The following is a 113,082-nucleotide window of genomic DNA, read 5'->3' as shown; positions in this document are numbered from 1 at the left end:
GGACATCGGCCGCCAGTGCCGCATTGTTCATCAATGCGCCGTAGAGATGCAGGGCGTCGCTGTTGACGGGCATCAGCCCCTCGATGATCGGCATCGGCGCGACAATCCCTGTTGAATTCGTACCCGAGGATAAGTGGCATTGTGTCGTCATGGCAACGATACCCCCGGCCTGCCGCGCGCCTTGATCCGTCGCAAAGTGCCCATGCGCACACGGCGCGTCGCCTCCGCGTGAATCCAGGGGCCTTCCGGGACTTGTCCGCAGCCTCGCGGATCAATACATCCCGTCTGTCACGTTGCCTCGCCTTGCGCGGGGCCCCCCAACCACCCCATCCGCGGCGGCGCTCGCCGCCGGTTCAGCACAGGGGGCGGGCATGGCGCCACTATTCGGGCCGTCCCCGCCTGCCGCAGAGGAGAGTACTCGGATGAGCAAGGTCATCGGCATCGACCTCGGCACCACCAATTCCTGCGTCGCCATCATGGAAGGCAAGGACGTCAGGGTCATTGAGAACGCCGAGGGTGCCCGTACCACCCCGTCGATGGTCGCCTTCGCCAAGAATGGCGAGCGGCTGGTCGGCCAGTCCGCCAAGCGCCAGGCGGTCACCAACCCCATGGGCACGCTCTATGCGGTGAAGCGCCTGATCGGCCGCCGCTTCGACGACCCGATGGTGCAGAAGGACATCGGCCTCGCGCCCTTCAAGATTACCAAGGCCGCCAATGGCGACGCCTGGGTGGAAGTGGACGGCCAGTCCTACGCGCCGCAGCAGGTCAGCGCGATGGTGCTGACGAAAATGAAGGAGACCGCCGAGTCCTTTCTCGGCGAGACCGTCTCCCAGGCCGTCATCACCGTGCCGGCCTACTTCAACGACGCCCAGCGCCAGGCGACCAAGGAAGCCGGCGCGATCGCCGGCCTCGAAGTGCTGCGCATCATCAATGAGCCGACGGCCGCCGCGCTCGCCTATGGCATGGACCAGAAGAAGGGCGGCACCATCGCGGTGTACGACCTTGGCGGCGGCACCTTCGACGTGTCGGTGCTCGAGATCGGCGACGGCGTCTTCGAGGTGAAGTCGACCAATGGCGACACCTTCCTCGGCGGCGAGGATTTCGACCAGCGCGTCATCGACTACCTGGCCGATGAGTTCCGCAAGGAGCAGGGCATTGACCTGCGCGGCGACAAGCTCGCCCTGCAGCGCCTGAAGGAAGCGGCCGAGAAGGCGAAGATCGAGCTGTCCTCCGCCAAGGAGACTGAGGTCAACCTGCCCTTCGTCACCGCCGACGCCTCCGGGCCGAAGCACCTGGTGATGAAGCTGACGCGCTCGAAGCTGGAAGCCCTGGTCGATGACCTGATCCAGCGCACCCTGGAGCCCTGCAAGCAGGCGCTGAAGGATGCCGGGCTGACGGCCGGCGAGATCGACGAGGTCATCCTGGTCGGCGGCATGACGCGCATGCCGAAGGTCGTCGAGGCGGTGAAGTCCTTCTTCGGCAAGGAGCCCGCGCGCAACGTCAACCCGGATGAAGTGGTCGCGATCGGCGCCGCGATCCAGGGCGGCGTGCTCAAGGGCGACGTCAAGGACGTGCTGCTGCTCGACGTGACCCCGTTGAGCCTCGGCATCGAGACGCTGGGTGGCGTGTTCACCCGGCTGATCGACCGCAACACCACCATTCCCACCAAGAAGTCGCAGGTCTTCTCGACGGCCGACGACAACCAGACCGCGGTGACCATCAAGGTCTACCAGGGCGAGCGGGAGATGGCGGCCGACAACAAGCAGCTCGGCACCTTCGACCTGACCGGCATCCCGCCGGCGCCGCGCGGCGTACCGCAGGTGGAAGTGACCTTCGACATCGACGCGAACGGCATCGTCTCCGTCAGCGCGAAGGACAAGGCCACCGGCAAGGAGCAGCAGATCCGCATCCAGGCCAAGTCCGGCCTGTCGGATGCCGACATCGAGCGGATGGTGAAGGACGCCGAGGCCAATGCCGAGGCGGACAAGAAGCGCCGCGAGGCTGTCGAGACGCGCAACCAGCTCGAAGCCCTGGTGCATCAGACCGAGCGCACGTTGAAGGAAAGCGGCGACAAGGTTCCCGCGGCCGAGAAGGCCGATGTGGAGTCCGCCGTGACCGAGGCGAAGGCGGCGATCGAGAAGCAGGATGTCGAGGCGATGACCCGCGCTTCCGAGCGCCTGGGCCAGGCCGCGATGAAGATGGGCGAGGCGCTGTACAAGGCGCAGGCGGAAGCCTCCGCGGCCGCGGAGGCCCCTGCCTCGGGTGGCGCCCCGGGCGCCGGCGGCAACGACAAGGTTGTCGACGCCGAGTTCGAGGAAGTGGACCCGAACAAGCGCAAGCCGTCCTGACCGGGCGATCTGCGTCGACCATGAGCAACGCCGCCCGACTCCCACGAGGGTCGGGCGGCGCCTATTTCGGGACTACTGTCGTGACGAATGCGCGCCGATCGGCAGCAGATGCGCCAGTGCAGGCAACTCGTTGGATCGCGGCAAGCCGCGATCCGCGAGCGCACGGCGCGACCGCGCTCTGGCTGACCGTTGTCGCCAACGCACCAGTGCATGGCGCGAAGGCAAGGCCGGCGGATGCCGGCCGCCCGTCGTTTGAGGGCATGAGCAATGTCTAAGCGTGACTACTACGAAGTCCTCGGCGTCGGCCGCGATGCCGATGAGGACGCGCTGAAGAAGGCCTATCGCAAGCTCGCGATGAAGTACCACCCCGACCGCAACCACGGGGACAAGGATGCCGAGCCGCGCTTCAAGGAATTGAACGAGGCCTACGACGTCCTCAAGGACAGCGAGAAGCGCGCGGCCTATGACCGCTTCGGCCATGCCGCCTTCGAACAGGGCGGGCCCGGCAGCGGTGGCGGCGGCTTCCAGGGCGGCCCCTTCGGCGGCGGTTTCGAGGACATCTTCGAGGAGATGTTCGGCCGGTTCGGTGGCGGCGGGCGCGGTGGCCGCGGTGGCGCCACCGGGCGCGGCCAGGACCTGCGCACCCAGGTCGAAATCACCCTTGAGGAAGCCTTCGCGGGCAGCAAGACGAATATCCGCATCCCCTCCTCGGTTTCCTGCGAGGCCTGCAAGGGCACCGGGGCGGAGGATGGCTCGGCCGCGGGCGTGCAGACCTGCGGCACCTGCAACGGGGCGGGCAAGGTGCGCGCGCAGCAGGGCTTCTTCCTGATCGAGCGGACCTGCCCGACCTGCGGCGGGTCGGGCCGCACCATCAAGAACCCCTGCAAGATCTGCCATGGCGCCGGCCGCGTGCAGCGTGAGCGCACGCTGAACGTCACCATCCCGCCCGGAGTCGAGGACGGCACGCGCATCCGCCTGACGGGTGAGGGCGAGGCCGGGCTGCGCGGTGCGCCCGCAGGCGACCTCTATGTGGATATCGCGGTGAAGCCGCACCCGATCTTCCAGCGCGACGGTTCGAACATCTTCATCCGCGTGCCCTTGCGCATGACCCAGGCCGCGCTGGGGGGGCATGTGGAAGTACCGAGCATCGATGGCGGCCGGGCACGGGTGACGATCCCGGCCGGCAGCCAGACCGGGGACCAGTTCCGCCTGCGCGGCAAGGGTTTCTCGGTGCTGCGCTCGGCCGCACGGGGCGACATGTATGTGCAGGTGAGCGTCGAGACGCCGCAGAACCTGACGGCACGGCAGCGCGAGCTGCTGGAGGAATTCGAGACCGAGGCCGTGACCGGTGGCAAGACCAGTCCGGAGAGCGAGGGCTTCTTCGCCAAGGTCAAGGAATTCTGGGACGGCCTGGCGCGTTAAGGCAGGCTGGGGAGGGCACCGCCCTCCCCAAACTCACTCGCCGATTGCGCGGCAATCGCCAGACGGTCCAGTAACCTTCGCTTCCTGGCCGGGTGCTCGAGGGGCGGTGCCCCTCGACCTCCCTTACAGCACCGGCATCGCCCAATAATCATCCACCATGCGGCGGCGGTCGACCCAGCCTGCCTCGATCACCGGCGCGCCTTCCAGCTTGGCCTTGTCGATTTTCACGACATAGCCGCCCAGCGTGGTGTCGTAGCGCAGCATCTCCCACGGCAGCGGGAAGTGCTTGGTGCCGAGGCCGAGGAAGCCGCCGAAGGACAGCACCGCATAGGCGACGCGGCCGCTCGACTTGTCGAGCATCACGTCCTCGATGCTGCCGATATGCTCGCCCTCCAGCGAATAGACATCAGTGCCGGCAACCTTGCCGCCGGCAATCAGATGCCCCGTGGTCGGCGCGGTCATGTCCTTGGCGGTGGGGCGGGCGTCGCGGCGCGGGTTGATCGTGTTCATCGGTGTCCTCCAATTGCGGTTGTCCAAAGAGGAACGCGCGCCGGCGCCGAGGGTTGTGCGGCCACCGGTGCCGACGCATGACGATGGCGAGAGGTGCCCTTTGCCGTGACGGCGCCTGGCGCGATGATCCGCGCCAAGGCAGCCCGCCGGTGCCGGCGGCGCCACAGGAAAGGACCACGCCATGACCATCCGCATCGGCATTGCCGGCATCGCCGGCCGCATGGGGCGCCTTCTGGCCGAGGAAATCGTCGCCGCCGGCGCGACCCTCTCCGGCGGCACGATCCGCCCCGGTGCCGCGCTTGCCACCCTGCCGCCGGGCCTGCCGGTGATGACCGACATCGTCGCCCTGTGCGAGGCCTCGGATGTGGTGATCGACTTCACCCACGCCCGTACGGCGCGCGCCCATGCGTTGGCGGCGGCCGAGACCGGCACGGTGCTGATCCTCGGTTCCTCCGGCCTGTCCGTCACAGATGAGGAGGCGGTGGCCGAGGCTGCGCATCGCACGCCCATCGTCTATGCGGCGAATTTCGCACCGGGCGTGAACCTGTTCCTCGCCATCGCCGAGCGCATGGCTGCTGCGCTGCCGCCGGCGCAATACGATGCCGAGATCGTCGAGATGCATCACCGCCAGAAGGTGGATGCACCGTCGGGCACGGCGGTCGCGCTCGGCCGGGCGGTGGCCGCCGGTCGCGGCACCACGCTCGAGGAAGCCGGCCGCGAGAGCGGGCGGGACGGGCATTGCGGCGCGCGCGGCACCGGCACGATCGGTTTCGCGGCGCTGCGTGGCGGGCAGGTGGTGGGCGAGCACACGTTGCTCTTCGCCGCGGCGTCGGAACATATCAGCCTGACGCACCGGTCCTTCGATCGCCGCGTTTATGCGACCGGCGCGGTACGGGCGGCGCTGTGGGCGGCGGGGCGGACGCCAGGCCTGTATGGCATGGGCGAGGTGCTCGGCATTCGCTGAGAGGCTGCTTGTGCCTGGGCTGGAGTGGGGGCCGGTGCCAGGCGTGGCAACGCTCCGGATGGCGCGTTGCCAAAGGGCCTCTGAGCGCGGCCCGGATCAGGCCTCGGTGCCCGCCACCCGCTTGGCGGCACCCTGGATTGCCGCGATCGCGGTGGCTGTCCCCGTCAGGTCAAGCCCGTGTTCGGCCGCGGTCTCATTCCTTGCCGTTGCGCTATAGCAAGGATTGGAAATTGGACGCAGTAGCACAACCCATCAGTGCGCCCTGATGCCGGAATTCGCCCGGAACTGCGGCGCCTGCCTTGACCCGGCCACACCCCCGCGCGATACGCGCCCGTCCCGGATCCTCTGGGCGCAAGCCTGCCGGGGCTCCCCGCCGGCAAATCCCCGCGACAAGAGGCAAACCACGCCATGCGCGATACCGGCGAATATCTCTTCACATCCGAATCCGTATCCGAAGGCCATCCGGACAAGGTGGCCGACCGCATCTCGGACACGGTGCTGGACGCCTTCCTGACTGCCGACCCCTATTCGCGGGTCGCCTGCGAAACCCTGGTGACGACCAATCGCGTCGTACTGGCGGGCGAGGTCCGGGGCCCGGGCTCCGTGACGCCCGAATACCTGATGCACCTGACGCGTCTGGCGATCCACGACATCGGGTATGAGCAGGAAGGCTTCCACTGGCAGAATGCCGAGATCGCGTGCCACCTGCATGCCCAGTCCGCGCATATCGCGCAGGGCGTCGATGCCGCCGGCAACAAGGATGAAGGCGCCGGCGACCAGGGCATCATGTTCGGCTATGCGTGCACCGAGACGCCGGACCTGATGCCGGCGCCGCTGTACTACGCGCACCTCATCCTGCGCCGGATCAGCGAAATGCGCCGCGCCAGCGACCTCGCGGTGAAGGGCCTGCTGCCCGACGCCAAGTCGCAGGTGACGCTGCGCTACATCGACGGCAAGCCGGTCGGTGCCACCTCGGTCGTCGTCTCGACGCAGCACGAGGAAGGCATGGAGCAGGCCGAGATCAAGCGCCTGCTTCGCCCGATCATCGAGAGCAGCCTGCCCGATGGCTGGATGTGCCCCGACAACGAGCTGTACGTGAACCCGACCGGCCAGTTCGTCATTGGCGGGCCGGATGGCGATTGCGGCCTGACCGGGCGCAAGATCATCGTCGACACCTATGGCGGCGCGGCCCCGCATGGCGGCGGCGCGTTCTCCGGCAAGGACCCGACCAAGGTGGACCGCTCGGCCGCCTATGCCGCACGCTATGTCGCGAAGAACGTCGTCGCGGCGGGCCTCGCCGAGAAGTGCACCATGCAGGTGTCCTACGCGATCGGCGTATCGAAGCCGCTGTCGGTCTATTTCGACCTGCATGGCAGCGGGCGCGACGTGGATGAGGTGAAGCTCGCCAAGGTCATTGATGGCCTGGTGAACCTCTCGCCGCGCGGCATCCGGGAGCATCTGCACCTGAACCGCGCGATCTATGTGCCTTCCTCCGCCTACGGCCATTTCGGCCGCACCCCGGACGAGGACGCCGGCACCTTCACCTGGGAGAAGACCGACCTGGTGGATGAGCTGAAGCGCGCCTTCGGCCGGTGACCGAGGAGGGCGACATGACGGCGGAGGACACTCTGCCGCATCGCGCGCCCTCGCTGACGCCAGAGGGCATCCCCGACCGGCTTTATGGCCGCCGCCGGGGACACCCGCTGCGCCCGCGGCAGGAGAGGTTGCTCGACCTCGCCCTGCCGCGCTTCCGACTGACCGCGGCGGAGGCCGCGCACCCGCGTGCCATCTTCCCCGGCGCCGAGGATCTGTGGCTCGAAGTGGGCTTCGGCGGCGGCGAACACGCTCTCGCGCTGGCCGCCGCCCATGAAGGCGTCGGGCTGATCGCCTCCGAGGTTTTCGAGAACGGGTTGTGTTCCCTGCTGACCCGCATCGTGCCCGAGGGGGCCGAGGCGACCGCTCCGGTCCCCGACCGGCTGCGCCTGTGGCCCGAGGATGCGCGGCACCTGGTCGCGCTGCTGCCCGATGCGGCGCTGGGCCGGCTGTATCTGATGTTTCCCGACCCCTGGCCGAAATCGCGCCACGCCAAGCGGCGCTTCGTCCATGCGGCGATGCTGCCGCTGGTCGCGCGCGTGCTGCGGCAGGGCGGCGAGTGGCGCCTCGCCTCCGACGACCCCACCTACCAGGCCTGGGTCGAGGAAGTGTTCGCCGAGCAGCCCTTCTTCGCCCTGCGCAGCGTCGTGACCGAACGGGCGGCGGATTGGCACCCGACGCGGTATGAGGCGAAGGCGATCCGCGAGGGACGCGTGCCGCGGTATTGGACCTTCGAGAGGACCGATGCGCCATGCAGCTGAATGATGCCGCCGTGCTGGTGACCGGTGCCGGTTCCGGCCTCGGCGCCGCCACCGCCGAGGCGCTGGCCGCCGCCGGCGCGCGCGTGGTGGCGATGGATTTGAACGCCGAGGGCCTCGCCGCCCTGGCCGCGCGCTGCGACGCCACGCCGATGGCCGGCGATGTCGCCAGCGAGGCCGATGTCGCCACGGCGCTCGAAGCCGCCGCTGGCCTCGGGCCACTGCGCCTCGCGGTGAATTGCGCCGGCATCGCGCCCGGCGCGCGCGTGGTCGGCCGGGGTGGAGCGCATGACCTCGCGCTGTTCGAGCGCGCGATCCGCGTCAACCTGGTCGGCACCTTCAACGTGCTGCGGCTGGCGGCGCAACGCATGCAGGCGCTCGACCCCACCGCGCCGGATGGCGAGCGCGGGGTGATCGTCAACACTGCTTCCATCGCCGCCGAGGATGGGCAGATCGGCCAATGCGCCTATGCCGCCTCCAAGGCTGGGGTGATGGGGCTGACCCTGCCGGCAGCGCGGGAATTGGCGAAATCCGGCATCCGCGTCATGACCATCGCCCCCGGCCTGTTCGAGACGCCGATGCTCGCCGGCCTGCCCGAAGCCGCCCAGGCGGCGATCCGCGCCCTGCCGCCCTTCCCCGCCCGGCTCGGCCGGCCGGAGGAATTCGCCCGGATGGTGCTGGCGATCTGCGCCAATCCACTGCTGAACGGCACCACGCTGAGGCTTGATTCGGCGCTGCGCCTGCCGCCCTGAGCGCCCGGCCTTATTCCAGCGGCCCTGTTGGATGACCGGTGGGCGGGAAGAATGGAGGGGCGCCGCCCCTCCAAACCACCCCGCAAAATGACGGGGTCATTTGGAAGGCCATCTTTTGGCACTGCGCGTGGCATGCGTTCTGCGCCCGCGGAGCGCGCTCCGTGCGCAAGGGTGGGTCTCGGCACCCGTCCTGGCCGCGGCGCACGCTACCAAGTGTCGGTTTCCAAAGGCCTCGGGCCTTTGGCGGGGTGAGCCCGAGAGGGGCAGAGCCCTCTCGGTTCCACACGTCAAGCAATAGGGCCGTCGGTATCGGGCGCCGCGGGCCGCCGCCAGGCGCCTTGCGCGGTTTGGCCGGCATCGCCATGCTGCGCCGCAATAAGGCTCGCCAGGGACACACACGGCTCACGCAGCGGAGGAACCCGTCTTGCATCGCCGTGACCTTTTCGCGGGCGCCGCCGCGCTCGCCGCCGCCCCGTTCTCGCCCGCTTCCGGCCAATCCGCGCCGTCCGGCACGCTGCGCGTGGGCATGACCGCGGGCGACATCCCACTGACCACCGGCCAGCCGAACCAGGGCGCCGAGGGCAACCGCTTCCTCGGTATCACCCTGTATGACCCGCTGGTTGCCTGGGACCTGACGCATGCAGATCGCGCCGCCGCCCTGCGCCCCGGTCTCGCCGAACGCTGGGTGGTGGATGACAGCACGAAGAAGGTCTGGACCTTCAACCTGCGCCCCGGCGTGCGCTTCCATGACGGGAGCAACTTCGACGCCAATGCGGTGGCGTGGAACCTGGCCAAGCTGCTCGACCGCAACGCGCCGCATTTCGACCGCCAGCAAGCCGCCCAGGCCGGCCTGTACACCAGCAACATCGCGCGCTGGCAGGTGAAGGACGCGCGCACCATCGAGATCGAGACCAAGACGCCCGACGCCGTGTTTCCATACAGCATGGCGAACATCTTCTATTCGTCGCCGGCGCGGTATGCGGAGGTCGGCAACAACTGGGACCGTTTCGCCGAACGCCCTTCCGGCACCGGCCCCTATATCGGCGACAAGCTGGTGCCGCGGCAGCGCTTCGAGGCCGTGCGCAATGGCGAGTACTGGGATGCCGCCCGTCGTCCGCAACATGAACGCCTGGTGCTGATGCCGATCCCGGATTCGCTGACGCGCGTCTCGGCGCTGCTGTCGAACCAGGTGGATTTCATCGAGGCCCCGCCGCCCGACGCCGCGGATCGCATCAAGGCGGCCGGGCATTCGGTGGTGACCAACGCCTATCCGCATATCTGGTGCCACCAGCTTTCCTTCCAGGCGGACAGCCCGTTCCGCGACCTGCGGGTGCGCCAGGCGGCGAACATGGCGATCGACCGCGCCGCGATGGTCGGGCTGCTGGGTGGCATGGCGCTGCCGGCCAAGGGGCAGGTGAATGAGGGGCATCCCTGGTTCGGGCGGCCGACGGTGGACCTTTCCTACGACCCGGCCCGCGCGCGCGCGCTGCTCGCCGAGGCGGGCTTTGGCCCGAACAATCGGGTGAAGACGAAGTTCATCATCTCGCCCTCGGGTTCGGGCCAGATGCAGCCGCTGCCGATGAACGAGCTGATCCAGCAGAACTACCGCGAGGTTGGCATCGACCTGGACTTCGAGGTGATGGATTGGGAGGCCTTGCGGACCCGCCGTCGCGCCGGCGCCGGCGCGCCCGAGAACCGTGGCCTGCACGCGATCAACAATTCCTGGGCCTTCTGGGACCCGGATATCGGCCTGCTCGGCCCGGCGGTCAGCGCCAAGGCGGGCGGCAACGGCTTCAACTGGGGTGGGTATGAGGATGCGCGGGCCGATGAGCTTGGCCTGCGCGCCCGACAGACCTTCGACCCGGCCGCGCAGAACGCGATCCTCGCGGAACTGCACGGCCACCTGGTGGACCAGGCGATGTGGATCTGGGCGGTCCACGACGTGAACCCGCGCGGCCTGTCAAGGAAACTGTCGGGATTCACCCAGGCCCAATCCTGGTACCAGGACCTGACCCCCATCCGCGTCGCCTGACCCGAAAACCGACAAAAGAAGGAGGGGGTTCGGGGGAGTTCCCTCCCCCGACCTTCAAGCGACCTCAAACAACCCGGCCGCCCCCTGCCCGCCGCCCACGCACATCGTCACCACGACGAATTTCGCCCCGCGCTTCTTCCCCTCGATCAGCGCATGCCCGGCCATGCGTGCCCCCGACATGCCATAGGGATGCCCGATCGAGATCGCCCCGCCATCCACGTTCAGCCGGTCATCGGGGATGCCGAGCCGGTCGCGGCAGTAGATCACCTGGCAGGCGAAGGCCTCGTTGAGCTCCCACAGCCCGATGTCGTCGATGGTGAGACCATGCTGCTTCAGCAGCTTGGGCACGGCGAAGACCGGGCCGATGCCCATCTCCCCCGGGTCGCAGCCGGCCACCGCCATGCCGCGATAGATGCCGAGCGGATGCAGCCCGCGGCGTGATGCCTCGGCTTCCTCCATCACCACCGCGGCGGAGGCACCGTCAGAGAGCTGGCTGGCATTGCCGGCGGTGATGAAGCGGCCCTGCTTGACCACCATGCCGTCCTTGAACACCGGCTTGAGGGATTGCAGGCCTTCCAGCGTGGTATCGGCGCGGTTGCCCTCATCGCGCGCCAGCGTGGTGGGCACGTCCTTGCTTTCGCCGGTCTCGCGATTAACCAGCTTCATCACCGAGGCGAGCGGGACGATCTCGTCCTCGAAGGCGTCACGCGCCTGGGCGGCGGCGGTGCGCTGCTGGCTGCGCAGGGCGTATGCGTCCTGCGCCTCACGCGGGATGCCATAGCGGTCAGCGACGATCTCCGCCGTCTCCAGCATCGACATGTAGAGCGCGGGGATGCGCGCCTTCAGCGCCGGGTCAGCCAGGCGATACCAGTTCGCCTTGTCGTTCTGCACCAGCGAGACGGATTCGAGGCCGCCGCCCACCGCGACCTGCATGCCGTCATGCATGACCTGCTTCGCGGCGGTGGCGATCGCCATCAGGCCGGAAGAGCATTGCCGGTCGAGCGACATGCCCGGCACGCTGTCGGGCAGGCCGGCGGCGAGTGCGACTTGGCGGCCGACATTCGAGCCCTGGCAGCCCTGCTGCAGGGCTGCGCCCATGATGACGTCCTCAACCTCAGCCGGGTCGAGGCCGGCACGGTCGACGGCGGCCCGCACCGCGTGGCCGCCGAGCGTCTGTGCATTGGTGTCGTTGAAGGCACCGCGATAGGCGCGCCCGATCGGGGTGCGGGCGGTGGAGACGATGACGGCGCTGCGCATGGCGCTTCCTTCCCTGACGGTTCCTTCCCGTCAGGGTAGCGAAGCGGTCAGGCGGCGCCCAGCCGCTTCCACACGCCATCCGCCGTCGCGATGATCCGGTCCCCGAAGGTGAGCTGGCCGCGCACGAAGACCACGGAGCGCGTGGCGCGCACGGCCTCGGCCCGTGCTTCGATGAACTCCCCGGCACGGGCGGCGGAGACGAAGTGCGTGTTGAGCTGGATGGTCACCACCGGGTCGCGCTTCGCCGCTTCCCAGCAGGTGATGCCGAGGATCTGGTCGAGAAAGGTCACCAGCATGCCGCCATGGACGATGCCATGGGCGTTGGAATGCCTGTCCTCGGCGAGCAGGCCATAGGTCCAGCCGGCATCTCCCTTCTTCGACCAGAAGGGGCCGACCAGCGTGGGGAAGCCATCCTCATGCCAGCGGAGTTGCTCCCAGCCGGCGGCGGCGGGGTCGAAGGGGGTGGGGGCGGGCGCGTCGTTCATGGCTCCCGCTTCGCCCGGCGGGCGGGCGACGTCAACGGGCGAGATGCCTCGGCACGTCGCATGGCGTATGTCCGCCAGGATCGATAGGCTCGACGCCATGCGCCTGTTCCATGCCCCCGGCTCCCCCTATGCCCGCATCACACGCATGGCGGTGATCGAACTCGGTCTCGAGGATCGTGTCGCCGTCGAGGAAGCGACCTTGCGCGACCCCGCCTCGGTGCTGCTGCCGTTCAACCCGGTGGGGCGGGTGCCCTCACTGGTGCTGGATGACGGCAGCACCATCACCGAAACCACGCCCGTGCTCATGGTGCTCGACAGCCTAGTCGCGCCGGAGCGACGCCTGCTGCCCGGGCCGGATGCGCCGCGGGCCCTGGCGGCCTATGGCCGGGTGCTCGGCATGTTGGACGGCATCGCGGTGTGGAACCGCGAATTGCGGCGGCCGGTCCATGAACGCTCGCCCGGCGTCATCGCGCTGGAGGCGGTGCGCGCCGCGCGCGTCGCCGATGCGCTGGACGCCGAGGTGGCCGCCGGCGGCTTCGCGACCATGGATGCCGCGCTGCTCGCGCTGATCTCGGCGCTCGGCTATTGCGCGCGACGCCACACCGCTTTCGATTGGCGCGAGGGAAGGCCCGCGCTCGCCGCGCTGTTCGACGCGGCGCAGGCGCGCCCATCGGTGGCGCGCACCGTCCCGCCCGCCGGCATGGGCGGGACGGCGCCGCCAGTCAGGTAGGCTGCACGATGTGGCGGCTGCGGATGAGGTTGCCCCATTTCTCGCTTTCCGCCGTCCAGTAGGTGTCGAATTCCGCCGGCGTACCGCCGACCGGCACGGCGCCGAGGGCGATGATCCGCTCGCGGAAGGCAGGGTCGGCCAGCGCCGTCCGTACCGCCTCGGACAGGCGCGTGGCGATCGGTGCCGGCAGATGGGCCGGTGCCATCAGCGCCATGTCGGTCGAGGATTCGAAGCCCACCAGCCCCGCTTCCTGCAAGGTCGGCACGTCGGGGGCGAGCGGCGTGCGTTCCGCCGTGCTGACGGCGAGCATCTTCAACATGCCCGCCTGGCGGTGCGGCAGGGCGGTGACGGCATCGATGAAGGACATCTTGGTCTCGCCCGCCAGCACCGCCTGCGCCGAGGGCGCGCCGCCGCGATAGGGCACGTGCACCATGTCGATCCCCGCCGCGGCCATCAGCAGTTCCGTCGCCAGGTGGCTCGTTGCGCCGATGCCGGCGGAGGAGAAATTGACCTCACCCGGCCGCGCCCGGACATAGGCGAGGAATTCCTGGATCGTCGTCACCGGCACCGACGGATGCACGCAGACCGCCTGCGCGGTGCGCGCGACGAGGCTGATGCCCGTGAAGGCGGCGCGATTGTCGTAGGGAAGCGGCGAAATCAGATACGGCGCGATCGCATAGGTGCTGTTGGTGGCGAAGAGCAGAGCATAGCCATCCGGCCGCTGCTGCGCGACGAAGTTGTGGCCGATGGTGCCCGACGCGCCGGCACGGTTCTCGACGACGACGTTCTGGCCGAACATCTCGGTGAAGCGCTGGGCGAAGAGCCGCGCCATGGTGTCCGACGAACCACCCGGCGCCCACGGATTGACCAAGGTCACCGGCCGCGTGGGCCAGGGCGCCTGCGCCTGCGCGGCGTGCAGGGCGGGGGTTGCGAGGGCCGCGGCGAGCAGGGTGCGGCGATGCAGCGTTGTCATGTCATTGCCTCCGGTTTTTCGGCTGGTTGATGGCAGTGTTGCCGAGGGCAACGGCGCCAGAGAAAGGGGAGCGGACCGGCATCGGGAATGCACACCGCATGCCGGGTGATGGATGGGCGTCTCGGGCAAGGTGCCTCGCGGCTGATCGGTCCGTGCATGGCGACATGCTTGGCCCGCTTGCGCACTGGCGCAAGACTTCGTGAGCGGGCCTGGACAGGCTGTGACCGCGCGGAGACAGACCGGAAGCAGTTCTTCGACGGCAGCGCGATCCGGACACCACGCAGGATCTGATCGAGGAGGGGCGTGGCCTCGCGACGCGCCGGGAACTGAGCCGCGGAACGAGAGGGGCTTTGCCCCCCTCGAACTCACCCCACCATGGGAACCCACTGACGTTGCGAAGCAACACCAATGGGAGGCCCTCAGCCCGAAGCCTTTGGAAACCGATACCGGGTGCCGCGCGGGGCAGGCGTTCAGGCTTCGCCCCTGGGGGGCATGGCGCGTCCGTGTCGAGGCGTGTTCACTGCGGCTCATGGAGGAACGCCGATGACAACTGCAACGACGCGCATGCTCGACCTGCCGGACGGTCCACTCGAAGTCTTCCTTGAAGGCGAGGGGCATCCGCTGGTGCTGGTGCCCTCGCTCGGTCGCGGGCAGGAGGATTTCGATGGCATCGCGCCGATGCTGGTCGCCGCCGGGCTGCGCCTGATCCGGCCGGAGCCGCGGGGCATCGGACGCTCCGCCCCGCTGCGCGAAGGCGCGACGCTGTTCGACATGGCGCGCGACGTGATTGCGGCGATGGAGGCGGATGGCGTGCGTACCGCCCTCGTCGCCGGCCACGCCGCCGGCAATTGGGTGGCGCGCATCATCGCGCATCTGCGGCCCGACCTGGTGCGGGGCGTCGCGATGCTCGCCGCGGTGACGGGTACCACCGTCGATCCGGCGATCAGCGCGGCGATCGCCGGCAGCTTCGACACGTCACTGCCCGACGATGTGCGCCTGGCGCATCTGCAGCGTGGTTACTTCGCGCCTGGCAGCGATGCGCGTGTCTGGCTGGCGGGCTGGCACACCGAGGTGGCGCGCGCCCAACGCCGCGCGCGTGAAGCGACCACGGACAAGTCGTGGCTGCGCGTCGCCGACCACAAGCCGCTGCTCTATTTGGCCGCGGCGCAGGACGCGATTGCCGCACCACCGGACGAGGCAGCGTTAAAGGCCACGCTGGGACCGATGGCGCAGCGCGTGGTGGTGGAAGGCGCGGGACATGCGCTGCTGCCCGAACAGCCCGAGGCCGTGGTGGCGGCGCTGGTGGCCTATGCGCGAGAGCTGTGGACGACTGCAGAAAGTTGAAGCCCGCGCCCGTCACCGCAGCTTGATGTCGATCCGCACCACGTCGCCGCGATAGATCCCGTCCGCCACCATCAGCAGCACGCCGCGCGGGTCCACCGCCGCGCGGCGCACCAGCGCGACCGGGGCGTTCAGCGGAAGGTGCAGGGCGGCGGCGGTTTCCACATCGGCGGTACCGATCGTCAACGTCTGACGCGCATCGGCAATGCGCACGCCGGGGATGCCGGCGACCAGCTTCAATGCCGTGCGGCTGCGCAGCGCCTCTTCCGTCACCTTCAATGAGAGGCGTTCGTTGAGATAGACATCGGCGAGCAGGAAGGGCTGCCCGTCGCGCCAATGACGGCGGCGGATGTGGCGATACAGCGGCGCCGGACGACCGATCTCGACCGTCGGCAACGCGGCCGGGGAAAGGCCCGAGCGGTCGTCGAGGATCTCGATCTCGGCGCCCTCGCGGGAGCGCAGCAGGCCGGACCAGTCGGTTTCGACATCGCACCACAGGCGGTTCTCGGTGGGCGCACCGCGCACGAATGTGCCCTTCGCACGGAAGCGCTCGATCAACCCGTCCTGCTGCAACAGGTCCAGCGCCTGGCGGATCGTCGCCCGCGCGACGCCGCATTCGGCGGCCAGTTCATCGACGGTCGGGATGCGTTGGTCGAGCCGCCAGGCGCCCTGTTCGATTCTGCGGCGAAAGAGCGTCGCGAGCTGGATGTAGCGCGCGACAGCACTGCGGTTCAGGTCGATGGCGGTGCGCGGCCCAGAGGCGGCGGGAGGGGCGGCAGGGGGCATGCGCGCTCGCTACACGGCGCCGGAGGCGGCGTCCAGGAAAGCTCGCCCGTCGCGGAAGGCGTCCATATCCGCAAGGATGCGTGCGACCAGCGCGGCGCGCGTCTCGATCGTCAGCGAGGCCGAATGCGGCGCCAGCACGACGTTGTCGAGCGCGAGGAAGCGCGCATCGAGCGCCGGTTCGCGCGCGAAGACATCGAGCCCGGCCGCGGCGATGGTGCCATCCTGCAAGGCGACGATCAGCGCTTCCTCATCCACCACCGAACCGCGCGCGATGTTCACCAGCACGCCGCGCGGCCCGAGCGCCGCCAGCACGCCGGCATCGACGAGGCGGTCCGTCCCACCCCCGCCCGGTGTGGCGAGGATCAGGACGTCCGAGCGCTCCGCCAGGGCGCGGATATCGGCGAGGAAGGGCCAGGGCTGGTCCGGCTTCGGTCGCGGTCCGGTCCAGGCGACATCCATGCCGAGACCGGCGCAGCGGCGCGCGATTGCCTGACCGATGCGCCCCAGGCCGACGATGCCGGCCGCCTTGCGATGCAGGCTGATGCCCAGGCCCATGCGTTCCTGCGCCCATCGCCCGGCACGAACGAAGCGGTCGGCCTCCGCCACGCGGCGCGCGGCGGCGTACATCAGGCCGATGGCGGCATCCGCCACATCCTCGGTCATCACGTCCGGGGTGTAGGCGACGGCGATGCCGCGCCGCGCCGCCGCGGCGAGGTCGATGCGTTCGAGCCCCGCGCCCTGGCTCGACAGCAGGCGCAGATCGGGCAGGCGGGCGAATTGCGCTTCGGTGGCGCCGGCCAACGCCATGGTCACGGCGATGCGGATGCCCGGGCGCGGCGCCTCGGCGGGCTTGTCCTCGACCAGCGTGTACCGCGCCGCCAGCGCCGCGCGCAGATCGGCCGGGATGGCGGAGAGCAGAAGGACTGTTTCGGTCATTCGAGGTGGATTCCGGCGCTGTTGATGACCTGCTTCCAGCGCGCGGATTCGGCGGCGATGGTGGCGGCGAGTTCCTCGGGCGTCGAGGGCGTCGGTTCTTCCCCCAGCGCGACCATGCGCGCGCGATAGGCCGGGTCGTTGAGGATCGTGACGATGACGCTGTTCAGCCGCGCGATGACTGGTGCCGGCGTGCCGCCCGGTGCCGCGATGTAGTTGAAGGGCGCGGCATCGAAGCCGGGCAGTGTCTCGGCGATGGCGGGCAGGTCCGGGGCCTGCTCCGAACGCTGCGGCGTGGTGACGGCGAGCGCGCGCAGAGACCCCGCCCGCGCCGCCGGCAGCAGGATCGACATGGTGTCGAGCGCCATGCTGACCGTGCCGGCGATCAGGTCCGTCGTCGCCGGCCCGGTGCCGCGATAGGGCACATGGGTGATGTCGATCTGCGCCATGAACTTCAGCAATTCCCCCGCCAGATGCGAGGAGGAGCCGATGCCCGAGGACGCGAAGGTCAACCGTCCCGGCTGCGCCTTGGCGAGCGCGATCAGCCCGGCGACATCCTGCGCCGGCAACGAGGGATGGATCGCCAGCAGGTTCGGCGCGCGCTTGAAGCCAGAGACCGGTGCGAAATCCGCCACCGGGTCATAAGGCAGGCTGCGCATCAGATGCGGGTTGATGATCTGCGGCCCAGGGGTGCCGTAGAGCAGCGTGTGGCCATCCGGCGTTGCCCGCGCCACCGCCTGCGCGCCGATTGTCGCCCCGCCGCCGGGACGGTTGTCCACCACCACCGGCTGGCCCAGCGCGGCGCCCATCGGTTCGGCCAGCATGCGCGCGGAAGCGTCGGCCGAGCCGCCGGCGGCGAACGGCACCACCAGGCGCAGTGGACGGTTGGGGAAGGATTGCGCGCGCGCCGGGCTGGCCAGCACCGCGGGCGCCGCCAGCAGGGCGCGACGGGTGGTCTTCATTCGAGCGTAATTCCCTGTGCTGTGATGACACCACGCCAGCGCGCGATCTCCGACTGCACCATGGCGGCGAGTTGTTCCGGCGTGCCGCCCAGCGGTTCGGCACCCAGGGCCTCGAACCGGGCGCGCAGGGTGGGTTCGGCGAGCACGCGGCCGATCGCGGCATTGATGGCGGCGATCGCTTCGGGCGGGGTCCGTGCCGCCGCGACCAGGTAGTTGAATGAGGCGTCGTCGAAGCCCGGCAGCGTCAGCGCGATTGGCGGCAGGCCGGGTGCGAGCGGCGAGGGTTCCTGCGTGCTGACGGCGAGCGCGCGCAGCCGCCCGTCCTGCACCAGCGGCAGCAGCGCCGCGGCGGTGTCGAGCACCATGTCCACCCGCCCCGCCATCAGGTCCTGCACGCCCGGCGCGGTGCCGCGATAGGGCACGTGCAGCAGCTCAACGCCGGCCATCTGCCCGAACAGTGCACCGGCGAGATGCCCCGAGGAGCCGACGCCCGCGCTGGCGAAGGAGATGCCGCCGGGTCGCGTGCGGGCGAGCGCGATCAGCGCCGCCACGTCGCGCGCCGGGAAGTCCGGCCGCACCACGAGGATTTTCGGTGCGCGCATCAGCGCGATGACCGGCGTAAAATCGGCCATCGCGTCGTAGGGAATGCTGCGCATCATCAGCGGGTTGAGAATCTGGATGGAGGGCGAGCAATACAGCAGCGTCAGCCCATCCGCCGGCCCGCGCGCCACCGAGATGGCAGCAACGGTGCCGTTGCCGCCGGGGCGGTTCTCGATTAGCACGGGCTGGCCGAGGATCGCCGCCGTCGGGTCGGCGATCAGCCGCGCGATGGTGTCCGCTGTGCCGCCCGGCGCGAAGGGCACGATGATGCGCATCGGTCGCGTCGGCCGCCACGTCTCGGCGACCGCCGGTCCCGCCGCGAGCAATCCCGCGGCGGCAAGGAGGTTTCTTCTGTTCAACGATGCTACTCCAGGCGCATGCCGGTAGCGCGCACGACGTCGCCCCAGCTGTCGTAGGTGGTGCGGATGAAGGACGCGAACTGCTCCGGGCTGCTGTCGACGATGCGACCACCCTGGGCACGCAGCACGCTGCGGGTCTGTTCATCCTGAAGCGCGGCATGCGTCGCCTCGCGCAGGATCGCGATGCGGTCGGCCGGGATGCCGGCCGGGCCGAGCACGCCGTACCAGGTCTCGCTGACGAAGCCGGGGACGCCGGCCTCCACCGCCGTCGGCACATCGGGAAGGATGTCGAGGCGCTCCTCCGAAGTGATGGCGAGCGCCGGCAGTGAGCCGGCACGCACATGCGACAGCAGCGCGGGCACATCCGCGGCGAGGATCTGGATACGCCCGGCCAGCAGTTCCGTCACGGCCGGCGCAGCGCCGCGGAACGGCACGTGCACGATGTCGATACCGGCGCGCAGCTTGAACAACTCCCCTGCCAGGTGAAGGGACGAACCGATTCCGGCGGAGCCGTAAGTGAGTTCACCCGGCCGTGCCTTGCACATCGCGACCAGCTCGGCGAGGTTCTTGGGCCCGAGTCCCGGCGCGATCGAGACGATCTGCGGCACTGCCAGCACCTGCGTGACAGGCGAGAGGTCGGTGCGCGGATCATAGGGCATGTTTGGCTGGAGATGCGGCAGGATGACCATGCCGCCGCTGCTCGCGAGGACCAGCGTCTGGCCGTCGGGACGTGACTTCGCGACGAAGTCGATGCCGATCAGGCCGCTGGCGCCGGCGCGGGCCTCGACGACCACGGGCTTGCCCAGCTTCTCGCCCATCACGCGGCCGATGGTACGCGCGATCAGGTCCGCCGGACCGCCGGCGGCGAAGGGCACGACCAGACGCACCGGCTGGTCGGGGAAGGTCTGGGCATGGGCGCGGCCTGCCAGCGCGGGCAGCGCCAGGGCTGAGAGTGCGGTCCTTCTGGTGATCATTGTTGGTTTCCTCCCATTCATTGTTTGTGGTGCCGCTAGCCGGGCGGCGGCTGGTCGAACAAGCCTTCCGTCGGCGCGGCGAGCGGAGCGACGGCGCCATCCGGCAGCGGAACCTCGTGCGCATTCAGGGTCATGGCGACCATCGAGTAATAGCCGACCAGGGCGGTCAGCTCGACAACGCCCTTCACGCCGAAGCGCTGCGTCACGCGCGCATGCAGCGCGGCGGGAACATTGCCGTCGCGCAGCAGCAGGCGAGCATAATCGTAGATCAGCGCATCGTCGGGCTGGGTGAAGGGCGGCGCCCGGCCATCGCGGATGGCGTCGATGACGATGGCTTCCAGCCCGGCATCGGCGGCGGCCTGGGCGTGGACGAACCACTCGACCTGCGCCGACCAGCGCCGCCCGGTGACGATGATGGCGAGTTCCGACAGGCGCTTGCCCAGCGACGTGCCGAAGCGCAGCGACTCCCCCAGCGAGGACCATGCCTGGGCGAGCACCGGCGCATGGATCGCCGCGCGCAGCGGGCCGATGACGCGGCCGCGCGGGCCGGAGACGACCGTGTCCCAGACGGCGCGCTGGGCGTCGTCCCCGAGGTCCTCTCGCGTCGCGGGCAATGGGATGCGAGGCATGTCAGATGATCCCTTCGGCCGCGAGGCTCGCACGTTCCGCCACGCCGATGCCGATTGAATCCAGCACCGCCTCCGTGTCCTGGCCGAGCAGCGGCGGCACGCCGTCATTGCGCATCTCCGCCTCGGCCATGCGGATGGGGTTGCCGATCATCGGCACCTCGCCGGCAGGATGACGACGGCGGCTGAGCACACCGCGATGGATGACCTGGCGGTCGGCGAAGACGTCCGGCACGGTGTTGATGGGGCCGCAGGGGACGCCGGCGGCATCAAGGCGGGATGTGAGTTCCGCCCGCGTGAAATCGCGGAAGCGCGCGGCGAGCAACGGCGTCAGCGCGGCGTTGTGGCGGACGCGGTCGGCGTTGCGGATGAAGCGCGGATCGGTCGCCCAGTCGGGACGGTCGATCGCCACGCAGAGCTTGGCGAATTGCCCGTCATTGCCGACGGCGAGAACGATCTCGCCGTCGCTCGCGGGAAACACGTCCTGCGGCTGGATGTTCGGATGGCGATTGCCGGCGCGATGCGGCACGCGACCACCCACCAGGTAGTTCATTGCCTGGTTCGCCAGGATGCCGGTGCCGACATCGAGCATGGCCAGGTCGATCGTTTCGCCATGCCCGGTCTCGGCGCGGCGCGCGACGGCGGCGAGCACGGCGACGGCGGCATACATCCCGGTCATCAGGTCGACGATAGGCACGCCGACCTTCTGTGGTGCGCCTTCGGCCTCGCCGGTGATGCTCATCAAACCGCACATGGCCTGAATCATGAAGTCGTAGGCTGCCTGTTCGGCACGCGGGCCATCCTGACCGAAACCGGTGACGGAGCAATAGATCAGCGAGGGTTTGAGCGCCCGCAGCGAGGCAGCATCGAGGCCGTAGCGCGCCAGCGCGCCGACCTTGAAGTTCTCGATGACGATGTCGCAATCCTGCGCGAGGCGTTTCGCGATCGCCTGGCCGGCCGGCTTGGTGATGTCGAGTGTGACCGAACGCTTGCCGCGGTTCACCGAGAGGAAGTAGCCGGCATCCTTGGTCGGATTGCCGTCCCGATCCTTGAGGAAGGGCGGGCCCCAGCCGCGTGTGTCGTCGCCGACGCCGGGGCGTTCGATCTTGATCACCTCGGCGCCAAGGTCGCCGAGGATCTGCGTTGCCCAGGGCGCGGCCATGATGCGGCCGAGATCAAGGACGCGCAGATGCGACAGGGGTCCCGCCATGGTCAGCCGTCGACTACTGGCGTTGCGAGCATCGAGGGCCTTTCGCGGAATGTCGACTGCCAGGCGGAAAAGCGCGGCGCGCGGTCACGCCAGCCAAGGTCGGGGAAGCGGAAATCCATGTAGTCGCCAGCCACGGCGAGGGTGATCTGCGCGATGCCGACGGGCGTCTTCGCAATGGCGTCGATCTCGGCCTCGAGCGCCGGCAGGATCGCGTTCAGCTTCGTCTCGTAGGTCTGCAGCATCGACGCCAGCGGCGTTTCGCGCCCGCGTTCCGTCCGCCAGTAGATCAGCACGTCGAGGAAGCCGTTGGCCAGCGCATGCCGCCGCAGCTCAATGAAGCGCGCGGGGCCCGCGGTTGGGATCAGCTTCCCGCCGCCCACCAGGCTGTCGAAATACTCCATGATGACGACGCTGTCGTAGAGGATGGTGCCGTCCTCGGTGACCAGCGTCGGGATCTTGCTGAGTGGATTCTCGACCATCAGCTCGGGCACCGGCTTGTCCATCGCGACGACGGTGCGCACCGTCTGGAGGCGGTCGGCCATACCGAGTTCATGCGCGGCGATCATCACCTTGCGCACATAGGGGGAGCGCGGGGACCAATGCAGCTTCATCATCGACATGCGGGCTTGGCGCCCCTCCCTCTTGTGTCGTTAGGTCAGTTGTATGATCTTTACGGAAGCGCGCGGCGGCGACAAGCCCCCCGCGCAAGGGAAAGAGGAACGGCCAAGGCATGCCCATCACCTACGACGCGGTGAAGGCACTATCCGCGAATCTGTATGATTGGTCGCTGCGCGCCGTGCCGGCTGACACCAAGGATGGCCTGCGCCGGGCGCTCGAGACCGAGACGCAGGATGGCGCGCGCAAGGTGCTGCGCATGATGCTCGGCAGCGCGCAGAAGGCGGAGCAGGAAGACCGCTTCGTCTGCTCCGATGCCGGCGTGCCGGTCTATCACGTAACGATTGGCAGCGCCGCACGATTGGATGGCGATATCAAGGCCGCGATTTCGGATGGATTCGATGAGCTGGTCGCGCGCATCAGCCCGCCCTTGCTGAAGCATGTGACGAACCCGCTGACCAACGAGCGGGGCTACAAGGGCCGTGGCATGCCGCTGGTGACCTGGGATGTCGCGAGTGGGGCGGATTGGGTTGAGATCCTGTGCCAGCCGAAGGCACTCGGCTCGGGCCGATGGGCGGCACTCGAGACTTTCTCCTTTCCCACACTGGCGGAGATCGAAGCCTATGTGATGAAGGTGGTGTTGCAGGCGGGGTCGCAGCATTGCCCGCCGGTCATCATCGGCGTCGGCATCGGCGGGTCTTTCGACGTCGCCGCTCGCATCGCCAGCAAGGCGACGATGCGTCCCATCGGCAGTGTCAATGACGAGCCGGTGCTGGCCGCCATGGAGGAACGCCTGCTGCGCGCGCTGAATGCAACGGGCTTCGGGCCGATGGGCACGGGCGGCGACACCACGGCGCTCGCCGTGCATGTCGACTACGCCGCAGGGCATGGCTACACGCCGGTCGCGGTCTGCTTCAATTGCTGGATCAATCGCCGGACGCGGGCGCGACTGCACGCGGATGGCAGCGTGGAGCGCTTCGAATGAGCGAGTTCAGGCGCTTGACCATGCCGATGTCGCGCGAGGATGCGCGCAGCCTGCGCGCCGGCGACATGATACTGGTCGATGGCGAGATCGTCATCACCGCCGGGCTGCCGACCGTGCAGCGCTTGGTCGCCTGCGCTGAGGAAGGCCGTGCGCCTCCTTTCCCGCTTGATGGCGGATCACTGCTGCATCTCGGTTCCTACTCGCAGGACACGGCCGATGGCGGGCTCGAAATCCTGTACATGAACCCGACCACCAGCACGCGGTTCAACCGGCTGATGCCCGGCCTGATCCGGCATTTCGGCTTGACCGCGGTGGGCGGTAAGGGCGGCCTCGATGCCGACTGCGTCCAGGCGATGCAGGAGGTGGGGTGCATCTACCTTTCCTTCCTCGGCGGTGGCGCGCCGCTGCATTCGGCGGCGATCGAGGCGGTGAGGGAGGTCGCCTACAGCGACCTCGTCGCGCATTACCGGTTGGTGCGGCTGGCGGTGCGGGGCCTCGGGCCATTGACCGTCGGCATCGACACCCACGGCAACAGCCTGTTCGATACATTGCAGGAGCAGGCGCAGGACCGCCTGCCGGCGATCCTCGCGCAGTTGGCGAAGGATCGCGCGACAGCAGGCGGCTGATTACACGTCGAGATTGGCAACCTTCAACGCATTGCCGACGATGAAGTCGCGGCGCGGTTCGACCAGGTCGCCCATCAGTGTCGAGAAGACCTGCTCGGCATCCTCGACATCCTCGACCCGAACGCGCAGCAGCGTGCGCGCAGCGGGGTCGAGCGTGGTCTTCCACAGCTGATCCGGGTTCATCTCGCCCAGGCCTTTGAAGCGCTGGATGGCGAGGCCCTTGCGGCCTTCCGCGATCAACCGGTCGAAGGCCTGCATCGGGCCATGCGCGGCGTATTCATGCGCGCCGAGCTGCAGCATCGCCTCGCCGGCGGCGAAGTCGCGCAACAGGCGCTCGCGCCGTTCGTCGAGCCAGCGCGCCTCGGCACTGCGCAGTGCGGTCGCGTCCAGAACATGGCGTTCGGCCACGCCGCGCACGGTGCGCGCCAGCGTCAGCCCGCCTTCGCCACTGCTCGCCACCCAGCCGCGTTCATTGGCCGGCGCGAGGCCGTTCAGCCGCACCGCCAACGCCTGCGCCGCGACGGTGGCACGGTCGGGGTCCATGGTCAGCGCGCCAGTGACGGCGGCCTGTTCCACGATGTCGCCCGGCACGACGCTCGACAGGCGGCGGATGCGCGACGTCGCCTGTCGATGGAATTCCTGCTCGGCGCGCAGATCCTCGGCAGTCAGCAGACGACCATCGAAGAAGCGCAACGAGGCGGAGGACAGCGCCTTCTCGATCAGGTAGTCCTCAAGCGCGCGGTCGTCCTTGAGGTAGCGTTCTTCATTGCCGCGCTTGGCCCGATAGAGCGGCGGCTGCGCGATATAGAGATGACCACGCGTAATCAGCTCCGGCATCTGCCGGAAGAAGAATGTCAGCAGCAGCGTACGGATATGCGACCCGTCCACATCGGCGTCGGTCATGATGACGATGCGGTGGTAGCGCAGCTTGCCGGGATCGAAGCCGCCCTCGCTGATCTCGCCACGGCCAATACCGGTGCCCAGCGCCGTGATCAACGTGCCGATCTCGGCGCTGCCGAGCATCTTGTCGAACCGCGCACGCTCGACATTCAGGATCTTGCCTTTCAGCGGCAGGATCGCCTGGAAGGCGCGGTCGCGCCCCTGCTTGGCGGAACCGCCGGCCGAGTCACCCTCGACGAGGAACAATTCGCACTTGGTTGGGTCGCGTTCCTGGCAGTCGGCGAGCTTGCCGGGCAGCGAGGAGACATCGAGCACGCCCTTGCGCCGCGTCAATTCGCGCGCCTTGCGCGCGGCCTCGCGCGCGGCCGCAGCATCGAGGATCTTGCCGACGACTTCCTTGGCTTCCTTCGGATGCGTCTCGAACCAATGGGTCAGCGCATCGGCGACCGCGACATGCACGATTGGCTGCACTTCCGAGGAGACGAGCTTCTCCTTGGTCTGGCTGCTGAATTTCGGGTCCGGCACCTTCACCGAGAGCACGGCGGTCAGGCCTTCGCGCATGTCCTCGCCGGCGAGGGTCAGCTTGTCCTTCTTCGTGGACAGGCCGTCCGCCACTTTGCTCATCACGCGCGTTAGCGCCTGGCGGAAGCCGGCCAGGTGCGTGCCGCCATCGCGCTGCGGGATGTTGTTGGTGAAGCACAGCATCGTCTCGTGATAGCTGTCGTTCCAGCGCACGGCGATCTCGACGCGGATGCCGTCATGCTCCTTCGACATCACGCTGATGGGCTGCGCAAAGACGGGGTTCTTGCCCTTGTCGAGCCATTCGACATAAGCGACCAGGCCACCATCGAATTTGAAAGTGGTTTCCTGCACCTCCGCATGGCGTTCGTCGCGCAGCGTGATGCCCAGGCCGGAATTGAGGAAGGCGAGCTCGCGCAGCCGCCGTTCCAGCACGGTGAAATCGAACTCGGTCTTGGTGAAGGTCAGCGCCGACGGCTTGAAGGTGACCTCGGTGCCATTACGGTGCTCCGACGTGCCGACAACGGTGCAGGGCACGACGGTGTCGCCATGTTCGAATCGCAGGCGGTTCTCGGTGCCTTCGCGCCAGATGCGCACTTCCATCCATTCGGACAGCGCATTTACCACGGCGGCGCCGACGCCATGCAGGCCGCCCGAGACCTTGTAGGAATTCTGGTTGAACTTGCCGCCGGCATGCAGGCGCGTCAGCACCACCTCGGCCGCGGAGATGCCTTCCTCGGCATGAATGTCGGTCGGGATGCCGCGGCCATCGTCGCGCACCGTCACCGAGCCATCACCATTCAGCGTGACGTGGCAGGACGTCGCGAAACCGGCCTGGGCTTCGTCCACGGCGTTGTCGATGATCTCGAAGGCCATGTGGTGCAGGCCGGAACCGTCATCGGTGTCGCCGATATACATCCCCGGCCGTTTGCGCACGGCTTCGAGGCCCCGGAGGACGGTGATGGAAGCGCTGTCGTAGGCGTCGGACTCGGGACGCGCGGGCTCGCTCATGCGGCGCGCTAGCTCCTGCTCTGAAGGGGGACGTAACCGTGTTTGCAATATAGGGTTTTTTCCCCCTCAGTGCGACCCGGTTTCGTCCTCCGGCAGCAGCTTTCCCGGGGTGGCGCGAAAGCGGCGCGCGATACCCTGGAGCGGGCGGAAAACCTCGGCATCCGTGCCGGTCAGGAAGGATTGCGCGGGCAGCGTCGCCAGCGCCGCGAACAGCGCCTCCCGCCGCGTTGAGTCGAGATGCGCCGCAACCTCGTCGAGCAGCAGCAAGGGCGCGAAACCCCGCGCCTCGGCGATCAGCGCGGCATGGGCTAGCACTGTCGAGATCAGCAGCGCCTTCTGTTCGCCGGTCGAACACATCTCAGCAGGCTGATTCTTCGGCAGATGGGTCAGCGCCATGTCGGCCCGATGGGCGCCGCGCGCCGCGCCGCCCGCCGCGGCATCCCGCCTGCGATCGGCGGCGAGAGCCGCGCGCAGGGCGTCCTCGACGGCCAGGGCAGGCTGGTCGGCCAAGGCAGTGGCGATCGGGCAAAGCAGGTCCATCCGCGCCGCCGGAAAGGCCCCCGTGGCGCTGCCCGTCGCCATCACGCGGTTGAGCTTCGTGGCCAGGGAGCGCCGCGCGGCGGTGGCGGCAACGGCGTGACGCGCCATGGCGTCCTCCAGCCCCGCCAACCAGGCCGGATCGGCGCGCCCGCCCGCCAGCAGGCGGTTACGCTGGGACATGGCGTTGTCATGGGCGGCGACCTCCCGCGCATGGGTGGGCTCCAACGCCCAGGCCAGGCGGTCGAGAAAGCGGCGGCGGCCGGAGGCCCCTTCCTGGAACAGCCGGTCCATCTGCGGCGTCAGCCAAACGACGGCGATGCGGTCGGCGAGGTCGGCCTGGGTGCGCACGGGAAGCCCATCCAGGCGAAAGACGCGGCGGTCGGAGGTGCCTTCGGGGTCGGAGCCCGTGCCTATGTCGAAGGTGCCGTGGGGCGTCGTGAAACGGCCGGCGGCGGCCCAGGGACGCTGCCCTCCCTCCGTGCGGCGGCCGAGTTCGCCCATGCGCGCGCCGCGCAGGCCACGGCCGGGGCCAAGCAGGGAGATCGCCTCGAGCAGGTTGGTCTTGCCGGCGCCGTTCTCGCCGGCGATCGCGACGATGGGGGCGTCGAGCGGCGCCTCCAGGGCAGGCCAGGATCGGAAGTCGGTCAGACGGAGGCGGGTGAGGCGGAGCACGGTATCACTGCCCAGAGGAAGCAGCGTGGCGGAGCCTTGCCTCGCCAAACCAACCCGTCAGGGTCGCATCGACAATGACCGGCATGGCCGATGGATTTGCGAAGAGACCGAGCCAGTTGGAATGCCGTCCGCGGGATCTGGACGCCTCTTTCAGGACCGATGGCGCAGCCCGGCATGGGCGGCCGAGCATGCCATCAGGCACCCATTCTCGGTGCCGGGCAACGTCAATGGAACCCCCGGCCAGATGAGATGCGGGGAGAAGCGCCGCCTCTCTCCATCGCGCGGGAAGGCCGATGCCGCCCGCGCTCACACCCGCATCGGCATCAGCACATACAGCGCTTCCGGCTTCGCCTCATCGCGCACGATGGTGGGCGCGGCGCCGTCGGCGAAGATGAATTCCATCTTCTCGCCGATCTGCGCCGTGATATCGGCCAGGTAGCGCGCCTGGAAGCCGATCTCGAGCGGCGTGCTTTCATAGCTGACGAGGTCGCTGTCCAGTTCCTCCTGCGCCTGGCCCTGGTCGGGGCTCGCGGCGGACAGCAGCAGGTTGTTGCGCGAGATCGACAGCTTCACCGGCCGCGACCGCTCCGACGAAATCGCCGCGACGCGCGCGACGGCTTCCTCGAAATCCTTCTTCGGCACGGTCATCTTCTTGTCGTTGCCACGCGGAATGACACGCTCGTATTCCGGGAAGGTGCCGTCGATCAGCTTCGAGGTCAGCGAGACGGTGCCGACGCCAAAACGGATCTTGGTGTCCGACAGGCGGATCTCGATCTCGTCCTGCGTCTCATCCGCAAGCTTGCGCACTTCGTTCACCGTCTTGCGCGGCACGATCACGCCCGGCATGCCCTTGGCACCATCGGGCAGCGGTTCCTCGACGCGCGCCAGGCGGTGGCCATCGGTCGCGACCGCGCGCAGCACTGGCGCGCCATCGGCCTCGGCGGCATGCAGGTAGATGCCGTTGAGGTAGTAGCGCGTCTCCTCGGTCGAGATCGCGAACTTCGTCCGGTCGATCAGGTCGCGCAGCACGCCGGCCTTGATGCTGAACTTGGTCGGCAACTTGCCTTCCGTCATCGACGGAAAATCGTCCACCGGCAGCACCGACAGCGCGGTGTTGAACTTGCCCGCGCGCAAGGTCAGCGGGCCATCGCCTCCGCCATGGTCAAGCTCGACGCGTGCACCATCCGGCAGCTTGCGCACGATCTCGTACAGCGTCGCCGCCGGCGCCGTGGTGCGGCCCCCGCGCGGCACCGTCACGCCCGCCACTTCCTCGACCACCGCGATTTCCATATCGGTGGCCGTCAACGTCAAGGTGCCCTCGGTCTTGGCATCGAGTAGCACATTGGCGAGGATCGGAATGGTGTTGCGACGCTCGACCACGCTCTGCACATGCGCCAGAGCCTTGAGCAGCACCGCCCTGTCCACCGTAAACTTCATCGCAGCCCGACGCCCCGATCATGGGGCGGCCACCGCTGGGCCCGGCAAGGGCCGGGTGCAGGGCCGCCAATGTCCCCCTGTCCCAGCGACGTCCAGCCGGGGCCGAATCGGCCCGCAAGGCCGGATACCGAGGGGGCCGCACCATATCAGCGCGATTCGGGTGGGGAAAGGCGGGAAAGCAAGGGAAGAGGGTCGGGATTCCAGCGGGTCGCGCGATTGGAGGGGCGCTGCCCGCTCCAAGCCGCCCCGCCAAGGGCCTAAGGGCCTTTGGAAATCTCGATCTGGCGCAGGGCTCGGTGGGCGTGCCAGCCCCGCTGCACGCGTCTTGCGCAACGGCGGGTCTCGGCATCATGCCTGGCAGCGGCGCACAGCGCCCAAAATGGCATTCCAAAGGGCCCGGCCCTTTGGAGGGGCAGCGCCCCTCCAACCTTCCTCAGGTCTCGAGCATCCGTCGCAACAGCTCCACGTCTTCCGCGAAGGCGCTGTCCGCCTGCATCAGCTCAGAGATGCGCGACACCGCGTGCATCACCGTCGTGTGGTCGCGATTACCGAAGCGCCGCCCGATCTCGGGCAGCGAGCGCGACGTCAGCTGCTTCGCCAGATACATCGCCACCTGACGCGGTCGCGCGACATTGCGCGCCCGGCGCGCCGAAGACATGTCTGTCAGCCGGATGTTGTAGTGCTCGGCGACCTTGCGCTGGATCTCCTCGATGGTGACGCGGCGATCATGCGCGCGCAGCAGGTCGTGCAGCACATCCTGCGCGGATTCCAGCGTGATGGCGCGGCCGAACAGATTGGCATGCGCGATCAACCGGTTCAGCGCGCCTTCCAGCTCACGGACATTCGAGGTGATCTTGTGCGCGAGGAATTCATGCACGTTTTTCGGCACCGGTACCGCCGCGGCGGTCGCCTTGGCCTGCAGGATCGACAGGCGAAGTTCGTAGGTGGTGGCATGGATGTCGGCGACCATGCCGCAGCCAAGCCGCGTCCGTAGCCGGTCCTCGAGACCGTTGAGGTCCGAAGGCGACTTGTCCGCGCTGATGATGATCTGCTTGCCGGCATCGATCAGCGCGTTGAAGGTGTGGAAGAATTCCTCCTGCGTGTTGTCCTTGCCGATGAGGAACTGTAGGTCGTCGACCATCAGCACATCGACCGAACGCAGGCTTTCCTTGAACTCCATCGTCGACTGGCTGCGCAACGCCGAGATGAAGCGGTACATGAACTTCTCGGCGCTCATGTAGGCAACGTTGCGCGCCGGCTCGCCGCCACGGATCGCCCAGGCGACGGCGTGCATCAGATGCGTCTTGCCCAACCCGACGCCGCCATAGAGGAACAGCGGATTGAAGCCGGGGCTCGCCGGCTTCTCGGCAACGCGCCGCGCGCAGGCATAGGCGAATTCGTTCGGCTTGCCGACGACGAAGGTGTCGAAGGTGAAGCGCGGGTCGAGCGGCGCGGACCATTCACCGCGCGGGTCGGCGGCCACAGTGCGCGACGGGCTCGGTGCGAGTGCTTCGGCCAAGCCCGCACGCACCGCCGGCGCGCTGGCCGCGGCGTCCTGGTCGGGCGGCACCGCGCTGCGCGGCTGCGGGCCGACGCGCACATCGACGCTGCGCACGGCCGCGACTTCCTGCTGCCACAGCGCGCGCAATCGGTCGCCGTAATGGCTGCGCACCCAGTCGCGCAGGAAACGTGTGGGAAGATTGACGACGACCTCGTCATCCTCGATGCCGACGAGCGTCATCTGGCGCAGCCAGGTGCGGTACTCGACCTCACCCACTTCATCGCGCAGGCGACCGCGGATGCGGGCCCAGGATTCCTGAAGGGATGCTGCAGAGCGCGCGGTATCCGACCCGGGCTGCTTCTCCATGTCCACCCCCTCAACGACTCTTCCACGCGAGCTATCGATCGTCGCCGGCCCCCGCCTCGCAGGTGGCATGATGGAAGAGATTTCGGCCCCCAGGATCAGAACACTACCGCGTCACATGACTGTCGCAAGCGACAAAGTCGCGCGCGGCAATACGAGATTCCATGCGCGCACGCACAGCGCTGACGCACACGAAACGAGCGCGCCGCGCGATAGCGGACAACAGGTTCAGAACGAAATGACGCCACCGCCCGAAGGCGGTACGGTTCAGCCCTGGGCGGCGCCCAGGGATTTCACGCGCGCCGAAAGGCGCGAGATCTTCCGCGACACGGTGTTGGCGTGCAGGGTGCCCTTGGTGACGGCGCGCTGCATTTCCGGCTGCGCGGCACGGAACGCTTCCTGCGCCACGGCCTTGTCACCCGTGGCGATCGCCTCCTCCAGCTTGCGCACGAAGGTGCGCACGCGGGACTTCCGCGCCTTGTTGCGCGCCGTGCGCTTCTCGGTCTGGCGGATGCGCTTGCGCGCGGAGTCAGTGTTCGCCATGGGGCTTCCGGTTCAACTATGCAAAATGGTTCGAAGAGCCGCGGCGGCTGACCACTGCGGCGAAGGCCGGGTTTCTAATGCCGCGCGGCGCCGCGCGTCAAGCACTCGCCGCGCGGACCCTGCATGCCGGCCGCCATCAACGGTTGCGGAAAGCCGGCTTGCGCTTCTCGGCGAAGGCCGACATGCCCTCCTTCTGGTCCTCGGTGGCGAACAGGCTGAGGAACAGCCGGCGCTCGGTCCGCACCCCCTCGCGCAGGCCGCTCTCGAAGGCGGCATTGACCGCTTCCTTGGCCATGGCGACCGAGGGGGCGGACAGCGCACCGATCTTCTCGCCGATCTTCACGGCCTCGGCGAGCAGGTCGGCGGCGGGCACCACGCGGGTCACCAGATTGGCCCGTTCCGCCTCGGCCGCGTCCATCATACGCCCGGTCAGGATCATTTCCATGGACTTCGACTTGCCGACCGCCCGCGTCAGACGCTGCGATCCACCCGCCCCCGGAATGATTCCGAGATTGATTTCGGGCTGGCCGAATTTCGCCGTATCGGCAGCGATGATGAGGTCGCACATCATCGCGAGTTCACACCCGCCACCGAGCGCGAAGCCCGCCACCGCGGCGATCACCGGCTTCTGGATCTCGAGCACCGTCTCCCAGCGTTCGCCGATGAAGTCGTTGAAATAGACCGCCGGATAGGTCCGGTCCTTCATTTCCTTGATGTCGGCCCCGGCGGCGAAGGCGCGCTCGCTGCCGGTCACCACGATGGCGGCGATCGCTGGGTCGCGATCATAGCCGCGCAACGCGTCGCCGAGCTCGGTCATCAGCTGGTCGCACAGGGCGTTCAGTGCCTGGGGGCGGTTCAGCCGGATGATGGCTACCTTCCCCTGGGTCTCGGTCAGGATCATCTCATAGGCCATGCGCCGCGTTCCTTGCCCTTGGTTGGTGCTTCGGCTGTAGCCCAGCCAGGTGGCCGCCTCAACGCTGCCGCCGGGCGCAGAAGAAGGTCGACCGCCCCGATTGCACGATCCGCCCGATCCCCGGGCAGGCCGGGCCGCAATGCGGGCAGGCCTCGCCCTCCCGCCCATAGACGGCGAAGCGTTCCTGGAAGCGGCCGAGTTCGCCATCCGCCCGGACATAGTCGCGCAGGGAGGAGCCCCCGGCGCCGATCGATTCCGCCAGCACCGCCTTGATCGCCGGCACCAGCCGCGCGGCCCGCGCCCCGGCGACGCTATGCGCCAGGCGCCGGGGAGAGATGCCGGCACGATACAGCGCCTCGCATACATAAATATTGCCGAGACCGGCCACGACGCCTTGGTCGAGCAGCGCTGCCTTGATCGGCGTCAACTTCCCCACCAGCGCGGCGGACAGCACCGTATCGGTGAAGGCCTCATCCAGCGGTTCCGGCCCAAGGCCCCGCAGCAGGCGATGCGCGTCCTCCGCCTCGGTCGCCACCAGATCCACCGAGCCGAACCGACGCGGATCGACGAAGCCGACCCGCCAGCCATGGTCGGTGGCGAAGACCAGGTGTTCATGTGCCTCGGGGGGGGCGTTGTGGCCGCGGGCGTCCGAAGCCATCCCCTGCGGCCCAAGCCGGGCCACCACCGGCGCGCCGGCCTCGCGCGCCACCATCCGCCCCGACATGCCGAGATGGATCAGCAGGCTCTCGCCACCCTCCAGCCGCACCAGCATGTATTTCGCCCGTCGGCGGAACGACAGCACGCGCTTTCCTTCGACCCGGCGCACCAGGTTCTCAGGGAAGGGGAAGCGCAGGCCAGCCCGCCGCTGTTCCACCTCGGTGATGCGGTGGCCCTCCAGCACGGCGGCCAGGCCGCGCATGACCGTTTCGACCTCCGGCAATTCAGGCATGGTCACTCCCGTATTCGCGCCCGGCACGCTATGGTGGTCTCACGATGAGCGACAGCCCCCACGACAGCGCCGATTTCGGCTTCCGGTCCGTCCCGCGCGCCGAGAAGGCGTCCATGGTCCGCGAGGTCTTCGAAAGCGTGGCCCCGCGCTACGATGTGATGAACGATCTGATGTCGCTCGGCATCCACCGGGTGTGGAAGCGCATCTTCGTCAATGCCATCGGCTGTTCGGCGCGCGAGACGCTGCTCGACCTCGCCGGCGGGACAGGCGACATCGCCTTCCTTGCCAAGGAACGGGGGGCGGGTCGCGTCATCCTGACCGACGTCAACCCGGCGATGCTGGAGGTGGCGCGGAAGCGCGCGCTGGACCGTGGCCTCGCCGCCGGGCTCGACTTCATGGTGGTGGACGCCGAACACATTCCGCTGCCCGACCGCAGTGTCGAGAAAGTGTCCATCGCCTTCGGCCTGCGCAACTGCACCGACAAGGACGCCGTGCTGCGCGAGGCACGCCGCGTGCTGCGGCCGGGCGGGCGGTTTCATTGCCTGGAATTCTCCAAGCTCGAGATCGCGGCGTTGGTGCCGCTCTACGACGCCTGGTCTTTCAAGGCGCTGCCGGCGATCGGCGAGAAAGTGGCCAAGGACCGCGACAGCTACGAATACCTCGCCGAAAGCATTCGCATGTTCCCCGACCAGGAGACGCTGGCGGGCATGATGCGCCATGCCGGGCTGGAACGGGTCGAGGTGCGCAACCTGTCGGGCGGCATCGTGGCGATCCATACGGGCTGGCGGCTCTAGCGCCCGATGCTCGCCGGCCGCCGCATCCTGCTGATCGTCTCGGGTTCCGTTGCCGCCTACAAGGCGCTGGAGCTGACGCGCCTGCTCCGCCGCGACGGCGCAACGGTCATGGCCGTCCTGACCGCTGGCGGGGCGCGCTTCGTCACCAAGGAAGCGCTCGCGGCCATCAGCGGCGAACGGGTGCATGACGACCTCTGGGCCGCCGAGGCCGAGATTGGTCATATCCGCCTCGCCCGCTGGCCCGACCTGATCGCGGTGGTTCCTGCCTCGGCCGACTTGCTGGCCAAGATGGCGCATGGGCTGACCGACGACCTCGCCACCTGCGTGCTGCTGGCCACCCGCGCGACGGTGATGGTCGCGCCGGCGATGAACCCTGCCATGTGGGCGCATCCGGCGACCGAGGCCAACATGGCGGCGTTGCGCGCCCGCGGTGTGCTGGTCGCCGGCCCCGGCAACGGGCCGATGGCCGAAGCCGAAAGCGGGCCAGGGCGGCTGATGGAACCGGCCGAGCTGCTGGCGGCCATCCGCGCGACGCTCGTCGCCGGGCCGCTCACCGGCCGCCACCTGCTGGTCACCAGCGGGCCGACGCATGAACCGATCGACCCGGTGCGCTACATCGCCAACCGCGCCTCCGGCCGGCAGGGGCATGCCATTGCCGGCGCGCTGGCCGCGCTGGGCGCCCGCGTCACGCTGGTGAGCGGCCCGGTGACGCAGCCCGACCCGCCCAGCGTGACGGTGGTGCGGGTTGAATCCGCGAGGGAAATGCTCGCCGCCTGCCAGGCCGCGCTGCCGGCAGATGGCGCCATCTGCAATGCCGCCGTCGCCGACTGGCGCACCGCGCGCGCCGCCGACCAGAAGATGAAGAAGGTGCCGGGCGCCGTGCCGCCGCCGCTCGAGCTGGCGCTGAACCCGGATATCCTGGCGACGCTGTCTGCCGCCGGCCCCGCACGCCCGCGCCTCGTCATCGGCTTTGCGGCGGAGACGGAAAAGGTTGTCGAGAACGCCGTCGCCAAGCGCGCCCGCAAGGGTTGCGACTGGATCGTGGCGAATGACGTGTCCGGCGATGTGATGGGTGGGGCGGAGAATACCGTGCATCTGGTGACCGAAGCGGGCGTCGAGGATTGGCCGCGCATGGCGAAGGAAGAAGTCGCGCGGCGCCTCGCCGCCCGCATCGCGGAGGCGCTGGCATGAACGCGCCGGTGATCGACGTCGTCCGCCTGCCGCATGCCGAGGGGCTGGCGCTGCCAACTTATGCCACCGCGGGCGCGGCCGGAATGGACCTGCTCGCCGCCGTCATGTCGCCAATGGTGATCCCGCCTGGGGCGCGCATGCTGGTGCCGACCGGGCTCCGCATCGCCATCCCCGTCGGATATGAATTGCAGGTGAGGCCGCGTTCGGGCCTCGCGTTGAAGAACGGCATCGTGCTGCCGAACAGCCCCGGCACGATCGACGAGGATTATCGCGGCGAGCTCGGTGTCATCGTGATGAATTGCGGCGACGCGCCCTTCACCGTCGAGCGCGGCATGCGCATCGCCCAGGCCGTAATTGCACCGGTGGTGCGTGCGACCTGGCGCGAAGCAGCCGAATTGCCTGACAGCGCGCGCGGCGCCGGGGGTTTCGGCTCCACTGGCACCTAGGGAGGCCTCCGTTCGCTCCGGCTCACGGGGCCCTCTCCAGGCTGTTGTTTCTGCGAGTATCTTCACCCGCGCAGGTGCTTCGACCTGATCGGGTCTGCTCTGGACGGCGCCCCGAACGAAGGGCGGAAAGGGAGGACCATCGCATGGCCATTGATGCCCGGGGACTGACCATCACCGCGGCCTCGGATGCCGCCGTCGTCGCCTATGACGATGTGGTCGAGGCCTATCTGAAGTATCGCGCCGATGCCGGGCAGCGGCTGAAGGCGGCGATGAAGCTTGACCCCGAGATGCCGATGGGGCTGGTGCTGGGCGGCGTCTTTTTCATGCTCGCCTACAACACCGCGCTGGTGCCGCGCGCGCGGTCCGCCGCTTCCGCCGCCGCACGCCATGCCGGCACCGACCGCGAACGGGCGCATGCCGCCGCTCTCGCGCTGTGGGCCGACGGCGATGTCGAGGGCGCGCTCGGTGCGTGGGAAGCCATCATGGCGGCGCATCCGCACGACATCCTGGCGTTCCGGCTGCATCACTTCTGTGCCTTCTGGCTCGGCCGCGCCGGGCAGATGCTGCGCGCCGTCGATGCCGTCGCGCCCGCCTGGTCTGCGGCGATGCCGGGCTATGGCTCCATCCTCGCCTGTCGCTGCTTCGCCAATGAGGAATGCGGCAACTACCAGGTCGCCGAGGAAGCCGGCCGCGCCGCCGTCACGCTCGATCCCGGCGATCTCTGGGCGACGCATGGCGTGGCGCATATCCTGGAAATGCAGGGCCGTCGCGGCGAGGGCATCGCCTGGCTGAAGACGCTGGAGCCGCATTGGGAAGGCGGGTCGAACCTGATGCACCATCTGTGGTGGCACCGCGCCATGTATCACCTGGAGCGCGGCGAGCATGGCGAGGTGCTCGGCCTGTACGATCGCGGCTTCCGCAACCAGGGCAGCGCGCTGTTGCAGGCGATGCCTGACCTGTACATCGATGTGCAGAACGCGGCCTCGATGCTGTTCCGCCTGCAACGCCATGGCGTCGATGTCGGCGATCGTTGGGTCGAACTTGCCGACAAGGCCGAGGCGCGCATCGGCGACTGCCTGTCCACCTTCACCCTGCCGCACTGGATGATGGCACTGACCGCGACGGGCCGTACGCAGGCCGCCGCGCGCATGCTCGATGCGATGCGCGAGGCGGCGACGCAGCCGGGCACTGTCGCGCCCATCCTGCGTGACGCGGCGATCCCGGTCTGCGAGGCGGTACTGGCCCATGCGCAGGGCGACCACGCCGGCGCGGTCGCGGCGATGCGCCCGGCGCTCAGCGTGATGCATCGCATGGGCGGCAGCCACGCGCAGCAGGATGTGCTGGAGCAGCTGTTCCTCGATGCCGCGATGAAGGCGGGGGCGCAGGAGGATGCGCGCATGCTGCTCGAACGCGTGGCGGGCCGGCATCCTGTGCCGCCCGACCGACGCGCCGGTTATGCCGAGGCGGCGCGCATCATCCCGCACTGAGCGCATGACAGCCCCGCTTCGGGGTTGCGGATCGGGCGTCACGATGCGACATGGTTCGTGGGTGTTCGGCCGCGCGATGCGACCGGGCAGGCTTTCCATGCCGGTCGGGCCGCCGGTATCGGAGATGCGCGCCCATGACCGTGCCACCCAGCCTCATGCCGACGAACCTGGCTTCGCGCCACGCCATGGCTCTGACGCACCATGGATAAGCCGGTGACGTCCCTGGCCCGGCGCCCGATGTCGCTGATGCGCGGCTTCCTGGGCAGCGAGGCGGCCGGCGGCCTGATCCTGATGGCGGCGGCCGCCATTGCCCTGGTCATCGCCAATTCGGCGCTGGCGCCCACCTATTTCGGCGTGCTGGCCACCTATCTCGGCCCGATGAACGTCTCCCACTGGGTCAATGACGGGCTGATGGCGGTGTTCTTCCTGCTCGTAGGGCTCGAGATCAAGCGCGAGATGCTCGATGGCCAGCTCGCATCCTGGTCGAACCGCGCCCTGCCCGGCATTGCGGCGGCCGGCGGCATGCTGGTGCCGGCGTTGATCTATCTCGCCTTCAATGCGGGCTCGCCCGAGACGGCGCGCGGCTGGGCTATCCCGACGGCGACGGATATCGCCTTCGCGCTCGGCGTGATGTCGCTGCTCGGGCCGCGCGTGCCGGCGGCCCTGAAGGTGTTCCTCGCCGCGCTGGCGATCATCGACGATCTCGGCGCCGTGGTGATCATCGCGCTGTTCTACACGGGCGAGATCTCGATGCTGAATCTCGGCCTGGCGGCGGCGACTTTCGCGACGCTGGTGGTGATGAACCGCGCCGGCGTCATGCGGGTGTGGCTGTATCTGCTGCTCGGCGCCGCGCTGTGGTTCCTCGTGCTGCGCTCGGGGGTGCACGCGACGATCGCCGGTGTGCTGCTGGCGTTGACCATTCCGCTGCAGCCGGCGCCCGGCAAGCCGGACGAAACGGAACATTCGCCGCTGCACATGCTCGAACACGCGCTGCAGAAGCCGGTCGCATTCCTCATCGTGCCGGTCTTCGGCTTCGCCAACGCGGGCGTGTCCTTTGCCGGCCTCGGCCTTGACGCCATCCTCCAGCCCCTGCCGATGGGCGTCGCGCTGGGGCTGCTTATCGGCAAGCTGGTCGGCGTGTTCGGGGCCTCGGCGCTGGCCATCATGCTCGGTGTCGCAACACTGCCCTTTCGCTGCTCGTGGACGCACATGGTGGGCGTCGCACTGCTCTGCGGCGTCGGCTTCACCATGAGCCTGTTCATCGGGTTGCTCGCCTTCGCCGATTACCCGCAGCTGCAGGCGGGGGTGAAGATCGGCATTCTGGGTGGGTCGTTGGTCGCCGGGCTGCTGGGGTGGGTGGTGCTGCGGCTGGCGCCGATGCCGAAGCAGGTGCGCGGGGGGTGAAGGGAGATTGGCGGGGCGCCGCCCCTCCAAGCCACCCCGCCAAATGACAGTGTCATTTGGAAAGCCATCTATTGGTGCCGGGCGGAGAACATATGTTGCGCCCGCGCAACGCGCTTCGTGTGCAGCAGCAGGTCCCGGCGTCGTTCCTGACCGGGGCGCCCGGCGCCAAGTATTGGTGTCCAGAGGCCCTTAGGCCTTTGGTGGGGAGAGCTCGAGAGGGGGCAAAGCCCCTCTCGTTCCCACCGGTCAGGACAATGAGCCGCCAGTATATGGCCCTTCGGGCACCAATGCCGGGCGCGGGGCTTCGCACCCTCTTCCATCGTGCCGAATGGACGTCATCCGGTGCCCTTGGTTGCAGGCCGGCCCCGCCGGGTCTATGCGCCCGCCATGAGCGACCTCCTCCCCCTCCGCCGCGCCCTTCTCTCCGTCTCGGACAAGACCGGGCTCATCGAATTCGGCCGTTTCCTCGCCGCGCGAGGGGTCGAGATCCTGTCCACCGGCGGCACCGCCCGCGCGTTGCGCGAAGCCGGCGTGCCGGTGAAGGACGTGTCGGAGCACACGGGTTTCCCCGAAATCCTCGACGGGCGGGTCAAGACGCTGGTGCCGCAGGTGCATGGCGGCATCCTCGGCCGGCGCGACCTGCCCGAGCACCTGGCGCAGATGGAAGAACACGCCATCGCGCCGATCGACCTGGTGGCGGTGAACCTCTACCCCTTCGAGGCGACGGTCGCGAAGGGCGCCGATTTCGACGATTGCATCGAGAATATTGACATCGGCGGCCCGGCGATGATCCGCTCCGCGGCGAAGAACCATGCCGGCGTCGCGGTGCTGACCGAACCAACGCATTTCGCCGAGATCCAGGCCGAGATCGAAGCCCAGGGCGGCACGACGCTGGCCACCCGGCGCCGCCTCGCCGCCGCCGCCTATGCCCGCACGGCCGCCTATGACGCGGCGATCTCCGGCTGGTTCGCCCGGCAGGAGAAGCAGGACTTCCCGCCGCGCCTCGCCGTCGCGGGCGTGCTGCGGCAGTCGCTGCGCTATGGCGAAAACCCGCACCAGCAGGCGGCCTTCTATGTCGATGGTTCGGCCCGGCCCGGCGTCGCGACGGCGACGCAGGTCCAGGGCAAGGAATTGTCCTACAACAACATCAACGACACCGACGCGGCCTATGAATGCGTCGCGGAGTTCGACCGCCCGGCCATCGTCATCGTCAAGCACGCCACGCCCTGCGGCGTCGCCGTTGCCGAGGATCTGGTGACCGCCTGGGACCGCGCCTTCCTGTGCGACCCGGTCTCGCCCTTCGGCGGCATCGTCGCGGCGAACCGCGTGCTGGATGCGGCGGCGGCGGAGAGGATCGCCGCCATCTTCACCGAGGTGGTGATCGCCCCTGACGCCGATGAAGCCGCGCGCGCCATCTTCGCGAAGAAGAAGAACCTCCGCCTGCTGCTGACCGGCGGTCTGCCGGACCCGGCGGCGGCGGGGATGTTCCTCAAGACCGTCTCAGGCGGTTTCCTCGCGCAGTCGCGGGATGCCGGGCAGGTGAATGCCGAAACGCTGAAGGTGGTGACCAAGCGCGCGCCCTCCGCGCAGGAACTGCGCGACCTGCTCTTCGCTTTCCGCGTCTGCAAGCATGTGAAGTCCAACGCCATCGTCTATGCCAAGGGCGAGGCGACGGTCGGTGTCGGTGGCGGGCAACCGAACCGCGTGGACAGCGCCCGCATCGCCTCGTGGAAGAGCGAGGAAGCCGCCAAGGCTGCCGACCTGCCCGAGCCGCTGGCGCGTGGCAGCGTGGTCGCGTCCGACGCCTTCTTCCCCTTCGCCGATGGCTTGCAGGCGGCCGCTGCCGCCGGTGCCACGGCAGTGATCCAGCCAGGCGGGTCGATGCGCGATGGCGAGGTGATCGCGGCGGCAGATGAGGCCGGGCTGGCGATGGTGTTCACCGGGATGCGGCATTTCCGGCATTGATCGGCGACGGTCCGGAGCTGGAGGGGCATCGCCCCTCCAGACCACCCCACCAAAGGCCTAAGGGCCTTTGGAAACCGATACCTGGCGCAGGGCAATGCGGGCATTCTGCTGCACTTGGGCAGTCGCTTTGCGCAGCGGGAGATTCCGGCCGGCGTTCTGACTGCGGCGCTCATCGCCAACGGATGGCATTCCAAAGGTCACCGCTTTATCGGGATCCCATCGGCAATGCGCAGCATTGTCGACGGCACCATGAAGGGGCGATCTTGAGGGAAAGATCCCCTCCAGTTCCGTGCCTTGCCGACAAAGGCGCTCCCCCCACCGCAGGACCCGCCACATGGACGCCCTGATCGACGGCTACCGCCGCTTCCGCGCCGAGACCTGGCCACGCGAGCGCGCCCGCTTCGAGGAACTCGCTGCCCGCGGCCAGCGCCCGCACACGATGGTCATCGCCTGTTCGGACAGCCGCGTTGATCCGCAGATGATCTTCTCGGCCGGCCCGGGCGAGTTGTTCGTTGTCCGCAACGTGGCCAATCTGGTGCCGCCCTACATGCCGGATGCGCAGTTCCACGGCACCTCGGCAGCGGTGGAATTCGCCGTTCGAGTGCTGAAGGTGGAGCGCGTCGTGGTTATGGGCCACGCTTTGTGCGGCGGCATCAGCGCCCTGCTGGGCGGCGCGCCGCCTGAGGCGCAGGACTTCGTCGCCGGCTGGATGGGTATCGCGCAGCGCGCACGCACCGTGGCGCTGCGCTGCGACGCGCCTGAGCAGCGCCAGGAGATCGCCGAGCATGAGGCGGTGCGCATTTCGCTCGAGAATCTGATGACCTTCCCCTGGGTGCTGGAAGCCGTCGCCTCCGACCGGCTGACGCTGCACGGGGCGCATTTCGGCGTCGCGACGGGCCGGCTGGTGCTGGTGCCGGCGCAGGGCGAACCGCGGATCCCCTGATCCATGGTGCGCAGGCCGTCGATTGGGCCCGCGCGCCAAGCCAAGGCTCGAGTAGCAGTCTCGCCAAGGTGCATCCTTCGTGCGGTTGGCATGAGCAGCCTCGCCCCGGCGCGGCGGTGATGCGAGACTTTCCCCATCGAGTCGGGGGAGTTCGCGATGGCGGCCGAGAATTTGGCGACACTGGGCGGCCTGCTGCTTGTCGTGCTGCTGCTGGTGGCGTTGCTGCTGCGCCGGCCGGCAACGGACCCGGTGCTGGCGCAGCGGCTGACCGACCTGCAATCGGTGCTGGACCGGCAGGGCGAACGCATCGCCGCGCTGCCCGCCGAATTCGAACGCGGCCTGTCGCGTGAGGCGGCGGCGATTGGTGAGCGCGTCAGTGACGGGGCACTCGACCAGACCAAGGCGCTGGGGGAGGGGATCGGCCGCATCGCCGACCGGCTCTCGGTGCAGGAAAAGGCGGTGCTCGATCGCCTGGCCGCCGATGCCGCGCAGCTGACCGAACGCCTGGCGCAGGATGCCCGCGCCATGGCCGAACAACGCGCCGCCGTGGTCAAGGCACTGACCGAGCACAAGGACGACACCGCCCTGCTGCGCCGCGACGTGACGCAGGGGATTGCGGAGATCCGCCTCGCCTTCGCGGAAGGCCTGGCGAAGTTGCAGGAAGCGCAGGCGGCCGAGAATGCACGCGGCCGCGACCTGCTCGACGCCAAGCTGAAGGAACTGCGCGAGAGCAATGAGGCGCGCCTCGCCGAGATTCAGAAGACGGTGAATGAGCAGCTTCAGACCGCCGTCGAGAAGCAGATGACCGAGAGTTTTGCCCGCGTTTCCGACCAGTTCACCCAGGTGCTGAAGGCGATGACGGATGTGCAGGCCGTCACCACGCAGATCGTCGACATCAAGCGGCTGTTCTCGAATGTGAAGACGCGCGGCGGCTGGGGGGAGGCGCAGGTGCGCGCGCTGCTCGACGACATCCTGCCGGCCGGGTCGTATGAAACGAACAAGAAGCTCTCCGAGGACAGCAGCGAACTCGTCGAGTTCGCCATCCGCATGCCGAATGAAGGCGGGCGCGACGTCTTCCTCGCCGTCGATGCGAAATTCCCGACCGAGGATTGGGACCGGCTGGTGATCGCCTCCGAGGCCGGCGACGCCGATGGCGAAAAGGCCGCGCGCCGCGCCCTGGAGGTGCGTGTGCGCGGCGAGGCGGCGAAGATCGCGTCCAAATACATCCGCCCGCCGCTGACGGTGGAATTCGCCGTGCTCTACCTGCCGACCGAGGGGCTGTATGCCGAAATCGCGCGCATTCCTGGCGCCATCGAGGATATCGGCCGGGCGCATCGCGTGCTGGTGTTGGGGCCCTCGCTGCTGCCGGCCATGCTGCGCACCATCCAGATGGGGCATGTGACGATCGCGCTCGGCGAGAAGGCCGACATGGTCCGGGAATTGCTCGGCGCCACCAAGGCCGAGATGGGCAAGATGGACGAGGTGCTGGTGCGTCTCCGCAAGCAGGTCGCCGCGGTGGGCAACACCATCGACGCGGCACAAGTCCGCACGCGGGCGGTGGCGCGCAAGCTGCGCGGCGTCGATGCGGTGGACGGGTCGCGCGCTGCGGTGTTGCTCGAGATCGAGGCGGATGAACTCCCGGGCGAGGGCGACGAATCATGATGCTCCAGGCACAATCCGCCATCGGCCTGCTGCTGCTGGCCCTTCTTGCCTGGGCGTTGGGTGGCTTCCGCCGCGGCGTGCCGATGCGCGTGTTCGTCTCAGGCCTGGCGCTGCAATTGGCGCTGGCGGCCGTGCTACTGAACGTCCCCTGGGCGCGCCGCGTCTTTGCGGTGATCGGCGATGGGGTCAATGCGCTCGCCACCGCGACCAGGGCGGGCACGTCGCTGGTATTCGGCTATCTCGGCGGCGGGCCGCTGCCGTTTCCGGAACCCTTCCCCGGTGCTTCCTTCATCCTGTTCTTCCAGGCGCTGCCGCTGGTGCTGGTGGTCGGGGCGCTCTCCTCCGTGCTGTATCACTGGGGGGTGCTGCCGGCGATCGTGAAGGGCATGGCAGGCGTGCTGCGCCGGCTGTTCGGCCTGGGTGGCGCAGCTGGCTTTGGCGTGGCGGCCAATGTGTTTGTCGGCATGGTCGAAGCGCCGCTGATGATCCGCGCCTGGCTGGCGAAGCTCACGCGCTCCGAGATGTTCGTGGTGATGACGGCGGGGCTCGCGACGATCAGTGGCAATACGCTGGTGGTCTATGCGCTGATCATCGCGCCCGTGGTGCCCGACGCGGCGGGGCAGTTGCTGACGGCGTCGCTGGTTTCCGCCCCGGCGGCGATCCTTGCCGCGCTGCTGATGATCCCGCCGGCGGCGGGCGAGACCGCCACCGAAGGCGGCGATGGCATTCCCGAAAGGCTTTACGACAGCTCGATGGATGCGCTGGTGCGCGGCACGCAGGATGGGCTGAACTTGCTGCTCGGCATCATGGCGTCACTGATCGTCTTCGTCGCGATCGTCGCGCTGATCAACCTGGCCCTGGAACCGCTCACGGGGCTGACCTTGCAGGCCATCATGGGCTGGGTGCTGTGGCCGGTCGCCTGGGCGATGGGCGTGCCGGTGGCGGAATCGGCGACAGTCGGCGCCTCGCTCGGTGTGAAGATGGTGGTGAATGAATTCGTCTCCTACCTCGCCCTCGCGCAGTCGGGCGGGGCGGGGCTGTCTGATCGCTCGCGGCTGATCCTGACCTATGCGCTGTGCGGGTTCTCCAACCTTGGCTCGGTCGGGATTATGGTCGGCGGGATGACGGCGATGTGCCCGGAACGGCGGCAGGATATCGTGAAGCTGGGGCTGCCGTCGCTGATCTCGGCGACCATCGCCTGCTGCATGACCGGGGCGGTGGTGGGAGTGTTGACGGCGCCGTAAGGTCGAGGGGCGGCGCCCCTCGAGCATCCCGGCAGGAAACTCACGCCGGCGGCCCAGTCTGTTGACCGGAGGGGGAAGGTTGGAGGGGCGCCGCCCCTCCAAACCGCCCCGCCAAAGTGCAGTGCACTTTGGAATGCCCTCTTTTTGCGCTGGGCACTGAACGCATCCTGTAGCCGCGACGCGCGCTTCGTGCGCAAGGGCGGGTTTCGCCACCCCTGCTGACCGCTACGCAAAGCGCTAAGTCGAGGTTTCCAAGGGCCCTTAGGCCTTTGGTGAGGAGACCGCGAGAGGGGCAACGCCCCTCTCGGTTCCTCCATTCAAGGTCAAGGGTCGCCGGTATAATTTCCCCGCACCTACAGCGGCGCCGTGCACACGCATCACGTCGCCGCGCGCCACAGCCGCACAAATTCCTCCAGCTCCGCAAGGTTCACGTCGGACACGGCCCAAAACACCATGTCGCCTTCCCTCCAGCGCAGCAGGTGATAGCCGGAGATGGTCGACGCCGCCGGCTCGCTCGGCCGCAGGCTGTGCGACGGCCACAGGAACAGATTGATGACGTGCCGCGCCCGCCGATACACCAGCGCCGCCACCGCCCGCCCTTCGATATGGTCGAGCCGTCCGCCTTCCAGCGGAAATCCCTGCGCGGCCAGGTCGCGCACCGGTGGCGCGAAATCCAGCCTGCCATCGAACCACGGCTTCACCGTATGCCGGTCGGACGACGCCACATCGAACAGATGCGCCGCCTGCAAAGACCGCAGATGGCTTCCCAGTACCTGCTCCGCGACATCGCTGCCACGACGGGGCAGCACGACCAGCGCGACGCTCGCCGCCGCCGCCATGCCGGCGACGAAGGCCGGAATCTGTCGACGCAGCAGCGCACGTCGTGGCGGTGGCGGCGCGGCGACGGGCGCCATCTGCGCGGTGATCGCCGCGCGCAAGCGGTCCGGCGCGCGATGGTAGGGCAGCTCCCGCCGCAACCGCGTCGAGACCGCGGCGAGGTCGCGCCGCGCCGCGGCACAACCCAGGCAGGTCGCGACATGCGTCGCCAGTTCGGCGGCGCGGCCGGCATCGAGCTCGCCATCGTGGTCGGCCTGCAGCAGCAGGATCCTGTCCTCGCAGGGCTCGCTCATGGCGTCGTTCCTTCCACACAGGCGCCCGCCAGCGCACGGCGCGCGCGCCACAGCCGGGACATCACGGTGCCGACCGGCACGCCGGTGGTGCGGGCAATGTCCCGGTAGGACATCTCCTCGACCTCCCGCAGCACGAGGCATTCGCGCAACTCGACCGGCAGCGCGGCGACGGCGGCATCGAGACCCTCGCGCGCCTGCGTCTCGGCCAGGACGGCTTCTGGATCGGGTGCGGGGTCGGGCAGGTCATCGAGTGGACCGGCGACGTCGCCGGCCGGGGCTTCCAGCGCGACCTCGCCCCGCGCGCGGCGGCGCGACAGCCAGTCATAGGCGGTGTTGCGCACGATTTGCAGCAGCCAGGCGCGACCGTCGCCACCACGCCAGCCCTCGGCATAGCGCAGCGCGCGCAGGGCGGATTCCTGCACCACATCCTCCGCCGCGCTCGGGTCGCGCAGGAGCCAGCGGGCGAGGTTGAACGCCGCGTCCAGATTGCCGGTGATGGCCTGCTCGAGCCCGGGCGGCGGGGCCGATCGCGGAAGCATGCTGTCGGAGATCCTCCGCTCAATTGCCGTGTCGCGCATCCAGCCGCCGCAGGCCGGGCAGCATGCTCACCAGCACGCCGTCGCGTCGCAGATAGTGATGATGCAGCGCCGCCGCCACATGCGCCCCGATGAACACCAGCAGCAATGTCGCCACCGCCTCGTGCAGGCCGAAGCAGGCATGGGCGAGCGCCCGATCGCGCGCCACCAGCGTCGGGATGGCAAAGAGGCCGAAGGGTCGCACCGTATTGCCGGCCGCCTGGCTGGCGATCAGCCCGAACAGCGGCTGGGCCAGCAACAGCAGATACAGCGCCGCCGCATGCAACCGCGCGGCGATGCGTTGCAGTCGCGGCACATCCATCGGCAAGGCCGGGCTGTGGCCGACACCGCGCCGGACCAGCCGCACCAGGGTCAACAGCCAGACCAGCACGCCGGCCGAGCGATGCACCATCAGCTTGACGGCGTAGGCGGTGTCGGAGGCCTCATCGACCGGCATCCAGATCGCCGCGAAGACGACCAGGATCAGTCCGGCACTGGCCCAATGCATCGCCCGTGCGGCGGCGCTGTGGGTTTGCGCCGCCGTCATGTGACCATCACCACCGCCTGCATATGCGGATGCAGGGAGCAGAAATAACGGTAGGTGCCAGGTTCGGCGAAGGTGAAGCTGAAGCCCTCGCCGGTGCCCATGGTGCGCGATCGGAAGACGCGCGGTGTCGCGCTGCTGACGACGTTGTGCGGGCTGCTGTCGCGGTTCTCCCAGGTGACGGCGGTGCCGGCGGCGATGCGCAGCTCCATCGGCTGGAAGGCGTAGTCGTCGATGACGATCCTCGCCGTCGCGGCGCGCGCCGCCGGGATGACGGCGAGCGTGAGGGCGGCGCCGGCGAACAGCTCGCGCCGGCGCATCGGGGGCAGGGACATCGCGTCAGGCGCCGAGCGGCGTGTCGATGATGGCGAGGGGGCGGTTGCCCTCGACCCGGCTGACGCGGGTGACGCCGAGCACGCTGCGCAGCCGGTCGGCCGGCAGGTTGCGGATCGGCCCGGGCGAGGGCGCGCTTCCCGGCGCGGGCTGCGGGAAGGCGGTGGACCGTGCCGTGTGGAAGGCGACGTGGCCTTCCACCTTCTGGATGATCTGGTGGATATGGCCGTTCAGCACGGTGACCGAGCCGAAGCGCGCGAGCAGGCGCATCGCCTGTTCGGAATCCTCGGTGCCCCAGCCCCAGGGCGCGTGGATCGTCCATAGCGGGATATGGGCGAAGACGACGATGGGCTGGCTGGCGGACCGCCCGCGCAGATCGGCTTCGAGGAAGGCAAGCTGCGCGGCGCCGATCTGGCCGAGGCCACCGGCCTGCAGGTTCACCACATTGTTCAGGCCGATGAAGTGGATGCCGCCGGCATCGAAGCTTGACCAGCCGCCAGGCCCGGCGCCGCGGCCGAAGCGTTCGAGGAAGGCGCGGCCGTCATCGTCGATGACGTCGTGCTCTCCGGGCACGTAGCGCATCTCCAGGCCGGAGCCGCCGAAGATCTGTTGTGCGGCGTCGAATTCGGCGGCCTTCGACAGATGCGTGACGTCGCCGGTGTGCAGGACCAACGATGGCCGCTGCGTCGAACTGCCGAGCGCGCGCAGCGCTTCGGCCGTGGTGCCGGCGACATCGTTGTACAGCGGCGTGGCGAAGCCGAGATGGCTGTCGCTGACCTGGGCGAAGGTGAAGCCGGCGGCGGCGGCGGTGGCGGCCTCGGCGGTGCCGATCAGGCTGGCGCGGGGCACGCCGCCCACCACGCTCCAGAGCAGGCCGGTGCCGGCCCAGAGCATGCACTCGAGCGTGTCGCGGCGCGTGGGTTCGTCCATGGCGGTAATCCCTTCGGTTTCGGGGTGTCCGTCATGAAGACCGGGCGGGGTGGCGGTTTATTCGCGACCGGAGCGAAGAATTCTCGCGCGGCCGCGCAATGACGCGCCGGCCCGTCTTGCCGATTGCCGCGAGAGGGGCAGGATGGCGCCCCGAAGGAGCCAGCCCATGACCCATGTCGTCCATCGCAACCTGCGCGAGGCGCCCGCCATCGCCGTCTCCGGCCGCGGCATCTGGCTGCGCGACGCCTCCGGGCATGAGGTGATCGACGGGTCGGGCGGGGCGGCCGTCGCCTGTCTTGGCCACGGGCATCCACATGTGGTCCAGGCGATGAAGGACCAGATTGACAAGCTGTGCTACGCGCATACCGCGCTGTTCACCGCCGAGAGCGCCGAACGCCTCGCCGATATGCTGGTCGGCCATGCGCCGGGCGGGCTGACCCATGCCTATTTCGTGTCGTCGGGTTCGGAGGGGATGGAATCCGCGCTGAAGATGGCCAGGCAATGGGCGCTCGAAGTTGGGCAGCCTTCGCGGACCAAGTTCATTGCGCGGCGGCAGTCGTATCACGGCAATACGCTGGGCGCGCTGGCGGCGGGCGGCAATGCGATGCGGCGCGCGCCCTATGCGCCGATCCTGTCGGATGCCTTCAGCCATGTCTCGCCCTGCTATGCCTATCGCGACCGGCGCGACGACGAGACCGACGCCGACTACGTGGCGCGGCTGGCGGAGGAGCTGGAAGGCGAATTCCAGCGCCTCGGGCCACACAACGTCATCGCCTTCTGCGCCGAGACGGTGGTGGGGGCGACGCTCGGCTGCGCCACCGCGCTGCCGGGGTATTTCCCGGCGATGAAGGCGGTGTGCGAACGTCATGGCGCGCTGCTGATCCTCGACGAGGTGATGTCGGGGATGGGGCGCACCGGCACGCTGCACGCCTGGGAACAGGAAGGGGTGACGCCCGACATCCAGGTGATCGCCAAGGGGCTCGGCGGCGGCTACCAGCCGATCGGCGGTATCCTGGTGCATGGCCGGGTGATGGAGGCGCTGACCAAGGGGTCGGGCACCTTCAAGCACGGCCACACCTACCAGGCGCATCCGGTCGCCTGCGCGGCGGCGCTGGCGGTGCAGGAAGTGATCCGCGACGAGAAGCTGCTCGACAATGTGAAGGCGATGGGCGCGCTGCTGGAACAAGGGCTGACCGAACGGCTCGGCAACCACGCCAATATCGGCGACATCCGCGGCCGCGGCCTGTTCTGGGCGATCGAGCTGGTGCGCGACCGCGCCAGCAAGGCGGTGTTCGACCCGGCGCTGGCGCTGAACGAGCGCATCAAGAAGGAAGCCTTTGACCGTGGCCTCGCCTGCTACCCGATGGGTGGCACCATCGACGGCAAGCATGGCGACCACGTGATCCTGGCGCCTCCCTATGTGGTGACGGAAGCGGAGATCGGGATGATCGTCGAGCGGTTCGGCGATGCGGTGGAAGCCGCCATCGCCGGGGTGTGACGGCCGTCACGACATAGCGGTTATCGATCGCGGTGGGCTGGATGCATGCCGCGAACGACGCCACCTTTGGCGGATAACAACGTCCTCATGCGGGGGAACGACCTTGCCCATCATCAATCGGATCGCTGATTTCCACCCCGAGCTGACGGCGACGCGCCGGGACATCCACGCCCATCCGGAACTCGGCTTCCAGGAGCAACGCACGTCGGAGATGGTAGCGCAGCAGCTGCAGGCCTGGGGGATCGAGGTGCATCGCGGCATCGCCGGCACCGGGCTGGTGGGCGTGCTGCGCAACGGGTCCTCGGGGCGCTCCATCGGCTTCCGCGCCGACATGGATTGCCTGCCGATGGAGGAGACCAACGATTTCACCTACCGCTCGACCAATGCGGGGAAGATGCATGCCTGCGGGCACGACGGGCACACCACCATGCTGCTCGGCGCCGCGCGGTATCTCGCGGAGACGAAGAATTTCGACGGCACCGTCCACTTCATTTTCCAGCCGGCGGAGGAAGGCGGCGGCGGCGGGCGGGTGATGGTCGAGGAAGGGCTGTTCGACCGCTTCCCCTGCGATGCCGTCTATGGGATGCACAACACGCCGGAACTGCCGCTGGGCGAGGCACGCATCGTCGCCGGTCCGGTGTTGGCGGCGGCCGACCGCATCAACATCACCGTGCATGGCAAGGGCGGGCATGCCTCGCGCCCGCAATCCTGCATCGACCCGGTGCTGGTCGGCGCGCATATCGTCGTCGCGGTGCAGTCGATCGTCTCGCGGTCGATGGATCCGCTGGACAGCGCGGTGATCAGCATCTGCCAGTTCCATGCGGGTTCGGCGGGCAATGTCATCCCGGAAGTGGCGGAATTGAATGGGACCGTGCGCACCTTCAAGCCGGAGGTGCAGGACATGGTCGAGGCGCGGCTGCACCAGATCGTGCGTGCCACCGCCGAGGCGCATGGCACCAGGGCCGAATTGTCCTTCCAGCGCGGCTATCCGCCCACCGTGAACCACGCCGCGCAGACCGAGCGCGCCGCGCTGGCCGCCGCCGCCGTGCTGGGCGAGGCGAAGGTGCTGCGCCATGCGCCGCCGCGCATGGGGGCGGAGGATTTCTCCTACATGCTGCTGGCGCGGCCGGGCTGCTTCATCGGCATCGGGCAGGGGGATGGCGGGCGGCATTCCGTGTCGCTGCACAACCCGCGCTACGACTTCAACGATGACCTGATCCCGCTGGGGTCGTCGCTGTTCGCCAGGCTGGCGGAACAGGAGATGCCGCGCTGACGTAGGCGCGGTTCGTTGGAGAGGGGCGCGGTCCCTCTCCGAGCCTCTCGCCGCCATTGTTCCTCACCTGTTGCCGGACACCTTGGACGGCCGGAACCGGGTGCAGGACATGAGAGATTGGGCGGGAGGACGACGCGCGCCAAACATGACGACCGCGAGAATCCGGGCCGTGCGGCCGCGGCATGGCGCCAAGCGGTTGATGTTGTTAATTTTAAGATTTTAGGATTTTAATCTCTTATCCAACCAAGCACGATGGACCGCCTTCGTAGATGTCGCTTGATATTCCCAACATACCGCGAACATTCAGGCGGTTCCAGCAGTTCGTCGGGAGGTGCGGTTTTTTTCCGGAACCTCAAGTCGCTTGTGGGAAAGCCGGCTCAGGACATTAGTCCTGGCCGCGGCACCGTGCACCAAGTATCGGTTTCCAAAGATCTCGGGCCTTTGGTGGGTGGCTTGGAGGTGCAAAGCCTCTCCGACCTTCTCCCTCACCCCCCGCCGCACGAACTACGCCGCAGCCCCCTCGGCGCCGCCGCCGCAGGGCCTTGTACCAGCGTCAACAGGCACGGCCCCTGACCGCGGGCGAAACGCCAGTCATTGCTGCCGGAATGCCCGCGAATGGGTGGTTCGGGAAACAGGGCGAGGGTCGGCGCGGTGCGGCGCCTGGCGGCCTCGCCCACCATCGCCGCGCGGGCGGCGGGGTCGGGGTCGTAGGGGTCATCGGTGAAGACAGCGACGGCCAGGCGCGGCCCGTCCTCGGGCAGCCCCGCCAGCAGGCGCCGGAAATCGTCGCTCGCGGCGGCCAGGTTGTTGGGGCGCGCGGCCTCGCCATGCGCTGCGGGGGCGAAGGCGAGGGCGGCGTGGACCGCGTCCGGGCGCTCGGCGGCGGCCATGATGGATTGCCAGCCTCCGCGCGACTGCCCGCCAAGCACGATGCGCCGATAGCCGGCCTCGCGCAGCAACGGCAGGCCGCGCAGCAGCGTGGACAGGGCGGTTGGCAATGTGTCGTCGGCCGGGTCGCGGTCGAAGCGCAGCACATCCCAGCCGGCATCGTTCAGCAGGGCCAGCACGCCGGGGAGGTTGCGCTGGCGATGGTCGGCGTTCGGGCCGCCATAGCCGTGCGACCAGATAACGACGCCCTCGGCCGCCGCGGGGCCGTGATGGAACATCAGCGGCGCGGCGCGGAAGGGGCCGATCCTGGCCTGCACCGGACGGAAGGCTGGGCCGGCGAGGTCCGTCACCGCACCGTCCTCGGCCACCATCCGGCATGGGTGGCCGGTGCCGAAGGCGGCGGCGGCGTCGCGGTCGCAGGCGGTCTGCAGGCGGGCGCGGGCGGTCTCGGCATCGGGTTGGCCACCGGCGAAGCGCCAGACCGACCGGCCGTCGGGCAGGGCGGCCAGGGCGAAGGCCGCGGGGGTCATGGCGCCGCGGTACATCAGCGTATAGCCGGTCACGGTGGAGACCCCGCGCGCCGGGCCGAGGGCGGCGACGGAGAACAGCGCGCGGTAGGCGGTGAAATCGGTATTGGGGTCCTGCGCCCGCGCCGGGCCGGCCAGCAGCACGGCGAGAAGCGCCAACCCTAGGAATCCGGCGCGCCAGCGCTTATGCATCCGTCTCCCTTTCGCCCCGCAAGGCACGAGACGCGCGCGCGCAATGAACGACAGCATCACATCCCCCGACAAGACCGCCCCCGAACCGGCGGCGCCGCGCTACAATTTCCGGGCGGCCGAACCGCGCTGGCAGCAGGCGTGGAACGACCGCGCCTGCTTCTCCGTGCCGGACGTGCCGCCCGACGGCGCACCGAAATACTACGTGCTGGAGATGTTTCCCTACCCCTCGGGCAAAATCCATATGGGGCATGTGCGGAACTATACGCTCGGCGACGTCGTCGCGCGGTACAAGCGGGCGCGCGGCCACCTGGTCATGCACCCGATGGGCTGGGACGCCTTCGGCCTGCCGGCCGAGAATGCGGCGCGCGAGCGCGGCACGCATCCGGCGAAGTGGACCTACGCCAACATCGCGAACATGCGCGACGAGTTGAAGCGCATGGGCCTGTCGCTGGAATGGTCGCGCGAATTCGCCACCTGCGACCCAGAATATTATGGGCAGCAGCAGAAGCTGTTGCTCGACTTCTGGAAGGCCGGGTTGGTCGAGCGTCGCGAATCCTGGGTGAACTGGGACCCGGTGGACAACACCGTGCTGGCGAATGAGCAGGTGATCGACGGGCGTGGCTGGCGATCCGGCGCGCAGGTCGAGAAGAAGAAGCTCGCCCAGTGGGTGCTGGCGATCACGAAATATGCGCCGGACCTGCTGGAGGCCTTGGGCGGGCTGGATCGCTGGCCCGAGCGCGTGAAGCTGATGCAGTCCAACTGGATCGGCCGTAGCGAGGGGGCGCGGGTGCGCTTCGCGCTGGCCAAGCCGGTGGACGGCACCGCCGAGGTCGAGGTGTTCACGACGCGGCCGGATACGCTGTTCGGCATGTCCTTCCTCGCCGTCGCGGCGGAGCATCCGCTGGCGGCCGCGGCGGCGGCGCGTGATGCCAAGGCCGCCGAATTCGTCGCCGAATGCCGCAGCATGGGCACTTCGGAAGCGGTGATCGAGCAGGCCGAGAAGAAGGGCTTCGACACCGGCTTCCGCGTGAAGCACCCCTTCACCGGCGCGGAATACCCGGTGTGGATCGCGAATTTTGTGCTGATGGAATATGGCACCGGCGCCATTTTCGGCTGCCCGGCGCATGACCAGCGCGACCTGGATTTCGCCCGCAAATACGGGCTGTCGGTCACGCCCGTTGTGCTGCCGAAGGGGGCGGATGCCGCGACCTTCGCGGTGGCCGACGAGGCCTTCACCGATGACGGCACGGCGTTTAATTCCGGCTTCCTCGACGGGCTGGATGTGGCGGCGGCCAAGCGCGGCGCGATCGATGCGCTGGAGAAGCAGGGTGCCGGCACCGGCGTGGTGAATTGGCGCCTGCGCGACTGGGGCGTTTCGCGCCAGCGCTATTGGGGTTGCCCGATCCCCTTCATCCATTGCGACGATTGCGGCGTGCAGCCGGTTCCCGATGCTGAGCTGCCGGTGCGGCTGCCGGAGGATGTGGATTTCTCAAAGCCCGGCAATCCGCTCGACCATCATCCGACGTGGAAGCACGTCGCATGCCCGAATTGCGGCAAGCCGGCGCGGCGCGAGACCGACACCTGCGATACGTTCGTTGATTCTTCATGGTATTTCGCGCGCTTCTGCTCGCCGCGCGCCGACGTGCCGGTGACCAAGGCGGCGGTCGATGCATGGCTGCCGGTGGACCAGTATATCGGCGGCATCGAGCACGCGATCCTGCACCTGCTGTATTCGCGCTTCTTCTCCCGCGCCATGAAGGCGACCGGGCATCTGACGGTCGAGGAGCCGTTCGCCGGGTTGTTCACCCAGGGGATGGTGCAGCACGAATCCTACAAGGGCGCCGATGGGCGCTGGCTGTATCCGGAGGAAGTCGATTTCTCCGTCACGGCCGAGGGCTTGCGCAGCGCGACGCTGAAGGGCGGCAACGAACCGGTGACGATCGGCCGCGTCGAGGCGATGTCGAAGTCGAAGCGCAACACCGTCGATCCCGGTGCGATCATCGCAAAATACGGGGCGGATACGGCGCGCTGGTTCATCCTCTCGGACAATCCGCCTGATCGCGACATGGAGTGGACGGAATCCGGCGTCGCCGGGGCGTATCGGTTCACCCAGCGGGTGTTCCGAATTGTGGATGAGATGCGCGCGGAGCTTCCTTCGCCGGAACTGGCGGCGACCATCCTTTCCAGCCCCGTAGCGGCAACAGATCGAGCGACGAAGGAACTTCGCCGCGCGACACATCGCGCGATAAAATCGGTCACCGAAGCGTTGGAGACCTTCGCCTTCAACGTTGCCGTTGCGCGCCTTTACGAGTTTGCCAATGCGATCGAGGCGGCACGCGCGCCATCTGGCCAATTCGACGCGGTCGCTCTTGGCGGGGCGAAGCGCGAGGCGCTGGAAACGCTGGCGCGGCTGTCGGCACCGATGATGCCGCATCTGGCTGAGGAAGCGTGGTCGCTGCTGTGCCCCGATCACGCCGATCTGGTGGCGCTGCTGCCCTGGCCCGAGGCCGACCTGGCGCTGCTGGTGGCCGAGAGCGTGACCCTCGCCGTTCAGGTGCTGGGCAAGCTGCGCGCGACCATCGAGGTGCCGGTGGGAGCCTCGGAGGAAAGCATCTTCGCCGCCGCCGAGGCGGAGGAGAATGTGCAGCGCGCCGTTGCCGGCAAGCCGATCCGAAAGCGCATCCATGTCCCCGGACGGGTGGTGAACCTTGTCGTCTAGACGCGCAATCCTCGCTTTGCCGGCGCTGGCGCTGGCCGGTTGCGGCTTCCGGCCGATGTACGGCCCGCAGCCGGAGGCCACGAGGGCCGGCCTGGAGACGGTCCGCGTCGGGCTGATCGCCGAGCGCAACGGGCAGTTGCTGCGCCGGCATCTGGAACAGCGGCTTGGCCGCGCCGGCGTGCCGGCGAAGTACGACCTGCGCGTCGGCCTCGCCTATGGCATCGAGGTGCAGGGCTTCGAGCGCGACGGCACGCCGAGCCGCGTGCGCATCACCGCGACGGCGAACTGGTTCCTCTACGACACCAACGCGCCGCCGCGCCTGGTCGGCACCGGCGTCGACCGTGCCTTCGACGCCTACAACGTGCCGGAGAACCAATTCTTCGCCTCCGACACCGCGCGCGAAGCGGCGGAGCGGCGGTTGATGGAGCAATTGGCGGACGACATCGTGCAGCGCCTGGCCGTGCGCTTCGAGGCCGGGCCGCCGCAGCCGGCCTGACGCCCTCCATGGCGAAGCTCGACGCGCGCCGCATCCATGCCTTCCTGACCGATCCGGGCGCGGCGCGGGTGGTGCTGATCTTCGGCGAGGATACCGGGTTGGTGCGCGAGCGGGGCGACATGCTGACCCGCGCCATCGCCGGGGACGATCCCTTCCGTTTGGTCGAATTGACGCGCGAGGCCGCGGCGAAGGACGCGACGCTGCTCGCCGCCGAGGCCGCGACGCCGGCGCTGACCGGCGGTCGGCGGCTGGTGCGCGTGCGCGATGCCACGGACGGGCTGGCGACTGCCGCCAAGGCCGTCCTGGCCGGGTCGGGTCCGGGTGTCGTGTTGCTCGAGGGCGGGTCGCTGGATGGCCGCAAGGGGCTGCGCGCGGCGTTGGAGAAGGCCGGGCCGGAAGCCGCGGTGATCGCCTGTTATCCGGAGACCGGCGCGGCGCTGGAGGCTTCGATCGTCGCGGTGCTGCGCGAGTATGGGGTGACGGCGGAACCTGGCGCCATCGCCTGGATGGCGCAGCGGCTGGGCGAGGACCGGCTGATCATGCGGCGCGAATGCGAGAAGGTGGCGCTGTATGTCGGCGCCTGCGGGCGGGTAGGCGAGGAAGATGCGCTCGCCTCGCTGTCCGAGGGGTCAACGCTCGACCTCGACGCCGCGCTGCTGGCGGCGACGGAAGGCGAGGCGGCGCGCGCGGACCGGGCGCTGGACGCGGCCTTCGCCGAAGGGGCGGCCGCGGTGCAGGTGGTGCGGCTGGCGATGCGGCATGTGCAGCGGCTGGAAGTGGCGGCGCTGGCGATGGCGAGCGGGGCTTCGGCCAAGGATGCGCTGGACGGGCTGCGGCCGCCGGTTTTCTTTAAGTCCCGACCGTCCTTTGAACGGGCGCTGCGGCTGTGGCGGCCGGAGATGCTGGCGGCCGCCGGGGCGGCGCTGCTGGAGGCGGAACGCGGCACTAAGACGACGGGGATTCCGGACGTGACAGTGGCGCGGGCGGCGGTGATGGGCCTGGCGCGGGAGGCGGTGCGGGCGAGGCGCGGGTGAGGCAGACCGGGCCTCGACCGCGGTTCACATCTCCGGGTCGAGCAGCCGCAATACGCCTTCAAGCTGGTCGAGGTCGCGGTAGTTGATCATCACTTGGCCGCCCTTGCCGGCGGTCTTGATGCCGACCTTCAGCCCAAGCCGTTCCGTCAGCCGCCGTTCGAGCGCCGCCGTGTCTGGGTCCTGTTTCGCGGCGCGCCGCGCGGTGGGGTCGCGTGGGGTGGCTGCGGCGAGGGCTTCCGTCTGGCGGACCGACAAGCCCCGCACCACGACGACGCCGGCAAGGCGTTCGGGGTCGTCGGCGCCGAGCAGGGCGCGGGCGTGGCCGGCGGACAGGGCGCCGCCGCGCAGCATGTCCCGCACGCGGGGCGGCAAGTTGAGCAGGCGCAGCGTGTTGGCGACATGGCTGCGCGACTTGCCGACCGCCTGGCCGAGGCCTTCCTGCTTCAGGCCGAATTCGCTGAGCAGGCGGGCATAGCCTTCGGCTTCCTCAAGCGCGTTGAGATCCTCGCGCTGGAGGTTCTCGACCAGGCCGGCGGCCATGGCGGCACGATCATCGAGGTCGCGGATGACAACCGGCACGTCGTGCAGCTTGGCCTGCTGGGCGGCACGCCAGCGGCGCTCGCCGCCGAGGATCTGGAACTTGCCCGCGCCGCCCGGCTTCGGGCGCACCAGGATGGGCTGCAGGATGCCGTGCTCGAGGATGGAGGCTGCGAGTTCCGCGAGCGCTGCCGGGTCGGGCGTAGAGCGTGCCTGGAAGGGGCTCGGTTCCAGCGCCTCGACGGGCAGCGTGCGCGGGGCGCCAGTGGGGGCGGTGACCGAGGGTGGGGCTTGGTTGTCGCCCATCAGGGCGGACAGGCCCATGCCGAGGCGGGTGGGCTTCTTCATGCGGCCGATTTCCTGGCGCGGCGTTCGCGCTTCAGCAGTTCCGAGGCGAGGTCGATATAGGCCTGCGCGCCGGCGGAGCGGTGGTCGTAGAGGATCACCGGCAGGCCATGCGAGGGCGCCTCGCTGATGCGGACGTTGCGCGGGATGACGGTGGCATAGACCTTGGCGCCGAAGAAGGCGCGCACATCAGCGGCGACGAGTTCCGACAGGTTGTTGCGCTTATCAAACATAGTCAGGACGATGCCTTCGAGTTCCAGCGCGGGATTCAGGGCACGCTTCACCCGTTCGACCGTGCGGGTGATCTGGGAGACGCCTTCCAGGGCAAAGAACTCGGTCTGCAGCGGCACTAGCACGGAGGTGGCGGCGACCAGGGCGTTGAGCGTCAGTAGGCCGAGCGAGGGCGGGCAGTCGATCAGGATGATTTCGGTGCCGGCCAATGCATCGGCCTGGGTGGTGAGCGCGTCGCGCAGGCGGCGTTCGCGGTTCTCGAGGCCGACTAGTTCGATTTCGGCACCGGCCAGTTCGGGGTCGGCTGGCAGCAGGGTCAGGTTGGGGATCTTGGTGGGGCGTAGCAGGTCGCGCAGCGGGCGTTCGCCGGTCAGCAATGCATAGGAGCCCGCACCGCGGTCCTGGCGGGAGATGCCGAGGCCGGTTGAGGCATTGCCCTGCGGGTCCATGTCGATCAGGAGCACGCGGCGCTTGGTGGCGAGCGCGGTACCGAGGTTGATGGCGGTCGTGGTTTTCCCGACGCCACCTTTCTGGTTGGCGAGGGCGATGATACGGGGGGGCGCACGGTTAGGCGTCGCGGACACGGCGGATCTCGCTCAGGCGGAGGATGGTGGCCTCGGGGTCCGTGCGGCTTTCGAACCGCTCGGGGGTGAAGTGCCAGTGTGCGGCAGCGCTCGTCAACTCCTGCTCGGCTGTGCGGCCTTTTGGCAGGATCGAGACGCCGCCCGGGGCGAGGAATTGCGCGGCGAATCCGAGCAGTATGTCGAGCGGGGCGAGGGCGCGTGCGGTCAGCGCGGCGAGCGGAGGCAGGCTGGCCTGTTCGATCCGCTTCGGATGCACCGTCACCCGCAACAATTTCAGCGTGCCGGCGGCTTCGATGAGGAAGGCGCATTTGCGGCGGTCGGATTCGACGAGGTGGATGTCGCGTTCCGGCAAGGCGGCGGCGATAACGATGCCGGGTAGGCCGCCGCCCGAACCGAGGTCGGCGATCGGGCCGTCGGCGGGCAGCAGCGGGACCAGTTGCAGGCTGTCGGCGATGTGACGCTGGTCGACCTCGGCCGCCGTCTTGCCAGCGACGAGGTTGATCGTCGCGTTCCAACGCAGCAGCAGGTCACGGAAGGTCGCGAGCCGCGCATCCCGTGCCGGGTCGGCGGGCAGCGGCGGTATCGGATGTTTCACGTGGAACGTGCCCCCTCCCGGCGCAGGGCCACGGCCAGGGCGGCGATCGCGGCCGGCGTGATGCCGGGCAGGCGCCCGGCCGAACCGAGCGTGGCCGGGCGGGCGGCGGAAAGGCGCTGGCGCATTTCGGAGGACAGGCCAGGCACGACGGTGAAGTCGAGGTTGTCCGGAATATGCATCCGCTCCTCGCGTTCGAGCAGGCGCATCTCGGCCTCCTGCCGCCGGAGATAGGGTGCGTAAAGCGCCTCGGCCTCCAATTGCGAGCGCAACGCCGGGGCCAGGTCGCGCAGCCACGGGAAGGCGGCATCCACCAGCGCAGGATCGATCCCGGGCAGGGCGAGTACCTCCAGCACGCTGCGCCGCTTGCCGTCCTGGTTCATGGCGATGCCGCCGGTGGCGAGGGCCGCCGGGGTTGCCGAGTCGCTCCGCGCCCGCGCGAGGGCGTCCGTGACAGCCGCGGCGAACGCCTGGTGCCGTGCCGCGCGCTCCGGGCCCACGCAGCCCCAGGCGATGCCCGTCTCAGTCAGCCGCAGCCCCGCATTGTCGGCACGCAGCACCAGCCGATGTTCCGCCCGCGCCGTCAGCATCCGGTACGGTTCGGACACACCCTGCAGCACCAGGTCATCCACGAGCACGCCGACATAGGCCTCGCCTCGCGTCAGCACGCGGTTGGCCGTACCGCCCGAGGCCCGCGCCGCCGCATTGAGCCCCGCCATCAGCCCCTGTGCGGCGGCTTCCTCATAGCCCGTCGTGCCGTTGATCTGCCCGGCCAGGAACAGTCGCGGCACCGACCGGACCTCCAGCGCCGGAGACAGCGCCCGTGGATCGACATGGTCGTATTCGATGGCGTAGCCGGGCCGCACAATGCGTGCGTTCCGCAGCCCTGGCATGGTAGCGATCATCGCTGCCTGCACATCCTCCGGCAGGCTGGTCGAGATGCCGTTCGGGTAGACAGTGTCGTCATCCAGGCCCTCAGGCTCCAGGAACACCTGGTGGCGCTCCCGCTCGGCAAAACGCACCACCTTGTCCTCAATGGACGGGCAATAGCGCGGGCCCACCCCCTGGATACGGCCGCCATAGACGGCGCTCTGATGCAGGTTCGCCCGGATCAGCGCGTGCGTCGCTGGCGTCGTCGAGGTGATGCCACAGACCACCTGGCGGTTTGTGATCCGTTCCGTCATCCATGACAGCGGCTCGGGCGGGTCATCACCCGGCTGGGCTTCCAACTCATCCCAGGCAATGGTCCGGCCATCCAGCCGCGGCGGCGTGCCGGTCTTCAGCCGCGCCAGAGGCAAGCCCAGGCGCTCGAACGCCAGCGCCAGGCCGACCGCCGGCGCATCGCCCACGCGGCCCGCCGGGATGCGCCGTTCGCCGATATGGATCTCGCCACGCAGGAAGGTGCCAGTCGTCACCACCAGTGCCCCGCAGGCGATGCGTCGCCCATCGCCGGTCAGCACGGCGGCGATGCCGCCATCGGCGGCGGTCTCGATCCCCTCGGCGGCGGCGGCCAGAATGGTCAGGCCGGGCTGCGCCTCCAGCAGGCCGCGTATGGCGGCTCGGTACAGCTTGCGGTCAGCCTGCGCCCGCGGGCCACGCACCGCCGGCCCCTTGGACCGGTTCAGCGTCTTCACGTGAATGGCGGCCGCATCGGCGGCACGGGCCATGATGCCGTCGAGCGCATCGACCTCGCGCACCAGGTGACCTTTACCGACCCCACCAATGGCGGGGTTGCAGGACATCTCGCCAATCGTCTCGATCTTGTGCGTCAGCAGCAGCGTGCGCGCGCCGCAGCGCGCTGCGCCGGCTGCGGCCTCGCAGCCGGCATGGCCGCCGCCGATGACAATGACGTCGAACATCTGGTTCATGAGGGTGGGTATAGGACAGGCAGCAAGGTCGGGGGAGAGAACTCCCTCGAACCCCCACCTTCTTTTGCGATTCTGCCCTCGGTGGAGGTCACTTGCCGATGCAGAAATCGCGGAAGACGACGTCCAGGATGGCTTCGACGCCGACTTGACCGGTCAGACGGCCAAGCGCCCGCAGCGCTGCGCGCAAAGCCTCCGAACCCAGTTCGGGAAGTGCCGCCGCTTCCGCCTCCGCCAACCAGGCGCTTGCTTCCGTCAGCGCGGCACGGTGGCGTGGGCGCGTCAGCAAGGCCGCGTCACCCGCCCCGGCCAGTCGCACCGCCGCGGCCGACAACGCGGCCCGCAGGGCATCCAGACCCTCCCCGCTACGGGCCGAGATCGCCAGCGGCACGACCCCACCAATCGTTGCCGGCGCCGATCGCAGATCCACCTTGTTCGCCACCACCAGAGCGGCGGGCGTCACCCAGGCCAGGGTCTCGGCATCCGGCGGGGCATCGGTGGCAAAGACCGCGAGCACCAGATCGGCCTCCTCCGCCCGTCGGTGCGCGCGCCGGATGCCTTCCTGTTCGATCTCGTCACCCGCCTCGCGCAGCCCGGCGGTGTCGGCCAGCGTGACCGGCACCCCGGCCAGGTCGAGCCGCACCTCGACCACATCGCGCGTGGTGCCCGCCCGTGCCGAGACGATCGCCGCCTCCCGCCCCACCAGCGCATTCAACAAGGACGACTTGCCCGCATTTGGGGCCCCGAGGATCGCGACCAGCACCCCTTCGCGCAGCCGTTCACCCCGACCGCCATCGGCGAGATGCTGCTCGATCTCGGCTCGCAGCGCGACCGCGCCGGCACGGGCCTGGTCACCGAGATCCGTCGGCAGGTCATCCTCGGCGAATTCGATTGCCGCTTCCTGATGAGCCAGAAGCCGCGTCAATCGCCCGGCCCAGGCGCCGGTCAGCGTCGCCAGCGCGCCGTCTACCTGGCGCAGAGCCTGGCGACGCTGTGCATCAGTCTCGGCGGCAACGAGGTCGGCAACGCCTTCGGCCGCCGTCAAATCCATCCGCCCGTTCAGGAAGGCGCGGCGGGTGAACTCACCCGGTTCGGCAGGCCGTGCGCCGAGCGCCGCCAGCGCCCCGGCCACAGCGGCGACCACCGCGGGCCCACCATGCAAGTGCAGTTCGGCGCTATCCTCTCCGGTGTAGGAATGCGGCCCTGGGAACCAAAGCACCAGCGCCTGGTCCAACACCTCGCCGGCTTCATCGCGCAGTCGGCGCAGACTGGCCATCCGCGACTTCGGCAGCCCGCCCGCCAGCGCCGCCAGCGCCATTCCCGCCGCGGGCCCCGACATGCGAAGCACCGCAATCGCCCCGCGCCCTCCCCCGCTCGCCAAAGCGAAGATCGTATCCGCCGTGTTCATCGCGCCGCGGCCGGCCATCGGCCGGACGTCCCGACAGAAGAAGGAGGGGGCCCGGGGAAGTTCTCTCCCCCGCACTTCTGTTCCACGTGAAACACCCTTGTCACCCCTTCGGCGGCGGCACGTCCTTCTCGGTCAACATCACGCGCCTGACCCGACCCCCTCCCACGACGTGCACCTGGAGGATCTCCTCGACATCCTCGACGCTGGTCGGCCGGTACCAGACCCCCTCGGGGTAGATCACCATGGCCGGCCCGAACTCGCACCGCTCCAGACAGCCGGCGGTGTTGACCCGGATATCCGGGATCTTCAGCTCCTTGGCGCGGGCTTTCATATAGTCCCGCAGCTTCTCCGACCCCCGTGCCGCACAGGAACCGCGCGGGTGGTTTTCGGCCCGGCGGTTGGTGCAGACAAAGATATGCGCGGCATAGAAGGGCGGCGGATCAGCTTCGGTCACGCGGTGGCCTCCGGGGTGGGCAGATCCTGCATGTAGCGGTGCGTCTCGCCTCCTCCAACCCGCCTATCGTCGCGCTTGACGGCCCCCGCTTGAGGGTGTCTGTCCCGACACAGCCATGCCTCAACTCTCCCTCCATACCCCGCTGGGGGACCTGACGCTGTCCGAGGAGGACGGCGCCATCGTCGCTCTCGATTGGGGCCGCGGCCGGGACCAGGAACCAACCCCCCTTCTGCTCCGCGCCCGCGACCAGTTGCAGGACTACTTCGACGGCACCCGGACAGCATTCGACCTGCCGCTTGCCCCCCACGGCACCGCCTTCCAACGCAAGGTCTGGGACGCGCTCTGCACCATCCCGGCCGGGCAGACACGGTCCTACCTCGATATCGCCCAGCAGGTCGGCTGCCGGGCGCCCCGCGCCATTGGTCAGGCCAATGGCGCCAACCCCATCCCGATCTTGATCCCCTGCCACCGTGTGGTCGCGGCCAATGGCGCGCTCGGCGGCTATTCGGGCGGCGAGGGAGCGGCTACCAAGCGTTACCTGCTCGACCTCGAGCGCACCGCGCCTGAGGCTGATACCCTTTTCATGGCCGCCGCCAGGCCGGCCCAGCGACGGAGTCGTTCGTAATGACCCACGCCATCCGTATCCATGAAACCGGCGGCCCCGAGAAGATGGTGTGGGACGATATCCCCCTTCCATCCCCCAAGCCCGGCGAGGCCCTCATCCGCCACAAGGCGGTCGGCCTGAACTTCATCGACGTCTATTTCCGCACCGGCCTCTACAAGGCGCCCTCCCTGCCCGCCATCATCGGCATGGAGGCCTCTGGCATCGTCGAGGCCGTCGGCGAGGGTGTCACTGAAGTCGCCGTCGGTGACCGCGTCGCCTACGCCACCGGCCCGATCGGCGCCTATGCTGAAGCGCGCTGCCTCAAGGCCGACCGCCTGGTGAGGATGCCCGACGCCATCGGTTTCGAGCAGGCCGCCGCGATGATGCTCCAGGGCATGACCGCCGCCTTCCTGATCAAGAAGTGCTACCCCGTGCAGCCCGGCCAGACCGTGCTGGTCCACGCCGCGGCCGGCGGCGTCGGCCTCATCATGTGCCAGTGGCTCAAGCATCTCGGCTGCACCGTTATCGGCGTCGTCGGCACCGAGGAGAAGGCCACCCTCGCGCGCGCCCATGGCGTCACCCACGCGCTGCTGACCACCGACGACGTCCCCGCCCGGGTCAAGGAAATCACCGGCGGCGCCATGCTGCCCGTCGTCTTCGACAGTGTGGGGCGTGACAGCTTCAACGTCTCGCTCGACTGCCTCGCCCCCTTCGGCATGCTCGTCTCCTACGGCAATGCCTCGGGGCCGGTGGCGGTGCCCGATCTTGGGATCCTGGCTGCGAAGGGGTCGCTCTATCTGACGCGGCCGACGCTCGCGACCTACACCGCAAAGCACGAAGACCTCATCGCCCGCGCCAACGATTTGTTCGAGGTGGTGAGCTCGGGCGCGGTGCAGATCCGGGTGAACCAGACCTTCGCACTGAAGGACGCCGCCGACGCGCATCGTGCGCTGGAAGCGCGCAAGACCACGGGCAGCACCGTCCTTATTCCGTGACTGCGCGGGGGAGAGAACTCCCCCGGACCCCCTCCTGTTCTTGTCTTTCGGCAGGACTGTCTGACGCGGTCGTCTCGCCCATCATGGCGAGGGCGCCACGCTATTCTGCCGCCTGGGCTATGGCGCCGCGGGCGCGCTCGAATTCCGGTGCCTGCGCCCACAATTCAGGCCGCAACTCCTCGGGGCGGTCGGGGAAGGCAAATGCGCAGATCAGCGTCACCGTCGCCACGCCCGCCAGCACCACCATTGCCACGGCCAGCGACCCGGTCGCTTCGTACAGGTAGCCCATCAACGGGGAGGCAACGGCCGCGCCGATGAAGCCGACCGTGAAGCGAATGGAATACAGTTTCGCCCGCAGTTCAGGCGCCACGTAGCGCGCGGTCATCGTCTCATTCACCGTCACCTGGCCGAACACACAGGCGGCGACCAGCCCGGCCACCGGCAGCACCAGCCAACCATCGAGGAAGGACAGTGCCAGCAGGCCGGGCACCACCGCCACGCCGAGCGGCAGGAACACCATCTTCAAGGTCCGGCTGTCGATCATCCGCCCGACGGTGAACTGCGTCAGCCCACCGCAGATCGTCGCCAGGAAGGCAAGCAGACCCACCACCGGCAGCAGATCCGGGCTATTGGCCAGCCGCTCCTGCATCAACTTCGGCAGCAGCAGCGTATAGGCGTTGAACACCAGGCCCGAGACAGCGGCGATAGCCATCAGGATCATCACCGCCCGGCGCACCACGGACCGCGGTATCTCCGGAAACGGCCGCGCGCCACCACCGGCCTTCACGGCGTCGAATTCCGGCTCCCGGCTGTAGAACAACCCAACAACGAAGCAGGCGATCCCCGGCAGGATGAACGCCCAGCGCCAGCCCAGCGTCGCGGCCACGAAGGCGGTCACGATCGGCGCCGTCGCCACGCCGAAATTGCCGAATACCCCGTTCAGCCCCATCGCCCGGCCGACCTTCTCGCCAGCCGCCTCAACCAGCACCGCCGTGCCAATCGGGTGATACACCGCCGCGAAGCAACCCATCAGCCCAAGTGCGACGCCGATCCCGATCGGACTGTGCATCAAGCCGGCCATTGCCATGAAGAAGCCGGTGCCGAGGAAGAACGCCGTCATCATCGCCCGCCGCCCGAACTTCGCGGCCAGCCAGCCCATCGGCAGCGCACCGAGACCGTAGGTGACGAACATCGCCGTACCTAGCGCCAGGACGGGCCCGAAATCCCCGCCGAATATCACTCGGTCCTGTGTCACCATCGCCAGCACGGCCGTGGCCAGGATCAGCAGGCAGTAATGTGTGAAGGTATGGGCGGTGTTGATGAACACCACCTGGCGCTGCGCCGGTGTCATCGCTTTTCCTCTCGCCGGGGCTTCCCCCCTGGCCTCGTCGGAGGCTAGCCTCGGCCGTATGGCAACGTCAGGCCAATTGATGTCGATGAACGGCCAAGCTCCAGCCCCGCGACGCGACATCCCGCATGACCGGGTGGACCGCCCCCTCGCCGCCTTCGCTCGCGACTACGCCGAAGGGGACGCCATCCCGCGCCACACCCATGAGCGTGCCCAGCTGCTCTACGCGACCGAGGGCATCATGCGCATCACCACCGATACCGAGCGCTACACCGTCCCGCCCGGTCGCGCGCTGTGGCTGCCAGGCGGCCTGCCTCATGCGGTCTCGGCGCCGCGCGGGCTCGCCATGCGCGCCCTGTTCGTCCGCGCCGATGCGGCGCATGGCCTGCCGCGCGGACCCTCTGCGCTGTCCGTCTCACCGCTGCTGCGGGAACTGATCCTTGCCGCGTGCGCCGAACCGCTGGAGTGGGACCAATCCGGCCGAGGGGGGCACCTCGCTGCCCTGATGCTTGAGGAAATCCGCCGTGCACCCCGGCTGGCGATCGCTGTCCCGCAGCCGCGCGACGCCCGCCTGCAGCGGCTGGCCGCTTCCCTTGGTGCCGACCCCGCCAGTACCCTGACACTCGATGATTGGGCCGCCCGCTGCGGCGCCAGCCCACGCACCCTGCGCCGCCTGTTCCATGCCGAGACTGGTATGGGCTTCGCCCGCTGGCGTCAGGCGCTGCGTCTGGCCGAGGCTGCCGCCCTGCTGGCCAGCGGCAGCACCCCGGCCCGCGCCGCCGCCGCCGTAGGCTATGCCAGCGCACCGGCTTTCGGTGCGGCGTTCCGGGCGGCGTTCGGCGGCACCCCCGGTGGCAAGGACGCCTCGAGCCGGGTCTGATCCGGGTAAGCCCGGGTGTTCCCCTGGCGGCCATATGCCCGCACCATGGCAGCGTGACTTCCGCTTTCCTTCCCGGCCTTCGTGAGGCCCTCGGTGCCGCCGGTGTCGCCATGGCGGCGACGTTCCTGGCCTTCGGCGCAGCGGTGCAGGAAGCCGGGCTGTCGCCGGGCTGGGCCTTGCTTGCCTGCTGGGGCATCTACGGCATGCCGGGGCAACTCGTGCTGGTTCAAGCGGCGGCCGCCGGCTGGGCGGGCGGCGTGGGTGCGGCGGTGATGGGTGCCGTCGCGGTCAATGCCCGGTTCCTGCCCATGGCGGTCTCGCTCGCGCCGATCCTGACCGCTGGGGATCGGCGCCGCTTGTTGCCTGCCGTGCCGTTCATTGCCGTTACTCCCTGGGCGGCCGCGATGCGGACCCTGCCGTCCATCGAGCGCTCGCTGCGGGTGAGGTGGTTCCTCGGCTTCGGCATGACCTCCTGGGTCGTGGCCGGCACGGCGGCGTTGTCCGGCTTCTACATCGCCGGCGCGCTAGGGGCTGAAGCCCGGGCCGCGCTGCTCTTCGTCAACCCGCTCTACTACGCACTGCTGCTGACCGCCGATCTCGACAAGGCGGCGCCGCGTCGCGCCGTGCTGTGCGGTGCCGCCGCTGCCGGGTTGGTGCTCGTGCTGCCACCCGCCATGGCCTTGCTCGCCGCCGGGTTGCTGGGCGGCTCGGTAGCATTCCTGCTGGGACGCGGCCGTGGCGTCGGCTGACCTTGCCCTATTGCTGACCGCACTGATCTGCCTGGGGCTGCGCCTGGCTGGTGTCTGGCTTGCCGGCGGGCTGTCGACCGAGCACCCAGCCATCGCCTGGGCAACCGCCGTCGCGCAGGCGACGCTGGCAGCCTTCGTCACCCTGGCCATCATCTCGCCAGCGGGTGCGCTTGCGGATGTACCCCTCGCGGCGCGACTGGCCGGGCTGGCGACCGGGGTCGTGGTGTGCCTGACCAAACGCCAATGGCTGCTGCCAGCCTTGCTCGCTGGCATCACGACCATGCTCATCGTGCGCGCCCTGGTGTGATACGAGCGGCGCGGGGCTCTGACTCATGCTGAGGCCGCGAATACGACCCGCCGGCAATCCGGCGCAGGCCAGGCAAACCGGAGCTTTGCGCAACGTGCCGCAGGCAGGTCTTCGGTGTAATGCATTCGAGCGCCCGATAAGGCGGTTACTAGCGGTCGAAGCACTCGGCCGTTGGTATCAGGCCCACTGTCCTCAGGCTGACCGCAGGATCCGCATCAATGCCGTGACGTGTTCGGGCGGCGTTTGCGGCACGATCCCATGGCCGAGATTGAAGATGTAGGGCCGCCCCCGCATCGCCGCGAGGATCGAACGGGTCTCCGCTTCCAGCGCGGCGCCCCCAGCCACCAGCGCCAGCGGGTCAAGGTTGCCCTGCAACGCCATGGTGGATGGCACCGCCTGAGCCGCCCAGCGAGGGTCCATGCCCGTGTCGATCGCCGTGGCATCCACCCCCGCCCGCGCGGCGTAATCAGCCAGCAGCGGCCCCGCGAGGCGCGGGAAGCCAATGATCGGAATGCCCGGGCAGCGTCGCCGCAGGCTGCGCGTGATGGAGGCGGTGGGTTCGATGACCCAGCGGCGGAACTGGCCCGGCGAGAGCATCCCTGCCCAGGAATCGAACAGCATCACCGCCTCGGCGCCCGCTTCGACCTGCGCGACCAGGTATTCGACCGTGGCATCCTGCAAGGTGCGGATCAGCCGCCCGAACAGCGCCGGGTCGGCATAGGCGAGCCCACGCGCGGCCGGGAATTCCTTGCTGCCCCGGCCTTCGAGCATGTAGCAGGCGACCGTGAAGCACCCGCCAGCGAAGCCGATCAGCGTGGTGCGCGGCGATTCCGTGGCCAGGCTTTCACGCACCCGCGCCACCGTCTCGAGAATGGGCGCGACGCGCGCCACGAGCGTCGCCGGGTCGAGGGCGGCGATCGCCTCGGCATCCCGCAGCGGTTCGAGCAGCGGTCCCTCACCTTCCGCGAAGCGCAGCGGCTGTCCTAGCGCCCAGGGCACCATCAGGATGTCGGAGAACAGGATCGCGCCTTCCATGCCGTAGCGGCGGATCGGCTGGAGGGTGACCTCTGCCGCCAGCGCCGGCGTGGTGCAGAGCGTGATGAAATCACCAGCCTTGGCACGCACCTCGCGATATTCCGGCAGGTAGCGGCCGGCCTGGCGCATCAGCCAGGCGGGCGGTGGCCACACGGCTTCGCCACTCAGGGCGCGCAGAAGGGGCTTGGCCGGTGACGGCGAGACATTGCGTTCCATACCGCGCCCTTAAACAAGGAATAAGGATTCTTTGATAGGTTGAGAGAGTAGTTGGGCCTGTGGAAGATGGGGACGCAATCCGCCCCGGCCCCATCCCGCGAACGGCCCACAGCCATGACCACCGTCGAGCCGAGCCCTGCTGCGCCTTCCGGCCTGTTTTCCACAGCCGGCACATCAGAGCCGCGCTTTCATACCGAGTCCGGCGGGGCTCGCGGCCCCGGTCGACTTATCCCCGCTGGTGCGACCGAAGCCGGATTCCATCCCCGCCATCCACAGTGATTCACGCTATCCTTCCACCGATGACGAACCGCCAGACCAATCTCCATCTCGTCTCGGATTCGACGGGCGAGACGCTCAACTCCATCGCCCGCGCCACCCTGGCGCGGTTCGATAACCATCACGTTATCCATCATCGCTGGTCGCTCGTGCGCTCGCGCCTCCAGCTCGACCGCGTGCTGGAGGGGATCGAGCATGAGCCCGGCCCTGTCCTGTACACGCTGGTCGATTCCAGCCTGCGCCTGGCGCTGGAGGAGACCTGCGGGCGGCTTGGCGTCACCTGCCTGTCGCCGCTCGATGCCATCATGGAATTGCTCCAGGGCACGCTGGGCGCGCGGGCGAAGGAGAAGCGCGCCGCCCAGCATGTGATGGATGCCGACTATTTCCGCCGCATCGATGCGATGCACTACGTGCTGTCCCATGATGACGGGCAGGGCACCCAGGGCATCAACAATGCCGATGTCGTGCTCGTCGGCGTGTCGCGGTCGTCCAAGACGCCGACCTGCTTCTATCTCGCCAATCGCGGCATCAAGGCGGCCAATGTCCCGCTGGTGCCCGGCGCCGCGCTGCCGGTGGCGTTGGAAAACCCGCCCTGTCCGGTCATCGGGCTGCATATCGACATGAATGCGCTGATCGACATCCGTCGCCATCGGTTGAAGATCATCGGAGCCGGCGGCGTGCGGCAGGATGCCACCGATTACATCGACCCAGATGCGGTCAAGGCGGAGATCATCGCGGCCAGGCGGCTGTGCACCTCGCGCGGTTGGCCGGTGATCGACGTGACCCGGCGCAGCATCGAGGAAACCGCGGCGACCATCCTGCAGCTGATGGAATCCTGGCATGCCCGGCGCAAGGACGCGGCGACGATCCATGCCCCGGAAGACCCGGCCGCTACGGTGCTGGGCAGCAAGGCTTGACCGGCTTTCAATCACCGACGCCCCGGCTGATATTGGCCTCGGCGTCGAGCGCGCGCCGCGCTGTGCTCGAAGCCGCCGGCCTGCGCTTCGAGGCCGCCGCCGCCGCGGTGGACGAGGCATCGATCAAGGAAGCGGCCCAGGCCGAGGCGATCCCCGCGGCCGATACCGCGCTGATGTTGGCTGATGCCAAAGCCGAGCGTATCGCGCGGCGTCATACCGAGGCGCTGGTCATCGGCTGCGATCAGTTGCTGGTGTCCGAGGCGGGGTGGTTCGACAAGCCGGTGGACCTGGCCGCTGCCAGGGCACAATTGCAGGCCTTGCGCGGACGCACCCATCAATTGGTCACGGCGATCGTCTGCCATCGGCACGGGCAGCGCATCTGGCAACATGTGGCGGTGCCGCGCCTGACCATGCGCGACGTCTCGGACAGCTTTCTGGACGTCTATCTGGCCGCGGAGGCGGCGGCGGTGACCCAGTCGGTGGGCGCCTATCGGATCGAGGGGCCGGGCGTGCAGCTGTTCAGCAAGGTGGAGGGGGAACACGCCGCCATTCTCGGCGTGCCGCTGCTGGCGCTACTGGGATTCCTGAGGCAGCACGGGGTGCTTTTGTCGTAGGGCGGCGGCGCCCGGATAGACCCGGTGCGGTGCGCGAAGGGTCGTCATTGGCGGGGCAATGACCCATACGCGCGGAGGTTTCGCGGTGAAGCGGTGGGAACCGGAGAGGGCTTTGCCCCCTCCGGACCTTCCCCCAACAAAGGCCCGCGGCCTTTGGAAACCGATACTTGGCGCTGGGCGAGCCGGGAGTTACTCCGAGTTGAGCACGCGCCATGCCCGACATCCGGCGACTTGCCGAGCATTGTGCCCGAGCGACTTCATTCTTGTTGGCAGGGCAGCCGCGCCCGGCACCAATTCGAGGTGTCCAGAGGCCCTTAGGCCTTTGGCGGGGTGAGGTCCGGAGAGGGGCAGAGACCCTCTCCGGCGACCTCCGGATCATCCTCCGCCATCGGAATCGCCAGATACGCCAGCACCCGCGCCTCCAGCCTTCCGCGTGACACGGTGTCGAGGATCAGCCCGCACACCATCGACAAGGCGGCGAGGATGGCGAGTCCGGTCGCTAACAGGGCCGTCGGAAAGCGCGGTACCAGGCCGGTTTCGACATAGGTCGCCACCAGCGGCACGGCGAGCAGGATCGCCAGCACCAATAGTGCCGCGCCGCTGGAGGCAAAGAACGCCAGCGGCCGTTCGCGCTGCACCAGCAGCAGGATGGTGCGCAGGATACGCATGCCGTCGCGCCAGGTGTTCAGCTTGCTGACCGAACCGACGGGTCGTTCCTGGTATCGCGTGCGGACCTCGCCCAGTGGCAGGCGCAGCTCCAGCGCATGGACGGTGAATTCGGTCTCGGTCTCGAAGCCTGAGGCGAGTGCCGGGAAGGATTTCACGAAGCGGCGGGAGAAGACGCGATAGCCCGACAGCATGTCGCTGACGCGATCGCCGAAGATCCGCCGCACCATGCCGGTCAGGACACGGTTGCCGAAGCGATGGCCCGGACGATAGGCGAGACCTGCCTCGGCATCGGTGACGCGGACGGCGGTCACCATGTCGAGCCGATCGGTGAGCAGAAGGCGTACCATTTCGGAGGCGGCGGTGGCGTCGTAGGTGTCGTCGCCATCGACCAGCACATAGGCTTCGGCCTCGATGTCGGCGAACATGCGGCGGACGACATTGCCCTTGCCCTGTAGGGTCTCGCGGCGAACCACGGCGCCGGCGGCGGCGGCGACCTCCCGCGTGCGGTCGGTGGAATTGTTGTCGTAGACATAGATGGTCGCGCCCGGCAGCGCCTCGCGGAAGGCGGCGATCACCAGCGGCACGGCGACTTCTTCATTGTAGCAAGGGATGAGTACGGCGATGCGGCGTCGCGCCCCCGTCCTGCCGCCTGAATCCTGCGCCGCTGCCATGCTCGTCTATCCACTGACCACTGACGGTATCACTGCCCGATACAACGCGCTTCGGCCAGAACCACGTCGCCATGCAACCGCACAAGCCTGTCCGCCGGTAGGGTGAAGCGGAACGAACCGTCCGGTTGGCGTTCGGCGGCAGGTGTCGCATCGAGCCGTTCGACGCCCAGGGCGACCACCATCGCTTGCCGGCATTCGGCACCGAAGTCGAGCAATGCATTGCCAGTCGCGCGCAAACCGCGCCGACCTGCGCTGACGAGGCCAGGACCGGCCGCCTCGCAAAGTCGCCGTGCGGGGCCGGCGTGGCGCAGTGCGGGCGCGGGTTCAGAGCGCCCGTCCCGCGACAAGGGACACACCAGCGGGCCCGTGCCGGCAGCGGACCAGTTGGTGCAGATGCGCCGACAGCCCTCCATCGCCGGCGACAGGCCGAGCGGTGCCAGCATGTCGAGGCCCTGCCCGTCGCCTGGGGCCACGGCATAGAGCGGTGCCGATCCCGCCAGCAACGCGGCGAGGGCGGCGCGATCGCGTGGGCCGCCGACCTCGGCGAGGCCGGTCAGGCTCCACAGCCCCGTTTCCGGCGACAGGCCAGGGGCGAGGAAGGCCGTCGGCTTGCGGGTGCCGAGCACAGTGGCGCCGGAGGCAAGGACGGGCCAATCCACGGCCAGGTATCGATCGGTGAGCGGCGCGCGCAGGGCCGGCACGGGCTTGGTGAGCGGGAAGGCGGCCAGGACGGCGACGGGAGCGGCGATAGTTGCGACGCGAACCGGCAAGGCAGTCAGCGCCGCGATCAGCAGCGCCGGGGCCAGCGCCTCGAAGACAAAGGCGTAGCGGTAGATCGAGAACATCGGCAGCCACAGCGCGTAGCCCAGCAGCAGGAAGGCGGCGACCGGCAGCGTCGCGCGCCGTGCCGGGGCGCCGCGCAGGAAGGGCAGCAGCAGCGCGGCAATCAGCCCGGCGGCCACGCGCGGGTCGCGCATGCGTTCCTCGGTGACGCGCGGCAGGTCCGACACGGCCCAGAGGAAGGGGCGGATCACGGCCTCGGTCAGGGTGGCGGGCATGAATTGCAGGTCGCGGCCGGCGCGGGGGATGCCCTCGCCGGCGTCGAAGAGGTCATTGAAATAGGGGAAGATCGGATTGCCGGTGGCAGCGGCGAGATGCGCCGCCCACCAGCCGCCCGTCAGCACCATCCCGGCGAGACCGCCGGCCGTACAGGCCAGCAGGGCGAGAGGCAGGCGCCGGTCCAGACCGATCGTCGCAACGACCATGGCCGCAATGGCGGGCGCGAAGGGCGCGTTGGTCAGTTTCAGCCCGATCGCGGCACCACAGGCCAGCCCCGCCCAGGCGGCCGCGCGCCATGCAGGCCCAGCCGGCGGTCGCAGCAGCGCTAGCACGCCGAGCAGCACCAAGCCGCCGGTGACGACGTCGCCCGAGGTGGTGCCGATCTGGCTGCGGAACACCGCGCCGCCGGCCGTCCCGACCGTTGCAAGCAACGCCAGGGTTTCGGCCCGCGGCGCATCGGCCAGCATGTGCCGCGCGCAGCGCCAGGCAGCCCAGAGCACCGCCCCGGCCGGCACCCCCATCAGGAAGGCGACGAGGCGTGGCCAGTCGTTCAGCTTAAACAACAACCATCCGAAGGGGATGTCGGGCAAGGGATTGTGGAAGCCCTGCATGCCCGCAGGCAGCATGTCGAGCGGGCGCGGCACCAGCAGCCGCCAGGGCACGTAGACATGGTAGTTCTGCGCGTCCCAGCCGCGATCCGCGCCCATCACCATCGAGGCGATACCGCAACCGAGCATCAGCAGCGCCAGGACTGGCGAGCCTGACCAGGCACGCAGCGCCGCCATGGCGGTGTCCAGCTGGCGCGCGAAGGGCATCAGCCGCGCCCGAACGCGACGGTGAGGTTGTTCGCCGGCATCTCGATGACCGTGGGTGGGCCGAAGCCGCATGCCGCCGCCAGCGCGGCGACGGTTTCGAGGTCCCGCACGCCCCAGGCCGGGTCCCGGGCGCGCAGATCGTCATCGAAGGCGGCGTTGGAGGAGGCGGTATGGACCCCGCCGCGGCGGAACGGGCCATAGAGGATCAGCGGCGCGCCGGGCGGCAGGACCGCTGCCGCGCCGCGGAGCAACCCCTCGGTCGCCGACCAGGGGGCGATGTGGATCATGTTGATGCAGACCACCGCATCGGCGGTGGCGATCGGCCAGCCCGGCGTGGCGGCGTCGAGGGCCATGGCGGGGCGGATATTGGCGAGGCCGGAGGCCGCGACCCAGGCGTCGATGCTCGCCCGCGCCTCGGGTTGCGGGTCGCTGGGCTGGAAGGTCAGCCCGGGCATGGCGGCGGCGAAATGGACGGCGTGCTCGCCGGAGCCGCTGGCGATTTCGAGCACCAGGCCGGCCTCGGGCAGCAGCGGGCGGATGGCGGCCAGCAGCGGGTCACGATTGCGCGCCACGGCGGGGGCGAAGCGGCGGGGGTCGGGTGCGGTCATCCGGCAGGCATCCCGCGATGCGCGCGGGCTGGCAAGTCGGCACCGGCGCGACAGTGCCCGACGGGCCGCAGCGCGGTTTCGCCAAGACGTGTAGGTTGCCTCCCGCAACCACCTTAGGGGACATGACCAACCCATGATCGACACCAAGATCGGCACCGGCGCCGAAGCCGTGCCAGGCCAGCATATCCAGGTGCACTACACCGGCTGGCTGTTCGACGAGAGCGCGCCGGAGAACAAGGGTGCGAAGTTCGACAGCTCCCGCGACCGCGGCCAGCCCTTCGAATTCCAGCTTGGCGTCGGCCAGGTGATCGGCGGCTGGGACCAGGGCTTCGCCGGCATGAAGGTGGGCGGTGAACGCACGCTGATCATCCCGCCCGAGCTCGGCTATGGTGCGCGTGGCGCGGGTGGCGTGATCCCGCCCAATGCGACGCTGATCTTCGAGGTGGCGCTGCTCGGCGTGGGTTGAGGGAGTTTTCTTGAGCCCTCAGACGGCGGGCGGCCGGCATCCGCCGGCCTTGCCTTCGCGCCGTGCGCTGGCGCGTTGGGGCTGGATGGCGGTTTGGACGCGGTCGCGCTTCGCGCTCACGGCCTGATGCATCCACATCGGGCCGAAGGGCAGCCGAGCCGGTGCGCTGCATGAATCCTGACGCCGTATCGTCACCAGCCTTGCGAAGCCGGGGCGCCATCCCGACAATGGCGGGATGGCCGCTCCGCTCGCATTGACTGACACCGCCGACCCCTCCTTCGCGGAGCTTCTGGCGCTTCGCCCGCATCTGACCCTCCATGCGATGGACGGGCTGGTGATGGAAGATGTCCCCCTCGCCCGCATCGCGGCCGAGGTCGGCACCCCCGTCTGGGTTTACTCGGCCGGTGCGCTGCGCCGCCGCGCCCGGGCGCTGAAAGCCGCGCTGACCGATGCAGGGCTGACCGCCACCATCCATTTCGCGATGAAGTGCAACGACAACCTTTCGGTGCTGCGCGTGCTCGCCGCCGAAGGCCTCGGCGCCGATGTGGTCAGTGAGGGGGAGCTGCGCATCTCCCGCGCCGCCGGCATCCCTGCCTCGGGCATCGTGTTTTCGGGTGTCGGCAAGACGGCCGATGAGATCCGCCACGCGCTCGCCGAGGACATCTTCCAGATCAACGCCGAAAGCGTTGAGGAGATCGAGGTGATCTCCGCCATTGCCAGCGCGATGGGCCGCACCGCCCGCGTCGCCATTCGCGTGAACCCCGATGTCGACGCCAAGACCCACGCCAAGATCACCACCGGCAAGAGCGAGAACAAGTTCGGCGTCGCCATTGGCGACGCGATGGAGATCTACGCCCGCATGGCGACGATGCCGGGCATCGAGCCGATCGGCATCGCGACGCATATCGGCAGCCAGATCACCGCCGGCATGTCGGCCTATCGCGCCGCCTATGCGCGGCTCGCCGAGATGGTGAAGGCGCTGCGCCTGCAGGGCCTGCCGGTGCAGCGCGTCGATTGCGGCGGTGGCCTTGGCATTCCCTATCGCGACGAGCCGGCGCCCTCGCCTGAGGCGCTGGCCGGGGCGATCCGCGCCACGCTGGGCGAACTCGGCCTGCCGGTGATGATGGAACCCGGCCGCTGGATCGCCGGGCCGGCCGGGGTGCTGCTCGCTTCCGTCGTGTTGCAGAAGCAGGGGGCGGCGCATCGCTTCGTGGTGGTGGATGCGGCGATGAACGACCTGGTGCGGCCAGCCATGTACGAGGCGTGGCACGGCATCGTGCCCGTCTCCGGCGCGCGGGCCGTGGCACCGTTGTCGCCGGCGGAAGTGGTCGGGCCCGTCTGCGAGAGCGGCGACACCTTCGCTCGAGGGCGGCTTTTGCCGATGCTAGAGACTGGCGATGCGGTCGCCTTCCTCGATGCCGGCGCCTATGGGGCGGTGATGTCGTCCACCTACAACGCCCGGCCGCTGGCGGCCGAGGTGCTGGTCGACGGGGCCCGCTTCGCAGTGGTTCGGCAACGACAGACGCATGACGCACTGCTGCATGGGCAGCATGTGCCGGCGTGGCTCGGGACGTGAACGCGACGGTGGCATTGGAGGGGCGCCGCCCCTCCAAACCACCCCGCCAAAGGCCTAAGGGCCTCTGGACACCTCGACTTGGCGTTGGGCATGGCGGGCAGCGCCGACCGCGCAACATGACCCTGGCACGATTGGCGGCATTGTGCAGGCGAGCGCCTATCGGCACCATTCCCGCCTGCCATGCCCGGCACCAGGTATTGGTTTCCAAAGGCCTCCCGGCCTTTGGTGGGGTGGTTTGGAGGGGCAAAGCCCCTCCATCGGCCGCCATTCCCAGCCAAACCCCCTCCCGGTTCCATCGGAGCCGCACCCGATGACCCAGCTCACCCGCCGCACCCGCCTTGCCCGCCTGGTCCTGTGGTGGGAGGCCGCCTGGCCCGCCCTCTGGCCGCCGCTCGGCGTGATCGGCGTGTTCCTACTGGTGGCGCTGTCCGGCCTGCCCCTGCTGTTGCCGGCGGCGCTGCATGCGCTGCTACTGCTGGGCTTTGCCGGGGCACTCTGCTGGGCCGGATGGCGGGCTGGCCGGATGCTGAGGCTGCCCGGTGCGGCGGCGGCGGAACGGCGGCTGGAGCAGGATTCCGGCCTCAGCCATCGCCCTATCGCGACGCTGGGCGACCGTCCGACCGGTGACGATCCGGTGGCGCTCGCGCTGTGGGAAGCGCATCGGCGCCGGGCGGCGGCGCGGCTGGCCTCGCTGCGTGTCATGCCGCCCAAGCCGGGGCTGGCACGGCGCGACCGGCTGGCGCTGCGCGGCGGGCTTGTGGTGGCGCTCGGCGCGGCCGTCGTGATCGCCGGGCCGGAGGCGCCGGAACGCCTGCGTCGTGCCCTGCTGCCGCAATTCGCCGGCGCCGCCCTGCCGGGCACGACTGCCGTGCGGCTGGAGGCCTGGATCACGCCGCCCGCCTATACCGGGGCCGCGCCGGTCTTTCTCGACGCCGCGGGTGGGGCCGTCACGGTGCCGGCGGGCAGCCGGCTGCAGGTTGCCGTCTCCGGCGGCGCGGGCGGCGTGCCTGACCTGGTGCTGGATGGCACGGCGACGCCGTTCCGCACGCTCGACCGGGCCTCCTACGCCGCGGAGACCGTGCTCGATACCGGAGCCAGCCTCGCGGTGCGGCGTGGTGGAGCGCAGATCGCGCAATGGACGTTGACGGTTCGCGCCGATGCACCACCCGTCGCGACATGGGACCAGGCCCCGGCGCGCGCGGCGCGTGGCTTGGCGATCCGCCTGCCCTGGCGAGCGGAGGATGATTGGGGGCTCGCCTCCTTGCGGGTGGAATTGCGGCTGAAGCAGCGGCCCGACGCCGAACCGGTCGTGGTCGACCTGCCGCTGCCCGCCAGCCGCCCGCGCAGCGCGCATGGCGTCGGGCAACCTGACCTCTCGGCGCACCCCTGGGCCGGGTTGGAGGTCGAGGCGCGGCTCGTCGCGCGTGACCATGCCGGGCAGGAAGGCCGCAGCGACGGCGCCTTCCTGGAATTGCCGGAGCGTTCCTTCACGCATCCGGTGTCCCGGCAGCTGATCGCGCTGCGCAAGGCGCTCTCGGTCGACCCGTCGGGCCGTGAGCCGGCGCGGCAGGAACTCGACCGCATCGCCGCCACGCCCGAGGCGTTCGAGCAGGATGCCGGCACCTATCTCGCGCTGCGCAGTGCGCGTCACCGGCTGTTGCGCGACCAGCGCCCGGCCGCGATCGGCGAGGTGCAGCAAACCTTGTGGGACATCGCCCTGGCGCTGGAGGAAGGCCGCACCGACCGCACCGCGCGTGCCCTCGCCGCCGCCCAGGAAGCGCTGCGCGAGGCGCTGGCGGAGGCGCGGCGCAACCCCGACCAAAACACGCCCGAACAGCGCGCCGAACTCGAACGCCGCATCCAGGAACTGCGCGAGGCGATCCGCCAGCATCTCGAGGCACTGGCCGAACGGCTGCAGCGCGAGAATGCCGAGGCGCTGCCCTATGACCCGCAGCAGCGGCTGATGGACCAGCGTGAGCTCGACCGTCGCACCCAGCGCATGCAGGAAGCCGCCCGTCAGGGCCGCACCGAGGATGCCCAGCGCGAGCTCGCGGAACTCGAACAGATGCTCCGCGCGCTGGAGGAAGGCCGCAACATGCGCGCCGAGGACCGCCAACGGCAGCAGCAGCGCCAGCGCGGCCAGCAGCAGATGGGCGTGGTGCAGGACATGGTGCAGCGTCAGGCGGGGATGCTCGACCGCGGCCAGCAGCGGGCCGGGGAGACCGCGCGTGAGCGGGCGCAGCAGCCTCGCCAGCCGCAGAGCTTCACCTGGCCGCCCCGGCCGCCGACGGCGCCGCAAGCCGCGCAGCCGAGCCCGCAGCAGCAGGCCGAAAGCCAGCAGGATGCGCGGGTGCAGCGGGCGCTGCGCCGTGCGCTGGGCGAGCTGATGCAGCAATTCGGCGACCTGACGGGCGATGTGCCGCAGGCGCTGGGCGAGGCGGACCGCGCCATGCGCGATGCCGCCGAGGCGTTGCGCGACGGCCGCGACGCGCGCGAGGACCAGCAGCGCGCCATTCGCGCCCTGTCCGAGGGCGGCCGCCAGATGGCGCAGCAGATGCAGCGCCAGTTCGGCCAACCCCAGCCGGGCGAGGGCGAGGAGGATGGCGAAGGCGAGGGCATGGCTGGCGACCAGCAGGACGGCCAGGGCCAGGGACAGGCGCAGGAACAGGGACCGGGGCGCGACCCGCTCGGGCGCCACACGCGGGAGCAGACGGGCGGGCAGGACAATGCCTCCGACACCCATGTGCCGGATGAGGCGGAATTGCTGAAGACCCGCCGGATCCAGGAGGAGCTGCGCCGGCGCGGCGCCGAGCGGGAACGGCCGCCGGCGGAGCTGGACTACATCGACCGGCTGTTGCGGCAGTTCTGAGCGGTGGGGGTCAAGGTTGGAACGGCGGTGCCCGGCGGATTTCCCGGCGGCACTGGCGGCGGCGAGCGGCGCGTCGCCATCCGGCGGGGCGAAGCTGCCGCCGCCGCGACCGCCTCAGCCGCGCCGCCGCCACCGTGCGCCAAGAAACCCCCCGAGCACCGCCCCGACGATCCCGCCCGCCGGCCCCATGAAGAAGATCGCCCCCATGGCGAAGCCGCCTTCCGCCTGGCTTACATGCGCCATTTCGCCGTAGGTCAGCACCGCCGCGCTGGTGCCCACCCATCCCAGGATGAAGCCGAGCAGGACGCCGAGGACGATCCGCATCACGCGCCCCCGCCGAAGGGCGGCTTCAGCCACAGCGCATCCTTGACCTTGCCGGCGACGAAGGCGGCGTGGGCTTCGGCCCGCGCCGGCGGCACGGCGATTGGCCGTGATGTCCATTCCACCGGTTCCACCGTTGCCAGCGCAGCGCCGCCGCCGCCGCCCTGCGAGGCGGCGAGTTCGAGCCCCGGCTGCTTGCCGCCCATCAACTCCAGATAGACCTGCGCCAACAGCCGGCAGTCGAGGATGGCGTTGTGCGAGGACCGCATCGAATTGTCGACGCCGAGGCGCCGGCACAGCGCGTCCAGGCTGTTTGGCATGCCCGGATAGCGTTCCTTGGCCAGCATCAGGCTGTCGATCATCCGGGCCCGGTTGAGCTTCGGCAAACCGGCGCGCAGCAATTCGGCATCGAGGAAGCCGAAGTCGAAGGGTGCGTTATGCGCGACGATCGGCGCATCGCCGAGGAAGTCGAGCATCTCGGCCGCGATCTCGGCGAATTTCGGTTTGCCGGCCAGGTCGCCATTGGTGAAGCCGTGGATGCGCGAGGCCTCGGCCGGGATGTCGCGCTCGGGGTCGATCAGGCGATGGAAGCCGATGCCGGTCGGCAGCAGGTTCACCAATTCCACTGCGGCGACCTCGATGATGCGGTCGCCGGTGAGGGGGTCGAGACCAGTGGTCTCGGTGTCCAAGATGATCTGGCGCATGGCGTCCGATATACGCGCCTACCGTGTCAGTGTCCGCACCAGACGCAGGATCGCCGCCTGGGCGAAACGCCGGCTGAGGCCGGTCGGCACCACATGGTCGGCGCGGCGGCGTTTCTCGGCATCGGGCATCTGCCGCGCGCGGATGGAAGCGAGGCGCTCGGTCGTCATGCCCGGCCGGCGCAGCACGCGGACCGCCTGCACCGCGGCCGGCGCCGAGACCACGACGACGCGATCCACCCGCTTCTCCCCACCCGTTTCCAGCAGCAGCGGCACGTCGAGCACCACGAGCCGCCGGCCGTCTCGCCGGGCGCGGGCGAGGAAGCGCCGCTCCTCGTCGCGCACCAGCGGATGGACGATGCGTTCGAGCCGCTTCAACGCAGCCGGATTGCCCAGCACGGCGCGGCGCAGCGCCTCGCGGTTCACCCGGCCATCGATGGTGCAACCGGGGAAGGCGGCGGCGATCGGTGCCACCGCCCGGCCGCCGCGCGCCTGCAGACGATGCACCGCCGCATCGGCGTCGAACACCGGCACGCCGAGGCGGCGGAAGGTGGTGGTGGCGGTGGATTTGCCCATGCCGATGCTGCCGGTCAGGCCGATGACGATCATCGCGGCGGGATATCCGCCGCGACCACCTGGCGCAGCGCCGCGTCCACTATCGGGGCGGTGCCGAACCAGGCCTCGAAGCCCGGCCGTGCCTGGTGCAGCAGCATCCCCAGCCCGTCCACCGCGCGCAGGCCGCGGGCCCGCGCCGCCGCCAGCAGCGGGGTTTCCAGCGGCACATAGACGATGTCCGCCACCACGGCCGCTGTCGGCAGGGGCGCGAGGTCTATCGCCAGCGGCGGGTGGCCCTGCATGCCGAGCGAGGTGGTGTTCACCAGCAGCGTCGCCTCGGCCAAGGGCGGCATCTCGGCGACTGCGATCGGGCCGCCGAGGTCGCGCGCCAGCGCCTCGGCCCGCGCGCGGGATCGGTTGACCAGCGTCACGCACGGGCAGCCGGCATCGAGCAGCGCCGCCGCGATGGCCCGTGCCGCGCCCCCCGCGCCGAGCAGCACCGCCGGACCCGACGAAGGCTGCCAGCCGGGCGCCCGGTCGCGCACGTTTTCAATGAAGCCGAAGCCGTCGGTGTTTGAACCCTCGATCCGTCCGTCGCGGAACACCAGCGTGTTCACCGCCCCGGCCCGCTGCGCGGTGGCGTCAACCACGTCGCACACCGCGAAGGCAGCTACCTTGTGCGGGATGGTGACGTTGGCGCCACGGAAACCGAGGCCGGCCAGCGCCCGTACCGCCGCGGCAAAGCCGTCCGGATGCACCGGCAGCGGCAGATAGGCGCCGTCGATGTCCAGCGTCTCCAGCCAATGGCCATGCAGGCGCGGGGAGCGGGAGTGGGAAACGGGCCAGCCGAGGACGCCGGCGAGACGAGCATGTCCGGAAAGCAATCGCATCGGTGCAGCAAGCCTCGTCATCGTGGCATCCGCAAGGCCTGGGGGGCGTAGATTGGAGAGGCGCTGCCCCTCCAGGCCACCCCGCCAAAGGCCTGAGGGCCTCTGGACACCTTGAATTGGTGCGGGGCGAGGCGGTCTTGCGAAGACGGCAAAGCCGTGTCGGGCGGAGCGCCCGGGAATCTGCCGGGTATTGGGCGAGGCGGACATGCTGCTTCCGCGACAATGCTGCCTGCCCAACGCCCAGTACTGGTGTCCAGAGGCCCTTAGGCCTTTGTTGGGGGAGATCCGGAGGGGGCAAAGCCCACTCAGGTTCCGCCGCGCGGCAGCACCATCCTTGCGCATCCGGGGCGAATACCTACCGGTTCCGCCAAGCACTCACCCGAATTTCAGTGTCGGCACCCCATCCTGCGGCCGCACCCAATAGGTGTAGCGATAGGCCTCGCGTAGCCCGAGCGTGGTGTTGAGCGCGAGCGACGCCGTATTGGTCATCGCCACCTGGCAGAACATCCATTCGGCGCCTTGGTGCCGCGCCCAGTCGGCGGCGGCGCGCACCGCGCGGGCGGCGAGACCGCGCCGGCGGAATTCCGGCCGCACCGCCAGGTCGAAATACCCCGCCACCGACCCCGTCACGACAACCGAGGCGACCGCCGCCGTGGTGCCATCCTCACGCAGGGTGATCCAGGCACCCGGTGTGGTCAGCAGCGGCGGCGTGCCTTCCTTTTCCTGGCGGCGCCTGAGGCTTTGGTGCTCGGCGGTCGCGGTCACGGCCATCCAGTCGGCATCGGGGGCCGGGTGCGCCTCGGCCGCCGGGTCCGCGGCGGCGATCGACGCGATGGGGGCGAGCAGGATCGCCGTCTCATCCTTCGGCTCATAGCCGCGCGCCACCAGCAGGTCGGCCAGCCCGGGCGGGTCGAGAGGCGTCGAGCGGAAGCGTACCGGCAGGCCCATCGCACCATAGCGCGCCTCGATCCGCTCGATCCGGGCCGGCAAATCGGGGTCGGGCGAGGGGTCGAGCGAGGAGGCTGCATTGGCCCGTCCGGTGCCGCCGGCAAAAGCCCGCACAACGAAGGGGCCGTCGAAGCCGGTGCGCGGTGCCGGCACGGTGGTCAGCGTCGCGCGCTCAAGCGCCAAAATAGTGGGTGGGGTCATCGCTGCAGGCCGAGCCGGCCGATCAGCATTTCCTCCATCCGGGCGGATTCCGCCAGGAATGCGCCATAGGCGGCGCCGTCGCGATAATCCTCGGTCATGTCCTGCCGGTCGAGCAAGCTGCGGAAATCATCGGTACGGATGGTCGCCAGCACTGCGTCATGAATGGTGGTGGCGATCTCGGACGGCAGGGCTGGCGGGCCGACGATGCCGAAGGGCGTCGTCACCACGAGCCGGTAGCCGAGGTCGCGCAGCGTCGGCACATCCGGCCAGCGCTGCAGCCGCTCGGCGCTCCAGACATTCAGCCAGACGGCCTCGCCGGCGGTCACCGCCTCGCCGATCCGGATCGGGCCGGCCAGCACATCGACATCGCCGGCGGTGAGCGCGCGAGCGCCATGCATGGCGCCGCGGAACGGCACGTGCACCACCTGGACCCGTTCGCGCAGCAGCAGCCGCGCCATGGTCAGGTGGGCGGTCGAATTCAGCCCGGAGGAGCCATAGGACAGCGTGCCGGGCTTTTCGCGCGCTTCACGGATGAAGCCGGCCCAGCCATCGGGGAAGCGGTCGGTCTTGGCGATGCAGCCATAGGCGCTGCCGGCGACGCCGATGATCGGCGTGGTGTCGCGCGTCGCGTCGAAGGCGAGGTTGTCGAGCAGCGCCGAACGGATGACCTGCACCGGCAGTTGCGCCAGCAGCAGCCCATCGGGTGGCGCCGTGGCCAGCGCGGCGATGGCTCGCATGCCCGACCGGCCAGGCTTGTTGTGGATGCCGACCGGCTGGCCGAGATGGTGGGAGATGCCCGCTGCCACCGCGCGCATCACGTCATCATTGGTGCCGCCCTCCGCGAAGGGGACGATGATGGTCATCGGGCCGGCCGGTGCCCATGCGGCACGGCCAAGCCTCGCGGTCATCGGCAGAGCAAGGGCGCCTGCCAGCATGGCGCGGCGCGCGATCCCCGGCATGTTGGCAGCAGTCTCCCAACGCGACATCGAAGGGACACTCTGCGCCATCACGGTTCAGTGCGCCAGCGTCCAGAGCGACGCCGACAAGGCGCCTTGCGTCGCGGCGGCAGGGCGGGCAGAGGGGTGGCCATGCTTCGTTCCGTCCTTACCGTTGGCGGCTGGACCATGGCCAGCCGTGTCCTGGGCTTTGCTCGCGACATGCTGGTCGCCTCGAGGCTGGGGGCCGGGCCGGTGGCCGACGCCTTCTTCGTAGCACTGAAGCTGCCCAACCTGTTCCGTCGCCTGTTCGGCGAAGGCGCCTTCAACGCCGCCTTCGTACCGAGCTTCGCCGGCACGCTGGTGAGGGATAGCCGCGCCGCGGCGCAGGAGCTGGCCGAGCGGATGGGCGCCTTGCTGGGGCTTTGGCTCGGCATGCTGACGGTGCTCGGGCTGATCTTCATGCCGCAGGTGCTGACGGTGCTGGCGCCCGGCTTCCGGGCCGACCCGGCGAAATTCGCCCTGGCCGTGGACCTGACCCGCATTACCATGGGCTACCTGCCGCTGATCTGCCTGACGGCGCTGGTCTCGGGCGTGCTGAACGGGCTGGATCGCTTCGCGGCGGCGGCGGCGGCGCCGGTCTTCTTCAACCTGCTGCTGATGGCGGCGCTGGTTAGCCTCGGCCCCTATGTCGCGACGCCGGGCCACGCGCTGGCCTGGGGCGTGCTGGCCTCGGGTTTCGTGCAGTTGGCGATGGTCTGGATGGCGGCGCGGCAGGCGGGGATGGCGCTGAACCTGTTCCGTGCCCCCGCGCTGACCCCCCCGGTGATGCAGGTGTTGCGGCGGATGGCGCCGGGGCTGCTCGGCGCCGGCGTCACGCAGATCAACCTGGCGGTGGATGTGATCATCGCGTCCCTGCTGCCGTCGGGTGCCGTCTCCTACCTGTATTACGCGGACCGGGTGGCGCAGCTGCCGCTGGGCGTGGTCGGGGCGGCGCTCGGGACGGCGATGCTGCCAGTGCTGTCGCGGCAATTGCGCGCCGGGCAGAGCCTGTCAGCGCATCGGTCGATGAACCGGGGCACCGAGTTGGCATTGCTGCTGACCCTGCCTTCGGCCGTGGGGCTGGCGGCGGCAGCCGGGCCGATCGTCGCCGCGCTGTTCCAGCGCGGTGCCTTCAGCGCCGAGGCGGCGGCGGCGAGTTCGGCCGCCCTGGTCGCCTACGCCTTCGGCCTGCCGGCCTTCGTGCTGGTGAAGGTCTTCGCGCCGGGCTTCTTCGCGCGGGGAGACACCGCGACGCCGGTCAAGATCGGGCTGGTGGCGGTGGCGCTGAACTTGGCGCTGAACCTGCTGTTCATGCCGTGGCTGGCGCATGTCGGCGTCGCGCTCGCGACGGCCTGCGCAGCTTGGGTCAATGCCGGGATGTTGGCCTGGATGCTGATGCGGCGGCGGCATTTCGTGGTCGATCGCCGGGCGCGCCGGGTGGTGCCGCGCATTCTGGCGGCGAGCCTGGCAATGGGGGCGGTGGTCGCCGGGCTGGCATGGCTGCTGCCGCCCGCGCAGGGCTCGGCCGGGCGCATGGTGCGGGCGGCGTTGCTGATCGGCGCCGGGGCGGCGGCCTATCTGGCGTCGGGCGTGGCGACGCGAGCCTTCAGTCCCCGCGAGGTGCTCGGCATGTTGCGCCGGCGCGGCCGCGGCAGGGTTGTACCGCCGGGTTAGGCCGTTTTCCGATTGGGGCAGCACCAGGCCGCAGCCCCCAACCCGCCACCCACCGTGGATATGGTCCTTGGGTCGCCGGGTGGAGGCACCGGCCGGTGTCGACGCAACGTGAGCGGAAGATGCTCTGGCGTGTACCCGGCGTAATGGACATCGCCGGCGTGATTCCATCGACAGGCCAATGTACCAATTTATGATACAATAGCTGTATATAAAGCCTTATTATGTTTTAAGAGATTGTCAAGCTGACGGCTCGTTGAGCCCGGTTCGCGCTGTGAGGCAAGGTTTGCGGGCTAAGAGGCCGGGAGCGGCACAAATCATCATTGGGAATTCATGAAAAAGTGGTTAATTATCATCTAAATCTTGCGAATCTTCACCTTAATTCGTACTCATGACGAAACCGAGAGCGTGAACCATCGCGCCGCTCGGTGAAGAAGGTCCGCACCTTGATCCGAGTCGCGCCGCATCTGATCGGAACTGTCGTGAGGGGCCCTGGCCTCACCCGCACACCGGCGGTCGGGCGCGGCGCTGGGCATGTGCCGCGCGCAAGACTGTCGGCGCGAGCAGCCCGGTCGAGCGGCGCGATGTTCATGCTGATACCGGCGGGCGCGGCCACGACACCCTGCCAAGCCCATGCCAGCCATCGCGATGGGTCGGCGCCGGAGACGAGGCCGGCCGCCGTCGGCGGCGCCGCGACCTCACTCGCCATGGCGCGGCCGCGCGCCGCGCGGGCCACCCGCCCGGCGACGCGTCGTCCCGCCGCGCGCAAGCCGGCCGCCAAGGGCGGCGCAGGGCGATCAACCGCGGCCGCCGCCCCGGTCGCATCCATTTCCGTGACCTTGAGATTCTTGAACCGGCACGCTGATTGGCTTCAGCGCGCCGGCATCGTTGCGTCCTGCCCCTACGAACCCACCAACAACAGGAACTTCACATGCCTACTCAATCCGTGACGCTCAACAGCATCTCGCCCAATCCCGTGCTGCAGCCGGGCGGCACCGCCACGGTCACCTTCTCGCTGACGGGCAACTACACCGGCACGATCAACCTGTATGCGACGCCGGTTGGCGGGGGCACGCCGGTGCTCGTCGGGTCGACGACCGCCAGCCAGACCAGCGGCAATCACACCTACACCCAGGCCGTCACCCTCAACACCGCCGCGCTCGACCCGAACGTGGACTACAATTTCGTGGCGCGGGATTCGAGCGGCACCCCGACCAGCAACTCCATCCTCGTTGACGTCAACTCCATCCCCGTCGGCGTCAATGCCTGCTTCGCGGCCGGCACGAAGGTCGCCACCGCGCGCGGTGAAGTCGCCGTCGAGGATCTGCGCGTCGGTGACCTAGTGGTGACGCCGCATTCCGGCGCGCCGTTGCAGCCGGTGATCTGGCTTGGCCACAGCCGCGTCAATGTCGCCCGGCATCCGGCCCCCGCGAAAGTCGCGCCGGTGCTGATCAAGGCCGGCGCCCTCGCCGATGGCGTGCCGTTCCGGGACCTGCGCGTCTCGCCTGACCACGCGATGTTCCTCGACGGCCACTTGGTGCCGGCGAAGCTGCTGGTGAACGACAGCACCATCGTGCAGGAGGCCTGGTGCCCGGAGGTGACCTACTGGCATGTCGAGCTGCCGTCGCATGGCCTGCTGGTGGCCGAAGGCGCGGTGTCGGAAAGCTATTTCGACGACGGCAACCGCAAGAACTTCGACAACTACGGCGTCGCGACACTGTTCAAGGACTTCGCGAGCGAGCGCACCAACGGCCGCTACGCGACGAACGCCTGCTACCCGCTGATGCAGCATGGTGGGGGCCTCGACCGTATCCGCGCGCGTATCTCTGCGCGCATTGATGCGGTCATCGAAGCGGTGCAGCGCGTCGCCTGACGATCCAGCGGAGGCGACGGGCTCCAGCAACGGGCCCGTCCTTCCCGTCCTGGATGCGAGGCATTGGTTGCGGCGGTTCCGCCCAGCCCCGTTGACGACAGCGGTTCTCGCTCGCCTGTGCTCGCGAAGGCCGTTCTATTTCCTTGTTTTCGCGAGCATCTTCACGCGCCTGACTGATTCCAGTCGGGCGCGAACTGGACTATGAACCGGTGTTCTGGCTGCGCAGTTCGCGCGCACGGGCGAGGACGCGATCCTCGAGTTCCGCCGCCGTCGCCGGCGTCACCAGCGCGTCGGTCCAGTTGTTGCCCTGCCGCACCTGGCGGAACACCGAGACGCGCACACCATCCGAGCGAAGTTGGCGGCCCATCACATAGGCGGTCGCCTTGAAGCGTTCTGCGGTCGCGCCGGGCGGTGAATACCAGTCGGTGATGATCACGCCACCGAAGGGGTCGGCCGAGGCCAGGGGCATGAAGGACAGCGTGTCGAGCGTGGCGCGCCACAGATAGGCGTTGACGCCGAGCCCGGCGCCGCCGCTCGGCGCACCGGCATCGGCAGCCGCCGAACTGTTTCGCGAGGTGCCGAACAGCACGACGCCGTCATCCTGGCCGGTGAGGCGGCCTCGGACGCGATCGCGGCCGGACTGGGAGGTGTACTCGTCCCGGCCGACATTGCGGACAGAGTCGGAATCGCTGCATGCGCCGAGCAGAGCGGCAACGCCAAGAGCGCAGAGCATGGCCGCGGAGCGGCATCGGGGGAAGGCGGCACGGGTCATGGGGGCGTGTTGTAGCGCCTGAACCATGGCGGTGAAAAGGCAGGCCTCATCGAAACACGTCACGGGGCCGTCTGTTACGTGACAAGAAACGCTTCCGGGGCTTCCCCGGCCCGATGCCGGTCGACCATGGCCCGCAGGGCCCGTTCGATGGCGCGTGCATATCGGGGGGTATCGAACAGCGGCTGGTCGTCCAGCGCCGCCGCCAGCCTGGCGCGGATGGCGCCGAGCGCGGCAGGGTCCGCCGCCAGGGCGATCGCCCGCGCCTCGAAGGTCGCCTGGCTGTCCACCACCATCTCCGGCAAGCCGACGGCGTCGAGCAGGCTGGCCGCGACGCGGCCGGCGAAGGCCTCGCCGATCCGGGTCAGCACCGGCAGGCCGGCGCCGAGCGCGTCGCAGGCCGTGGTGTGGGCATTGTAAGGCAGCGTGTCGAGGAACAGGTCGGCCAGCGCATGCCGGCCGAGATGGTCGGCATGGTCCACCCGCGCGGCCATCACCAGCCGCGCCGGGTCGATGCCGCGCGCGGCGGCCTCGGCCCTGAGGTTGCGGGTCGCGGCCGCATTCTCCTCGCGCAGCCAGAGCACCGAACCGGGCGTGGCGGCGAGGATGCGCATCAGCCCGTCGAACGCTTCGGGCAGGATCTTGTGGGTGTTGTTGAAGCAGCAGAAGACGATGCCGTGTTCGGGCAGGCCGAATTGTGCGCGGGTCAGCCCGCCGATGGTGATCTCGCGCAGATTGTCGGTCGGCATGAAGCTGCCCGGCAGGCGGACCACCTTCTCGGCGTAGAAACCTTCCGCGCCGGGCGGCACGGTGATGGTGTCGGCCAGGATATAGTCCATGAAGGGCGCGCCCATGGTCCCGGGATAGCCGAGGAACAGCGCCTGCACCGGTGCGATGCCCTGCGCGAACAGCGTGGTGCGCGAATCCCCCGTATAGCCGTTGAGGTTGATCGCGACATCGAGGTGAAGGCCACGCAGATGCGCGACCGCCGCGTCATCGGGCATGGCCGAGACATCGTGGAAGCCATCGACCGCGGCATGCAGCCGCGCCTGCACCGGGTCCCCGGTCATCCGGCCGAGCGAAATGGCGTGCACCTCGAAGGCGGTGCGGTCATGGAGTTCCAGCAGCCGCGCCAGCAGGTGGCCGACCGCGTGTTCGCGCAATTCGCCGCTTACATAGCCAATGCGGATGCGCCGCCCGATTTCGCCGAGGGGCAGGGCCGCGCGGCGCAGCGGCTGGTATTCGCGCGCATACTGGTTGGCGCAGCGCAGATGCAGCGCGGGGTCGTCGGCGATGCACAAAGCCTCGAAGGGCGGCAGGCGCTGCGTGCCATTGGCGAAGCCCGCGAGGATCGCCTGGCGCGTCGCCGCGGCATCGGTCCAGTCACACAGCCGCAGCCGGTTGAACATCAGCAGGGCCAGCGCGGCGTCGGGCGAGGACCCCGCCGGCAGGGCGGCGGCGCGGGCGAAGGCGGCGACCGCCCCTTCGGCATCCATGGCGGCCAGGCGGATATTGCCGCTGACCAGCTGCACCGACCGCGAGGCCGGGTAGAGCGCCGCCGCGCGGTCGAGCGTGGCCATAGCCTCCTCATGCCGGCGCAGGCCGCTGAGTGCGAGGCCGCGGCCGGTCAGGCCGCGCTCGAGGTCGGGCTGGTGACGCAGCACCTCGTCGAATACCTCGAGCGCCGGGGCGTAGTCGGTTAGGTTCAGCAGACCCTGCCCGAGCGTGGCCAGCACTTGCATCGTGGCGCCGCCGCGGCGCGCCGTCTCGCGCAGGAAGGCCACGGACTCGCTGTTGCGACCCAGCCGCTGCAGGGCGGCTCCGGCATGCGCTGCCGCGGCGACATGGGTGGCGTCGGTCTTCAAGGCGGCGGTGAAGGCGGTCAGCGCCTCCTGCGGGCGGTCCAGCGCCATCAGGCAGGTGCCGAGATTGTTGTGGAAATCCGCGTCGATGCCGTCGAAGCGGCGCATCAGGATGGTGCGGTAGACCTCCAGCGCCTCGGCATGGCGGCCGGCTTCCAGCAATGCATCGGCCAGGTTGAACTGCGCGAAGGCAAAGCCGGGATTGGCGGCGATGGCGCCGCGGAAGGCCTGTTCGGCTTCCGCCCTGCGGCCGAGGGCGCGTAGCGCATTGCCGATATCGTTCAGCAAGGCCGGTTCGCGCGGTGCGCGGGCGAGCGCGGCGCGCAGGTGCTTCAGCGCCTCGGCGGCGTCGCCCTTGGCGAAGAGCGCCAGGCCCAGCAGGCGGTTGACCTGGATGCCGGTGCTGTCCTGCGGCAAGGCGCGGCGATAGCACAGGATGGCTTCATCCAACTGCCCAGCCTGATGAAGCGCCATGCAGTGGCGAAGATCGACGGCGGCCGCCATCGGCAGTCCCTTTGGTTCGATGTCTCGTGCGGGGCCGGATGCGGCCCCCGCAAACGCGAAGGGCGGCAGGGTTTCCCCTGCCGCCCCCCGTTGCTTCCGACCCGAAGGATCAGAAGGCGAGGCGGATGCCCACCACGCCGATGTTGATCGTGCGGGTGTTGCTGCCGTTGAACGAAGCCAGCGTCGTGCCGGTGCCGCCAGTGTAGCGGGCGTTGGTCGGCTGCGCGGTCGGCACGTTCTCGTCGTTGATGTTGTTGTACAGGCCGAAGAGCACCAGACCCGGCGCCAGGTTGTAGGCAACGCCCACGCCCCAGAGCGACTGCGTACGGTCGGGCAGGTCGGTGAACACCGGCGCCGAAGCGGTACCCGTGCGGCGAACGCCGTTGCCCTGGTTGCCCTGGCCCCAGACGGCGCCGAACACAAGCGGGCCAACAGTGTAGGTCGCGCCGATCAGATAGTGATTCGAGCTGTCCACACCGGCGTTGACGGCGGTACGGCCGACCGAGGCGCCACGATACTGGCCCCAGGTGTATTCACCACCGAACGAGAAGCCGTAGCCCGTCAGCACGAGGCCGCCGGTGTAGGCGTACACGTCCTGCGGACGCGGGTTGCCGATGGCGCCGAGCTGCTGGCCGGCCGCGTTCTGCTGCGGCGGGCTCGCCCACATGCCACCGATACCGGCGATCACGCCCACCGGGCCGAAGGTGCCGCGGTAACGGACAGCGGCCGACATCTCGTTCTCGATGCCGAGACGGTCGCGCTGCGCCGAGGTGGTGCTGCCTTCGTTGTTGGTGCGCTCGCCTTCGCCGGAGTTGGCGGCGTAGGACAGGCCGAAGTCAAAGCCTGCGAACTGCGGCGAGAGGTAGATGACCTTCGTCGCGTCGTTGCCGTCGTTGATGCCCGACATGATGTAGGGCGAGCTGTCGGCCAGACCGGTCTGGACGATGAATTCGTCCCACTCGGCGTCGCCGCCGAGGGCCTGCGAGGCCGGCGCGCGAACCTGCAGCAGCGAGGCGGCGCTGTCTTCCTGACCGAAGCGGAAGGTGCCGAAGCCGTCGAAGCCGATGTAGCCGTACAGCTCATCGAAGGAGACGGTCGTGCCGTCACCCGCGGTGGCGACGACGTTGTCCATCTGCATTTCGAACACGGCGCCGTAGGTGATGCCGTTCGAGGTGCGACCGTCGACGAAGACGTTCAGTTCCGCGTCGTTGCGGAAGTCATAGCGCTGGCGGGAAGCGGCGTTGTTCACGCCGGTCACGCCGTTGCGGCTGCGCGCGCGATCCCAGTCGTCCTGGACCGCGGCGCCCGTGAAGGCGAAGTAACCGCCAAGGCGGATGGTCAGGCCACCGGCACCAGCCATCGCCGGCGTCGGCGCGGCCGTCACCTGCGTCGACGGAGCGGACGGGCCGACGTTCAGCGGGGTCGGGGCAACGCCAACGGTCCCAGGGGCCGTTTGCAGCGGAACGCCCTGACCAACCGCACCACCACCGCCACGCGTCGTCTGGGCGAAAGCCCCCGGCGCCAGCAGGGCGGCGCCGACAACAGCGGTCGTCCCCAGCAGAATCTTGCGCATTCTAGTCCTCCTCATCGCCGGCATACCGGCAGTTCCGACGGCCGCCCTGCCCCCCCGGACAGGGTCCGCCGCCGCAATCCCCCAAAAAGGGAGAACGACGGCGTCTGGCCTGGGCCGGACTATGTCCTGGCACCGCCGCGCGCGGCAACCGCGCAGTCACCCCCGCCGCGACTTACCTGAGACAGTGTGGCGGGGGGGCAACAGCCTGTGGCGCGAGGCCGTCGATCGCCGCAATCCCGGCCGCCCGTCCGGGCACCCGCGCCACGGTCGCCACAGCCACCCCGCCGAGGGCCACGGCCGGCAGCCGCAGCCGGCGAGCCGCCAGCAGCCAGCGCAGCGGCCCGAGGGCCGGCGCCCCGGGGTGGCTGCGCGTCGTGAACAGCGGCGATAGGAAGGCGAGGTCGGGCCGCAGCCGACGCGCCCGTGCCGCCGAGGCCGCGCCACCATGGGCGGCGATGGTCAGCGCCGTGCCCGGCGCGCCGGCCCGACGCGCCAGGAGAAAGGGCAACAGCCCGGCCGTGCTGCGGCGATCGGGCACATGCAGCCCGGCCCGCGCCGCCAGCGCCGCCCGGCCGTCCCCGGCGACCAGCAAGGCGAGCCCACGCCGCCGGGACAGGGCCGCGAGGCGCGCCCGCACTCCCGTCGACGCCTCGCGCGCCAGCACCCCCGCCCCGCGCGGCAACCGCGCCGCCGGTGCCACCGGATCCGGTAGCCGGACCGGGTCTGTGACCAGCCACAGCGCCGGTAGCCGCCGCCCGCGCCGCGACGGGGGCGTGAGGCGGCGGGCCCGCGCGGCCAGCGCGGCGGCATCATGCATTCGACGGATTCCGGTTGGCGCCGATCTGCCCTAGCCTTGCCATGCCATGTCCTATGCCACCGAGATTTCCGCCAACCTGGCAGCGATACGCGCCAGGATTGCCGAGGCCTGCCGCCGCGCCAACCGCGCTCCGGAGGAGGTGACCCTCGTCGCCGTCTCCAAGACCCACCCGCAGGAGGCGGTGCTCGCCGCGCTCGCCGCCGGGCAGACCGTGTTCGGCGAGAACCGGGTGCAGGAGGCCGAGGGCAAGTTCCCCGCGCTGCGCGCCGCTCACCCCGGTTTGCGCCTGCATATCATTGGTGGCTTGCAGACCAACAAGGCGCGCGACGCGGTCGCCCTCGCCGATGTGATCGAAACCATCGACCGCCCCAAGCTCGCCGCCGCCATCGCCGCCGCCATGGCCAAGGAAGGGCGCCGCCCGGATTGCCTGGTGCAGGTCAATACAGGGGATGAGGCGCAGAAATCCGGCATCCCGCGCGCCGAGGCCGATGCCTTCATCCGCGCCGCGCGCGACGACCACGGCCTACCGGTCACCGGGCTGATGTGCATCCCGCCGGTCGAGGGCGACCCGCGGCCGCATTTCGCCTTCCTGCGGGACTTGGCGGCCCGGCACGACCTGCCGGTGGTCTCGATGGGTATGAGCGGCGATTTCGAGGCGGCGATCGCCGAGGGCGCCACCCATGTCAGGATTGGCACGGCGATCTTCGGACATCGGCCGGCGCCGGCCTGACGCCGGGGCACACCGATTGCACCGCCGGCGGGGAGACGACGGTGTCGGCGACGCAACGGAGAATGGGCATGTCGGACATATACGCGGCGCGCGGTTACGGCAGCCGCAAGCAGGGCTTCGGCGCCAAGCCGGGCCTCGTGGTGGTGGATTTCCAGCGCGGCTTCACCGACCCCGCCTTCCCGATGGCGGGCGCGCCGATGGTGGATGCCGCCGTGCGCAACACGGTGCCGCTGATCGAGGCTGCCAAACGCGCGGGCCTGCCGGTCATCGCCTGCGTCAACGGCTATTTCAGCGCCCGCGCGGCGCCGCATTGGAAGGCCGACCCGGTCTATGACCTGCTGGCCGGCACGCCATCCGTCGAACTCGACCCGCGCATCGCCGCGGCCGGGCCGGATGTGGTGCTGATGAAGTCCGCACCCTCGATCTTCTTCGCTACGCCGGCCGCCGCCATCCTGACGAAGGAGCGGGTGGACACCGTGATCGTGACCGGCTGCATCACCTCCGGCTGCGTGCGGGCGAGCGTTATCGACGCCTTCTCCCTCGGCTTCCGCGTCATGGTGCCGGGCGATTGCGTGGGCGACCACGACCAGGTGGCGCATGACCAGAACCTGCTGGATGTGGACCGCCGCTATGCCGATGTGATCGACGGCGCGGCGGCGATCGCGGCCATCGAGGCGTGGCGCCAGGCCAATGACCGGCCTTGACGTGCCCGCGCCGAAGCGGGATCACGCCCGCCCCACAAGTATGATGGTCCTGTGCCATGAGCCGCGTTTTCTCCGGCATCCAGCCTTCGGGCGTGCCCACCCTCGGCAACTACCTCGGCGCCATCCGTAACTGGGTGCCGCTGCAGGACACGCAGGAGGCGATCTACTGCGTCGTCGACCTGCATGCGATCACGCAATGGCAGGACCCGGCCGATTTGCGCCGCCAGACGCGGGAGATGGCGGCCGCGCTGATCGCCTGCGGGCTCGACCCCAAGCGGTGCATCCTGTTCGTGCAGTCGCATGTGCGCGCGCATGCCGAACTCGCCTGGATCTTCAACTGCGTGGCACGGCTCGGCTGGCTGAACCGCATGACGCAGTTCAAGGACAAGGCCGGCAAGAACCAGGAAGCCGTCTCCTCGGGGCTGTATGTCTATCCGAACCTGATGGCGGCCGACATCCATGCCTATCACGCGACCAAGGTGCCGGTCGGCGATGATCAGAAGCAGCATCTGGAACTGGCCAACGACATCGCGCAGAAGTTCAACCACGATTACGGCGTGGACTTCTTCCCGAATATCGAGCCGCTGATCCAGGGCGTGGCCGCACGCGTCATGTCGCTGCGTGATGGGTCCAAGAAGATGTCGAAGTCGGACCCGTCCGACCAGTCGCGCATCAACCTCACCGACGATGCCGATACCATCTCCCAGAAGATCAAGCGGGCGAAGACCGACCCGGAACCGTTGCCCGAGCACATGGCGGGCCTCGAAGGCAGGCCGGAGGCGCGCAACCTGGTCGGCATTCTCGCCGCCATCACCGGCACCCTGCCGGAGAATGTGCTGCGCGAGCATGGCGGGCAGGGTTTCGGCGCGTTCAAATCCACTCTGGCCGATGCGCTGATCGCGCATCTCTCGCCCATCGCGGCGGAGATGAAGCGGCTGTTGGAAGACCAGGCGGCGCTCGATGCCGCGCTGCGGTTGGGTGCGGACCGGGCGAGCGCGATCGCCGAGCCGATCGTGGCGAAGGCGCGCGATATCGTGGGCTTCCTGCCCTCGCGCTGAGGCGGGGCTTGCGCGGCATCAAGGCGCGTGGCGGGCCAGGGGACTAGATGACGTTCTGAGGGGGAACAACCCTTTCGGGAGACAACGTCATGCAACGCAGAACCCTGGCCCCGCTGGCCGCCGCTGTTCTTCTCGCTCCTGCTACGCAAGCCTCCGCGCAGTCCGATCCCACCATCGTGCGGGTCGCGCTGCTCGACGTCACCGCGATCGGCGGCCACGGGCCGGGACCGGGTGGTCGCGGCATGATGGGCGGCTGGGGCGCCGGGCCGCCGCAAGGCGATGGCTGGTTCCGCGGCGGTCGAGGTTGGATGGGCCAGGGCATGATGGGCATCGGCATGATGTCCATCCGCACCGACCACGGCGACGCCAAGACCGGCCCGTTGCGCTTCGAAGTCACCAACTGGTCCCGCAGCACCCTGCACGAGATGCTGATCATCGCGGTGGACCATGCCGACGCGCCGCTGCCGTATGATGCCGCCGCCGGCCGCGTGCCGGAGAATCAGGTGCGGATGCTCGGCGACACCGGCGACATGCAGCCCAACGCGACGAAGACGCTCGACGTGACGCTCGCGCCGGGGACGTATCTGCTGTTGTGCAACCTGCCTGGCCACTACGCCGCCGGGATGGTGACGCCCTTCACCGTGACGCGGTAACGCCGCGCGGTCAGTCGAAGAACCGGTTGCGTGGCATCTCCAGCCCGAGATGGCCGCGCAGCGTGGTGCCGGTGTATTGCGTGCGGAACAGGCCGCGACGCTGGAGTTCCGGCACCACCTCGTCGACGAAGCCGTCGAAGGCGCCGGGGAACCAGGCGGGCAGGATGTTGAAGCCGTCCGCCGCGCCGGTTTCGAACCATTCCTGCAAGGTGTCGGCGATGTCCTCGACCGTGCCGGCGATCACCCAATGCCCGCGCGCCGCGCCGGTCAGGTTGTGCATGTCGCGCCAGGTCATTCCCTCGCGCCGCGCCTTGGAGAGCATGGCGCGGGCGAAGCCGTGCGAGGTGTCGGGCAGCGGCAGGTCCGGCACAAGGTCATCGAGCGCGAAGCCCGACACATCGACGCCGAGGCGCGAGGAAAGCAGCGACGCCGCATTGGTGGCATTGACGAAGGATTGCAGCTGGTCGAGCACGTCGCGCGCTTCCTGCCGCGTGCGGCCGAGGATGGGCATGACGCCGGGCAACACCGCGATCTCCTCCGGCCGCCGGCCGAAGCGCGGCATGCGGTCCTTCAGCGACCTGTAGGCGAGCCGCGCTTCCTCGATGTCCTGCACCACGGAGAATACCACGTCGGCGGTGCGCGCGGCGAGTTCCAGCCCCGGTTCCGACGACCCCGCCTGCAGGATGATTGGTCGCCCCTGCGGGCAGCGGCCGATGTTCAGCGGTCCCTTCACGTTGAAGAATTCGCCCACATGATCGAGCGCGCGCATCTTCGAGGCATCGATGTAGCGACCCGTGTCGCGCTCGGCGACGATGGCGCCGTCATCCCAGCAATCCCACAGCCCCATCACCACATCGACGAATTCCTCCGCCACGCGGTACCGCGCGTCATGCGGCGGATGGTGGCGCCCGAAATTCGGTGCCGAGCGCGGGTTGGACGAGGTCACCGCGTTCCACGCTGCACGCCCGCTGCTCAGATGGTCGAGCGAGGCATAGAAGCGCGCCACGTTGAACGGTTCGGCATAGGAAGTGGACATGGTGGCGCCGAGGCCGAGATGTGTCGTCGTCGCGGCGAGTGCGGCGAGCATGGTGATCGGCTCGAATCGCGCGGTGAAGGAGGGGTGGTCGTTCGGCCCGGCCTGCAGGCCGTCGCCGAGGAACAGCAGGTCGAACAGGCCGCGTTCGGCGATGCGCGCGATGTGCTGGATCACCGGCAGGGACTGGAAGGAATCATAGGCGCCCGGCATGCGCCAGCCGGCGATGTGGTTGCCGGTGCCAAGGACGAAGACGCCCAGATGCATCTGCCGCTGCGCCATGGTGCCCCCTTCTGCCGCGTGCGCCGCAGGGTGAGCGCAGCGCGCGGTTCCGGCAAGACGCTGCGTCGTCACTGGCATATGCCTTGCAACCGCGTATCGTGATACGCTTTGGCGACGCACCGTGACGTGCCGCCGACGCGCATCACGCTGCGCGCCGCCGCCGGGGCATCGCGCTGTCTCGGAGTGACCGCGATGCTCAGCTTTCGCCCTGCCCTTGCCGCCGCGCTGTTGCTTGCCGGCGCGTCGTTGCCCGCCACGGCGCAGACGCTGCGCATCGCCTTCAAGGCGTCGATGGACGGCACCGACCCGCACCAGACCTTCACGCCCAACCGCAACGCACAGCTGCATGTTTGGGAGACGCTGCTGACGCAGGACGTAACGCTACGCCCGCAGCCGCTGCTGGCGGAATCCTGGCGCGCCATCGACCCTGTTACCTGGGAATTCAAGCTGCGCCGCGACGCGGTGTTCCATGACGGCACGCCCTTCACCTCGGCCGATGCCGCCTTCTCGATCACACGTGCCCGCGCGGCGACCGGCCCGCGCACCTACGCCGCCGCGGTGCGCAATGTCGCCGCGGTGGAAACACCCGACCCCTACACGCTGATCGTGCGTACCACCGTGCCGACGCCCCTGCAGCCGGACTTCCTGGTGGCGATCGCGATGGTGAGTGCGACGGCGGCAGAAGGTGCGACGGATGCCGATTTCAACGGCGGTCGAGCGGCGATCGGCACCGGCCCCTATCGCTGGGGCCGCTGGACGCCGTCGCAGGATGTCACCTTTGAGCGCAGCCCGACCTGGCGCGGCACGCCCGAGCCCTGGGCTCGCGTGCAGATCCGCTTCGTGCCGAATGACAGCGCGCGCGTCGCCGCGCTGCTCGCCGGCGATGTCGATTTGATCGACAATGTGCCGACCGGCCTGTTCCAGCGCGTCCGTGAGAACGCGAACACGCAGCTCGTGCTCGGTAATTCGGTGTTCACCTGGTACTTCTACCTCGACGCGATGAGCGCCCAGGTGCCCAACATCACCGGCGCCGACGGCCAGCCCTTGGCCGTCAACCCGCTGCGCGACGTGCGCGTGCGCCGCGCCATCTCCCACGCCATCAACCGCGAGGCGATCGCCTCGCGCGTGATGGAAGGTGGCGCGACGGCGACCGGGCAGATCGCCCCACCGGGCCTGATCGGCCATGTGCCGAACCTGCCCGTGCCCGCCTATGACCCGCCGCGCGCCCGCGCCCTGCTCGCCGAGGCCGGCTATCCGCAGGGCTTCACCATGACGATCCACTGCACGCAGGACCGCTTTGCCGGCGATGCGCGCAGCTGCCAGGCGATCGGCCAGATGCTGACCGCCATCGGCATCCGCACCGTCGTCGAGGCGCTGCCGATGCCGATCTATCTGCGTCGCAGCGCGACCTTGACCTCCGGCGGCGCGCCCGAACTCACCGCGCATCTGGCGATGTTCGGCTCCTCCTCCGGCATGGCGAGCGAGGGGCTGACCGCGCTGCTGCGCACGCCCAACGCCGCGCGGGCGCATGGCGGCTGGAACCGCACGCGCTTCTCCAATGCCGAATTCGACGCCATGCTCGACCGCTTGGACAGCGAATTCGACCCGGCCACGCGCGAAGCCCTGACGCAGGACGCCATCCGCTGGGTGGCCGACCAGGTGCCCCTGGCGCCGGTCTTCCATGTCGGCGCGTCCTGGGGCCTGCGGCGAGGCCTCACCATGGCGCCGCGCGCCGACCAATACACGATGGCGACAGAGGTTCGTCCGACCCCATGAAGCAGCTCCATCTCGGCGCCTTCTTCTTCACCCCCGGCAGCCATTCGGCCGGCTGGCGCCATCCACTCGCGGTCGCCGACAGCGACATGTCCTTCGCGCATTACGTCCATATGGCGCAGGTGGCCGAAAGCGGTTGCCTCGACTGCGTGTTCTTCCAGGATACGGTGGCGGTGAATGGCACCGCCAATCTCGACGGTGCCGGCCCGTGGCGGCCGGCCATGGGCCGCCAGGTATTTCCCGAGCCGGCGACGCTGATCGCCGCCCTCGCGCCGGTGACGAAGCACATCGGCTTGGTCGCGACGGCGACCACCACCTACAATGACCCCTACACCATCGCGCGGCGCTTCGGCTCGGTGGACCACATCAGCGGTGGCCGCGCGGGGTGGAACCTGGTCACCTCGCAGATCGAGGACGAGGCCGGCAATTTCGGCTTCGACCGTCACCCCGACCACGCGAACCGCTACGAACGTGCCGAGGAATTCTTCGACGTCTGCGCTGGCCTCTGGGATTCCTTCGAGGACGGTGCCTTCATCCGCGACAAGACGTCGGGCCGCTACCTCGATCCGTCGAAGGGCCACATCCTCAACCATCAGGGGGAGTTCTTCCGGGTGCGCGGGCCGCTCAACCTGCCGCGCACGCCGCAGGGCCGGCCGGTGATCGCGCAGGCGGGGTCATCGGGTGACGGGCGCAAACTGGCGTCGCGCGTCGCCGACATGATCTTCACCGCGCAATCCGTGCTGTCGGAAGGCAAGGCCTTCTATGACGAGCTGAAAGCCCGCGCCGCCGCGCATGGCCGCGACCCAGACCATGTGAAAATCATGCCGGGCTTCATGACCATCCTCGGCGAGACGAAGGACGAGGCGGAGCAGATCGCCGGCGAACTCGGCGAGATGATGGAGGAAGCCAACGCCATGCGCCTGCTGGCGCGGTTATGCGGCGACCTCGACATCCACGCCTACCCGATCGACGGGCCATTGCCGGACCTGCCGCCGTCCAACGCCGCGCGCGCGCGTCAGGAACACCTGATGGCGAAGGCCCGCGCCGAGAATCTGTCCATCCGCCAGGTCGCGCGCTACCTCGGCACCTCGCTCGGCCATCAGCTCGTGGTGGGCACGCCGATGCAGGTGGCCGATACCATGCAGGCATGGTTCGAGGCTGGCGCCTGCGACGGTTTCACCCTGCTGTTCCCCTTCTACACCAAGCCGCTCGAGGACTTCGTGCGGCTGGTGGTGCCGGAATTGCAGCGCCGCGGGCTGTTCCGCACGGCGTATCCGGGGACGACGTTGCGGGAGAGCCTGGGCATTCCAGTGCCGGCGAACCGCTTCGCCGCGGGATAGAGCCGAACGCATCACGATGCGCGGCCGGGCGCGGTGCGGGCCCGCGCCGAATTCGACCGGCCGGGAAGTGCTCTACCCCCCCGGCAGCCAGATCCGGAAAGTGGTCCCCACCCCTTCCTCGCTCTCGATCGCCAGCGTGCCGCGGTGCCGGTTGACGATGTGCTTGACGATCGCCAGCCCCAGCCCCGTCCCGCCCGCGCTGCGCGAGCGCCCCTTGTCCACCCGGTAGAAGCGCTCCGTCAGCCGGGGAATGTGTTCGCGCGGGATGCCCGGCCCGTCATCGGCCACGGCGATGACGATGCCCGGCCGCCCGTCGCGGCTGGCACCCTGCGCCACCGAGAGCCGCACCTCGCCGCCCTGCCGCCCATGGCGGATCGCGTTGTCGAGCAGGTTGCGCATCACCTGGCCGATCTGGTCGGCATCGGCCGGTTCGGCGATCGCCTGCGCCGGCAGATCAAGCGCCAGCGACACCTTGCGCGCAGCGAGGATCGGCGCCAGCGCCTCGGCTTCCGACCGTGCGACGGCCGCCGCATCGGCCCGCCCGGCCGGTGCCTGGTGTTCCGACACCTCGATGCGCGACAGGCCGAGCAGGTCGTCGATCAGCCGGCGCATGCGGTCGGCCTGCTCGGCCATGATCTGCAGGAAACGCTGCTGGGCGACGGGGTCGTCGGCCGCCGGGCCACGCAACGTTTCGATGAAGCCGATCAGGCTGGCGAGCGGCGTGCGCAATTCGTGGCTGGCATTGGCGACGAAATCGGCGCGGGTGCGTTCCACCGCGCGTTCGCGCGTGCGGTCCGAGAGCAACACCAGCAGCCGCCCTCCATCGGCCAGCGGCGGGTCGAGCGGGATGGCCTGCGCCACCAGGTCGCGCGGCATCGGCACCGGCAAGGCTAGGTCGGCGATGGCCGGGTGGCCGCTGGCCAGGGCGCGGCCCAGCGCCTCGGCCAGGGCCGGGTGGCGCAGCAGCACGGCGACATCCGCCGGCGCCGTGCCGCCACCCTGCGGCGCGCCCAGGGCGTCGCGCGCCGCGCGATTGGCCCGCAGCGGGACGCGATCGGCCGAGAGCACCAGCAGCGGGTCGGGCAGCGCCTCGATGATGGCCGCATCGGCGCGGCGCATCCGCTCCACCAGCGCGCCGCGCTCCGCCAGGCTGCGCGCCAGCCGCGTGACCCCGTCGGCGACATCCTGCACTGAGGGCAGCAGCGGAGTGACCGGCAGGTTCGGCACGTCGCCGCCCGCGGCTGCGGCACGGATGCCGGCCGCGAGGCGTGCCAGATTGCCCAGCCAGATGCGCGCCACGACGGCGGCCGAGACCACGGTGGCGAGCAGCGCGGCGAGACCCGGCCGCGGCGCCAGCGCGCCCGTTGCCATCATCAGCAGCAGCGCCGCTGCCGGGACCAGGGAGATGACGATGATCGAGCGCAGCCAGGCGCCGCGATGCGGAGCGTCACCGGTCACGGCGGTGCCCGCCCGGCTCGGCCGGTGCGCTGGCCGGAACCCGCCACGTCAGGGTCACGGTCAGGAGCCGGCGCCGCCCGGCTGCGGCGCGGCTTCGACCATGCGTGGCTCGCCCATCGCCTCGACCGAGAACAGCGCCAGGCCGCGCTGCACAATGCCGTTGGGCTGCAGGCGGATCGGGCCATCGACGCCGTCGAACACCTCCCCCGTATTGGGACCGGCCTGGCCGCGCGGGGTCAGGACAACGCGCGTGGCGACGCCGGCCGCGTCATAGGCGACGCCGGCCAGGCGCGGCGGGCGCTCGCTGAAGGCGCCTTCGTAGCGGGCATCGAAGGTGGCACGGGCGCGCGGGTCCGGCGCGGCGAACAGGGCACCCTGCAGCGCGACCTCCTGCCCCAGGCTGTCATCCTGCGCCCACAGCGCGTGGCCGAGGATGCGCGGGGCCGGGTTGGTGAGCCCGGCCGGCGCCAACGCTGCGGCCATGGCGCGCGCCGCTGCGCCGGTGCTGCCCAGCATCACCGCGTCGAGCCCACCCGGCGCCCGCGTAGCGAGGTCCTGCGCCACCGAAGCCGGGCTGGCGCGCGCGGCGTGCAGCACGATGACAGGGTCCTGCAGGTTCCAGGTCGACGCCTCTGCCCGCATCGCGGCGGCCAGGGCGCGGCCGAAGGCGCCATCCGGCGCGACCAAGGCGAAGCGCTGCGCACCGGCCGATTGCGCGGCGCCCATCACACGGCGCACCTGCTGCGCCGGCGTCACGCCCAGCGTCCAGACGCCCGGGCCGGCCTGCGCCGAATCATTGGTGAAGGCGAGGACCGGGATGCGCGCGGCGCGGGCCGGGCCGGAGGCGGCGGAGGTTTCGGAGGCGGTCAGCGGGCCGACGATGACGCGCACCCCAGCCGCGGCGGCGCGCCGGGCGGCCTCGGCCGCGCCGGAGGTGGTGCCGCCGGTATTCATGGGCAGGAAATCCACCGTGCGGTTGCCGCGTTCGAACAGGGCCAGTTCGGCCGCCTGTTCCATTGCCGTGCCGAGCGGCGCCTGCGGCCCGGACAGCGGCAGCAGCAGCGCGATGCGCGAGCGCGGCGGTTCCTGCAGTGGCTCGCGTGAGCCGAGACTCGGCCCGGAGACTTGCGGGGCGCAGGCCGCGAGGCCCACAAGAACCGCGAGGACAGGCAGGGAGGTCGGGCGTGGGAGCCGAAGGCGAGACAGTAGGGACACGATACGAGGATCCTCCCGCTGATCCGGCCGGCCGGCCAGCCCTGGTGCTTGTCGCGACGCCGATCGGTAATCTCGGCGACCTGTCGTCACGGGCCCTGGCAGCGCTCCGGGACGCCGATGTCGTGCTGTGCGAGGACAGTCGGGTCACCGGCGGCCTGCTCGCGCGGCAAAGCATCGCGGCGACCATGATCCCCTTGCACGATCACAATGAGGCCGCGCAAGCCCCACGGCTGATCGAACGCATGAAGTCGGGCGAGCGTTTCGTCCTCGTCTCCGATGCGGGGACGCCGCTGGTGAGCGATCCGGGCTACCGGCTGGTGCGCGCGGCGATCGAGGCGGGGCTGACGATCTCGGCCGTACCGGGACCGAATGCGGCGGTGATGGCGCTGTCGCTCTCCGGCCTGCCGCCGCACCCCTTCCTGTTCCTGGGCTTCCTGCCGCCGCGAGGCGGGCCGCGGGCGGCGGAACTCGCCCGGCTGCGCGGGGTGGAACGGGCCGGGCTCGCGGCGACGCTGATCTTCTACGAGGCGCCGCACCGGCTCGCCGAGACGCTGGCGGCGATGGCCGAGGCGCTGGGCGCGGACCGCCCGGCGGCGGTGGCGCGCGAATTGACCAAGCGGTTCGAGGAAGTGCGCCGCGGCACGCTGGGCGACCTCGCGGCGCATTACGCGGTGGCGGAAGCGCGGGGCGAGATCTGCATCGTCATCGGCCCGGCTGCCGAGGAGGAAGCCGCCGGGGCCGAGGAGCTGGACGCGCGGCTGCGCGCCGCAATGGCCGCCGGGATGAGCCTGCGCGACGCGGCGGCGAGCGTGGCTGAGGCGACCGGGCTGAAGCGGCGGGATGTGTATCGCCGGGCGCTGGAGATCGGCGACGTGTCGCCGCGTTGAGGCAACAGCCCGGGTGAAAGTGGCGCCGGGCATTTCGCTGCCTCACCAGCCAAACAATCAGGCAGATCGTGTCGCACGATGGCAGCCGACGGGTGCTTGGACCCCGGCCGGCGGGAGACGGCCAGCGCCGCGGCCGGTCAATCCGGCGCCTTCGGCACCATCCGTCCAATCCGCCGCCCGCCAAAGATGTGGACGTGGAAATGCGGCACTTCCTGGCCGCCATCCTCGCCCATGTTGGTCAGCACGCGGTAGCCGCCGGCTTCGAGGCCGAGATCCTTCGCCACGCTAGCGACCGCCCGCCAGAAGCCGGTGATCTCGGCCTCGGTGGCGCTGGCGCCGAAATCGGCGATCGAGACGTAGCGCCCCTTCGGGATCACCAGGACGTGAACCGGTGCCTGCGGGTTGATGTCGTGGAAGGCAAGGGCATGAGCGTCGTCATGCACGCGCTTGCATGGGATTTCCCCGCGCAGGATGCGGGCGAAGATGTTGGCGTCGTCATAGGGCGGCAGGCCGGACACGGACATGGGGTGCTCCTTCGTGCAGGGCCGCATCCTCGCCGGGTGCGGCCGTCGCGCAAGGGTGTCAGGGCAGCTTGGTGGTGCCCGCCGCGCGCAGGATGCCGCGCGGCCGCGAGGCCTTCTCGGCAATACCGGAGATGCCCTGCCGGCGCGCCAACTCGCCCCAGACCTCCTGCGGCTGGATGCCGGCATCCACCCAGACCACCATCAGGTGGTAGAGCAGGTCCGCACTCTCCAGCACGGTCGCCGCGCGGTTGCCGGTGGCGGCCTCGATGACGCATTCCACCGCTTCCTCGCCGAGCTTCTGAGCGACCTTGGCGGTGCCGCGGGCGAGCAGCCTGGCGGAATGGGAGGTCATGGTGTCGCGCGACTGCCGCCGCTCCTCCACCACCTGCCACAGCCGGTCGAGGATGGAGGCCTCGGCGCCGGCGATGGCCGGGGCAAGTGGGGCGAGCATGCGCTTTTCCGCCTTGCGCAGCACCTTGGGCAGCTTGGCCTTGGCCGCGGCGCGCGTGGCTTTCGGCACCGCGGCCGGCAGCGGCACCTTAGGAGTCTTGGGTGTTTTGGCCACGGCGGTCTTGGCGGTCTTGGCGGTCTTGGCGGTCTTGGCGGTCTTGGCGGTCGACTTCTTGGTCACGACCCTCTTGGCGGTGTCTTTCTGCTTGGTCGCCTTCGCCATCACGCAACTCTCCTGCTCGGCGGGGCGTGGCGCACCGGCAGCCCGGCGGCGGCGAGCGCGGCCTTGGCATCGGCGATGCGGAATTCCCCATAGTGAAAGACCGAGGCGGCGAGCAAGCCGGTCGCCCCGGCCCGCGCGCCATCCACGAAATGTTCCGGCGTGCCGACGCCGCCCGAGGCGACGATGGGCAGGCGGATGCCCGCGCGCACCGCGCGGGTCAGCGGCAGGTCGAACCCCTGCTTGGTGCCGTCGCGATCCATCGAGGTGAGCAGGATCTCGCCCGCGCCGAGGGATTCCACCCGCTGCGCCCAGGCCACGGCGTCGATGCCGGTGCCGCGCCGGCCGCCATGGGTGAAGACTTCCCAGCCCTCGCCGCCTTCCTTCCGGCGGGCGTCGACGGCGACGACGATGGCCTGGCTGCCGAAGGTCTCGGCGCAGCGGCGCACCAGCTCGGGGTCGGCGACGGCGGCGGAATTGATCGAGACCTTGTCGGCGCCGGCCAGCAGCAGGCGGCGGGCATCCTCCACGCTGCGCACGCCGCCGCCGACGGTCAGCGGGATGAAGACCTCCGCGGCGGTGCGCGAGACGACGTCGAGGATGGTGTCGCGGTTCTCGTGGCTGGCGGTGATGTCGAGGAAGGTGACCTCGTCGGCGCCCTCGGCGTCATAGGCGCGGGCCTGCTCCACCGGGTCCCCGGCGTCGCGCAGTTCGACGAAGTTCACGCCCTTCACGACGCGACCGTCCTTCACATCGAGGCAGGGGATGACGCGCAGCGCGAGCACAGTGGCGGATGACCTTTCGATTTGTAGGCAATTCGGCGCCTGTGACAGGCGACACTTCCACCGCAAGCGAGTGCGGCGGAATGATGGGTCAGGTCAAGTGATGCCATGACGTCAAAAGGACAAGTCTGATGCGCGGGATCGGCGTGTTGGAAGACGGTTTCGTCTTCACCGAGGCGGAGCTGGAACGCGGGGCGCCGCGCTTCTGGTGGGGGCTGCGCAGGCGGGCGGCCTATAACCGGGTGCTGGCGCGGCGGGGGATGTCGCGGCGGGACCGCGATGAGGTTGAGCGGGACGGCACGTCATCGGACAGCGACGATGCGACGGTTGCCATCGTCTCGGGCGCCGCGGCGGCGGTCATGATGATGGAGGGAGGCGAGAAGAAGACCGAGACCGGCGGGTCGTGGTTCGGGTCATGGGGCGGCGGCGGCGACAGTGGTGGTTCATCCGACGGCGGCTCGTCTGACAGCGGTGGCTCATCCGACAGCGGGTCTTCGGACAATGGCGGGTCGTCGAACGATTAGGGCGCCGTGGCCAGCGCCGGACCCGCAACGCCCCGCCATCCCGAATACTGTCGCCGGCCGGCCGGAGAAAGCTGCGGCCTCGGCGTCGTTTCAGGCCGCCGCCAGCGCCGCCTTCGGTTCGATCCGCCCATCATACAGCGCGCGGCCGATGATCGCGCCCTCGATGCCGGCCTGCGCCGCGCGCAGGGCGACCAGATCTTCGATCCCTGCCACGCCGCCAGACGCGATCACCGGCAGGGACACCGCCCGCGCCAGGGCGGCCGTCGCCTCCACATTCACCCCGCCGAGCATGCCGTCCCGCGCGATGTCGGTGTAGATCACCGCCGCCGCGCCGGCGCCCTCGAAGCGCTGCGCGAGGTCGGTCGCGGAGACGTCGGAGGTCTCCGCCCAGCCTTCCGTCGCGACCATGCCGTCGCGCGCATCGATGCCAAGCGCCACGCGGCCAGGGAAGGCGCGGCAGGCCGCGCGGGCGAAATCCGGGTCCTTGAGCGCGGCGCTGCCGAGGATGATGCGCGTTACGCCCGCCGCCAACCAGGCTTCCGCCACCGCCATGGTGCGAATGCCGCCGCCGAGCTGCACGCGTGCGCCCGGCACGGCAGCCAGGATGGCGCGCACCGCCGCCGCATTGGCGGGCTTGCCGGCGAAGGCGCCGTCGAGGTCCACCACATGCACCCAGGAGAACCCGGCCGCGATGAAGGATGCCGCCTGGGCGCCGGGGTCCTCGGCATAGACCGTGGCCTGGTCCATTTCCCCGCGCTTGAGGCGCACCACCTGCCCGCCCTTGAGGTCTATGGCGGGATACAGCGTCAGTGTCATGCTGGTGCGTCCGTGCGCGGCGCTCAGCGCCCCGTCATGATCCGTTCGACGAGCTGCTTCACGCTGGGGACGAAGCCGTTCGAATAGAACGGATCCTGCCCGAAGCGGTAGGCGTTGTGGCCGGCGAACATCAGGTTCTTCTCCAGCGCGCCGTCATGGGCGACATCCTGCAACGTCTTCTGGATGCAGAAGCTGCGCGGGTCGGCCTTCTTGCCGTTGGAATATTCGGGCTCGTGCTGCGACCAGTTGCTGAAGCGGCACTGGGAGAGGCAGCCCATGCAATCCACCTGATCCTTCAGGATCTCGCGCGCATTCTCGGGCGTGACGAAGATCAGGGTATTGTCCGGCGTGCGCATCGCCTCGATGAAGCCCTCGGCCTCCCAATGGTTGATGCGCGCGAGGTCATGCGGCGTGACATAGACGATGCGCTTGCGCGGGCCGACGCCGTATTCGGCAAGGTGATCGCCGATCGGCTCACTGGTGAAGGCGACCTGGCGCTCGTTGCGGTCCTCGAGTTCCTGCAGGAATTCGTTGCGCACGGCGGAGCTGTAGAAGCCGGTCGGGGAGAAGGGCTGCAACAGCACGTCGCCGGCCTTCAGCGTGACCAGCCGCTGCTTCCAGGCGTCCGAGATCGGGCTTTCCTGCGTCAGCAGTGGGCGGGTGCCGAACTGGAAGGCGATCGGGCCGAGTTCGGGATTGTCGATCCAGTGCTCCCATTCCTCCAGCCACCAGACGCCGCCGGCCATGATGATGGGCGTGTCGTCCAGGCCGAATTCGCGCATCTGCTGGCGCAGCTTCAGCACGCGGGGATAGGGATCCTCGGGGACCTTCGGGTTCTCGGAATTCGACAGCCCGTTATGGCCGCCGGCGAGCCAGGGGTCTTCATAGACCACGCCGCCGAGCCATTCGCGGGTCTTGTGGTAGGCGCGCTTCCAAAGCGCGCTGAAGGCGCGGCCGGAGGAGACGATCGGGTAGTAGTGCACGCCGTAGTCGCGCGCGATGTCGGCCAGGCGATAAGGCATGCCGGCACCGCAGGTGATGCCGTTGATCAGCCCCTTGGCGCCTTCGAGCATGCCGCGCGCGACGCGCTCCGCTCCGCCCATTTCCCACAGGATATTGGCGTGGATGCGGCCCTTGGGGCCGGCGATGTCGCGGGCGCGCTTGGCCTGGGTGATGGCGCCGTCGATCGCGTAGCGGACGAGTTCCTCGTGCCGGTCGCGGCGGGTCTTGCCGTGATAGACCTGCGGGATGACCCGGCCATCGGCGTCATAGGAATCGGCATTCACCGCGGAGAATGTCCCGACGCCGCCGGCGGCGGCCCAGGACCCGCAGGTCTCGCCGTTCGATACTGCGACGCCCTTGCCACCTTCGACCAGGGGCAGGACGTCCACGCCGCCCATGCGGATTGCGTTGATGGCCTTCAAGTGACGGGCGCTCCCGGGAACGTCATGACGATGACGAGTATATGGCACCGCCCGGGGCCGCTGTGCAGGGTCCCGGGCGGTACTTGGTTCGGAAGTTACTCGGCGGCCTCGCCACCACGCGGGCGGCGGTCACGCCGCTCGCCGCGCTCGGGCCGGTCGCCGGCATCGTCGCGCGGGCGGCGGGCGCCGACCTGCTCGGTGATGTCCGCGCCCGTCGCCTGGTCGACCACGCGCATGGACAGCTTCACCTTGCCGCGCTCGTCGAAGCCGATGACCTTGACCTTCACCTGGTCGCCTTCCTTGACGATGTCGGAGGTCTTGTTCACGCGGTCCTGCGCCAACTCGGAGATGTGGACGAGGCCGTCCTTGGCGCCGAGGAAGTTCACGAAGGCGCCGAATTCGGCGGTCTTCACGACTCTGCCATTGTAGATCACGCCGATCTCGGGCTCGGCCACGATGCCGCGGATCCAGTCGATCGCGCGCTGCGCCGCCTCGATCGAGGTCGCCGCCACCTTGATGGTGCCGTCGTCCTCGATGTCGACCTTGGTGCCGGTCTGCTCGGTGATCTCGCGGATCACCTTGCCGCCGGAGCCGATCACGTCGCGGATCTTGTCCTTCGGCACGTTGATCACGGTGATGCGCGGGGCGGTCGCCGCCACGTCGCCGCGGTGGCCAGTCAGGCCCTTCGCCATCTCGCCCAGGATGTGCAGGCGGCCGTCCTTCGCCTGGTCCAGGGCGATCTTCATGATCTCGAAGGTGATGGACGTGATCTTGATGTCCATCTGGAGCGAGGTGATGCCCTGCTCCGTGCCGGCCACCTTGAAGTCCATGTCGCCGAGGTGATCCTCGTCGCCCAGGATGTCGGACAGCACGGCGAAGCCGCGGTCTTCCTTGATCAGGCCCATGGCGATGCCGGCGCAGGGGCGCTTCAGCGGCACGCCGGCATCCATCATCGACAGCGAGGTGCCGCAGACGGTGGCCATCGAGGAGGAGCCGTTGGATTCCGTGATCTCGGACACCACGCGGATGGTGTACGGGAACTTCTCCTTCTCCGGCAGCAGCGGGTGGATCGCGCGCCAGGCGAGCTTGCCATGGCCCACTTCACGCCGGCCCGGGGAGCCCATGCGGCCCGTCTCGTTCACCGAGTAGGGAGGGAAGTTGTAGTGCAGCATGAAGTCTTCGCGGTACTCGCCCGCGAGGGCGTCGATGATCTGCTCATCCTGGCCGGTGCCGAGCGTCGCGACGCAGAGCGCCTGCGTCTCGCCACGGGTGAACAGCGCCGAGCCATGCGCGCGCGGCAGCACGCCCACTTCCGACATGATCGGACGGACGGTCTTGGTGTCGCGGCCATCGATGCGCAGGCCGGTGTCGAGGATGTTGTTGCGGACCACATCCGCCTCAAGCTCCTTCATCAGCCCCTTGGCGGAGGCGACGTCGGCACCTTCGGCTTCCAGCGCCGCGACCACGGCCTTCTTCACTGCGCCAACCTTGTTCTGGCGGACCAGCTTCTGCGTCTCGGTGTAGGCGACTGCCATGTCGGCGCGGCCGAGTTCCGAGATGCGCGCCTTGAGCGCCTTGGTCGCGTCGGACTCCTCGGGAACCGCCCAGGGCTCCTTCGCGGCAACTTCGGCCAGTTCGATGATCGCCTGGATCACCGGCTGGAACGACTTGTGGCCGAATTCCACGGCGCCGAGCATGACGTCCTCGGTCAGCTCGCTGGCCTCGGATTCCACCATCAGCACGCCCTCGGCGGTGCCGGCGAGCATCAGGTCGAGGGTGCTTTCCTTGCGCTGGTCGGCGGTCGGGTTCAGCACGTACTGGCCATTGATGTAGCCGACGCGGGCGCCGGCGATCGGGCCGAAGAAGGGAATGCCCGACAGCGTCAGGGCGGCGGAGCAGCCGACCATCGCCACCACATCGGCCTCGTTCTCGAGGTCATGCGACAGCACCGTCGCGACGACCTGCACCTCGTTGCGGAACCCCTCGGGGAACAGCGGGCGGATCGGGCGGTCGATCAGGCGGGAGGTCAGCGTCTCGAATTCGGACGGCCGGCCCTCGCGCTTGAAGAAGCCGCCCGGGATCTTGCCGGCGGCGTAGGTTTTTTCCTGGTAGTTCACAGTGAGCGGGAAGAAATCCTGCCCCGGCTTCACCGAACGGGCGCCGACCGCTGTGCAGAGCACGATGGTGTCGCCAAGGCGCGCCACCACGGCGCCGTCAGCCTGGCGGGCGATCTTGCCGGTTTCCAGCACCAGGGTCTTGCCGCCCCAGTTGATTTCCTTGCGGAAGTAGTTGTCGAACATCTGTCGTCCTCTCGGGTGCGGCGCCATCGGGCGCCACACGGTCCATGCCCGCCCGACCTTCGCGGGCGGCAGCACGGTAGATGGGGCCCCCAAAGGCCCCGGAATGCGATGCGGAGGGCAGGACAGCGACAGTCCAGGGGTCCAGGATGTGGATCCGGGTGCTCGGCGTCTCGGGCGGCATGGGGTGGGCCCATCGCGGGTTACGCGACGGGAAGGCCGCCCATGTGGCCGGAAACGCCGCGCCGGTCCGATCGAAGGGTCCCGCGGCTTTCACTGTCAGCCCACCGCAGTCGCGGCGATTGGCGCGCCAGCATCGGGCCGGACATCGCCGGGCGCCCGTATGGCGCGGTTCTGGCTAAAACACCACCGCTATCTGTGGGGCAGCGCCAGGATGGAGGGGCTTTGCCCCTCCAGACCTCCCCACCAAAGGCCTAAGAGGCCGTCTCGAAAATCGCCTCGAGGCGATTTTCGCAGTCCGGCACAGGCCCGCACCGCAGGCCGGTTTGGGTTCCGGAGCGGGACGGGAAAGGCAAGTTCGTTGAATTCGCACACTTTAGGATTTTGGACTTTTAAGCTGCTTTGCGCCGGGTGTGCGGCAGGCACGGAGGCCGCTTGATTTTGTGAACATAGCAGGAACAGAAATCAGGATCCAGTGCCGGATGCCTCACACCAGCGGCCGCGTTCGACGATTGGTGGAGGAAGGTTGGAGGGGCGCCGCCCCTCCAAACCATCCCGCCAAATGCCCGGGGCATTTGGAATGCCATCTTCTGGTGCTTCGCACGGAACGCATGCTGTGGCCGCGGCGCGCGCTTCGTGCGCAACGGCAGGCTTCGACGCTCATTGCAACCACGGCGCCCGACGCCAAATCGAGGTTTCCAAAGGCCCTTAGGCCTTTGGTGGGGAGAGTCCGAGAGGGGCAAGGCCCCTCTCGGTTCCACCGAACAGTTTACAGAGCCGGTGGCATCGGCTGGGTCGGGTGCGGCCCTCGCCCGCTAAACCCTGCCCGCCCGCAACCGCTGCACCAGTTCCTGGTTGAAGGCCGCGTAGCCCTCACCCACGAAGGCGAGCTTCTCCCTCAGCAGGCCATGCGCCTCGGCCAGCCGGTGGAACGGGATGAAGGGGTAGAGGTGGTGTTCGGCATGAAAGGGCATGTTCCACATCAGCAGCCGCACCGCCGGATGGGTCATCATGGTGCGGGTGTTGGTCAGGCCGTTGGCGTCCTCCGAGCAGCCGGTGTGCTCGGCCAGCAAATAGAGGCGCAGCACTGGCTGGCCCAGCAATTGCGGCCCGATCCAGTAGAGCAGCACCGCGCCCCAGCCGAACATCAGCCCGGCCAGCACCGCCAGCGCCACGGTCAGCGTGGAGGAGGCGCGCACCGAGGCGATCACGCGCGGCGCCGTCGCGTCATGCAGGAAGGCGCCATAGGCCGACATGTCGCCGCGCCAGGCGCGCACCCAGACCTCGATCCGGGCCTTCCAGTGGAAGAAGCCGGTCGCCCGCAGCAGGTAGCCGGCCAGTGTCGTCGGCGGGCCGGGATAGGCCTCCGGGTCCAGCGCCGGGTCCTGGGTGTGCTTGTGATGCGCCAGGTGGAACTGCTGGTAGAAATGCCAGTTGTGCAGCGCCGGCAGGCCGGCGATCCAGCCCACTACCGCATTGGCGCGGCGCGACTTGAACGCGGTGTAGTGCGAGGTCTCGTGGAAGGGCGCGAAGAGCGCGGCCTGCACGATGCCCATCACCAGCATGGCCGGCAGCACGAGCAGGCCGGGTGCGACGGCGATCAGCCCGCCACTGCCCAGGATCAGGGCAAGATGCAGCGCGGCGCGGGCAGCCCCGCGCGCGTCGGAGCGAGTGTTCAGATGCATCATCTCGCGCGGCTTCGGCGCGATGGCGGTGGCGGTCACGGGCCAGATCTCCATACGGCCCGGCGGGGCCGGGGCGGTCCTGCCAAGCAAGCTTCGCGCCGCCGGGACGGCCGCGGGAGCATCATCACACGCCCGATGCCAAGGGTCCTTAGAGCCCATCCGGGAAGTTCCGATTCATGCTGAGGGCATTGCTGCCAGTCGGCGGAGCATGATGCGGATCATGGCCATGCG

At 69.3% G+C, this 113,082-nt stretch carries 102 protein-coding genes (1 of these 102 only partly in view); 45 read left to right on the top strand and 57 right to left on the bottom strand.

Annotated elements, in window-relative coordinates:
* Positions 1-94, bottom strand: the 5' end (the start) of a protein-coding gene (locus IEY36_RS18320; protein WP_188969349.1) for a hypothetical protein. Its footprint begins 545 nt before the window's first position; the window shows 94 of its 639 coding nt (coding positions 1-94); it begins with the start codon at positions 92-94; the stop codon falls past the left edge of the window.
* A gap of 328 nt (positions 95-422) precedes the next feature.
* Between IEY36_RS18320 and dnaK the strand changes: the two genes are divergently transcribed.
* On the top strand, positions 423-2,348 hold the full coding sequence (dnaK, locus tag IEY36_RS18315; protein ID WP_188969347.1) for a molecular chaperone DnaK: 1,926 nt from the start codon (positions 423-425) through the stop codon (positions 2,346-2,348).
* 267 nt (positions 2,349-2,615) lie between these two features.
* On the top strand, positions 2,616-3,770 hold the full coding sequence (gene dnaJ, locus IEY36_RS18310) for a molecular chaperone DnaJ (protein WP_188969340.1): 1,155 nt from the start codon (positions 2,616-2,618) through the stop codon (positions 3,768-3,770).
* A 123-nt stretch (positions 3,771-3,893) separates the two neighbouring features.
* Here the strand turns inward: dnaJ and IEY36_RS18305 are convergent, their stop codons facing one another.
* On the bottom strand, positions 3,894-4,280 hold the full coding sequence (locus tag IEY36_RS18305) for a PRC-barrel domain-containing protein (RefSeq protein WP_229681411.1): 387 nt from the start codon (positions 4,278-4,280) through the stop codon (positions 3,894-3,896).
* A 181-nt stretch (positions 4,281-4,461) separates the two neighbouring features.
* Here IEY36_RS18305 and dapB point away from each other — a divergent pair, with 181 nt between their 5' ends.
* From dapB to IEY36_RS18280, 5 genes are all read left to right on the top strand, one after another.
* Positions 4,462-5,244, top strand: coding sequence for a 4-hydroxy-tetrahydrodipicolinate reductase (gene dapB / locus IEY36_RS18300; protein WP_188969338.1), 783 nt, complete (start codon positions 4,462-4,464; stop codon positions 5,242-5,244).
* Between the two features lie 408 nt (positions 5,245-5,652).
* Entirely contained in the window at positions 5,653-6,840 is a 1,188-nt protein-coding gene (metK, locus tag IEY36_RS18295) for a methionine adenosyltransferase (protein WP_188969336.1), read from the top strand.
* A gap of 14 nt (positions 6,841-6,854) precedes the next feature.
* Positions 6,855-7,598, top strand: a complete 744-nt coding sequence (gene trmB / locus IEY36_RS18290; protein ID WP_188969334.1) for a tRNA (guanine(46)-N(7))-methyltransferase TrmB — start codon at positions 6,855-6,857, stop codon at positions 7,596-7,598.
* Positions 7,589-8,347: an SDR family NAD(P)-dependent oxidoreductase gene (locus IEY36_RS18285; RefSeq protein WP_188969332.1), complete on the top strand. Its 759-nt coding sequence runs from the start codon at positions 7,589-7,591 to the stop codon at positions 8,345-8,347. The genes trmB and IEY36_RS18285 overlap by 10 nt, the downstream gene beginning before the upstream one ends.
* 424 nt (positions 8,348-8,771) lie before the next feature.
* Positions 8,772-10,379, top strand: coding sequence for an ABC transporter substrate-binding protein (locus IEY36_RS18280; protein ID WP_229681410.1), 1,608 nt, complete (start codon positions 8,772-8,774; stop codon positions 10,377-10,379).
* A 54-nt stretch (positions 10,380-10,433) separates the two neighbouring features.
* Here the strand turns inward: IEY36_RS18280 and IEY36_RS18275 are convergent, their stop codons facing one another.
* Positions 10,434-11,636: an acetyl-CoA C-acyltransferase gene (locus IEY36_RS18275; protein WP_188969330.1), complete on the bottom strand. Its 1,203-nt coding sequence runs from the start codon at positions 11,634-11,636 to the stop codon at positions 10,434-10,436.
* Between the two features lie 47 nt (positions 11,637-11,683).
* Entirely contained in the window at positions 11,684-12,121 is a 438-nt protein-coding gene (locus IEY36_RS18270) for a PaaI family thioesterase (RefSeq protein WP_188969328.1), read from the bottom strand.
* Between the two features lie 67 nt (positions 12,122-12,188).
* Here IEY36_RS18270 and IEY36_RS18265 point away from each other — a divergent pair, with 67 nt between their 5' ends.
* The gene (locus IEY36_RS18265) at positions 12,189-12,851 is read left to right on the top strand and encodes a glutathione S-transferase family protein (RefSeq protein ID WP_188969325.1); all 663 of its coding nucleotides are present in this window, start codon (positions 12,189-12,191) and stop codon (positions 12,849-12,851) included.
* On the opposite strand, the gene IEY36_RS18260 is transcribed toward IEY36_RS18265, so the two are convergent.
* Positions 12,844-13,824 carry a Bug family tripartite tricarboxylate transporter substrate binding protein gene (locus tag IEY36_RS18260; RefSeq protein WP_188969324.1) on the bottom strand — a complete coding sequence of 327 codons (981 nt, stop codon included), beginning with the start codon at positions 13,822-13,824 and terminating at the stop codon, positions 12,844-12,846. The two genes, IEY36_RS18265 and IEY36_RS18260, sit on opposite strands and share 8 nt — an antisense overlap.
* A 543-nt stretch (positions 13,825-14,367) precedes the next feature.
* On the opposite strand from IEY36_RS18260, the gene IEY36_RS18255 reads away from it, so the two are divergent.
* Positions 14,368-15,168 carry an alpha/beta fold hydrolase gene (locus IEY36_RS18255; RefSeq protein WP_229681409.1) on the top strand — a complete coding sequence of 267 codons (801 nt, stop codon included), beginning with the start codon at positions 14,368-14,370 and terminating at the stop codon, positions 15,166-15,168.
* A 12-nt stretch (positions 15,169-15,180) separates the two neighbouring features.
* On the opposite strand, the gene IEY36_RS18250 is transcribed toward IEY36_RS18255, so the two are convergent.
* Genes IEY36_RS18250 through IEY36_RS18215 form a run of 8 tightly spaced genes read right to left on the bottom strand, consistent with a single transcriptional unit; the run spans position 15,181 to position 22,235 of the window.
* Positions 15,181-15,951, bottom strand: a complete 771-nt coding sequence (locus tag IEY36_RS18250; protein ID WP_188969320.1) for a GntR family transcriptional regulator — start codon at positions 15,949-15,951, stop codon at positions 15,181-15,183.
* 9 nt (positions 15,952-15,960) lie between these two features.
* Positions 15,961-16,887, bottom strand: a complete 927-nt coding sequence (locus IEY36_RS18245; protein ID WP_188969318.1) for a 2-hydroxyacid dehydrogenase — start codon at positions 16,885-16,887, stop codon at positions 15,961-15,963.
* Positions 16,884-17,846, bottom strand: a complete 963-nt coding sequence (locus tag IEY36_RS18240; protein WP_188969315.1) for a Bug family tripartite tricarboxylate transporter substrate binding protein — start codon at positions 17,844-17,846, stop codon at positions 16,884-16,886. Before IEY36_RS18240 ends, IEY36_RS18245 begins: the two co-directional genes overlap by 4 nt.
* A complete protein-coding gene (locus IEY36_RS18235; protein WP_188969313.1) occupies positions 17,843-18,805 on the bottom strand; it encodes a Bug family tripartite tricarboxylate transporter substrate binding protein in 963 nt (320 codons plus the stop codon). The genes IEY36_RS18240 and IEY36_RS18235 overlap by 4 nt, the downstream gene beginning before the upstream one ends.
* Before the next feature lie 5 nt (positions 18,806-18,810).
* Positions 18,811-19,779 carry a Bug family tripartite tricarboxylate transporter substrate binding protein gene (locus IEY36_RS18230; protein WP_188969311.1) on the bottom strand — a complete coding sequence of 323 codons (969 nt, stop codon included), beginning with the start codon at positions 19,777-19,779 and terminating at the stop codon, positions 18,811-18,813.
* Between the two features lie 35 nt (positions 19,780-19,814).
* Positions 19,815-20,408: a carboxymuconolactone decarboxylase family protein gene (locus tag IEY36_RS18225; protein WP_188969309.1), complete on the bottom strand. Its 594-nt coding sequence runs from the start codon at positions 20,406-20,408 to the stop codon at positions 19,815-19,817.
* Between the two features lies 1 nt (position 20,409).
* Positions 20,410-21,615 carry a CaiB/BaiF CoA transferase family protein gene (locus IEY36_RS18220; RefSeq protein ID WP_188969307.1) on the bottom strand — a complete coding sequence of 402 codons (1,206 nt, stop codon included), beginning with the start codon at positions 21,613-21,615 and terminating at the stop codon, positions 20,410-20,412.
* Between the two features lie 2 nt (positions 21,616-21,617).
* Positions 21,618-22,235 (bottom strand): glutathione S-transferase family protein, encoded by a 618-nt coding sequence (locus tag IEY36_RS18215; RefSeq protein WP_229681408.1) that lies wholly within the window; start codon positions 22,233-22,235, stop codon positions 21,618-21,620.
* Between the two features lie 110 nt (positions 22,236-22,345).
* Between IEY36_RS18215 and IEY36_RS18210 the strand changes: the two genes are divergently transcribed.
* Positions 22,346-23,215 carry a fumarate hydratase gene (locus IEY36_RS18210; protein WP_188969305.1) on the top strand — a complete coding sequence of 290 codons (870 nt, stop codon included), beginning with the start codon at positions 22,346-22,348 and terminating at the stop codon, positions 23,213-23,215.
* Complete coding sequence (locus tag IEY36_RS18205) at positions 23,212-23,841, top strand: fumarate hydratase C-terminal domain-containing protein (RefSeq protein WP_188969303.1); 630 nt, start codon at positions 23,212-23,214, stop codon at positions 23,839-23,841. The genes IEY36_RS18210 and IEY36_RS18205 overlap by 4 nt, the downstream gene beginning before the upstream one ends.
* On the opposite strand, the gene gyrB is transcribed toward IEY36_RS18205, so the two are convergent.
* From gyrB to mutM, 7 genes are all read right to left on the bottom strand, one after another.
* On the bottom strand, positions 23,842-26,271 hold the full coding sequence (gene gyrB / locus IEY36_RS18200; protein ID WP_188969301.1) for a DNA topoisomerase (ATP-hydrolyzing) subunit B: 2,430 nt from the start codon (positions 26,269-26,271) through the stop codon (positions 23,842-23,844). It lies immediately after the preceding gene.
* A 66-nt stretch (positions 26,272-26,337) separates the two neighbouring features.
* Positions 26,338-27,483: a DNA replication/repair protein RecF gene (gene recF / locus IEY36_RS18195; protein WP_188969299.1), complete on the bottom strand. Its 1,146-nt coding sequence runs from the start codon at positions 27,481-27,483 to the stop codon at positions 26,338-26,340.
* 306 nt (positions 27,484-27,789) lie between these two features.
* Complete coding sequence (gene dnaN, locus IEY36_RS18190; protein ID WP_188969297.1) at positions 27,790-28,920, bottom strand: DNA polymerase III subunit beta; 1,131 nt, start codon at positions 28,918-28,920, stop codon at positions 27,790-27,792.
* Positions 28,921-29,353: 433 nt separating this feature from the next.
* Complete coding sequence (gene dnaA / locus IEY36_RS18185; protein ID WP_188969295.1) at positions 29,354-30,787, bottom strand: chromosomal replication initiator protein DnaA; 1,434 nt, start codon at positions 30,785-30,787, stop codon at positions 29,354-29,356.
* A 264-nt stretch (positions 30,788-31,051) separates the two neighbouring features.
* Positions 31,052-31,327 (bottom strand): 30S ribosomal protein S20, encoded by a 276-nt coding sequence (rpsT, locus tag IEY36_RS18180; RefSeq protein WP_188969293.1) that lies wholly within the window; start codon positions 31,325-31,327, stop codon positions 31,052-31,054.
* Positions 31,328-31,463: 136 nt separating this feature from the next.
* Positions 31,464-32,240 (bottom strand): enoyl-CoA hydratase, encoded by a 777-nt coding sequence (locus IEY36_RS18175; RefSeq protein ID WP_188969291.1) that lies wholly within the window; start codon positions 32,238-32,240, stop codon positions 31,464-31,466.
* 58 nt (positions 32,241-32,298) lie between these two features.
* On the bottom strand, positions 32,299-33,189 hold the full coding sequence (gene mutM, locus IEY36_RS18170; RefSeq protein ID WP_188969289.1) for a bifunctional DNA-formamidopyrimidine glycosylase/DNA-(apurinic or apyrimidinic site) lyase: 891 nt from the start codon (positions 33,187-33,189) through the stop codon (positions 32,299-32,301).
* A gap of 44 nt (positions 33,190-33,233) precedes the next feature.
* Here mutM and IEY36_RS18165 point away from each other — a divergent pair, with 44 nt between their 5' ends.
* The 9 genes from IEY36_RS18165 (at position 33,234) to IEY36_RS18125 (ending at position 44,325) form a co-directional block, all read left to right on the top strand.
* Positions 33,234-33,983: a class I SAM-dependent methyltransferase gene (locus IEY36_RS18165; protein ID WP_188969287.1), complete on the top strand. Its 750-nt coding sequence runs from the start codon at positions 33,234-33,236 to the stop codon at positions 33,981-33,983.
* A 6-nt stretch (positions 33,984-33,989) separates the two neighbouring features.
* A complete protein-coding gene (coaBC, locus tag IEY36_RS18160) occupies positions 33,990-35,174 on the top strand; it encodes a bifunctional phosphopantothenoylcysteine decarboxylase/phosphopantothenate--cysteine ligase CoaBC (RefSeq protein WP_188969285.1) in 1,185 nt (394 codons plus the stop codon).
* Positions 35,171-35,620: a dUTP diphosphatase gene (gene dut / locus IEY36_RS18155; protein WP_188969283.1), complete on the top strand. Its 450-nt coding sequence runs from the start codon at positions 35,171-35,173 to the stop codon at positions 35,618-35,620. The genes coaBC and dut overlap by 4 nt, the downstream gene beginning before the upstream one ends.
* Before the next feature lie 143 nt (positions 35,621-35,763).
* Positions 35,764-37,107, top strand: a complete 1,344-nt coding sequence (locus tag IEY36_RS18150; protein ID WP_188969281.1) for a tetratricopeptide repeat protein — start codon at positions 35,764-35,766, stop codon at positions 37,105-37,107.
* A 213-nt stretch (positions 37,108-37,320) separates the two neighbouring features.
* Positions 37,321-38,511: a Na+/H+ antiporter NhaA gene (nhaA, locus tag IEY36_RS18145; RefSeq protein WP_188969279.1), complete on the top strand. Its 1,191-nt coding sequence runs from the start codon at positions 37,321-37,323 to the stop codon at positions 38,509-38,511.
* Positions 38,512-38,898: 387 nt separating this feature from the next.
* Positions 38,899-40,476: a bifunctional phosphoribosylaminoimidazolecarboxamide formyltransferase/IMP cyclohydrolase gene (gene purH / locus IEY36_RS18140; RefSeq protein ID WP_188969277.1), complete on the top strand. Its 1,578-nt coding sequence runs from the start codon at positions 38,899-38,901 to the stop codon at positions 40,474-40,476.
* 334 nt (positions 40,477-40,810) lie between these two features.
* Entirely contained in the window at positions 40,811-41,419 is a 609-nt protein-coding gene (locus IEY36_RS18135; protein WP_188969275.1) for a carbonic anhydrase, read from the top strand.
* A gap of 156 nt (positions 41,420-41,575) precedes the next feature.
* On the top strand, positions 41,576-43,081 hold the full coding sequence (gene rmuC / locus IEY36_RS18130; RefSeq protein WP_229681407.1) for a DNA recombination protein RmuC: 1,506 nt from the start codon (positions 41,576-41,578) through the stop codon (positions 43,079-43,081).
* Complete coding sequence (locus tag IEY36_RS18125; RefSeq protein WP_229681406.1) at positions 43,078-44,325, top strand: NupC/NupG family nucleoside CNT transporter; 1,248 nt, start codon at positions 43,078-43,080, stop codon at positions 44,323-44,325. The genes rmuC and IEY36_RS18125 overlap by 4 nt, the downstream gene beginning before the upstream one ends.
* 377 nt (positions 44,326-44,702) lie before the next feature.
* Here IEY36_RS18125 and IEY36_RS18120 read toward each other — a convergent pair whose 3' ends face one another.
* The 5 genes from IEY36_RS18120 to IEY36_RS18100 are packed head-to-tail and all read right to left on the bottom strand — an operon-like array spanning position 44,703 to position 47,837.
* Entirely contained in the window at positions 44,703-45,455 is a 753-nt protein-coding gene (locus IEY36_RS18120; protein ID WP_188969273.1) for an anti-sigma factor family protein, read from the bottom strand.
* Positions 45,452-45,994: a sigma-70 family RNA polymerase sigma factor gene (locus tag IEY36_RS18115; protein WP_188969271.1), complete on the bottom strand. Its 543-nt coding sequence runs from the start codon at positions 45,992-45,994 to the stop codon at positions 45,452-45,454. Before IEY36_RS18115 ends, IEY36_RS18120 begins: the two co-directional genes overlap by 4 nt.
* A gap of 19 nt (positions 45,995-46,013) precedes the next feature.
* On the bottom strand, positions 46,014-46,577 hold the full coding sequence (locus tag IEY36_RS18110) for a cytochrome b (protein WP_188969269.1): 564 nt from the start codon (positions 46,575-46,577) through the stop codon (positions 46,014-46,016).
* The gene (locus IEY36_RS18105) at positions 46,574-46,909 is read right to left on the bottom strand and encodes a cupredoxin domain-containing protein (protein WP_188969267.1); all 336 of its coding nucleotides are present in this window, start codon (positions 46,907-46,909) and stop codon (positions 46,574-46,576) included. The genes IEY36_RS18110 and IEY36_RS18105 overlap by 4 nt, the downstream gene beginning before the upstream one ends.
* Positions 46,910-46,913: 4 nt before the next feature.
* Positions 46,914-47,837, bottom strand: coding sequence for a metallophosphoesterase family protein (locus IEY36_RS18100; protein WP_188969265.1), 924 nt, complete (start codon positions 47,835-47,837; stop codon positions 46,914-46,916).
* Between the two features lie 166 nt (positions 47,838-48,003).
* Here IEY36_RS18100 and IEY36_RS18095 point away from each other — a divergent pair, with 166 nt between their 5' ends.
* Together IEY36_RS18095 and IEY36_RS18090 are read left to right on the top strand one after the other, a co-directional pair.
* A complete protein-coding gene (locus IEY36_RS18095) occupies positions 48,004-49,335 on the top strand; it encodes an aspartate aminotransferase family protein (protein WP_229681405.1) in 1,332 nt (443 codons plus the stop codon).
* A 103-nt stretch (positions 49,336-49,438) separates the two neighbouring features.
* On the top strand, positions 49,439-50,608 hold the full coding sequence (locus IEY36_RS18090) for a M20 aminoacylase family protein (protein ID WP_188969261.1): 1,170 nt from the start codon (positions 49,439-49,441) through the stop codon (positions 50,606-50,608).
* Between the two features lie 485 nt (positions 50,609-51,093).
* On the opposite strand, the gene IEY36_RS18085 is transcribed toward IEY36_RS18090, so the two are convergent.
* Positions 51,094-52,215, bottom strand: coding sequence for an alpha/beta fold hydrolase (locus tag IEY36_RS18085; protein ID WP_188969259.1), 1,122 nt, complete (start codon positions 52,213-52,215; stop codon positions 51,094-51,096).
* A 43-nt stretch (positions 52,216-52,258) separates the two neighbouring features.
* On the opposite strand from IEY36_RS18085, the gene leuS reads away from it, so the two are divergent.
* The 3 genes from leuS to holA are packed head-to-tail and all read left to right on the top strand — an operon-like array spanning position 52,259 to position 56,464.
* Positions 52,259-54,934, top strand: coding sequence for a leucine--tRNA ligase (leuS, locus tag IEY36_RS18080; RefSeq protein WP_188969257.1), 2,676 nt, complete (start codon positions 52,259-52,261; stop codon positions 54,932-54,934).
* Entirely contained in the window at positions 54,924-55,430 is a 507-nt protein-coding gene (lptE, locus tag IEY36_RS18075; protein ID WP_188969255.1) for an LPS assembly lipoprotein LptE, read from the top strand. The genes leuS and lptE overlap by 11 nt, the downstream gene beginning before the upstream one ends.
* An 8-nt stretch (positions 55,431-55,438) precedes the next feature.
* Positions 55,439-56,464 (top strand): DNA polymerase III subunit delta, encoded by a 1,026-nt coding sequence (gene holA, locus IEY36_RS18070; RefSeq protein ID WP_188969253.1) that lies wholly within the window; start codon positions 55,439-55,441, stop codon positions 56,462-56,464.
* A 24-nt stretch (positions 56,465-56,488) separates the two neighbouring features.
* Here the strand turns inward: holA and IEY36_RS18065 are convergent, their stop codons facing one another.
* The 6 genes from IEY36_RS18065 to IEY36_RS18040 form a co-directional block, all read right to left on the bottom strand.
* Complete coding sequence (locus IEY36_RS18065; protein ID WP_229681404.1) at positions 56,489-57,349, bottom strand: ParB/RepB/Spo0J family partition protein; 861 nt, start codon at positions 57,347-57,349, stop codon at positions 56,489-56,491.
* Positions 57,346-58,161, bottom strand: coding sequence for a ParA family protein (locus IEY36_RS18060; protein ID WP_188969251.1), 816 nt, complete (start codon positions 58,159-58,161; stop codon positions 57,346-57,348). Before IEY36_RS18060 ends, IEY36_RS18065 begins: the two co-directional genes overlap by 4 nt.
* On the bottom strand, positions 58,145-58,756 hold the full coding sequence (gene rsmG / locus IEY36_RS18055) for a 16S rRNA (guanine(527)-N(7))-methyltransferase RsmG (protein ID WP_229681403.1): 612 nt from the start codon (positions 58,754-58,756) through the stop codon (positions 58,145-58,147). Before rsmG ends, IEY36_RS18060 begins: the two co-directional genes overlap by 17 nt.
* On the bottom strand, positions 58,753-60,621 hold the full coding sequence (gene mnmG, locus IEY36_RS18050; RefSeq protein WP_188969249.1) for a tRNA uridine-5-carboxymethylaminomethyl(34) synthesis enzyme MnmG: 1,869 nt from the start codon (positions 60,619-60,621) through the stop codon (positions 58,753-58,755). Before mnmG ends, rsmG begins: the two co-directional genes overlap by 4 nt.
* 88 nt (positions 60,622-60,709) lie before the next feature.
* A complete protein-coding gene (gene mnmE / locus IEY36_RS18045) occupies positions 60,710-62,026 on the bottom strand; it encodes a tRNA uridine-5-carboxymethylaminomethyl(34) synthesis GTPase MnmE (protein ID WP_188969745.1) in 1,317 nt (438 codons plus the stop codon).
* Between the two features lie 100 nt (positions 62,027-62,126).
* The gene (locus IEY36_RS18040) at positions 62,127-62,480 is read right to left on the bottom strand and encodes a (2Fe-2S) ferredoxin domain-containing protein (RefSeq protein WP_188969247.1); all 354 of its coding nucleotides are present in this window, start codon (positions 62,478-62,480) and stop codon (positions 62,127-62,129) included.
* Between the two features lie 115 nt (positions 62,481-62,595).
* Between IEY36_RS18040 and IEY36_RS18035 the strand changes: the two genes are divergently transcribed.
* Both IEY36_RS18035 and IEY36_RS18030 read left to right on the top strand, forming a co-directional pair.
* Positions 62,596-63,105 carry a methylated-DNA--[protein]-cysteine S-methyltransferase gene (locus tag IEY36_RS18035; protein WP_188969245.1) on the top strand — a complete coding sequence of 170 codons (510 nt, stop codon included), beginning with the start codon at positions 62,596-62,598 and terminating at the stop codon, positions 63,103-63,105.
* Positions 63,105-64,079 carry a quinone oxidoreductase family protein gene (locus IEY36_RS18030; RefSeq protein WP_188969243.1) on the top strand — a complete coding sequence of 325 codons (975 nt, stop codon included), beginning with the start codon at positions 63,105-63,107 and terminating at the stop codon, positions 64,077-64,079. The genes IEY36_RS18035 and IEY36_RS18030 overlap by 1 nt, the downstream gene beginning before the upstream one ends.
* 100 nt (positions 64,080-64,179) lie before the next feature.
* Here IEY36_RS18030 and IEY36_RS18025 read toward each other — a convergent pair whose 3' ends face one another.
* A complete protein-coding gene (locus tag IEY36_RS18025) occupies positions 64,180-65,430 on the bottom strand; it encodes an MFS transporter (RefSeq protein ID WP_188969241.1) in 1,251 nt (416 codons plus the stop codon).
* A gap of 85 nt (positions 65,431-65,515) precedes the next feature.
* Here IEY36_RS18025 and IEY36_RS18020 point away from each other — a divergent pair, with 85 nt between their 5' ends.
* The 3 genes from IEY36_RS18020 to IEY36_RS18010 all read left to right on the top strand — a co-directional run bounded on the left by IEY36_RS18020 (position 65,516) and on the right by IEY36_RS18010 (position 67,363).
* On the top strand, positions 65,516-66,307 hold the full coding sequence (locus IEY36_RS18020) for an AraC family transcriptional regulator (RefSeq protein WP_229681401.1): 792 nt from the start codon (positions 65,516-65,518) through the stop codon (positions 66,305-66,307).
* Between the two features lie 110 nt (positions 66,308-66,417).
* Entirely contained in the window at positions 66,418-67,056 is a 639-nt protein-coding gene (locus tag IEY36_RS18015) for an AzlC family ABC transporter permease (protein ID WP_229681400.1), read from the top strand.
* Positions 67,043-67,363: an AzlD domain-containing protein gene (locus IEY36_RS18010; protein ID WP_188969235.1), complete on the top strand. Its 321-nt coding sequence runs from the start codon at positions 67,043-67,045 to the stop codon at positions 67,361-67,363. The genes IEY36_RS18015 and IEY36_RS18010 overlap by 14 nt, the downstream gene beginning before the upstream one ends.
* A 192-nt stretch (positions 67,364-67,555) precedes the next feature.
* Here the strand turns inward: IEY36_RS18010 and hemE are convergent, their stop codons facing one another.
* On the bottom strand, positions 67,556-68,614 hold the full coding sequence (gene hemE / locus IEY36_RS18005; RefSeq protein ID WP_188969233.1) for a uroporphyrinogen decarboxylase: 1,059 nt from the start codon (positions 68,612-68,614) through the stop codon (positions 67,556-67,558).
* Between the two features lie 299 nt (positions 68,615-68,913).
* Here hemE and IEY36_RS18000 point away from each other — a divergent pair, with 299 nt between their 5' ends.
* Both IEY36_RS18000 and IEY36_RS17995 read left to right on the top strand, forming a co-directional pair.
* Positions 68,914-69,807 carry a pyruvate, water dikinase regulatory protein gene (locus IEY36_RS18000; protein ID WP_188969231.1) on the top strand — a complete coding sequence of 298 codons (894 nt, stop codon included), beginning with the start codon at positions 68,914-68,916 and terminating at the stop codon, positions 69,805-69,807.
* The gene (locus tag IEY36_RS17995) at positions 69,804-70,421 is read left to right on the top strand and encodes a Maf family protein (RefSeq protein ID WP_188969229.1); all 618 of its coding nucleotides are present in this window, start codon (positions 69,804-69,806) and stop codon (positions 70,419-70,421) included. Before IEY36_RS18000 ends, IEY36_RS17995 begins: the two co-directional genes overlap by 4 nt.
* Before the next feature lie 314 nt (positions 70,422-70,735).
* On the opposite strand, the gene IEY36_RS17990 is transcribed toward IEY36_RS17995, so the two are convergent.
* The 3 genes from IEY36_RS17990 to IEY36_RS17980 are packed head-to-tail and all read right to left on the bottom strand — an operon-like array spanning position 70,736 to position 74,243.
* Positions 70,736-71,761, bottom strand: a complete 1,026-nt coding sequence (locus IEY36_RS17990) for a glycosyltransferase family 2 protein (protein ID WP_188969227.1) — start codon at positions 71,759-71,761, stop codon at positions 70,736-70,738.
* A 29-nt stretch (positions 71,762-71,790) separates the two neighbouring features.
* A complete protein-coding gene (locus IEY36_RS17985; protein WP_188969225.1) occupies positions 71,791-73,635 on the bottom strand; it encodes a hypothetical protein in 1,845 nt (614 codons plus the stop codon).
* Complete coding sequence (locus IEY36_RS17980; protein ID WP_188969223.1) at positions 73,635-74,243, bottom strand: DUF938 domain-containing protein; 609 nt, start codon at positions 74,241-74,243, stop codon at positions 73,635-73,637. Before IEY36_RS17980 ends, IEY36_RS17985 begins: the two co-directional genes overlap by 1 nt.
* Before the next feature lie 133 nt (positions 74,244-74,376).
* On the opposite strand from IEY36_RS17980, the gene IEY36_RS17975 reads away from it, so the two are divergent.
* From IEY36_RS17975 to IEY36_RS17965, 3 genes are all read left to right on the top strand, one after another.
* On the top strand, positions 74,377-74,709 hold the full coding sequence (locus IEY36_RS17975) for an FKBP-type peptidyl-prolyl cis-trans isomerase (protein ID WP_188969221.1): 333 nt from the start codon (positions 74,377-74,379) through the stop codon (positions 74,707-74,709).
* A gap of 235 nt (positions 74,710-74,944) precedes the next feature.
* Positions 74,945-76,285 carry a diaminopimelate decarboxylase gene (gene lysA / locus IEY36_RS17970; protein ID WP_188969219.1) on the top strand — a complete coding sequence of 447 codons (1,341 nt, stop codon included), beginning with the start codon at positions 74,945-74,947 and terminating at the stop codon, positions 76,283-76,285.
* 310 nt (positions 76,286-76,595) lie between these two features.
* Entirely contained in the window at positions 76,596-79,154 is a 2,559-nt protein-coding gene (locus tag IEY36_RS17965) for a TIGR02302 family protein (protein ID WP_188969217.1), read from the top strand.
* 114 nt (positions 79,155-79,268) lie between these two features.
* On the opposite strand, the gene IEY36_RS17960 is transcribed toward IEY36_RS17965, so the two are convergent.
* The 6 genes from IEY36_RS17960 to IEY36_RS17935 all read right to left on the bottom strand — a co-directional run bounded on the left by IEY36_RS17960 (position 79,269) and on the right by IEY36_RS17935 (position 83,729).
* On the bottom strand, positions 79,269-79,481 hold the full coding sequence (locus IEY36_RS17960) for a hypothetical protein (RefSeq protein WP_188969215.1): 213 nt from the start codon (positions 79,479-79,481) through the stop codon (positions 79,269-79,271).
* Positions 79,478-80,179: a DNA polymerase III subunit epsilon gene (dnaQ, locus tag IEY36_RS17955; RefSeq protein WP_188969213.1), complete on the bottom strand. Its 702-nt coding sequence runs from the start codon at positions 80,177-80,179 to the stop codon at positions 79,478-79,480. The genes IEY36_RS17960 and dnaQ overlap by 4 nt, the downstream gene beginning before the upstream one ends.
* Positions 80,180-80,197: 18 nt before the next feature.
* Positions 80,198-80,785, bottom strand: a complete 588-nt coding sequence (coaE, locus tag IEY36_RS17950; RefSeq protein WP_188969211.1) for a dephospho-CoA kinase — start codon at positions 80,783-80,785, stop codon at positions 80,198-80,200.
* Positions 80,782-81,621: a shikimate dehydrogenase gene (locus tag IEY36_RS17945; RefSeq protein WP_188969209.1), complete on the bottom strand. Its 840-nt coding sequence runs from the start codon at positions 81,619-81,621 to the stop codon at positions 80,782-80,784. The genes coaE and IEY36_RS17945 overlap by 4 nt, the downstream gene beginning before the upstream one ends.
* 375 nt (positions 81,622-81,996) lie before the next feature.
* The gene (locus IEY36_RS17940; protein WP_188969207.1) at positions 81,997-82,770 is read right to left on the bottom strand and encodes a GNAT family N-acetyltransferase; all 774 of its coding nucleotides are present in this window, start codon (positions 82,768-82,770) and stop codon (positions 81,997-81,999) included.
* On the bottom strand, positions 82,767-83,729 hold the full coding sequence (locus IEY36_RS17935) for a Bug family tripartite tricarboxylate transporter substrate binding protein (RefSeq protein ID WP_188969205.1): 963 nt from the start codon (positions 83,727-83,729) through the stop codon (positions 82,767-82,769). The genes IEY36_RS17940 and IEY36_RS17935 overlap by 4 nt, the downstream gene beginning before the upstream one ends.
* Positions 83,730-83,858: 129 nt before the next feature.
* Here IEY36_RS17935 and murJ point away from each other — a divergent pair, with 129 nt between their 5' ends.
* Positions 83,859-85,421 (top strand): murein biosynthesis integral membrane protein MurJ, encoded by a 1,563-nt coding sequence (gene murJ / locus IEY36_RS17930; RefSeq protein ID WP_188969203.1) that lies wholly within the window; start codon positions 83,859-83,861, stop codon positions 85,419-85,421.
* A 928-nt stretch (positions 85,422-86,349) separates the two neighbouring features.
* Entirely contained in the window at positions 86,350-87,291 is a 942-nt protein-coding gene (locus tag IEY36_RS17925) for a Hint domain-containing protein (RefSeq protein ID WP_188969201.1), read from the top strand.
* A gap of 199 nt (positions 87,292-87,490) precedes the next feature.
* On the opposite strand, the gene IEY36_RS17920 is transcribed toward IEY36_RS17925, so the two are convergent.
* The 4 genes from IEY36_RS17920 to IEY36_RS17905 form a co-directional block, all read right to left on the bottom strand.
* Positions 87,491-87,880, bottom strand: coding sequence for a DUF3576 domain-containing protein (locus tag IEY36_RS17920; RefSeq protein WP_456307051.1), 390 nt, complete (start codon positions 87,878-87,880; stop codon positions 87,491-87,493).
* Between the two features lie 257 nt (positions 87,881-88,137).
* The gene (locus tag IEY36_RS17915; RefSeq protein WP_188969199.1) at positions 88,138-90,426 is read right to left on the bottom strand and encodes a tetratricopeptide repeat protein; all 2,289 of its coding nucleotides are present in this window, start codon (positions 90,424-90,426) and stop codon (positions 88,138-88,140) included.
* A gap of 109 nt (positions 90,427-90,535) precedes the next feature.
* Positions 90,536-91,999: a porin gene (locus IEY36_RS17910; RefSeq protein WP_188969197.1), complete on the bottom strand. Its 1,464-nt coding sequence runs from the start codon at positions 91,997-91,999 to the stop codon at positions 90,536-90,538.
* A gap of 172 nt (positions 92,000-92,171) precedes the next feature.
* Positions 92,172-92,816: a thiamine phosphate synthase gene (locus tag IEY36_RS17905; protein WP_188969195.1), complete on the bottom strand. Its 645-nt coding sequence runs from the start codon at positions 92,814-92,816 to the stop codon at positions 92,172-92,174.
* Between the two features lie 46 nt (positions 92,817-92,862).
* On the opposite strand from IEY36_RS17905, the gene IEY36_RS17900 reads away from it, so the two are divergent.
* The 4 genes from IEY36_RS17900 to IEY36_RS17885 all read left to right on the top strand — a co-directional run bounded on the left by IEY36_RS17900 (position 92,863) and on the right by IEY36_RS17885 (position 95,961).
* On the top strand, positions 92,863-93,546 hold the full coding sequence (locus tag IEY36_RS17900; RefSeq protein WP_188969192.1) for a YggS family pyridoxal phosphate-dependent enzyme: 684 nt from the start codon (positions 92,863-92,865) through the stop codon (positions 93,544-93,546).
* A gap of 68 nt (positions 93,547-93,614) precedes the next feature.
* The gene (locus tag IEY36_RS17895) at positions 93,615-94,250 is read left to right on the top strand and encodes an isochorismatase family protein (RefSeq protein WP_229681399.1); all 636 of its coding nucleotides are present in this window, start codon (positions 93,615-93,617) and stop codon (positions 94,248-94,250) included.
* 56 nt (positions 94,251-94,306) lie between these two features.
* A complete protein-coding gene (gene trpS / locus IEY36_RS17890; RefSeq protein ID WP_188969190.1) occupies positions 94,307-95,308 on the top strand; it encodes a tryptophan--tRNA ligase in 1,002 nt (333 codons plus the stop codon).
* A gap of 89 nt (positions 95,309-95,397) precedes the next feature.
* A complete protein-coding gene (locus IEY36_RS17885; protein ID WP_188969188.1) occupies positions 95,398-95,961 on the top strand; it encodes a hypothetical protein in 564 nt (187 codons plus the stop codon).
* A 10-nt stretch (positions 95,962-95,971) separates the two neighbouring features.
* On the opposite strand, the gene IEY36_RS17880 is transcribed toward IEY36_RS17885, so the two are convergent.
* Positions 95,972-97,276, bottom strand: a complete 1,305-nt coding sequence (locus tag IEY36_RS17880) for an LLM class flavin-dependent oxidoreductase (protein WP_188969186.1) — start codon at positions 97,274-97,276, stop codon at positions 95,972-95,974.
* Positions 97,277-97,384: 108 nt separating this feature from the next.
* Here IEY36_RS17880 and IEY36_RS17875 point away from each other — a divergent pair, with 108 nt between their 5' ends.
* On the top strand, positions 97,385-99,052 hold the full coding sequence (locus IEY36_RS17875) for an ABC transporter substrate-binding protein (RefSeq protein WP_188969184.1): 1,668 nt from the start codon (positions 97,385-97,387) through the stop codon (positions 99,050-99,052).
* Positions 99,049-100,389 (top strand): LLM class flavin-dependent oxidoreductase, encoded by a 1,341-nt coding sequence (locus IEY36_RS17870; RefSeq protein ID WP_188969182.1) that lies wholly within the window; start codon positions 99,049-99,051, stop codon positions 100,387-100,389. Before IEY36_RS17875 ends, IEY36_RS17870 begins: the two co-directional genes overlap by 4 nt.
* A 72-nt stretch (positions 100,390-100,461) precedes the next feature.
* On the opposite strand, the gene IEY36_RS17865 is transcribed toward IEY36_RS17870, so the two are convergent.
* Both IEY36_RS17865 and IEY36_RS17860 read right to left on the bottom strand, forming a co-directional pair.
* Positions 100,462-101,847 carry an ATP-binding protein gene (locus tag IEY36_RS17865; protein ID WP_229681398.1) on the bottom strand — a complete coding sequence of 462 codons (1,386 nt, stop codon included), beginning with the start codon at positions 101,845-101,847 and terminating at the stop codon, positions 100,462-100,464.
* 60 nt (positions 101,848-101,907) lie between these two features.
* Positions 101,908-103,062 (bottom strand): penicillin-binding protein activator, encoded by a 1,155-nt coding sequence (locus tag IEY36_RS17860; RefSeq protein WP_188969180.1) that lies wholly within the window; start codon positions 103,060-103,062, stop codon positions 101,908-101,910.
* 41 nt (positions 103,063-103,103) lie between these two features.
* Here IEY36_RS17860 and rsmI point away from each other — a divergent pair, with 41 nt between their 5' ends.
* Complete coding sequence (gene rsmI / locus IEY36_RS17855) at positions 103,104-103,949, top strand: 16S rRNA (cytidine(1402)-2'-O)-methyltransferase (protein ID WP_229681433.1); 846 nt, start codon at positions 103,104-103,106, stop codon at positions 103,947-103,949.
* Positions 103,950-104,086: 137 nt separating this feature from the next.
* Here the strand turns inward: rsmI and IEY36_RS17850 are convergent, their stop codons facing one another.
* From IEY36_RS17850 to hisF, 3 genes are read right to left on the bottom strand one after another with little or no spacing between them, the layout of a single operon-like run.
* Positions 104,087-104,473 (bottom strand): histidine triad nucleotide-binding protein, encoded by a 387-nt coding sequence (locus IEY36_RS17850; RefSeq protein ID WP_188969176.1) that lies wholly within the window; start codon positions 104,471-104,473, stop codon positions 104,087-104,089.
* Between the two features lie 58 nt (positions 104,474-104,531).
* Entirely contained in the window at positions 104,532-105,146 is a 615-nt protein-coding gene (locus IEY36_RS17845; RefSeq protein ID WP_188969174.1) for a phosphoribosyl-ATP diphosphatase, read from the bottom strand.
* Positions 105,146-105,928, bottom strand: a complete 783-nt coding sequence (gene hisF / locus IEY36_RS17840; RefSeq protein ID WP_188969172.1) for an imidazole glycerol phosphate synthase subunit HisF — start codon at positions 105,926-105,928, stop codon at positions 105,146-105,148. Before hisF ends, IEY36_RS17845 begins: the two co-directional genes overlap by 1 nt.
* Before the next feature lie 128 nt (positions 105,929-106,056).
* Between hisF and IEY36_RS17835 the strand changes: the two genes are divergently transcribed.
* Positions 106,057-106,449, top strand: coding sequence for a hypothetical protein (locus tag IEY36_RS17835; protein WP_188969170.1), 393 nt, complete (start codon positions 106,057-106,059; stop codon positions 106,447-106,449).
* Between the two features lie 90 nt (positions 106,450-106,539).
* Here IEY36_RS17835 and hisA read toward each other — a convergent pair whose 3' ends face one another.
* The 4 genes from hisA to IEY36_RS17815 all read right to left on the bottom strand — a co-directional run bounded on the left by hisA (position 106,540) and on the right by IEY36_RS17815 (position 112,890).
* On the bottom strand, positions 106,540-107,265 hold the full coding sequence (gene hisA / locus IEY36_RS17830) for a 1-(5-phosphoribosyl)-5-[(5-phosphoribosylamino)methylideneamino]imidazole-4-carboxamide isomerase (RefSeq protein ID WP_188969168.1): 726 nt from the start codon (positions 107,263-107,265) through the stop codon (positions 106,540-106,542).
* Between the two features lie 23 nt (positions 107,266-107,288).
* The gene (locus IEY36_RS17825) at positions 107,289-108,689 is read right to left on the bottom strand and encodes an NAD(P)H-dependent flavin oxidoreductase (RefSeq protein ID WP_188969166.1); all 1,401 of its coding nucleotides are present in this window, start codon (positions 108,687-108,689) and stop codon (positions 107,289-107,291) included.
* A 95-nt stretch (positions 108,690-108,784) separates the two neighbouring features.
* Complete coding sequence (gene pnp / locus IEY36_RS17820) at positions 108,785-110,989, bottom strand: polyribonucleotide nucleotidyltransferase (RefSeq protein ID WP_188969160.1); 2,205 nt, start codon at positions 110,987-110,989, stop codon at positions 108,785-108,787.
* Between the two features lie 992 nt (positions 110,990-111,981).
* Positions 111,982-112,890 (bottom strand): fatty acid desaturase, encoded by a 909-nt coding sequence (locus IEY36_RS17815; protein WP_188969158.1) that lies wholly within the window; start codon positions 112,888-112,890, stop codon positions 111,982-111,984.
* Positions 112,891-113,082 lie beyond the last annotated feature (192 nt).

This window comes from Neoroseomonas lacus (assembly GCF_014644535.1).
Lineage (GTDB): Bacteria > Pseudomonadota > Alphaproteobacteria > Acetobacterales > Acetobacteraceae > Neoroseomonas > Neoroseomonas lacus.
This window is presented reverse-complemented; position numbering and strand designations above follow the sequence as displayed.

Bases quoted from the DNA above. Each gene is read 5' to 3' on its own strand.
- IEY36_RS17935 (WP_188969205.1), bottom strand. From the start codon at position 83,729: ATGCCGGGGATCGCGCGCCGCGCCATGCTGGCAGGCGCCCTTGCTCTG.
- IEY36_RS18150 (WP_188969281.1), top strand. From the start codon at position 35,764: ATGGCCATTGATGCCCGGGGACTGACCATCACCGCGGCCTCGGATGCC.
- lysA (WP_188969219.1), top strand. From the start codon at position 74,945: ATGGCCGCTCCGCTCGCATTGACTGACACCGCCGACCCCTCCTTCGCG.
- IEY36_RS18025 (WP_188969241.1), bottom strand. From the start codon at position 65,430: ATGACACCGGCGCAGCGCCAGGTGGTGTTCATCAACACCGCCCATACC.
- mnmG (WP_188969249.1), bottom strand. From the start codon at position 60,621: ATGAACCAGATGTTCGACGTCATTGTCATCGGCGGCGGCCATGCCGGC.
- trmB (WP_188969334.1), top strand. From the start codon at position 6,855: ATGACGGCGGAGGACACTCTGCCGCATCGCGCGCCCTCGCTGACGCCA.
- murJ (WP_188969203.1), top strand. From the start codon at position 83,859: ATGCTTCGTTCCGTCCTTACCGTTGGCGGCTGGACCATGGCCAGCCGT.
- metK (WP_188969336.1), top strand. From the start codon at position 5,653: ATGCGCGATACCGGCGAATATCTCTTCACATCCGAATCCGTATCCGAA.
- coaE (WP_188969211.1), bottom strand. From the start codon at position 80,785: ATGATCGTCATCGGCCTGACCGGCAGCATCGGCATGGGCAAATCCACC.
- IEY36_RS18275 (WP_188969330.1), bottom strand. From the start codon at position 11,636: ATGCGCAGCGCCGTCATCGTCTCCACCGCCCGCACCCCGATCGGGCGC.
- dnaQ (WP_188969213.1), bottom strand. From the start codon at position 80,179: ATGCGCCAGATCATCTTGGACACCGAGACCACTGGTCTCGACCCCCTC.
- IEY36_RS18210 (WP_188969305.1), top strand. From the start codon at position 22,346: ATGCCCATCACCTACGACGCGGTGAAGGCACTATCCGCGAATCTGTAT.
- IEY36_RS17870 (WP_188969182.1), top strand. From the start codon at position 99,049: ATGAAGCAGCTCCATCTCGGCGCCTTCTTCTTCACCCCCGGCAGCCAT.
- IEY36_RS17975 (WP_188969221.1), top strand. From the start codon at position 74,377: ATGATCGACACCAAGATCGGCACCGGCGCCGAAGCCGTGCCAGGCCAG.
- hemE (WP_188969233.1), bottom strand. From the start codon at position 68,614: ATGGAACGCAATGTCTCGCCGTCACCGGCCAAGCCCCTTCTGCGCGCC.
- mnmE (WP_188969745.1), bottom strand. From the start codon at position 62,026: ATGAACACGGCGGATACGATCTTCGCTTTGGCGAGCGGGGGAGGGCGC.
- IEY36_RS18205 (WP_188969303.1), top strand. From the start codon at position 23,212: ATGAGCGAGTTCAGGCGCTTGACCATGCCGATGTCGCGCGAGGATGCG.
- IEY36_RS18175 (WP_188969291.1), bottom strand. From the start codon at position 32,240: ATGGCCTATGAGATGATCCTGACCGAGACCCAGGGGAAGGTAGCCATC.
- IEY36_RS18125 (WP_229681406.1), top strand. From the start codon at position 43,078: ATGATGCTCCAGGCACAATCCGCCATCGGCCTGCTGCTGCTGGCCCTT.
- pnp (WP_188969160.1), bottom strand. From the start codon at position 110,989: ATGTTCGACAACTACTTCCGCAAGGAAATCAACTGGGGCGGCAAGACC.
- IEY36_RS18220 (WP_188969307.1), bottom strand. From the start codon at position 21,615: ATGGCGGGACCCCTGTCGCATCTGCGCGTCCTTGATCTCGGCCGCATC.
- IEY36_RS18095 (WP_229681405.1), top strand. From the start codon at position 48,004: ATGACCCATGTCGTCCATCGCAACCTGCGCGAGGCGCCCGCCATCGCC.
- IEY36_RS17925 (WP_188969201.1), top strand. From the start codon at position 86,350: ATGCCTACTCAATCCGTGACGCTCAACAGCATCTCGCCCAATCCCGTG.
- IEY36_RS18020 (WP_229681401.1), top strand. From the start codon at position 65,516: ATGAACGGCCAAGCTCCAGCCCCGCGACGCGACATCCCGCATGACCGG.
- IEY36_RS18165 (WP_188969287.1), top strand. From the start codon at position 33,234: ATGAGCGACAGCCCCCACGACAGCGCCGATTTCGGCTTCCGGTCCGTC.
- dnaN (WP_188969297.1), bottom strand. From the start codon at position 28,920: ATGAAGTTTACGGTGGACAGGGCGGTGCTGCTCAAGGCTCTGGCGCAT.
- IEY36_RS17895 (WP_229681399.1), top strand. From the start codon at position 93,615: ATGTCGGACATATACGCGGCGCGCGGTTACGGCAGCCGCAAGCAGGGC.
- IEY36_RS18015 (WP_229681400.1), top strand. From the start codon at position 66,418: ATGGCGGCGACGTTCCTGGCCTTCGGCGCAGCGGTGCAGGAAGCCGGG.
- IEY36_RS18135 (WP_188969275.1), top strand. From the start codon at position 40,811: ATGGACGCCCTGATCGACGGCTACCGCCGCTTCCGCGCCGAGACCTGG.
- IEY36_RS18215 (WP_229681408.1), bottom strand. From the start codon at position 22,235: ATGTCGATGATGAAGCTGCATTGGTCCCCGCGCTCCCCCTATGTGCGC.
- dnaA (WP_188969295.1), bottom strand. From the start codon at position 30,787: ATGGAGAAGCAGCCCGGGTCGGATACCGCGCGCTCTGCAGCATCCCTT.
- gyrB (WP_188969301.1), bottom strand. From the start codon at position 26,271: ATGAGCGAGCCCGCGCGTCCCGAGTCCGACGCCTACGACAGCGCTTCC.
- mutM (WP_188969289.1), bottom strand. From the start codon at position 33,189: ATGCCTGAATTGCCGGAGGTCGAAACGGTCATGCGCGGCCTGGCCGCC.
- IEY36_RS18225 (WP_188969309.1), bottom strand. From the start codon at position 20,408: ATGCCTCGCATCCCATTGCCCGCGACGCGAGAGGACCTCGGGGACGAC.
- trpS (WP_188969190.1), top strand. From the start codon at position 94,307: ATGAGCCGCGTTTTCTCCGGCATCCAGCCTTCGGGCGTGCCCACCCTC.
- IEY36_RS18085 (WP_188969259.1), bottom strand. From the start codon at position 52,215: ATGCATAAGCGCTGGCGCGCCGGATTCCTAGGGTTGGCGCTTCTCGCC.
- IEY36_RS17880 (WP_188969186.1), bottom strand. From the start codon at position 97,276: ATGGCGCAGCGGCAGATGCATCTGGGCGTCTTCGTCCTTGGCACCGGC.
- IEY36_RS18230 (WP_188969311.1), bottom strand. From the start codon at position 19,779: ATGATCACCAGAAGGACCGCACTCTCAGCCCTGGCGCTGCCCGCGCTG.
- IEY36_RS17850 (WP_188969176.1), bottom strand. From the start codon at position 104,473: ATGTCCGTGTCCGGCCTGCCGCCCTATGACGACGCCAACATCTTCGCC.
- purH (WP_188969277.1), top strand. From the start codon at position 38,899: ATGAGCGACCTCCTCCCCCTCCGCCGCGCCCTTCTCTCCGTCTCGGAC.
- IEY36_RS18105 (WP_188969267.1), bottom strand. From the start codon at position 46,909: ATGTCCCTGCCCCCGATGCGCCGGCGCGAGCTGTTCGCCGGCGCCGCC.
- IEY36_RS18240 (WP_188969315.1), bottom strand. From the start codon at position 17,846: ATGAAGACCACCCGTCGCGCCCTGCTGGCGGCGCCCGCGGTGCTGGCC.
- rmuC (WP_229681407.1), top strand. From the start codon at position 41,576: ATGGCGGCCGAGAATTTGGCGACACTGGGCGGCCTGCTGCTTGTCGTG.
- holA (WP_188969253.1), top strand. From the start codon at position 55,439: ATGGCGAAGCTCGACGCGCGCCGCATCCATGCCTTCCTGACCGATCCG.
- IEY36_RS17915 (WP_188969199.1), bottom strand. From the start codon at position 90,426: ATGGCGGCCGCCGTCGATCTTCGCCACTGCATGGCGCTTCATCAGGCT.
- IEY36_RS18245 (WP_188969318.1), bottom strand. From the start codon at position 16,887: ATGACCGAAACAGTCCTTCTGCTCTCCGCCATCCCGGCCGATCTGCGC.
- IEY36_RS18100 (WP_188969265.1), bottom strand. From the start codon at position 47,837: ATGGACGAACCCACGCGCCGCGACACGCTCGAGTGCATGCTCTGGGCC.
- IEY36_RS17985 (WP_188969225.1), bottom strand. From the start codon at position 73,635: ATGCCCTTCGCGCGCCAGCTGGACACCGCCATGGCGGCGCTGCGTGCC.
- IEY36_RS17835 (WP_188969170.1), top strand. From the start codon at position 106,057: ATGCGCGGGATCGGCGTGTTGGAAGACGGTTTCGTCTTCACCGAGGCG.
- dapB (WP_188969338.1), top strand. From the start codon at position 4,462: ATGACCATCCGCATCGGCATTGCCGGCATCGCCGGCCGCATGGGGCGC.
- dnaJ (WP_188969340.1), top strand. From the start codon at position 2,616: ATGTCTAAGCGTGACTACTACGAAGTCCTCGGCGTCGGCCGCGATGCC.
- IEY36_RS17965 (WP_188969217.1), top strand. From the start codon at position 76,596: ATGACCCAGCTCACCCGCCGCACCCGCCTTGCCCGCCTGGTCCTGTGG.
- IEY36_RS17900 (WP_188969192.1), top strand. From the start codon at position 92,863: ATGTCCTATGCCACCGAGATTTCCGCCAACCTGGCAGCGATACGCGCC.
- IEY36_RS17905 (WP_188969195.1), bottom strand. From the start codon at position 92,816: ATGCATGATGCCGCCGCGCTGGCCGCGCGGGCCCGCCGCCTCACGCCC.
- coaBC (WP_188969285.1), top strand. From the start codon at position 33,990: ATGCTCGCCGGCCGCCGCATCCTGCTGATCGTCTCGGGTTCCGTTGCC.
- IEY36_RS18030 (WP_188969243.1), top strand. From the start codon at position 63,105: ATGACCCACGCCATCCGTATCCATGAAACCGGCGGCCCCGAGAAGATG.
- IEY36_RS17940 (WP_188969207.1), bottom strand. From the start codon at position 82,770: ATGACCCCACCCACTATTTTGGCGCTTGAGCGCGCGACGCTGACCACC.
- IEY36_RS18270 (WP_188969328.1), bottom strand. From the start codon at position 12,121: ATGAACGACGCGCCCGCCCCCACCCCCTTCGACCCCGCCGCCGCCGGC.
- dut (WP_188969283.1), top strand. From the start codon at position 35,171: ATGAACGCGCCGGTGATCGACGTCGTCCGCCTGCCGCATGCCGAGGGG.
- rpsT (WP_188969293.1), bottom strand. From the start codon at position 31,327: ATGGCGAACACTGACTCCGCGCGCAAGCGCATCCGCCAGACCGAGAAG.
- IEY36_RS17845 (WP_188969174.1), bottom strand. From the start codon at position 105,146: ATGGCGAAGGCGACCAAGCAGAAAGACACCGCCAAGAGGGTCGTGACC.
- IEY36_RS18265 (WP_188969325.1), top strand. From the start codon at position 12,189: ATGTCCGCCAGGATCGATAGGCTCGACGCCATGCGCCTGTTCCATGCC.
- dnaK (WP_188969347.1), top strand. From the start codon at position 423: ATGAGCAAGGTCATCGGCATCGACCTCGGCACCACCAATTCCTGCGTC.
- IEY36_RS18000 (WP_188969231.1), top strand. From the start codon at position 68,914: ATGACGAACCGCCAGACCAATCTCCATCTCGTCTCGGATTCGACGGGC.
- IEY36_RS18285 (WP_188969332.1), top strand. From the start codon at position 7,589: ATGCAGCTGAATGATGCCGCCGTGCTGGTGACCGGTGCCGGTTCCGGC.
- IEY36_RS18120 (WP_188969273.1), bottom strand. From the start codon at position 45,455: ATGAGCGAGCCCTGCGAGGACAGGATCCTGCTGCTGCAGGCCGACCAC.
- IEY36_RS18035 (WP_188969245.1), top strand. From the start codon at position 62,596: ATGCCTCAACTCTCCCTCCATACCCCGCTGGGGGACCTGACGCTGTCC.
- IEY36_RS18115 (WP_188969271.1), bottom strand. From the start codon at position 45,994: ATGCTTCCGCGATCGGCCCCGCCGCCCGGGCTCGAGCAGGCCATCACC.
- IEY36_RS17910 (WP_188969197.1), bottom strand. From the start codon at position 91,999: ATGCGCAAGATTCTGCTGGGGACGACCGCTGTTGTCGGCGCCGCCCTG.
- IEY36_RS18260 (WP_188969324.1), bottom strand. From the start codon at position 13,824: ATGACAACGCTGCATCGCCGCACCCTGCTCGCCGCGGCCCTCGCAACC.
- IEY36_RS18305 (WP_229681411.1), bottom strand. From the start codon at position 4,280: ATGAACACGATCAACCCGCGCCGCGACGCCCGCCCCACCGCCAAGGAC.
- IEY36_RS17980 (WP_188969223.1), bottom strand. From the start codon at position 74,243: ATGACCGCACCCGACCCCCGCCGCTTCGCCCCCGCCGTGGCGCGCAAT.
- IEY36_RS17885 (WP_188969188.1), top strand. From the start codon at position 95,398: ATGCAACGCAGAACCCTGGCCCCGCTGGCCGCCGCTGTTCTTCTCGCT.
- hisA (WP_188969168.1), bottom strand. From the start codon at position 107,265: ATGACACTGACGCTGTATCCCGCCATAGACCTCAAGGGCGGGCAGGTG.
- IEY36_RS18250 (WP_188969320.1), bottom strand. From the start codon at position 15,951: ATGCCCCCTGCCGCCCCTCCCGCCGCCTCTGGGCCGCGCACCGCCATC.
- IEY36_RS17990 (WP_188969227.1), bottom strand. From the start codon at position 71,761: ATGGCAGCGGCGCAGGATTCAGGCGGCAGGACGGGGGCGCGACGCCGC.
- IEY36_RS18065 (WP_229681404.1), bottom strand. From the start codon at position 57,349: ATGAAGAAGCCCACCCGCCTCGGCATGGGCCTGTCCGCCCTGATGGGC.
- IEY36_RS18255 (WP_229681409.1), top strand. From the start codon at position 14,368: ATGACAACTGCAACGACGCGCATGCTCGACCTGCCGGACGGTCCACTC.
- IEY36_RS18110 (WP_188969269.1), bottom strand. From the start codon at position 46,577: ATGACGGCGGCGCAAACCCACAGCGCCGCCGCACGGGCGATGCATTGG.
- leuS (WP_188969257.1), top strand. From the start codon at position 52,259: ATGAACGACAGCATCACATCCCCCGACAAGACCGCCCCCGAACCGGCG.
- IEY36_RS17945 (WP_188969209.1), bottom strand. From the start codon at position 81,621: ATGCGATTGCTTTCCGGACATGCTCGTCTCGCCGGCGTCCTCGGCTGG.